Source organism: Amycolatopsis sp. NPDC006131 (genome assembly GCF_040614175.1).
GTDB classification, from domain to species: domain Bacteria; phylum Actinomycetota; class Actinomycetes; order Mycobacteriales; family Pseudonocardiaceae; genus Amycolatopsis_E; species Amycolatopsis_E tucumanensis.
On record NZ_JBEXTX010000006.1, the window covers coordinates 1 to 113291 of the forward strand.

104 protein-coding genes and 4 pseudogenes (1 of these 108 running past the window's edge) are annotated in these 113291 nt (G+C 71.4%); 71 read left to right on the top strand and 37 right to left on the bottom strand.

Annotated features, from left to right (window positions below; genetic code table 11):
* Positions 1 to 107: 107 nt before the first annotated feature.
* From ABZ215_RS05555 to groL, 4 genes are read left to right on the top strand one after another with little or no spacing between them, the layout of a single operon-like run.
* The gene (locus ABZ215_RS05555) at positions 108 to 1142 is read left to right on the top strand and encodes an amidohydrolase family protein (protein ID WP_020419348.1); all 1035 of its coding nucleotides are present in this window, start codon (positions 108 to 110) and stop codon (positions 1140 to 1142) included.
* The gene (locus ABZ215_RS05560; RefSeq protein ID WP_354947943.1) at positions 1139 to 1876 is read left to right on the top strand and encodes an iron-sulfur cluster assembly protein; all 738 of its coding nucleotides are present in this window, start codon (positions 1139 to 1141) and stop codon (positions 1874 to 1876) included. The genes ABZ215_RS05555 and ABZ215_RS05560 overlap by 4 nt, the downstream gene beginning before the upstream one ends.
* A complete protein-coding gene (locus ABZ215_RS05565; protein ID WP_237339263.1) occupies positions 1873 to 2898 on the top strand; it encodes an NAD(P)-dependent alcohol dehydrogenase in 1026 nt (341 codons plus the stop codon). Before ABZ215_RS05560 ends, ABZ215_RS05565 begins: the two co-directional genes overlap by 4 nt.
* A 39-nt stretch (positions 2899 to 2937) precedes the next feature.
* The gene (gene groL, locus ABZ215_RS05570; RefSeq protein ID WP_354947945.1) at positions 2938 to 4587 is read left to right on the top strand and encodes a chaperonin GroEL; all 1650 of its coding nucleotides are present in this window, start codon (positions 2938 to 2940) and stop codon (positions 4585 to 4587) included.
* Positions 4588 to 4636: 49 nt separating this feature from the next.
* Here the strand turns inward: groL and ABZ215_RS05575 are convergent, their stop codons facing one another.
* Positions 4637 to 5104 (bottom strand): enoyl-CoA hydratase-related protein, encoded by a 468-nt coding sequence (locus ABZ215_RS05575; protein WP_020419352.1) that lies wholly within the window; start codon positions 5102 to 5104, stop codon positions 4637 to 4639.
* Between the two features lie 128 nt (positions 5105 to 5232).
* Between ABZ215_RS05575 and ABZ215_RS05580 the strand changes: the two genes are divergently transcribed.
* Positions 5233 to 5382 (top strand): hypothetical protein, encoded by a 150-nt coding sequence (locus tag ABZ215_RS05580; RefSeq protein WP_354713982.1) that lies wholly within the window; start codon positions 5233 to 5235, stop codon positions 5380 to 5382.
* Between the two features lie 64 nt (positions 5383 to 5446).
* On the opposite strand, the gene ABZ215_RS05585 is transcribed toward ABZ215_RS05580, so the two are convergent.
* The 4 genes from ABZ215_RS05585 to ABZ215_RS05600 are packed head-to-tail and all read right to left on the bottom strand — an operon-like array spanning position 5447 to position 10488.
* Positions 5447 to 5773, bottom strand: a complete 327-nt coding sequence (locus ABZ215_RS05585; RefSeq protein ID WP_354947948.1) for a putative quinol monooxygenase — start codon at positions 5771 to 5773, stop codon at positions 5447 to 5449.
* Positions 5770 to 7425 carry a long-chain fatty acid--CoA ligase gene (locus ABZ215_RS05590; protein WP_354947950.1) on the bottom strand — a complete coding sequence of 552 codons (1656 nt, stop codon included), beginning with the start codon at positions 7423 to 7425 and terminating at the stop codon, positions 5770 to 5772. The genes ABZ215_RS05585 and ABZ215_RS05590 overlap by 4 nt, the downstream gene beginning before the upstream one ends.
* A gap of 33 nt (positions 7426 to 7458) precedes the next feature.
* Entirely contained in the window at positions 7459 to 9087 is a 1629-nt protein-coding gene (locus tag ABZ215_RS05595) for a tannase/feruloyl esterase family alpha/beta hydrolase (RefSeq protein ID WP_354947952.1), read from the bottom strand.
* A 12-nt stretch (positions 9088 to 9099) separates the two neighbouring features.
* Positions 9100 to 10488, bottom strand: a complete 1389-nt coding sequence (locus ABZ215_RS05600) for an MFS transporter (protein ID WP_237339270.1) — start codon at positions 10486 to 10488, stop codon at positions 9100 to 9102.
* Between the two features lie 141 nt (positions 10489 to 10629).
* Between ABZ215_RS05600 and ABZ215_RS05605 the strand changes: the two genes are divergently transcribed.
* The gene (locus ABZ215_RS05605) at positions 10630 to 12420 is read left to right on the top strand and encodes a GAF domain-containing protein (protein ID WP_354947955.1); all 1791 of its coding nucleotides are present in this window, start codon (positions 10630 to 10632) and stop codon (positions 12418 to 12420) included.
* A gap of 18 nt (positions 12421 to 12438) precedes the next feature.
* Here ABZ215_RS05605 and ABZ215_RS05610 read toward each other — a convergent pair whose 3' ends face one another.
* From ABZ215_RS05610 to ABZ215_RS05620, 3 genes are read right to left on the bottom strand one after another with little or no spacing between them, the layout of a single operon-like run.
* Positions 12439 to 12663, bottom strand: coding sequence for a hypothetical protein (locus ABZ215_RS05610; protein WP_237339272.1), 225 nt, complete (start codon positions 12661 to 12663; stop codon positions 12439 to 12441).
* 7 nt (positions 12664 to 12670) lie between these two features.
* Positions 12671 to 13129 (bottom strand): cupin domain-containing protein, encoded by a 459-nt coding sequence (locus ABZ215_RS05615; protein ID WP_237339273.1) that lies wholly within the window; start codon positions 13127 to 13129, stop codon positions 12671 to 12673.
* Complete coding sequence (locus tag ABZ215_RS05620; RefSeq protein ID WP_354947957.1) at positions 13129 to 13791, bottom strand: hypothetical protein; 663 nt, start codon at positions 13789 to 13791, stop codon at positions 13129 to 13131. The genes ABZ215_RS05615 and ABZ215_RS05620 overlap by 1 nt, the downstream gene beginning before the upstream one ends.
* A 142-nt stretch (positions 13792 to 13933) precedes the next feature.
* Here ABZ215_RS05620 and ABZ215_RS05625 point away from each other — a divergent pair, with 142 nt between their 5' ends.
* A complete protein-coding gene (locus ABZ215_RS05625) occupies positions 13934 to 16540 on the top strand; it encodes a LuxR C-terminal-related transcriptional regulator (RefSeq protein ID WP_354947959.1) in 2607 nt (868 codons plus the stop codon).
* Positions 16541 to 16560: 20 nt separating this feature from the next.
* Here ABZ215_RS05625 and ABZ215_RS05630 read toward each other — a convergent pair whose 3' ends face one another.
* The 10 genes from ABZ215_RS05630 to ABZ215_RS05675 form a co-directional block, all read right to left on the bottom strand.
* Positions 16561 to 16893, bottom strand: a complete 333-nt coding sequence (locus ABZ215_RS05630; protein ID WP_237339276.1) for a hypothetical protein — start codon at positions 16891 to 16893, stop codon at positions 16561 to 16563.
* 7 nt (positions 16894 to 16900) lie between these two features.
* Complete coding sequence (locus ABZ215_RS05635; RefSeq protein WP_354947961.1) at positions 16901 to 17629, bottom strand: IspD/TarI family cytidylyltransferase; 729 nt, start codon at positions 17627 to 17629, stop codon at positions 16901 to 16903.
* On the bottom strand, positions 17626 to 18975 hold the full coding sequence (locus tag ABZ215_RS05640) for a dihydrolipoamide acetyltransferase family protein (RefSeq protein ID WP_354947963.1): 1350 nt from the start codon (positions 18973 to 18975) through the stop codon (positions 17626 to 17628). The genes ABZ215_RS05635 and ABZ215_RS05640 overlap by 4 nt, the downstream gene beginning before the upstream one ends.
* Entirely contained in the window at positions 18975 to 19979 is a 1005-nt protein-coding gene (locus tag ABZ215_RS05645) for an alpha-ketoacid dehydrogenase subunit beta (RefSeq protein ID WP_354947965.1), read from the bottom strand. Before ABZ215_RS05645 ends, ABZ215_RS05640 begins: the two co-directional genes overlap by 1 nt.
* Positions 19976 to 20938, bottom strand: coding sequence for a thiamine pyrophosphate-dependent dehydrogenase E1 component subunit alpha (locus tag ABZ215_RS05650; RefSeq protein ID WP_237339280.1), 963 nt, complete (start codon positions 20936 to 20938; stop codon positions 19976 to 19978). Before ABZ215_RS05650 ends, ABZ215_RS05645 begins: the two co-directional genes overlap by 4 nt.
* Positions 20939 to 20949: 11 nt before the next feature.
* Complete coding sequence (locus ABZ215_RS05655) at positions 20950 to 22251, bottom strand: SAF domain-containing protein (protein WP_354947967.1); 1302 nt, start codon at positions 22249 to 22251, stop codon at positions 20950 to 20952.
* 176 nt (positions 22252 to 22427) lie between these two features.
* A complete protein-coding gene (locus ABZ215_RS05660; protein WP_354947969.1) occupies positions 22428 to 22817 on the bottom strand; it encodes a transcriptional regulator GutM in 390 nt (129 codons plus the stop codon).
* Positions 22814 to 23191: a PTS glucitol/sorbitol transporter subunit IIA gene (locus tag ABZ215_RS05665; RefSeq protein ID WP_020418591.1), complete on the bottom strand. Its 378-nt coding sequence runs from the start codon at positions 23189 to 23191 to the stop codon at positions 22814 to 22816. Before ABZ215_RS05665 ends, ABZ215_RS05660 begins: the two co-directional genes overlap by 4 nt.
* A 10-nt stretch (positions 23192 to 23201) precedes the next feature.
* Positions 23202 to 24227 (bottom strand): PTS sorbitol transporter subunit IIB, encoded by a 1026-nt coding sequence (locus ABZ215_RS05670; protein WP_237339284.1) that lies wholly within the window; start codon positions 24225 to 24227, stop codon positions 23202 to 23204.
* Positions 24224 to 24859, bottom strand: a complete 636-nt coding sequence (locus ABZ215_RS05675; RefSeq protein WP_223843126.1) for a PTS glucitol/sorbitol transporter subunit IIC — start codon at positions 24857 to 24859, stop codon at positions 24224 to 24226. The genes ABZ215_RS05670 and ABZ215_RS05675 overlap by 4 nt, the downstream gene beginning before the upstream one ends.
* 128 nt (positions 24860 to 24987) lie before the next feature.
* Here ABZ215_RS05675 and ABZ215_RS05680 point away from each other — a divergent pair, with 128 nt between their 5' ends.
* Genes ABZ215_RS05680 through ABZ215_RS05695 form a run of 4 tightly spaced genes read left to right on the top strand, consistent with a single transcriptional unit; the run spans position 24988 to position 28586 of the window.
* On the top strand, positions 24988 to 25251 hold the full coding sequence (locus ABZ215_RS05680; protein ID WP_020418593.1) for an HPr family phosphocarrier protein: 264 nt from the start codon (positions 24988 to 24990) through the stop codon (positions 25249 to 25251).
* The gene (locus tag ABZ215_RS05685; RefSeq protein ID WP_354708255.1) at positions 25251 to 26192 is read left to right on the top strand and encodes a sugar-binding transcriptional regulator; all 942 of its coding nucleotides are present in this window, start codon (positions 25251 to 25253) and stop codon (positions 26190 to 26192) included. Before ABZ215_RS05680 ends, ABZ215_RS05685 begins: the two co-directional genes overlap by 1 nt.
* A 12-nt stretch (positions 26193 to 26204) precedes the next feature.
* The gene (ptsP, locus tag ABZ215_RS05690; RefSeq protein ID WP_354947971.1) at positions 26205 to 27806 is read left to right on the top strand and encodes a phosphoenolpyruvate--protein phosphotransferase; all 1602 of its coding nucleotides are present in this window, start codon (positions 26205 to 26207) and stop codon (positions 27804 to 27806) included.
* A 3-nt stretch (positions 27807 to 27809) separates the two neighbouring features.
* Positions 27810 to 28586: a colicin immunity domain-containing protein gene (locus tag ABZ215_RS05695; protein ID WP_354947973.1), complete on the top strand. Its 777-nt coding sequence runs from the start codon at positions 27810 to 27812 to the stop codon at positions 28584 to 28586.
* Here the strand turns inward: ABZ215_RS05695 and ABZ215_RS05700 are convergent.
* The 3 genes and pseudogenes from ABZ215_RS05700 to ABZ215_RS05710 form a co-directional block, all read right to left on the bottom strand.
* Positions 28583 to 28707, bottom strand: a pseudogene (locus ABZ215_RS05700) (IS630 family transposase); the annotation flags it as partial. The gene ABZ215_RS05695 and the pseudogene ABZ215_RS05700 sit on opposite strands and share 4 nt — an antisense overlap.
* A 127-nt stretch (positions 28708 to 28834) precedes the next feature.
* Positions 28835 to 30310 carry a glutamate--cysteine ligase gene (locus tag ABZ215_RS05705; protein WP_354947975.1) on the bottom strand — a complete coding sequence of 492 codons (1476 nt, stop codon included), beginning with the start codon at positions 30308 to 30310 and terminating at the stop codon, positions 28835 to 28837.
* A 121-nt stretch (positions 30311 to 30431) separates the two neighbouring features.
* A complete protein-coding gene (locus tag ABZ215_RS05710) occupies positions 30432 to 30824 on the bottom strand; it encodes a hypothetical protein (RefSeq protein WP_354708259.1) in 393 nt (130 codons plus the stop codon).
* A gap of 240 nt (positions 30825 to 31064) precedes the next feature.
* Between ABZ215_RS05710 and ABZ215_RS05715 the strand changes: the two genes are divergently transcribed.
* Both ABZ215_RS05715 and ABZ215_RS05720 read left to right on the top strand, forming a co-directional pair.
* A complete protein-coding gene (locus ABZ215_RS05715; protein ID WP_354947977.1) occupies positions 31065 to 32309 on the top strand; it encodes a molybdopterin-dependent oxidoreductase in 1245 nt (414 codons plus the stop codon).
* Entirely contained in the window at positions 32306 to 32707 is a 402-nt protein-coding gene (locus tag ABZ215_RS05720; protein WP_354947979.1) for a hypothetical protein, read from the top strand. Before ABZ215_RS05715 ends, ABZ215_RS05720 begins: the two co-directional genes overlap by 4 nt.
* On the opposite strand, the gene ABZ215_RS05725 is transcribed toward ABZ215_RS05720, so the two are convergent.
* Genes ABZ215_RS05725 through ABZ215_RS05735 form a run of 3 tightly spaced genes read right to left on the bottom strand, consistent with a single transcriptional unit; the run spans position 32691 to position 34596 of the window.
* On the bottom strand, positions 32691 to 33299 hold the full coding sequence (locus tag ABZ215_RS05725; protein ID WP_237339292.1) for a class I SAM-dependent methyltransferase: 609 nt from the start codon (positions 33297 to 33299) through the stop codon (positions 32691 to 32693). The two genes, ABZ215_RS05720 and ABZ215_RS05725, sit on opposite strands and share 17 nt — an antisense overlap.
* Entirely contained in the window at positions 33296 to 33958 is a 663-nt protein-coding gene (locus ABZ215_RS05730) for a DUF2064 domain-containing protein (protein WP_354947982.1), read from the bottom strand. The genes ABZ215_RS05725 and ABZ215_RS05730 overlap by 4 nt, the downstream gene beginning before the upstream one ends.
* Positions 33955 to 34596 carry a glycosyltransferase family 2 protein gene (locus tag ABZ215_RS05735; RefSeq protein ID WP_354948173.1) on the bottom strand — a complete coding sequence of 214 codons (642 nt, stop codon included), beginning with the start codon at positions 34594 to 34596 and terminating at the stop codon, positions 33955 to 33957. Before ABZ215_RS05735 ends, ABZ215_RS05730 begins: the two co-directional genes overlap by 4 nt.
* A 166-nt stretch (positions 34597 to 34762) precedes the next feature.
* Here ABZ215_RS05735 and ABZ215_RS05740 point away from each other — a divergent pair, with 166 nt between their 5' ends.
* Genes ABZ215_RS05740 through ABZ215_RS05750 form a run of 3 tightly spaced genes read left to right on the top strand, consistent with a single transcriptional unit; the run spans position 34763 to position 37864 of the window.
* Positions 34763 to 36115 carry a hypothetical protein gene (locus ABZ215_RS05740; RefSeq protein WP_354947984.1) on the top strand — a complete coding sequence of 451 codons (1353 nt, stop codon included), beginning with the start codon at positions 34763 to 34765 and terminating at the stop codon, positions 36113 to 36115.
* 7 nt (positions 36116 to 36122) lie between these two features.
* Positions 36123 to 36821: a response regulator transcription factor gene (locus ABZ215_RS05745; protein ID WP_354947986.1), complete on the top strand. Its 699-nt coding sequence runs from the start codon at positions 36123 to 36125 to the stop codon at positions 36819 to 36821.
* Entirely contained in the window at positions 36818 to 37864 is a 1047-nt protein-coding gene (locus ABZ215_RS05750; protein WP_354947988.1) for a HAMP domain-containing sensor histidine kinase, read from the top strand. The genes ABZ215_RS05745 and ABZ215_RS05750 overlap by 4 nt, the downstream gene beginning before the upstream one ends.
* Positions 37865 to 37866: 2 nt before the next feature.
* Here ABZ215_RS05750 and ABZ215_RS05755 read toward each other — a convergent pair whose 3' ends face one another.
* Positions 37867 to 38916, bottom strand: a complete 1050-nt coding sequence (locus tag ABZ215_RS05755) for an NAD-dependent epimerase/dehydratase family protein (protein ID WP_354947990.1) — start codon at positions 38914 to 38916, stop codon at positions 37867 to 37869.
* Between the two features lie 149 nt (positions 38917 to 39065).
* Here ABZ215_RS05755 and ABZ215_RS05760 point away from each other — a divergent pair, with 149 nt between their 5' ends.
* The gene (locus tag ABZ215_RS05760; RefSeq protein WP_354947992.1) at positions 39066 to 39416 is read left to right on the top strand and encodes a hypothetical protein; all 351 of its coding nucleotides are present in this window, start codon (positions 39066 to 39068) and stop codon (positions 39414 to 39416) included.
* Between the two features lie 11 nt (positions 39417 to 39427).
* On the opposite strand, the gene ABZ215_RS05765 is transcribed toward ABZ215_RS05760, so the two are convergent.
* Positions 39428 to 41047 (bottom strand): FAD-binding protein, encoded by a 1620-nt coding sequence (locus ABZ215_RS05765; protein ID WP_354947994.1) that lies wholly within the window; start codon positions 41045 to 41047, stop codon positions 39428 to 39430.
* 142 nt (positions 41048 to 41189) lie between these two features.
* Between ABZ215_RS05765 and ABZ215_RS05770 the strand changes: the two genes are divergently transcribed.
* Together ABZ215_RS05770 and ABZ215_RS05775 are read left to right on the top strand one after the other, a co-directional pair.
* On the top strand, positions 41190 to 41888 hold the full coding sequence (locus ABZ215_RS05770) for a response regulator transcription factor (protein ID WP_354947996.1): 699 nt from the start codon (positions 41190 to 41192) through the stop codon (positions 41886 to 41888).
* Entirely contained in the window at positions 41885 to 42679 is a 795-nt protein-coding gene (locus ABZ215_RS05775) for a HAMP domain-containing sensor histidine kinase (RefSeq protein WP_354947998.1), read from the top strand. The genes ABZ215_RS05770 and ABZ215_RS05775 overlap by 4 nt, the downstream gene beginning before the upstream one ends.
* 3 nt (positions 42680 to 42682) lie before the next feature.
* Here ABZ215_RS05775 and ABZ215_RS05780 read toward each other — a convergent pair whose 3' ends face one another.
* Positions 42683 to 44116 carry a carboxylesterase family protein gene (locus ABZ215_RS05780; RefSeq protein WP_354948000.1) on the bottom strand — a complete coding sequence of 478 codons (1434 nt, stop codon included), beginning with the start codon at positions 44114 to 44116 and terminating at the stop codon, positions 42683 to 42685.
* Between the two features lie 25 nt (positions 44117 to 44141).
* Positions 44142 to 45059, bottom strand: coding sequence for an MBL fold metallo-hydrolase (locus ABZ215_RS05785; protein WP_354948002.1), 918 nt, complete (start codon positions 45057 to 45059; stop codon positions 44142 to 44144).
* A 101-nt stretch (positions 45060 to 45160) separates the two neighbouring features.
* Between ABZ215_RS05785 and ABZ215_RS05790 the strand changes: the two genes are divergently transcribed.
* The 17 genes from ABZ215_RS05790 (at position 45161) to ABZ215_RS05870 (ending at position 62106) form a co-directional block, all read left to right on the top strand.
* Positions 45161 to 46087 (top strand): helix-turn-helix transcriptional regulator, encoded by a 927-nt coding sequence (locus ABZ215_RS05790; RefSeq protein ID WP_354948004.1) that lies wholly within the window; start codon positions 45161 to 45163, stop codon positions 46085 to 46087.
* The gene (locus tag ABZ215_RS05795) at positions 46047 to 47051 is read left to right on the top strand and encodes a hypothetical protein (RefSeq protein WP_354948006.1); all 1005 of its coding nucleotides are present in this window, start codon (positions 46047 to 46049) and stop codon (positions 47049 to 47051) included. Before ABZ215_RS05790 ends, ABZ215_RS05795 begins: the two co-directional genes overlap by 41 nt.
* Positions 47052 to 47312: 261 nt before the next feature.
* Positions 47313 to 48398: an LLM class flavin-dependent oxidoreductase gene (locus ABZ215_RS05800; RefSeq protein ID WP_354708271.1), complete on the top strand. Its 1086-nt coding sequence runs from the start codon at positions 47313 to 47315 to the stop codon at positions 48396 to 48398.
* A gap of 2 nt (positions 48399 to 48400) precedes the next feature.
* Complete coding sequence (locus ABZ215_RS05805; RefSeq protein WP_354948008.1) at positions 48401 to 49354, top strand: 3-carboxyethylcatechol 2,3-dioxygenase; 954 nt, start codon at positions 48401 to 48403, stop codon at positions 49352 to 49354.
* A gap of 26 nt (positions 49355 to 49380) precedes the next feature.
* Complete coding sequence (locus tag ABZ215_RS05810) at positions 49381 to 50112, top strand: dienelactone hydrolase family protein (RefSeq protein WP_354948009.1); 732 nt, start codon at positions 49381 to 49383, stop codon at positions 50110 to 50112.
* Positions 50113 to 50144: 32 nt separating this feature from the next.
* Positions 50145 to 50954, top strand: coding sequence for an alpha/beta hydrolase (locus ABZ215_RS05815; protein ID WP_354948010.1), 810 nt, complete (start codon positions 50145 to 50147; stop codon positions 50952 to 50954).
* Positions 50955 to 51086: 132 nt separating this feature from the next.
* The gene (locus ABZ215_RS05820; RefSeq protein WP_354948012.1) at positions 51087 to 51584 is read left to right on the top strand and encodes a flavin reductase family protein; all 498 of its coding nucleotides are present in this window, start codon (positions 51087 to 51089) and stop codon (positions 51582 to 51584) included.
* Positions 51585 to 51634: 50 nt separating this feature from the next.
* Entirely contained in the window at positions 51635 to 52678 is a 1044-nt protein-coding gene (locus ABZ215_RS05825) for a 3,4-dihydroxy-2-butanone-4-phosphate synthase (protein ID WP_354948013.1), read from the top strand.
* 151 nt (positions 52679 to 52829) lie between these two features.
* Complete coding sequence (locus ABZ215_RS05830) at positions 52830 to 53918, top strand: AraC family transcriptional regulator (RefSeq protein ID WP_354948015.1); 1089 nt, start codon at positions 52830 to 52832, stop codon at positions 53916 to 53918.
* 421 nt (positions 53919 to 54339) lie between these two features.
* Complete coding sequence (locus tag ABZ215_RS05835) at positions 54340 to 55812, top strand: leucyl aminopeptidase (protein WP_237340155.1); 1473 nt, start codon at positions 54340 to 54342, stop codon at positions 55810 to 55812.
* Complete coding sequence (locus ABZ215_RS05840) at positions 55809 to 56192, top strand: Rid family hydrolase (protein WP_354948017.1); 384 nt, start codon at positions 55809 to 55811, stop codon at positions 56190 to 56192. The genes ABZ215_RS05835 and ABZ215_RS05840 overlap by 4 nt, the downstream gene beginning before the upstream one ends.
* On the top strand, positions 56189 to 57088 hold the full coding sequence (locus ABZ215_RS05845; RefSeq protein WP_354948019.1) for a PhzF family phenazine biosynthesis isomerase: 900 nt from the start codon (positions 56189 to 56191) through the stop codon (positions 57086 to 57088). Before ABZ215_RS05840 ends, ABZ215_RS05845 begins: the two co-directional genes overlap by 4 nt.
* A gap of 295 nt (positions 57089 to 57383) precedes the next feature.
* Positions 57384 to 58367, top strand: a complete 984-nt coding sequence (locus ABZ215_RS05850) for an NADPH:quinone oxidoreductase family protein (protein ID WP_354948021.1) — start codon at positions 57384 to 57386, stop codon at positions 58365 to 58367.
* A 1-nt stretch (position 58368) separates the two neighbouring features.
* Complete coding sequence (locus tag ABZ215_RS05855; RefSeq protein WP_020418628.1) at positions 58369 to 58815, top strand: MaoC family dehydratase N-terminal domain-containing protein; 447 nt, start codon at positions 58369 to 58371, stop codon at positions 58813 to 58815.
* Positions 58816 to 58876: 61 nt separating this feature from the next.
* A complete protein-coding gene (locus tag ABZ215_RS05860) occupies positions 58877 to 60043 on the top strand; it encodes a CaiB/BaiF CoA-transferase family protein (RefSeq protein ID WP_354948023.1) in 1167 nt (388 codons plus the stop codon).
* A gap of 14 nt (positions 60044 to 60057) precedes the next feature.
* A complete protein-coding gene (locus ABZ215_RS05865) occupies positions 60058 to 60438 on the top strand; it encodes a MaoC/PaaZ C-terminal domain-containing protein (protein WP_020418630.1) in 381 nt (126 codons plus the stop codon).
* 12 nt (positions 60439 to 60450) lie between these two features.
* Positions 60451 to 62106 carry an AMP-binding protein gene (locus tag ABZ215_RS05870; protein WP_354948026.1) on the top strand — a complete coding sequence of 552 codons (1656 nt, stop codon included), beginning with the start codon at positions 60451 to 60453 and terminating at the stop codon, positions 62104 to 62106.
* Here ABZ215_RS05870 and ABZ215_RS05875 read toward each other — a convergent pair whose 3' ends face one another.
* The 3 genes from ABZ215_RS05875 to ABZ215_RS05885 all read right to left on the bottom strand — a co-directional run bounded on the left by ABZ215_RS05875 (position 62107) and on the right by ABZ215_RS05885 (position 65841).
* Positions 62107 to 63300, bottom strand: coding sequence for a helix-turn-helix domain-containing protein (locus ABZ215_RS05875; protein ID WP_354948028.1), 1194 nt, complete (start codon positions 63298 to 63300; stop codon positions 62107 to 62109).
* On the bottom strand, positions 63297 to 64946 hold the full coding sequence (locus tag ABZ215_RS05880; RefSeq protein WP_354948030.1) for an AMP-binding protein: 1650 nt from the start codon (positions 64944 to 64946) through the stop codon (positions 63297 to 63299). Before ABZ215_RS05880 ends, ABZ215_RS05875 begins: the two co-directional genes overlap by 4 nt.
* Before the next feature lie 115 nt (positions 64947 to 65061).
* On the bottom strand, positions 65062 to 65841 hold the full coding sequence (locus tag ABZ215_RS05885; protein WP_354948032.1) for an enoyl-CoA hydratase-related protein: 780 nt from the start codon (positions 65839 to 65841) through the stop codon (positions 65062 to 65064).
* A gap of 126 nt (positions 65842 to 65967) precedes the next feature.
* On the opposite strand from ABZ215_RS05885, the gene ABZ215_RS05890 reads away from it, so the two are divergent.
* Complete coding sequence (locus ABZ215_RS05890; RefSeq protein ID WP_354948034.1) at positions 65968 to 66696, top strand: hypothetical protein; 729 nt, start codon at positions 65968 to 65970, stop codon at positions 66694 to 66696.
* A gap of 209 nt (positions 66697 to 66905) precedes the next feature.
* Here ABZ215_RS05890 and ABZ215_RS05895 read toward each other — a convergent pair whose 3' ends face one another.
* The gene (locus ABZ215_RS05895; RefSeq protein ID WP_020418636.1) at positions 66906 to 67562 is read right to left on the bottom strand and encodes a TetR/AcrR family transcriptional regulator; all 657 of its coding nucleotides are present in this window, start codon (positions 67560 to 67562) and stop codon (positions 66906 to 66908) included.
* A gap of 294 nt (positions 67563 to 67856) precedes the next feature.
* Here ABZ215_RS05895 and ABZ215_RS05900 point away from each other — a divergent pair, with 294 nt between their 5' ends.
* The 15 genes and pseudogenes from ABZ215_RS05900 to ABZ215_RS05970 all read left to right on the top strand — a co-directional run bounded on the left by ABZ215_RS05900 (position 67857) and on the right by ABZ215_RS05970 (position 84718).
* Positions 67857 to 68855, top strand: a complete 999-nt coding sequence (locus ABZ215_RS05900) for an ABC transporter permease (protein WP_354948036.1) — start codon at positions 67857 to 67859, stop codon at positions 68853 to 68855.
* A 44-nt stretch (positions 68856 to 68899) separates the two neighbouring features.
* Positions 68900 to 69976 carry a sugar ABC transporter substrate-binding protein gene (locus ABZ215_RS05905; RefSeq protein WP_354948038.1) on the top strand — a complete coding sequence of 359 codons (1077 nt, stop codon included), beginning with the start codon at positions 68900 to 68902 and terminating at the stop codon, positions 69974 to 69976.
* A 67-nt stretch (positions 69977 to 70043) separates the two neighbouring features.
* Complete coding sequence (locus tag ABZ215_RS05910; RefSeq protein ID WP_354948040.1) at positions 70044 to 72245, top strand: SMP-30/gluconolactonase/LRE family protein; 2202 nt, start codon at positions 70044 to 70046, stop codon at positions 72243 to 72245.
* 12 nt (positions 72246 to 72257) lie between these two features.
* Positions 72258 to 73367, top strand: coding sequence for an SMP-30/gluconolactonase/LRE family protein (locus ABZ215_RS05915; RefSeq protein ID WP_354948042.1), 1110 nt, complete (start codon positions 72258 to 72260; stop codon positions 73365 to 73367).
* Positions 73367 to 74911: a sugar ABC transporter ATP-binding protein gene (locus ABZ215_RS05920; RefSeq protein WP_354948044.1), complete on the top strand. Its 1545-nt coding sequence runs from the start codon at positions 73367 to 73369 to the stop codon at positions 74909 to 74911. Before ABZ215_RS05915 ends, ABZ215_RS05920 begins: the two co-directional genes overlap by 1 nt.
* Before the next feature lie 12 nt (positions 74912 to 74923).
* Positions 74924 to 76462, top strand: coding sequence for an AMP-binding protein (locus ABZ215_RS05925; RefSeq protein ID WP_020418642.1), 1539 nt, complete (start codon positions 74924 to 74926; stop codon positions 76460 to 76462).
* 85 nt (positions 76463 to 76547) lie between these two features.
* Positions 76548 to 77126, top strand: a complete 579-nt coding sequence (locus ABZ215_RS05930) for a TetR/AcrR family transcriptional regulator (protein WP_237337089.1) — start codon at positions 76548 to 76550, stop codon at positions 77124 to 77126.
* Between the two features lie 240 nt (positions 77127 to 77366).
* Positions 77367 to 78125 carry an SDR family NAD(P)-dependent oxidoreductase gene (locus tag ABZ215_RS05935; protein ID WP_354948046.1) on the top strand — a complete coding sequence of 253 codons (759 nt, stop codon included), beginning with the start codon at positions 77367 to 77369 and terminating at the stop codon, positions 78123 to 78125.
* 106 nt (positions 78126 to 78231) lie between these two features.
* Complete coding sequence (locus ABZ215_RS05940) at positions 78232 to 79029, top strand: SDR family oxidoreductase (protein ID WP_354948048.1); 798 nt, start codon at positions 78232 to 78234, stop codon at positions 79027 to 79029.
* Positions 79030 to 79058: 29 nt separating this feature from the next.
* Positions 79059 to 80231, top strand: a complete 1173-nt coding sequence (locus tag ABZ215_RS05945; protein WP_354948175.1) for a thiolase family protein — start codon at positions 79059 to 79061, stop codon at positions 80229 to 80231.
* A 61-nt stretch (positions 80232 to 80292) separates the two neighbouring features.
* On the top strand, positions 80293 to 81039 hold the full coding sequence (locus ABZ215_RS05950; protein WP_354948050.1) for an SDR family oxidoreductase: 747 nt from the start codon (positions 80293 to 80295) through the stop codon (positions 81037 to 81039).
* 17 nt (positions 81040 to 81056) lie between these two features.
* The gene (locus tag ABZ215_RS05955; RefSeq protein WP_354948052.1) at positions 81057 to 82220 is read left to right on the top strand and encodes an acyl-CoA dehydrogenase family protein; all 1164 of its coding nucleotides are present in this window, start codon (positions 81057 to 81059) and stop codon (positions 82218 to 82220) included.
* Between the two features lie 138 nt (positions 82221 to 82358).
* Positions 82359 to 82778, top strand: coding sequence for a nuclear transport factor 2 family protein (locus tag ABZ215_RS05960; protein WP_020418649.1), 420 nt, complete (start codon positions 82359 to 82361; stop codon positions 82776 to 82778).
* 163 nt (positions 82779 to 82941) lie between these two features.
* Positions 82942 to 84006: pseudogene (locus ABZ215_RS05965) on the top strand (chloride channel protein); the annotation flags it as partial.
* 220 nt (positions 84007 to 84226) lie between these two features.
* The gene (locus tag ABZ215_RS05970; protein WP_354948055.1) at positions 84227 to 84718 is read left to right on the top strand and encodes a TetR/AcrR family transcriptional regulator; all 492 of its coding nucleotides are present in this window, start codon (positions 84227 to 84229) and stop codon (positions 84716 to 84718) included.
* Between the two features lie 63 nt (positions 84719 to 84781).
* Here ABZ215_RS05970 and ABZ215_RS05975 read toward each other — a convergent pair whose 3' ends face one another.
* From ABZ215_RS05975 to ABZ215_RS05985, 3 genes are all read right to left on the bottom strand, one after another.
* Positions 84782 to 86014 (bottom strand): MFS transporter, encoded by a 1233-nt coding sequence (locus tag ABZ215_RS05975; protein ID WP_354948057.1) that lies wholly within the window; start codon positions 86012 to 86014, stop codon positions 84782 to 84784.
* A 456-nt stretch (positions 86015 to 86470) separates the two neighbouring features.
* Complete coding sequence (locus ABZ215_RS05980) at positions 86471 to 87784, bottom strand: amidohydrolase family protein (RefSeq protein ID WP_354948059.1); 1314 nt, start codon at positions 87782 to 87784, stop codon at positions 86471 to 86473.
* 50 nt (positions 87785 to 87834) lie between these two features.
* Positions 87835 to 88716: an isocitrate lyase/PEP mutase family protein gene (locus tag ABZ215_RS05985; RefSeq protein WP_354948061.1), complete on the bottom strand. Its 882-nt coding sequence runs from the start codon at positions 88714 to 88716 to the stop codon at positions 87835 to 87837.
* A gap of 173 nt (positions 88717 to 88889) precedes the next feature.
* Here ABZ215_RS05985 and ABZ215_RS05990 point away from each other — a divergent pair, with 173 nt between their 5' ends.
* Positions 88890 to 89399 carry a helix-turn-helix domain-containing protein gene (locus tag ABZ215_RS05990; RefSeq protein ID WP_020418654.1) on the top strand — a complete coding sequence of 170 codons (510 nt, stop codon included), beginning with the start codon at positions 88890 to 88892 and terminating at the stop codon, positions 89397 to 89399.
* A gap of 109 nt (positions 89400 to 89508) precedes the next feature.
* On the opposite strand, the gene ABZ215_RS05995 is transcribed toward ABZ215_RS05990, so the two are convergent.
* Positions 89509 to 90270 (bottom strand): oxidoreductase, encoded by a 762-nt coding sequence (locus ABZ215_RS05995; RefSeq protein WP_020418655.1) that lies wholly within the window; start codon positions 90268 to 90270, stop codon positions 89509 to 89511.
* 90 nt (positions 90271 to 90360) lie between these two features.
* Between ABZ215_RS05995 and ABZ215_RS06000 the strand changes: the two genes are divergently transcribed.
* The 5 genes and pseudogenes from ABZ215_RS06000 (at position 90361) to ABZ215_RS06020 (ending at position 95180) form a co-directional block, all read left to right on the top strand.
* Positions 90361 to 90930 carry a TetR/AcrR family transcriptional regulator gene (locus ABZ215_RS06000; RefSeq protein WP_354948063.1) on the top strand — a complete coding sequence of 190 codons (570 nt, stop codon included), beginning with the start codon at positions 90361 to 90363 and terminating at the stop codon, positions 90928 to 90930.
* 455 nt (positions 90931 to 91385) lie between these two features.
* Positions 91386 to 91721 (top strand): SDR family oxidoreductase, encoded by a 336-nt coding sequence (locus ABZ215_RS06005; protein ID WP_354948065.1) that lies wholly within the window; start codon positions 91386 to 91388, stop codon positions 91719 to 91721.
* Positions 91722 to 91755: 34 nt separating this feature from the next.
* On the top strand, positions 91756 to 92739 hold the full coding sequence (locus tag ABZ215_RS06010; protein ID WP_354948067.1) for an MDR family oxidoreductase: 984 nt from the start codon (positions 91756 to 91758) through the stop codon (positions 92737 to 92739).
* Positions 92740 to 93274: 535 nt separating this feature from the next.
* Positions 93275 to 93721 (top strand): annotated as a pseudogene (locus ABZ215_RS06015) (SUMF1/EgtB/PvdO family nonheme iron enzyme); the annotation flags it as partial.
* Between the two features lie 97 nt (positions 93722 to 93818).
* Positions 93819 to 95180, top strand: a complete 1362-nt coding sequence (locus tag ABZ215_RS06020) for a sulfatase-like hydrolase/transferase (RefSeq protein ID WP_354948069.1) — start codon at positions 93819 to 93821, stop codon at positions 95178 to 95180.
* Here the strand turns inward: ABZ215_RS06020 and ABZ215_RS06025 are convergent.
* A pseudogene (locus tag ABZ215_RS06025) lies at positions 95177 to 96678 on the bottom strand (sulfatase-like hydrolase/transferase). The gene ABZ215_RS06020 and the pseudogene ABZ215_RS06025 sit on opposite strands and share 4 nt — an antisense overlap.
* A 37-nt stretch (positions 96679 to 96715) precedes the next feature.
* On the opposite strand from ABZ215_RS06025, the gene ABZ215_RS06030 reads away from it, so the two are divergent.
* The 13 genes from ABZ215_RS06030 to ABZ215_RS06090 all read left to right on the top strand — a co-directional run.
* Entirely contained in the window at positions 96716 to 98512 is a 1797-nt protein-coding gene (locus tag ABZ215_RS06030; protein WP_354948071.1) for a sulfatase, read from the top strand.
* A gap of 46 nt (positions 98513 to 98558) precedes the next feature.
* Positions 98559 to 99155, top strand: coding sequence for a TetR/AcrR family transcriptional regulator (locus tag ABZ215_RS06035; RefSeq protein WP_020418663.1), 597 nt, complete (start codon positions 98559 to 98561; stop codon positions 99153 to 99155).
* A 130-nt stretch (positions 99156 to 99285) separates the two neighbouring features.
* On the top strand, positions 99286 to 100839 hold the full coding sequence (locus ABZ215_RS06040; RefSeq protein WP_237337015.1) for an ABC transporter substrate-binding protein: 1554 nt from the start codon (positions 99286 to 99288) through the stop codon (positions 100837 to 100839).
* Positions 100836 to 101783, top strand: coding sequence for an ABC transporter permease (locus ABZ215_RS06045; RefSeq protein WP_354948073.1), 948 nt, complete (start codon positions 100836 to 100838; stop codon positions 101781 to 101783). Before ABZ215_RS06040 ends, ABZ215_RS06045 begins: the two co-directional genes overlap by 4 nt.
* 2 nt (positions 101784 to 101785) lie before the next feature.
* Positions 101786 to 102691 carry an ABC transporter permease gene (locus ABZ215_RS06050; protein ID WP_354948075.1) on the top strand — a complete coding sequence of 302 codons (906 nt, stop codon included), beginning with the start codon at positions 101786 to 101788 and terminating at the stop codon, positions 102689 to 102691.
* Entirely contained in the window at positions 102688 to 104730 is a 2043-nt protein-coding gene (locus ABZ215_RS06055) for an ABC transporter ATP-binding protein (RefSeq protein ID WP_354948077.1), read from the top strand. Before ABZ215_RS06050 ends, ABZ215_RS06055 begins: the two co-directional genes overlap by 4 nt.
* On the top strand, positions 104727 to 105653 hold the full coding sequence (locus ABZ215_RS06060) for a formylglycine-generating enzyme family protein (RefSeq protein WP_354948079.1): 927 nt from the start codon (positions 104727 to 104729) through the stop codon (positions 105651 to 105653). Before ABZ215_RS06055 ends, ABZ215_RS06060 begins: the two co-directional genes overlap by 4 nt.
* A 23-nt stretch (positions 105654 to 105676) precedes the next feature.
* Positions 105677 to 107239 carry a sulfatase gene (locus ABZ215_RS06065; protein WP_354948081.1) on the top strand — a complete coding sequence of 521 codons (1563 nt, stop codon included), beginning with the start codon at positions 105677 to 105679 and terminating at the stop codon, positions 107237 to 107239.
* Between the two features lie 14 nt (positions 107240 to 107253).
* The gene (locus tag ABZ215_RS06070) at positions 107254 to 109626 is read left to right on the top strand and encodes a glycoside hydrolase family 3 C-terminal domain-containing protein (protein WP_354948083.1); all 2373 of its coding nucleotides are present in this window, start codon (positions 107254 to 107256) and stop codon (positions 109624 to 109626) included.
* Positions 109626 to 110951, top strand: coding sequence for a sulfatase (locus ABZ215_RS06075; RefSeq protein ID WP_237337011.1), 1326 nt, complete (start codon positions 109626 to 109628; stop codon positions 110949 to 110951). Before ABZ215_RS06070 ends, ABZ215_RS06075 begins: the two co-directional genes overlap by 1 nt.
* Positions 110948 to 111304 (top strand): DUF202 domain-containing protein, encoded by a 357-nt coding sequence (locus tag ABZ215_RS06080; protein ID WP_354948086.1) that lies wholly within the window; start codon positions 110948 to 110950, stop codon positions 111302 to 111304. The genes ABZ215_RS06075 and ABZ215_RS06080 overlap by 4 nt, the downstream gene beginning before the upstream one ends.
* Positions 111301 to 111585, top strand: coding sequence for a DUF202 domain-containing protein (locus ABZ215_RS06085; RefSeq protein WP_354948088.1), 285 nt, complete (start codon positions 111301 to 111303; stop codon positions 111583 to 111585). Before ABZ215_RS06080 ends, ABZ215_RS06085 begins: the two co-directional genes overlap by 4 nt.
* Positions 111586 to 112952: 1367 nt before the next feature.
* A protein-coding gene (locus ABZ215_RS06090) for a PEP/pyruvate-binding domain-containing protein (RefSeq protein WP_354948090.1) crosses the window boundary here: on the top strand, positions 112953 to 113291 show its start. The gene runs 2373 nt beyond the window's last position; only the first 339 of its 2712 coding nucleotides appear in the window; it begins with the start codon at positions 112953 to 112955; its stop codon lies off the right edge, out of view.

Below are 113291 nucleotides of genomic sequence, written 5' to 3' on the forward strand. Positions count from 1 at the left end.
GGTCCGGGGTAGCCGGACTCCCCGCTGTTGCGCCGCCGCAGTCTCCGTCATGCTTTCCTCCCAAAGAACCCGTTCCCACCGAGCACCAGCACCGTGAAGGGCGAGCGATGTACGAAAAGGACGGCGAGAAGTACTACGTGGTCGACGGGCACGTCCACATCTGGGACGGGCGGGCCTCGAACCACAAGAACGTGCACGGCAAGCAGTTCATCGACTGCTTCTACGACTACCACAAGAACCTGAGCCCGGAAGAGGTCGTCTGGGACTACGACACCTACACCTACTACGGCGCCGAACGCTTCATGAAGGACCTCTTCGGCGAGGGCTACGTCGACCACGCCATCTTTCAGGCCACACTGCTGAGCGACTTCTACCACAACGGGTTCGGCCAGACCGAGGAGGCGTTCGGGCTCACCCGGCAGCACCCGGACAAGCTGACCTACAACCACGCCTACGACCCGCGCCACGGCGAGGCCGGGCTGGAGCAGCTGCGCCGGGACGCGGAACGCTTCGGGCTCAAGGGCGTCAAGCTCTACACCGCCGAATGGCACGGCGACTCGCGCGGCTACAAGCTCGACGAGCCGTGGTCGCGCCGGTACCTCGAGGAGTGCCTGGAACTGGGGATCCGCAACATCCACGTCCACAAGGGACCGACGATCCGGCCGCTGGACCGGGACGCGTTCGACGTCGCCGACATCGACAAGGTCGCCACCGACTACCTCGACCTCAACTTCGTCGTCGAGCACGTCGGGCTGCCGCGGCTGGAGGACTTCTGCTGGATCGCCACGCAGGAGTCCAACGTCTACGGCGGGCTGGCGGTGGCGATGCCGTTCATCCACACGCGGCCGCGCTACTTCGCCCAGATCATCGGCGAGCTGCTGTACTGGATCGGCGAGGACAAGATCCTCTTCGGCAGCGACTACGCGCTGTGGACGCCGAAGTGGCTCGTGGAGAAGTTCGTCGACTTCCAGATCCCGGCGGACATGCCGGAGTACGCGCCGATCACCACCGACCAGAAGAAGAAGATCCTCGGCCTCAACGCCGCCGCGCTGTACGACCTGGACGTGCCGCGGCAGCTGCGCCTGCCGACCCAGGCCGGCGACGCCGACGCCGAGGTCGCCGCGGGAGCTGGTGCCCCATGACCCGGATGGCCGTGTCCGTCGAAGCCGAGGTGCTCGCGGCGCTGTCCACGGTGTTCGACCCGGAATTGGACGAACCGGTGACCGAGCTGGGTTTCGTCCGGTCCGTGGCGATCGACGACGACGGGGTGGAGGTGCACCTGCGGCTGCCCACGTCGTTCTGCGCCCCCAACTTCGCCTACCTCATGGTGGCCGACGCCTACGACGCGCTGGCCGCGGTGCCCGGTGCGGGCCGGGTGCGGGTGCTGCTCGACGACCACCACGACTCCGACAAGATCAACGCCGGTACCGCCGCCGGGCTCGGCTACGTCGGAACCTTCGGCGTGGAGGCGCAGGACAGTCTCGACGAGCTGCGCCGGACCTTCCAGCGCAAGGCCCACCTGGCCGCGATGGAGCGGTGCTGCCGGTCGGTGCTGGCCAGCGGGGCCTGGACGGTCGAGGAACTGCCGCTGCTGGAGCTGTTCGACCTGGCGGAGGGCCGCCTGAAGTCGGCCCTGATGCGGCGGCGGGAGGCCATCGGCCTGCCCAACCACTCGCAGGCGCGGGTGATGGTCGACCACGACGGGACGCCGGTCGCGCGCTCGGACGTGGCGCTGCGGTTGCGGCTGGCCACCACCACCCGCGTGTCCATCGAAGGCAACGCCCACTTCTGCCGGGGCCTGCTCGCCACCCGCTACGCCGGCGTCGATCCCGCCGGCTCCGCCCCGGTCGTCACCAACACCAGGAGCCACCCATGAAAGCCGCACAGGTCACCGGCTACCACTCGAACCTGGAACTGCGCGACGTGGAGGAGCCCAAGATCACCGGGCCGCTGGACGTCGTGGTCCGGGTGGGCGCGGCGGGCGTGTGCCGGACCGATCTGCACATCCTGGAAGGGCAGTGGGCGGAGAAGTCCGGCGTCGTCCTGCCCTACACGATCGGCCACGAGAACGCCGGCTGGGTGCACGCCGTCGGCGACGCGGTCACGAACGTGGCGGTGGGGGACAAGGTGATCCTCCACCCGCTGATCACCTGCGGCCTGTGCCGGTCCTGCCGGCTCGGCGACGACGTGCACTGTGAGAACTCGCGGTTCCCCGGCATCGACACCCACGGCGGGTACGCCGAATACCTGCTCACCTCGGCGCGGTCGTGCGTCAAGCTCGACGACAGCCTGGAGCCGGCCGACGTGGCCGCGCTCGCCGATGCCGGGCTCACCGCGCAGCACGCCGCCGCCAAGGCGGCGAAGGTGCTGCGGCCGGGGGAGGTGTGCGTGATCATCGGGGCAGGCGGTCTGGGCCACATCGGCATCCAGTGCCTGAAGGCGATGAGCGCGGCCACGCTCGTCGTCGTGGACCGCAACCCCGCGGCGCTGCGGCTGGCCGAGCAGGTCGGCGCCGACGTCACCGTGGTGGCCGATGGCGACCACGTGCCGGAGGTGCTCGACCTGACCGGCGGGCACGGCGCCGAGGCCGTACTCGACTTCGTCGGCGAGGGCGGCTCGACGTCGGAGGGCGTGCGCATGCTGCGCCGCGCGGGCAACTACTACGTCGTCGGCTACGGCGAGAACCTCGACGTGCCGACCATCGACATCATCTCCACCGAGATCAACTTCATCGGCAACCTGGTCGGCTCCTACACCGACCTGCAGGACCTGATGGTGCTCGCCGCCCAGGGCAAGGTGAAACTGCACACCGCCCGCTACCGGCTGGAGGAGTTCCAGCAGGCCATCGACGACCTGAGCGCGGGCAAGGTCCGCGGCCGGGCGATCCTCATCCCCTGAACCGCGTGCTGTTCCCGGCACGGAAAGGAAGTAGGAATCATGGCGAAGCAGCTGCGGTTCAGCGTCGAGGCGCGGCGCCGGCTGGAACTCGGCGTCAACACGCTGGCCGACGCGGTCAAGGTCACCCTGGGCCCCAAGGGGCGCAACGCGGTGCTGGAGAAGCTGACCGGCCCGCCGACCATCACCAACGACGGCGTCACCATCGCCAGGGAGGTGCAGCTGGCGGAACCCTTCGCCAACATGGGCGCCCAGCTGGTGAAGGAAGTCGCGATGAAGACCAACGGGGCCGTCGGCGACGGCACCACCACCGCGACGGTGCTCGCCCAGGCGATGGTGCGGGAGGGGCTGGCCGCCCTCGGCGAGGGGGCGAACCCGATGCGGGTGCGCCGCGGTATCGAGGAGACCGTCGAGGCCGTCGTGGAGTACCTGCGCAAGTCCGCGGCCCAGGTGTCGGGTGAGGCCGAGCTGGAGCGGATCGCCACGCTGGCGGCGAGCGACGACGAGCGCATCGGCCGCGTGATCGCCCAGGCGCTGGCCGCGGTGGGCCGGGAAGGCGTGGTCGAGGTGGAGGAGTCCGACGAGCCCGGCCTGGGGGTCGAGCTGGTGGACGGGATCGAGTTCGACCACGGCTACACCTCGCCGTACATGGTCACCGACCGGGATCGGATGGAGGCCGCCTACGACGATCCCGCGATCCTGCTGACCAACAAGAAGATCAGCCAGGTGCAGGACCTGATGCCGACCGTGGAGGCCGCCCGGCGGCTCGGCAGGCCGCTGGTGATCCTCGCCGAGAACGTCGACGGGCCCGCGCTGCAGATGATCCTCAGCGGGAACGTGCACGGCACCTACCCCGCGGTCGTGGTGCGCGCGCCCGGCTTCGGGCACCGGCGGGTCGCCGAGCTGGAGGACCTCGCCGCCGCGCTCGGCGGCCGGGTGGTCAGCGACGACTCCGGGCTGACCCTGGCCGAGGTCACCGAGGCCGACCTCGGCCGCTGCGAGCACATCACGATCACCGAGGACACCACGACGATCATCGGCGGGGCCGGCGACGAGCAGGCCGTGCGGGCGCGGATCGGCCAGCTGGACAAGCAGCTCAAGCGGGCCCGCATCGAGCACGACCAGGACAGCCTGCGGCTGCGCATCGCCCGGCTGTCCGGGCGCATCGCCGTCGTCCGCGTCGGCGCCGCCACCAGCGTCGAGCTCAAGGAGCGGATGCTGCGGGTCGAGGACTCGCTGGCGGCGGCGAGGGCGGCGCTGGAGGAGGGCGTGGTCGCCGGCGGTGGGGCGTCGCTGGCGCAGGCCGCGCGATGTGTGGACCTGGTCGGCCTCGACGGCGACGCGGCGCAGGGCCGCGAGATCGTGCGCCGGGCGCTGGGGGAGCCGTTGCGGTGGATCGCTGAGAATGCCGGTTACGACGGTGACGAGGTGCTGGCCCGGGTGTCCGCAATGGACAACGGCGGCGGGTTCGACGCGCTGACCGGCGAGTACACCGACCTGTTCGCCGCCGGGGTGGTCGACCCGCTCAAGGTGACCCGTTCGGCGCTGGAGAGCGCGGCGTCGATCGCGGCGCTGCTGATCACCACGGAGACCGCGATCGTGGAGGAGGTGCTGGTCAACCCCGGCGCGATCATCGCTCCGGGCGCCGGTGACCTCGCCGAGGGCATGGTTCGCCCGTCCAACATCTACTGAGTACGGCGACGGGGCCCCACGCGTGCTGCGTGGGGCCCCGCTGCGTGCGTCAGCCGGCGACCGGTGCCTGTGCGCGGGCGTGCCGGAGGGCGGTACCGATGAGGTCCTCCGGTGCGCAGTGGACCTCGGCCAGCCCTGCCGCCACCGCAGCGAGCGGACGGTGACGAACCCCGTGCGGAGGCGCGGGCTGCACGATCCCGCCCGAAATGATGCGAGCGTCGGCGGCCTCCGCCAGGTGGTAGCCCGCGCCGACGGCGTCGCCGTTGAGGGCGGCCACGACGGGAAGCGGGTGGGCGCGCAGGGCCTCCAGCACCGGCGGCAGCCGGTCCAGCGCCGCGCTGTCCCCGGGCGCGACGTCCGCCGCGAAGACACCGTCCACGCCGGTCAGGACGATCGGATGCCCGGGCCCGATGTAGGCGAGAGCCGCGGCGAGCCCGTCGAGCAGTTCGGCGCTCAGCGGTCGTGGCGCCCGGAAGCGGACCACCACCGCTCCCGACTCGTAGTGCAGGTCCAGCATCGGCGCCTCCTGGAACGCTCGGGGTCCCCGTACGCTACTGGCGCGCGGCGGTTTCCCTTGTCTCACAATGAGACCGCCGCGCCGGCCGGGCTCTGGTGTGCTGGGGGCGAGTCAGGAGGGAAGAGGGGATGACGCTGAACGAGCCGATCGTCGAGGAGCCGCGCGGGGAGGAAGCCGCTGAGCGCCCGCACGGCGAGTGCCTGGAACGGGCGCTCAGCGCACTGACCGGGTCCGGCTGGCGGATCGACCCGGCGGGGGCCGAGCACCCCCGCCGGTGAGGCCGGTTCCGCGCGGCTGCCGGGTCGAGCCGATGCTGAGCTGAGCGCCGCCCCACCGGCAACGTCAGTCCCGCACGGCCATCTCGCCGAGCGGGGACCAGTCGTCCTGGTCCAGGACCGTGTTCACGATCCGCGGTGTCTCGGCGAGGTGCCGGGGAAGCGTCTCCTGGGCGGCCCGGAAGTGCGCGGACCGCACGTGCCTGGCCCCGGCGTCGGCGTCCCGGAACGCTTCCACCAGAACGTACTCGGCCGGGTCGTCGAGGCTGCGGGACCACTCGAACCACAGGCACCCCGGCTCGGCGCGGGTCGCCGCGGTGAACTCCCGCGCGATGTCCGGCCACCGGTCGGCGTGCTCGTCCTTGACGCGGAACTTGGCCGTGATGAAGATCATCCGTTGCTCCTTCGTGCCACAGTGTCCCGGTTGGTGTAGCACCCGGAACTCCCGCGAGCTGTCTCGATCTGAGACCGGAGCCGTTGCTTGGCGAACTTCCCGGTCGCCGTCTTGGGGATCTCGTCGCAGAAGAACACCTCGTCGGGCAGCCACCAGGACGCCACGCGGCCCCGCAGGTGGTCCCGCACCTCCTCGGCGGTGAGCGTGGCCCCGGCGGCCGGCACCACGCAGGCCAGCGGGCGCTCGCCCCACTTGTCGTCGGGCACTCCGATCACCGCGGCTTCGGCGACCCCGGGGTGCGCCATGATCGCGTTCTCCAGCTCCACCGAGGAGATCCACTCGCCGCCCGACTTCACGAGGTCCTTCGTGCGGTCGACGATCCGCACGTAGCCGTGCCGGTCGATCGTCGCCACGTCCCCGGTGCGCAGCCACCCGTCGGCGGTGAAGGCGTCCGCCCCGTCGCGCGACCCGAAGTAGCCCGCGGCGATCGTCGGGCCGGCGGCCTGCAACTCGCCCGGCGTCTGCCCGTCCCACGGGGCTTCCCGCCCGTCGTCGCCGATGATGCGGACCTCGGTCAGCGGCACGGCGGGTCCCGGGGTGGCGAGCAGCGCCCGCCGCTGTTCGTCCGGGTCGTCGTCGTGCACGGTGGCGATCCGCGAGGTGGTCACGACCGGGCTGGTTTCGGTCATCCCCCAGGCATTGGTCAGCGGCAGCCCGATCGCGTCCTGGTAGGCGCGGGTGAGCGCCTCGTCGACCGCGCCCCCGCCGGACACGATCTGGCGGACCGCGGAGAAGTCGTGCTCGCCGAGCAGGGGCACCAGGCCACGCCAGATCGTGGCGACCGCGGCCCCGAACGTGACCCGGTGGCGGGCGAGCATCCCCGCCAGTTCCGGCGGGGACATCGCCGGCCCGGGCAGCACCAGATCGGCCCCGCACAGCATGGCCGCGTAGGGCAGTCCCCACGCGTTGACGTGGAACATCGGCACGATCGGCATCACCACGTCGCGCTCGCTGATGCCGAAGGTGTCCACCATCAGCAACAGCGCGGCGTGCAGCACCACCGACCGGTGGCTGTAGAGCACCCCCTTGGGATCGCCGGTGGTGCCCGAGGTGTAGCACAACGCGGCCGCGGTGTTCTCGTCGTCCACAGTGAACTCGCGGGCGGTGTCGCCGGCCCGGGCCAGGAGTTCCTCGTAGTCGTGGACGCGGTCGTCGTCCGGGATTTCGGCGTCGCTCCCGTCGTCCATCACCACCACCGCCCGCACCGTGGTGAACGTGCCCACCAGCGGCCAGACGGCGGGCAGGATGGAGCGGTCGACGAACAGCACGTCGTCGGCGGCGTCGTTGACGATGTAGGTGATCTGCTCGCCGAACAGCCGGTGGTTGATCGTGTGCAGCACCCGTTCGGTGCAGGGCACGGCCAGGTAGAGCTCGACGTGCCGGTGGCTGTTCCACGCGAACGTGCCCACCCGGGCGCCGGCCGGGACGCCGAGCTCGTCGAGGGCGGCGGCCAGCCGCCGCGTCCGCGCGCACACCTGCGCCCAGGTCGTCGTGGTCTCGCCGCCGACCCGCCCGGACACCACGGTCTTGTGCCCGAAGAGGCGTTCGACGCGCCGGAACACGTGCGGCAGGGACAGGGGACGGTCTTGCATCAAGCCGAGCATGGGGATCTTCCTGTGTCGGGGTCAGCGGGTGCAGGCGAAACTCGACGCGCGGTCCGGGTCGCCCGCGCGGTACTCCGGCCACTCCGGGTACTCGCACAGGGGACGGGTGCGCTGGTGGCGTGTGTCGGTGACGACCGGGTCCACCGGCGACTGTCCTCTTTCGACCCAGCGTTCGAGCGCGGACAGCGAGTCCCAGCCCGCGGCGAAGGCCGGCGTGCCCGCGTTCGCGTGGTTGGCTCCGGGCACCACGTAGTACCGCAGGAACCCGTCCGTGGTCCGCGGGCCGAGTTCCGCGCGCACCCGCCGGTAGTAGTCGCTCGTCGACCGGTCCGAGACCAGCTCGTCCGCGGCGCCGTGCAGCAGGATCAGCTTGCCGCCGTGGGCCGCGAAGCGGCGCAGGTCCACGTCGTTGCGGTCCTGGATCGTCGACAGCCTGCTGATCCGGTCCAGCCACGGCCCGGGTTCGCGGGGGTCCACGGCGAGCGGGTCGTGGCCGGGGTCGCGGGTCAGGAAGTACTTCACCCACTGGTCCCAGTACTGCATGCCGTAACCGCTGGTCAGCGGCATCGGGTTGGCCGGCGCGGTGGTGCCGAACCCGAGGAACGGGGTGCGCATGTCCGCGCCGGAGAGGAACGGGAAACCGGGGTAGCCGGTTTCGCCGCTGGCGATCCGGTACGGCCACTCGAACCGGGTGGACATCGCGGTCACGGCGGCGATCTGCGCATCCGACAGGCACCCCGGCCCGGTGTCCGCGCCGTCCGGGCAGCGCAGCGTGCGCGGGTCGAAGTGACAGCCGCCCGGGTTCGACACGACCCCGTCCGCGACGCCGTCCAGGCCGTCGCACGCGCCGATGACGCTGGTGTAGAGGAGCGTCTGCTTGTCCGGCCCGGGAAACGCGCCGGGCCGGGACAGGATCTGTGTCAGGTGCCCCAGGTACAGGACCTCGGCGAGGTTGTTCCAGGCGGGGTAGGCGGAAATCACGCCGTCGAACGCTTCCGGCCACCGTTGCGCGACGACGAGGGCTTCACGGCCGCCGGTGGAACCTCCGGCGAAGTAGACTTCGGCGGGCTTCGCGCGGTAGGCCTGCCGGATGAGGTACCGGCTGGCGTCGTGGGTCTTCTTCAGCGCGTCGCCGGCGGCGAAGTTGCGCAGCGCCTCGTCGTTCACGCCGAACGACCCGTCCAGCGACGGCAGCGCGGCCGGGCCCTGCTGGTGGCCGGAGTCGCTGGCGAACGTGGCGTACCGCCGCGCGAGTGGCGCCGGCTGGTCGGCGGGGCCGAACGGCACGTTCGCCGTCAGGTCCGGGATGGTGCCGTTGTAGCCGCCACCGCCGAACATGATCGCCTTGTGGTTCCAGCCGGACGGCAGGGCCACGCGCATCTTGATGGCGGGCGCGGCGGGGTCGACGGGGAAGATGTCGGCGTCGACCCGGCAGTACTCGATCGTCTCGCCGCTGACCACGCTGGTCGTGGCCGTTGCAGCCGTGACGCGGCCGCCGGAGGTCGGCAGGCTCATCGCCGAGGCCGGGATGTGCATTCCCGCCAGTGGCGCGCACATCGGCGTCGACGGCGGGGCGGCGGTCGCCGCGGGGGATCCGGTCGCCAGCAGCACGAGGGCCGCGGGCACGGCTGTCCAATGCGAGGTCTTCATGCCGTCCTCGTTTCAGCGGTAGAGGTGCGCGCCGGGCACGGCGTGCGGATCTTCGCGGACCTGGGCGGGGTTCGTCTCGGGCAGGAACCACGCGCTGACGAAGGTGATCAGCCCCATGAGCGCGATGTAGGCGGCGACCGGCAGGGTGCTCCCGGTCTGCGCGATGAGCGCGGTCATGAGGAACGGCGTGCCACCGCTGACGATGATCGCGGAGAGCTGGTAGGCCAGCGACGCGCCGGAGTAGCGGACGTTGGGCGCGAACAGCTCGCCGAGGAAGCTCGCGATCGGGCCGTAGGTGAGGCACTGGAACACGAAACCCACCACCACCGCGACGAAGATCAGCGGCAGCGACGCGCTGTCGACGAGCCAGAAGTACGGGAAGGCCCAGACCGCGACCCCCAGCCCGCCGATCAGGATCAGCGGCCGCCGCCCCACCTTGTCCGAGAGGTGACCGGACCACGGGATCGTCACCAGCATCGCCACCGAACTGGCCAGCACGACCGCGAGCAGGGGGTTGCGCTCCAGCCCGAGCGAGCCGGTGCCGTAGCTCAGCAGGCCGGAAATGCTGACGTAGAACAGGCTGTTGGTGGCCGAGAGGATCCCGCAGCCGAGCAGGATGGTCCCCCACTTGGTGCGCACCACCTGCGCCAGTGGCGCCCGGACCACCGCTTTTTCGGGCCGCGACGCCCGCTGCTGCAACTCGCGGAACTCCGGCGTGTCCTCCACTTTGGTCTGGATGTAGAGGACGACCACGAACATCACGACGCTCACCAGGAACGGGATGCGCCAGCCCCAGCTGAGGAAAGCGTCGTCCGGCATCAGGCTGCTGGCCGCCACGAAGATCAGGTTCGAGATGATCACCGCGACGGGCACGCTGGTCTGCCCGAAGGTCCCGGCGAAGCCGCGCCGCTTCGCGCCCGCGGATTCGGTGAGCAGCAGCACGATCCCGCCCCACTGGCCGCCCGCCGCGAGCCCCTGGACGAACCGCAGCACGACCAGCAGCGTCGGGGCCAGCGCGCCGATACTGGCCGCGCTGGGCAGGCACCCGATCAGGAAGGTCGCCGCGCCCATCAGCGCGAGGCAGGTGACCACCACCGGTTTGCGCCCGTACTTGTCGCCGAGGTGCCCGGCGAGCACCCCGCCGATGGGGCGGGCCACGAAGCCGGCCCAGAAGGTGCTGAAGGCGAGGAGGGTTCCGGTCAGCGCCGAGGAGTGCGGGAAGAACACCTTGGGGAACACCAGCGCCGCCGCGGTGCCGTAGAGGAAGAAGTCGTACCACTCGATCGAGCTGCCGATGAGCCCCACCGCCAGCAGTTTGCGGAAGGACCGGCGCGGGGCCGTGGGCGTGCCGGAGCCGAGTTGTCCGGGCTGTCCGTCGGGTTGCGCGAGCGGGGTTGCCATACATGCCGCCTTCGTTGGGAGCACGGGTGATGGCGGTCAGGTTAGGTGCGCCACTGCCGGGTGGTTGAGGTGTGTATCATCCACACCTCACGCCGTTCTGGTGGTTCTTTCTTCCCTCTGGCGCGGAGGAGGTATGGCACTGTGGCCGGCGACCCCGCGGGCGAATCGCACCCGCTCATGCGCCGTCAGCGCGAACTGACGTCCCTGTACGCGACCGCCAAGTCGCTCACCGCGCTGGGCGAGCTCGACGAGGTGCTGCGCTCGATCGTCCGGCACGCCCACGACCTGATCGGCACGGACTTCACGTACCTGTCGCTGGTCGGCGCGGACGGGAGGCTGTCGGCCAGGGCGTCGGAGGGGACGATCTCCGCGTCGTTCCTGGCCGCGTCCATTCCCGCGAACGTGGGGCTGGGCGGCAAGGTGCTGGCGTCCCGGAGCCCGCACTGGGTGCGCGACTACGCCGCGGCCACCAGCATCGCCCACGACCCGGACTTCGACCGTGTGGTCGGCCCCGAGGGGCTCGTCGCGCTGCTCGGTGTGCCGCTGGTGATCCGGGGCGAGGCGGTGGGCGCCCTGTTCGCCGCGGACCGGTCCGAGCGGTCCTTCCAGGCCGAGGAGATCGCCCTGCTGAGCGCGTTCGCCGATCACGCCGCGGTCGCGCTGGACAACGCCCGGCTCTACGACGCCAGCCGGACCGCCCTGCAGGAGCTGCGGATCGCGTACCGGAAGATCGAGGAGCACGTGGCCGTCATGGAGCGGGCGCAGGCGAGCCACGAAGCCCTCACCGGCGTGGTGCTGGAGGGCGGGACGCCCGGCGACGTCGTGCAGCTCCTCGCCGATCAGCTGGGCGGCAGTGTCACGCTCCTCGACCGGGCCGGCGTCGCGGTCGTCCGCGGGGACTCGGCGGCGGACCCGTGCCGGGCTCCCGCCGGGGACGACCTGGCCGAGGCTTTCCGGAACGCGCAGCGATCGGGCCGGTGCACCACGTCGGTCGACGGCGCGGGTGTCGCCCACAGCGTCGCGTCGATCCAGGCCGGCGACAGCTTCCTCGGCGCGCTGGCGTGGAGCCGGGCGGCAGGCGGCGACCGCGGTGTCCGGGACGACATGGACGTGCGCACCCTGGAACGGGCCACCCACATCCTGGGGCTGCTCATCCTCAAGGAACGGGCCGTCGCCGAGGCGAGCGAGCGGCTGAGCGGGGAGCTGCTGACCGAGCTGATGGTCGGCAGCCCCGGGACCAGCGCGGCCCAGCGCACCCGCGCCCGGGCTCGCAACATCGACGTCGACCGCCTGGACCTGGTCCTCGTCGCCGACTCCGCCGCGCTGTCGTCCACCGAGCTGTCGCGGCACCTGCACGACATCGCCAGGGACCGCGCCGGACTCGCCGGTGAGCACCTGGGCCGGGCCACCATGATCCTGCCCAGCGCCGACGACGACCGGACCGTCGAGGAGGTCCACCGGCGCCTGCGCCGCGCGGCGGGCGCGCCGGTCACGGTCGTGGGGGAGCCCGCGGTCAACCAGGACTGGGCCCGCGCCTTCTCACTGGCCGGCCGCTGCAGCGCGGTGGTGCGCGCGCTGGGGCACACGGACCTGGGCGCCACCACGGCGCGCTACGCCCTCTACGCCATGGTTTTCGACACCGAACGGGTCCGTGACCTCGACCGGTTCGTCGCGGGCACGATCGGCCCGCTGCTGGACTACGACCACCGGCGCGGCACGGACCTCGTCGGCACGCTCGACGCGTACTACGCCAACCGCGCCAACGTCGCGGCGACCGCGCGGGCGCTGCACCTGCACGTCAACACCCTGCTGAAGCGGCTGGACCGGGCCGGCGAGCTGCTCGGCGTCGACTGGCGCCAGGAGGACAACCTGGAACTCCAGCTCGGGCTGCGGCTGCACCGGCTGCGAGCGGTCACGCCCGGCCCGGCGTGAGGCGCCGCCGTTGGCGAGTCATGCGTCCTCGTCGAGCAACGTGCCGAGCTTCGCTTCCGCGATCACGAAGAGGGCGTCCAGCGACTGGGGTTCCACCCGCAACCGGGCAGCGATCCGTGACCGCGGAACGCCGGCGTCGCGCAGCCGCAGCGCCTGGGCGTAGACCTCCGGCAGCCGCGCGATCGCCGCGTCCCGTGTGGACGGTCGCCCGCCCGCACGGGATCCCCTCGCGGCGTTGTCCACTGCCGGCTCAGCTGCCCGGTTCGGCGATGCTCACGCCGTGCCGGCGGGTCACCTCCAGCAGCCGGGGCAGGACCTCCTCGAGGGGCCGGTCCGCCGGGACGGTCGCGGCGAAGTCGGCGAAGAACCGGCCCGCGCCGTCGCCGGTGGTGACCGCCAGCAGCCGCGCGTTCTCGGTGGTCACTTCGAAGGTGAAGGCGCACTGCGCGGGGATCGTGACGGCTGCGCCCGGCCCGAGGTCGTGGGTCTCGCCATCGGCGTGCACCGTGACCGCGCCGTCGAGGACGTACATCGTCCCCGCCCACGGCGACCGGTGCGGCGGCGCCGCGGGCGCCCGGGGTGCGTCGACCTCGAACACCTCGTACACACCACCGGTGTGTTCGGCTCCGGCTTTGACCGTGTGGATCCCGTCGCTCATGGCGAGGGGGAGGCCCTCACCGGGCCCGGACAGGTGGATCTTGCCGTTCATCACGCCTCCCGGTCGGTGATCAGTGCCAGCGCGCATCCGGCGAACCCCGCGGTCAGGACGAGCCACGCGATCAGCGCCGCGACCCCGGAGCCGGAGAACCACGAGACCGGGATGGCCACCGCCGCCACGACGAGCGCGACACCGGCCCACGGCGGGGCCGCGTGCCCGCGCACGATGGCGGCGCCGAGCAGGATCAGCCCGAGGAGCCCGGCGAAGAAGACGAAACCGAGAATCCCCGACGGGATGTCGTCGGCCGTGTCCATCATGGTCACCGCGGTCGGCACCGGCACGCCGCTCTTGAGCGCGACGTAGGCCAGCGCCTCGGTGTCCAGAGCGCTCGGGATCGCCGTGCCGAACGCGAGCACCGTGCCCGCCAGTCCGAGCCTGGGCGAGTTGCGCCGGGCCACGCGGCCTGCCGTGAGCACGGCGGGCGCCCACAACAACGCCGACACCGCGCCCAGCCAGGCCTGCGTGGGGTAGCCGTCGAGGTCGGCGGCGATCCGCTGCGCGATGGCGGTGTTGCTGGTGCCGGTGATGTCCAGGTCCAGCGCCAGGCCGACGGCGATCAGCAGCGGGGCCAGCACCGCGGCCACACCCATCAGGTACCTCGCCACCGGCGGCAGGTACAGGCCGGACCGGGGCTCGGTGTTCACCGCAACCATGACGTCCCTCCTTTCGGGAACGCGGAACCATGCCGCGCCCAGCCTGATCCCCGCGCCGGCGGAGCACACGAGTAGTGCGCTACTCGGATATCGCCCGCCGGGTGGAAGACGCCGGGACGGTGAGCGTCTACCGTCCCGTGTCGTGGGCCTGAACTGGCCGTTGACCGGCCGGGCTGAGGAGCTGCGGTTCGTCGACGCCGTGGTGCGGCGCGGCGCGGGGAACGGCGTGGTGCTGGCCGGTGCGGCCGGGGTCGGCAAGACCCGCCTGGCACGGGAGGCGCTGGCCGCCGCCGGCAGGCGGCACGCCGGAACGGTGTGGATCGCGGCGACCGCGTCGGCCCGTGCCGTGCCGCTCGGGGCGTTCGCCCCCGTGCTGACCGGGGTGCGCGGCGACGCGACCCAGCTGCTCCGCGAGGCCACGGAGGCGCTCACCGGGACCGGCCGTGGCGGTGTCGTGCTGGGCGTGGACGACGCCCATCTCCTGGACGCGCTGTCCGCGTCGCTGGTGCACCAGTTCGTGCTGCGCCGCGTCGCCACGGTGGTGCTCACGGTCCGCAGCGGTGAACCGGCGCCGGACGCGGTGACCGCGCTGTGGAAGGACGGTCACCTGGAGCGGCTGGAGGTCCAGCCGCTGTCGGAGGCCGAGACCGTGGCCCTGCTGGAGGCGGTGCTCGGCGGCCCGGTGGACAGCGCCGGCGCGGCCCGGCTGTGGACGCTGTGCCGCGGCAACGCGCTCTACCTGCGCCAGCTCGTCGACGGCGAGGTGGCCGGTGGTGGCCTGCGCGTGGTTCGCGGGGTGTGGCGCTGGTCGGGCCACCCCGCTCTGTCGCCGGGCCTGGCCGACCTGGTGACCACCCGCATGGGCCGGCTGTCCGGCGCGGTCCGCGACGTGGTGGACGTCCTCGCGCTCGGCGAGCCACTCGGCGTCCCCCTGCTCACCGCCTTGACCAGCGCCGCGGGCGTGGAGCAGGCCGAAGCGGAGGGCCTGGTCGCCGTGGAACCGGACGGGCGCCGGCTGGAGGCCAGGCTCGCGCACCCGCTCTACGGCGAGGTGCGCCGCGAGGCGCTGGGCGTGCTGCGGGCGCGGCGGCTGCGCGGCCGGATCGCCCAGGCGATCGAGGACACCGGAGCCCGGCGCGCCGACGACACGATGCGGCGGGCGGTGCTCGTCCTGGACTCCGACCTCGATCCGGACCCCCGGCTGCACACGCTCGCCGCGCAGCGGGCCATCGCGCTGCTCGACGTCCCGCTCGCCGCCCGGCTGGCCCAGACGGCCGTGGACGCCGGAGGCGGATTCGAGGCGCGGCTGACGCTCGGCTTCGCACTGTCCTGGCTGACCCGCGGGGACGAGGCGGAGGCCCGGTTGTCCGCGCTCGCCCCGCTCGCCGCCGACGACTCCCAGCGCAGCGTGGTCGCCGTGGCTCGCGCGGGGAACCTGTTCTTCTCCTGCCGCCGCCCGGCCGACGCCGAGGCCGTGCTGGACCGGGCGGAGGTCGCCGTCGGCCGGTCCGAGGCCCTGGCGCCGATCCTGGCGATCCGCGCGCTCTTCCGCGCGGCCGCGGGACGATCGCGGGAGGCGATCGAGACCGCGGCCGCGGCGCGGGCGGCCGGCGCGCTGCCGCCGCACGCGATCCTGCTCGCGGCGTGGGCGGCGGTCGGCGGGCTGGGACCCCTCGGCCGGGCGGGTGAGCTGGAGTCCGCCGCCGCACCCGGTTACGCCGCCGCCGAGCGGTCGTTCGACGCGGTCGTTCCGTCGTTCGGGCTGTGCGAAGCCCACCTGTTCGGCCTGCGGCTCGCCGGGGAGCTGCGCGGCGTGGAGGACCTCGCGCGGACCCGGTACCGGCAGGGCACCGAGATCCCCGGGCCGCTGCAACTGCTCGGCGTGGCGCTGCTCGGATACGCCGCGCTCTACCGGGGCCGGTTGCGCACGGCCATCCGCAGGCTCCGGGAGGCCGAGGCAGGCCTGGGGCCGGTCCGGCAGCAAGGGCCGGGTTTCGGCAACCTCCTCGCGCTGACGCAGGCGCTGGCCATGGCGGGGGAGGCCGGCCAAGCGGCGGTGGCGCTGGCCGCCGCGGAGGTCGAGCGGCACCCGTCGACCGCGTTGTTCGACCCCGAACTCCTGCTCGCCCGCGCGTGGGTGCGGGCGGCCGAAGGAGCGGTCAGCGCCGCGATCCGGGGCGCCCGCGAAGCCGCCCGCCTCGCGGCCGAGCGCGGCCAGCCCGCGTTCGAGGTCTACGCGCTCCACGTCGCCGTGTGCTTCGGCGACCGGGGCGCCGCGCCGCGGCTCGCCGAGCTGGCGGACCAGGTGGACGGTCCCCGGGCGGCGGCCGCCGCCACCCACGCCGCCGCGCTCGCCCACGACGACGCCGACGCGCTGCTCGCCGTCTCCCGGGCGCTGGAGGACATGGGCGACCAGCTGGCGGCCGCCGACGCCGCCGCCCAAGCCGCCGCCGCGCACACGCGGGGCGGTCGCACGGCGGCGGCCCGTGCCGCCGCCACACGCGCGCACCATCTGGCCCAGGCCTGCGAAGGCGCGCGAACACCCGCCCTGGCGTCAGCGGAGCAACCCTTGCCGCTCACCGATCGGGAGCGTGAGATCGTCACGCTGGCCGCGCACGGGCTGTCCAACCGCGAGATCGCCGACCGGCTCGTCGTCTCGGTCCGCACCGTGGAGGGCCACCTCTACCGGGCGGGCGCGAAGCTCGGTGTGACGGAGCGGAAGGCGTTCGCGGCGCTGCTCGGCATGTGAGTTCCCGCCCGCGACGAGGTTCAGTGGCCGCCCCGCGGCCGCCGGTTCTTCCCGGAGTGCCACACCACCCGGATCTCCGAGAGCAGTTCCAGCGGTTTGGCCGGCACGGTCTTCGGCAGTGAGCTCGCGAACCGCAGCGGGTCCTTGCGCAGGCGGCGCAGCATGCGCTTCGGTTTGCTGACCAGCCGCTGGCGCAGGTCGGCCAGGTAGTCGGCGCGCACGTCGCGGCCGTAGGTCCGCCCGCAGGCGGTGCAGGTGACCTCGGCGAGGAGCCGCCCGGCGTAGACGACCTCGTGCACGGTGTCCGTGCCGCACCGGGAGCAGGTCAGTTCCGCGTGCCGGACAGTGCCCATCGCTGCCTCATCTCCGGTAGTTCGCCGAGGTCAGGACCTGCTCGGCGATCACCAGGTCGTGTGCGTAGGTGACCTTGATGTTCTCCTGCTCCCCGGCCACCCAGTGGATGGGCAGCCCGGAGAAGCGCTCCATGACCGACGAGGTGTCGGTGCCCTCGAACCGCTGCCGCGCGGCCTCTTCGTAGGCGTCCAGCAGCGGGCGGGCGTGGAACGCCTGCGGGGTCTGGGCGCGGATCGCCGTGCCGCGCGGCAGGTTCGCCAGCCCGCCGTCCGCGACGGCCATGATGTCGTCGGCCGCGAGGCCGGGTACCGCGCCGCCGTGCCGCCGCGCCGCCTGCAGGACTCCGGCGATCAGCGCCGGGCTGGCCAGCGGGCGGGCGCCGTCGTGCAGGAGCACCGTGTCGACCGCGCCGCTGTCGATGCGTTCGGCGAGGTGCCGCAACGCGCGCAGCTCGGACTCCTGCCTGCTGCGGCCGCCGTGCACCACCTCGACCTCGGCGCCGTCGACCTCGCGTTCCAGCACCCACTCGACGAGCTCGTGGTCCTGCGGCCGGGTGACCAGGACGAGCACGCCGATCCCGGGCACCCGCGCGAACGCGCCGAGCGACCAGGACACCAGCCGCCGCCCGGCGAGCGGCAGGTAGACCTTGTTGACGTCGGCCCCGACCCGGGTCCCGGACCCGCTGGCCAGCACGACGGCGGCGGCGTGAGCACGTCGATCCATCCCGCCGATCATAACGTCAGCAGCTCCTGCACCGAGGCCAGCAACCGGGCGGCATCCGCGCCGTCGCCGACCCGGTGGTCGACCGTGAGACCGACCGTGCACCGCAGGGACAGGCCGATGCCGCCGGGCACCGGGACCACCTTCTCCTGCACCCGGCCGACGGCCAGCGCCGTCGCCTGCGGCGGGCTGAGCAGCGCGTGGAAGGCGTCCACCCCGAACCCGCCGAGGTTGGACAACGTGGTGGTGCCGCCGGACATCTCGGCGAGCGTGAGCTTCCCGGCGCGGGCGCGCCGGACCAGGTCGCGGACGCGCTCGGCCAGCCCGTCGTCGAGGTCCGGGTCCTGCAGCACCGGGGCGAGCAGCCCGCGCCCGGTGTCCACGGCGAGCGCGACGCCCACGTGGTCGTGCCGCCGCACGTCGCCGTGGGCCCATTCGGCGTTCAGCTCGGGGTGCCGCCGCAACGCTCCGGCGAGGGCGCGCAGGAACACCGTGGTCCAGTCGCCGCGCGCCGGCATGTCGAGGTCGCGGTAGACGACGAACTGGGGGACCTGCGCGCTGGCGGACATCCGCCGGGCGATCACCGCGCGCAGGCTGCGCCGCGGTGCCGGCGGCGGGAGGTCGGCGAGCCGGATGGTGGCGGCGGGCCCGGTGGGGGTGATGGTGGCCAGGTCGATGCCACGCTCGGCGGCAACCCGCCGTGCGGCGGGCACGGCCGCGACCCGCCTCGGTGATGTGGCCGTGGGTGCGGTCGCGACCCGCCTCGGTGGTGTGGCCGTGGGTGCGGTCGCGACCCGCCTCGGTGGTGTGGCCGTGGGTGTGGGGCCGGGCTGTGGCTCGGGTGCCGCGGGCGCGGGCGCGGGTTCGGGTTCGGTCGCGCCTCGCGTCGATGGTGTGGGCCCCGGCTCGGATTCGGCCGCGATCCGCCTCGGCGCTGTGGGCGCGGGTGCGGGTTCAGCCGCGACGCGCGCTGGTGCCGCGGGGGCGGGGCCGGGCTGCGACGCGCGCGCCGCGGGCGGAGGCGCGGGTTCGGCCCCGACCCGCCGCGGCGCCGTGGGCACGGGTTCGGGTTCCGGTTCCGGTGCGGGACCGTCGAACAGGCCCGCCAGCAGGTCCTCGGCCGCGGTGGCCAGGTAGGCGATCGGCTCGCCGACGGCCACCACGTCGTCCGGCTGCGCGACGATGCGGGCGAGGGTGCCGTCGGCGGGCGCCTCGACCTCCATGTCGACCTTGTCGGTGGCCACCTCGCACACGACCTCGCCCGCGCGGACCTCGTCCCCCTCGGACTTGTGCCAGGCCACCAGCGTGCCCTCGGTCATGGTCATGGACATCTTCGGCATGACCAGCGGCGCTTCCGGCATCACCACCTCCGCACCAGGTCCGCGGCCGCCCGCACGATGTCCTCGACCTGCGGCACCGCCGCCCGCTCCAGTTGCGGCGCGTACGGGATCGGTACGTCGAGCCCGCAGAGCCGGGCGATCGGCGCGCGCAGGTGCCCGAACGCGGGGGACTCGCCGATGGTCGCGGCGATCTCGGCCATGAACCCGGCCGTCTTCGGCGCCTCCTGCACCAGCAACGCGCGCCCGGTGCGGATCACGTCGTCCACGATCGGCTGCGCGTCGAGCGGTTTGAGCGTGCGCGGGTCGATCACCGACACTTCGACCCCGTCCGCGGCCAGCTGCTCCGCCGCCTCCAGCGCACGCGACACCATCACCCCGGTCGCCACGATCGTCAGGTCCGCCCCGGTCCGGCGCACGGCTGCCTCGCCGAGCCGGGCGGGCGTTGCCGCCTCCGGCACGGGACCGCTCTGCTTGTAGAGCAGCTTGTGCTCCAGCACGATCACCGGGTTCGGATCGTCGATCGCCGCCAGCAGCAGGGTTTTCGCGTCGGCCGGGGTGGCCGGCATGACCACCTTCAGCCCGGGCACGTGCGTGAACCACGCCTCCAGGCTCTGCGAGTGCTGCGCGGCGGCGCCGGTGCCGGACCCGGTGGGCGCGCGCAACACCATCGGCACGGTCGCCGCGCCGCCGAGCATGAAGTGGATCTTCGCGGCCTGGTTGACGATCTGGTCCATGGCCTGCGCGGTGAAGTCGGAGAACTGGATCTCCACCACCGGCCGCATCCCGGCGAGCGCGGCTCCCACCGCCGCGCCCACGATGCCCAGCTCGCTGATCGGGGTGTCCCGGATCCGCTCCTCGCCGAAGCGGTGCACGAGATCGCCGGTGACGCCGAAGGCGCCGCCGTAGGTGCCCACGTCCTCACCGAGCAGGAACACCCGTTCGTCGGCCGTCATCGCCTGGGCCAGCGCCTCCCGCACGGCCTCGGCGTAGGTCAGGGTGCGGGTCTGTTCCGCCACCGCGGTCATTTCGCGTACACCGCCTCGGTCAGCGAGTCCGCCGAGGCGTCCGGCGCGGCGTTGGCGGCGCGGATCGCCGCCCGCACCCGCTCGCGGGCTTCGTCCCGGCAGGCCTGGATTTCCTGGTCTCCCAGCGTGTTCGCGACCCGTTGCTCGAACCGGGCGATCGGGTCGCGTTCGCGCCACTGCTCGATCTCTTCGCGGGTGCGGTAGAGGTTCTTGTCGCTCTTGGAGTGGCCCTTCCAGCGGTAGGTGGTCGCCTCGACCAGCGTCGGGCCCTCGCCCGCGCGGGCCCGCGCCACCGCGTCGGCGACCGCGTCGTGCACGGCCTGCGGATCGTTGCCGTCCACCGTCACCCCGGGGATGCCGTAGGCGGCGGCCCGTTCGGACAGCTGCTTGACCCGGAACGCGCGGCTCACCGACATCGACATCCCGTAGTGGTTGTTCTCGCACACGAACACCACCGGCAGGTCCCAGATCGCGGCCAGGTTGACGCCCTCGTGCCAGGCGCCCTCGTTGACCGCGCCGTCGCCGAAGAAGCTGACCACGACCTCCTGCCCGCCACGCATCCGCACCGCCAGCCCGGCGCCCGCCGCGATCGGCACGCCGCCCGCGACGATGCCGTTCGCGCCGAGGTTGCCGGTCGCCACGTCGGCGATGTGCATCGACCCGCCCCGGCCGCGGCAGTACCCGGTCTCCTTCGCCAGCAGCTCGGCCATCATCTCGTCCAGCCGCGCGCCCTTGGCGATGCAGTGCCCGTGGCCGCGGTGGGTGGAGGTGATGTAGTCCCCTTCGGACAGTGCCAGGCAGGCGCCGACCGGCACCGCCTCCTGCCCGATCGACAGGTGCATGGTGCCGTGCATGAGCCCGCGCGCGAACAGGTCGTCCACCGCTTCTTCGAAGCGCCGGATCGTCCACATGGTGACCAGCGCCTCGCGGGCCGGCCCGGCGTCGCCGATCAGATCCATGGTCGTCCCCCTCACGCCGGAACCAGGTCCCGCACCGGCTCGCCCTGCAGGAGCCGGTCCTGCAGGCGCCGCAGGGACGCGATCGTGGTGGTCTCGTCGACGGCGACGTCCGCGGCGGTCAGCACCGTGCCGGCGGGCACGTCGCGCAGCACGCGGGCGCCGCTGACCAGGCCGAGCGGCACGTGACCGCCCGCGCGGGCGGCCTGGGCGGAGTCGGTGACGCCGTAGACGGTCTCGCCGCCGATGCCGTCGACCAGTTCGCCCTTCGCCAGGTCCCGCTTCGCCACCGCCAGCACCTCCGCGTTCCACGCCACGGGCGCGAGGCTCGGGGTGCGGTCGAGCACCGCCTGCGCGACGGACAGCGGCGCTTCCACGCTCGCCAGGTGGTAGGGCCGGTAGAAGGTGTAGTACGGGCCCGGCCCCATGCCCAGGTAAGCCATTTCCTCCACTACCACCGGGTCGTCGCTGTGGCCGACGACGAACACGCCCGGCGCGACCGGCCCGGTGCAGTAGTCGACCACGCCGGCTTCCGGCAGCTGCCCGCCGTCGGACTCCGGGCGGAAGATCCGGTTCAGATCGTCCACAGTGGAGTACGGTCCGGTCATGCCGCGGCGGCTCACCTTCAGGTCCACCCCGTTGGCGAGGGCGGCCATCTCGATCATGGTCTTGGAGCCGTCCACGAAACTGGCGAGCATGTGCGGGTTCATGCCCTTCGCGGCGGCCTCCGCCGCGACCGAATCCGGCGTGGCGGCCGGGTCGAGCGGGTTGTTCTTGCCCTTCCCGGCGCACACGACGGTGAAGCCGATGTCGCGGGCGTAGTCGACGAGCGCCTTGCACTCCACGGGTTCGTCGCCGCGGCACACGGTGTAGACGCGGCCGAGTCCGGTGGCCATCTTCGACAGCAGCAAGCCGACCGTGACGTCGCATTCCACGTTGAGCAGCGCGATGTCCTTGCCCGCCAGCAGCCCGGCGAACGCGACCCGGGCGCCGACCTCGGGCACGCCGCTCGCGTCCACGATCACGTCGACCGGCAGGCGGGTCAGCGCCAGCGCGTCGTCCACCACGACCGCCTGTCCCAGTTTCACCGCGGCCGCCAGGTCCCCGCCGGTCCGGACGTCCGCGCGCCCGGCCCGCTCGAAGGCCCGCACCCCGCGCTCCGGGGCGATGTCGGCGATCGCGGCGACCTCCATGCCGTCGATCCGGGCGGCCTGCACGACGAAACCCAGCCCCATCTGGCCGGCGCCCACCAGTCCGATGCGGACCGGGCGGCCCAGTTCGCGTTCGCGGGCTCGCAGCCGATCGGCGTAGCTCATCTCGACACCTTCCCCGTCTGCACGAATGTGCACTTTATGTGCACTTCAGTGATTTCTTGGTACCACGCTCCCGATAACCAGCACAACCCTTCACGTTGTTTGCACATTTGTGCACGACGGAGAATGAAAAAGGGGCCGGCTCCCACAATGGAAGCCGGCCCTTTCCGCGCCGGAATTCAGGCGGCCGCGCGTTGTCCTGCGGTCAGCCGGGACACCATCGTCAGCGCGTCGGCGGCGGCCTTGGCCACGGCCTTCGACGGCGCCCGTTCGGTGAGCGTGCCGAGTGGCCCGGCCAGCTCCGGGCGTTCCCGGAACCGGGCGAACACCGACGCGCCCTCCATGGCCAGTGCCCTGGTCACCGCGTTCCGCCGCCGGTCGACCACCAGCAGCACCACCGCGCCGCGCAGCTTGCCCTTGGCCCGCCCGGTCACCAGCAGCACGCCGCCGCGGTTCTCCTCCGCTGCGACCTGGTTGACCACACGCGCGTACCGCATGTGCTGGCGGTAGCTGAAGAAACCCGCCACCGCGAACCCGGCGACCAGGATCGCGGCGGCCTGCCAGGTCACGTCGTGCTCCCGCCGCTGAGCGTCAGCGTCGCCCCGGCGGCGGGCAGCGACACCGTCCCCTTGCCGTGCACCGCGCCGGGCAGCAGCGTGGTGCCCTCGTCCGGGTTGAGGTAGACCACGATGTGCCCCAGCGTCTGCAGGTTCTCGTGGGCGCGCTCGCCGACCGCGGTCAGTTCGACCTCCGCGTCGCCCAGCCGGAAGATGTCGCCGACGCGCACCTCCCGTTCCGGCTTCGCGGCGGGGGAATGCACGACGCTGACGCTTTCCAGCGCGTCCGGGATCGGATCGGCGTAGAGGATCACCACACCGCCGTCCACCATGTCCTGCGCCTCCTCGCCGGCCCGCAGGATCGTGCTCTCGTAGTACACCGTCATCGTCGACACCTCACAGTCCGAAGCTCGCGCCCCAGGCGATGATGACCGCCAGCGGCGCCGTGATCAACCGGCTGATCAGCACCGCGGGGGTGCCGACCGCGACGGTCTCGGGTTTCGCCTCGCCGAGCGCGAGGCCGACCGGGATGAAGTCGCAGCCCACCTGCCCGTTGATGGCGAACAACGTCGGCAGGGCGTACTGCACGGGCAGCGCGCCGATCGCGATCTGGCTGCCCATCAGCGTGCCGACCACCTGCGCGATCGCCGCGCCGGGCCCGAGGATGGGGGACAGGAACGGCAGCGACACCACGAGCGAGATCACGACCAGCCCGAGCGGGTTGCTCGCGATCGGGGACAGCACGTTCGCGATCCCGCGGGCGATCCCGGTGTAGTTCACGATGCCCAGCAGCAGGCTGACGTAGGCCATGAACGGCAGGATCGTGGTGAGCGTCAGCTCGACCGTCTGCCTGCCCGAGGCCAGCATCGTGTTCACGAACGAGCCGACGCCCGAGCCGAACTTCACGAACACCCCGGACACCGAGTCGAACGCGCGCCCGAACCCCGTCGACTGCCCGCCGGTGACCGTCGCCGCGACGTCCCGGGCCGACGGGCGTTCGTCCCGCGGCGGCACCTTCGGCGGCGCGGTGCCCGTCTCGCCGTCCGCCTCGGTCACCTCCTTGACGCCGACGGCGGAGACGAACAGCTCCTCGGTGATGAACTTCGCCAGCGGACCGCCCGGCGCGCCGGGGTAGACGTCCACAGTGGGCAGTCCCTTGCGCGGGTACACGCCGATGCGGGCGGTGCCACCGCAGTTGATCACCGCGGCGACCACCTCGTCGTCCGGCACGGAGGTGTGGAACCCGTCCACCGCCTCGGCGCCGGTGAGCTCCGCGATCCGCGCCGCCACCGGGTGGATGCCGCCGCCGGTCACGGACAGGACCTTGTCGCGCTTGCCGTCGACTCGCAGCAGCAGGCCCTTGCCCCAGCCGCCTTCGCCGGGGCGGACGAACACCGCGCGGGTGGTGTGGGTCTCGGTCATTTCGCACCCGCCTTGGCCGCCTCGAACTGCCGGTCGAAGTCCGCGAACACCTCGGTCCGCCCGGTCCGCTTGATCATGAACGCGGTGATCCGCTCGGTGACCACGCCGCGGATGAAGATCACCACGATGCCGACCAGGAAGTACCGCAGCGCCAGCGGCACCGTCGACTGCCCGAGCTGGGCCACGCCGTTGGCCACGCCCAGCCAGACGAACAGCTCGCCGGCGTTGGCGTAGGGGAAGAACGTCGTCACCGGGTGCACGAACGACACCGCGGAGTCGTAGAACGCCGGCTTGTGCCGCTCCGGCAGGAACCGGCCGAACGAGTAGGCCATCGGGTTGGTCAGCATGAGCACGGCCAGCACCGGCATGATCGTGTAGCGCGTGATCCACCACCGCGCCGACCACCGGACGGCTCTGGTGACGCGCTGCTCGCCGATGAACGTGGTGATCGCGTACATCGCGGTCAGCAGGACGATCAGGGTGGGCAGAATGCCGGTCACCAGGCTCACGAACTGCTCGCCGGAGGCGTTGAACAGCCCGATGAAGTGGCTGCCGAGCCACTCGAGGACACCGAGGGGACCGGAACTGGACCCGGTGTCCGCCTGCTGCGCCATTACAGCAAGCTCCTCCATATTTTCCTCCTTGTCGGCCCCCTGAGCCAAACGCGTCTGCACATAAGTGCAAAGCTTCTTCACGTTTGACAGTGATGTGTGTAACATGCCGGTCCAGCGGGTCACAACCCCCGACGCGAAGGAGCGACATGCCTGAGATCAAAGTCCGGATCGCCTCGCCGGTCGGCCTGCACGCCCGGCCCGCGAGCCAGTTCGTGAAGGCCGCGGCCCGGCACGGCGGACCGGTCTCCATCGCGCGGCCGGGCGCCGAACCCGTCGACGCCCGCAGCATGCTTTCGGTGCTGAGCCTGGCGATCGGGCACGGCGAGGAGGTCGTGATCAGCGCCGAAGGGGACGACGCCGACGCGACGCTCGCCGAGCTGTCCCGGCTGGTGTCCACCGCGGACGCCTGATGCCGCCGCCCCGCGAACAGCAGCTGCTCGTCAAGGCGGCGCGGCTGTACTACGAGGAAGGCCGGTCGCAGCACCAGATCGCCGAGACACTGGGCGTCAGCCGTTCCAGCGTGTCCCGGATGCTGACCGCGGCGCGGGAGCGCGGCATCGTGCAGATCCGCATCAACGACCCGGCCGGGCGGGACCTGGACACCGAAGGCGAGCTCACCGCGCGGTTCGGGTTGCGGGACTGCCGGGTCGCGGAGAACGCCGCGGGGGAGCGGCCGCTGCCGCGCGTCGGTGAGCTCGGCGCGCGGTGGCTGCTGGAGAACGTCCACTCCGGACAGCGGGTCGGGGTGTCGTGGGGCCGCAGCCTGCAGGCGGTCGTGCAGCACGTGCCCGAGGAAAGCGCGGTCGACGTCGAGGTGCTGCCGCTCGTCGGCGGCCTGTCGTCGGTGGAATCGGCGATCAGCGGCGAGGAGCTGGTCCGCGACCTGGCCGCGCGACTCGGCGGCCGGTTCCAGCTGCTGCACGCGCCCGCGTTGCTGACTTCCCGGGCAGGTCGGGACATCCTGCTCGCCGAACCGTCCATCCGGGACGCTTTGGACCGGGCGCGCAAGGTGCACGTGGCGGTCGTCGGCATCGGCAGCGTCGGGGTCGGGTCCTCGGCGGCCCTACTCACGGCGATGGAGCTGACGCCGGAGGAACGCGCGGAGTTCGAGGGACACCACCCGGTGGGGGACTTCTGCGCGCGGTTCTTCGACGCCGACGGGCGCCCGGTGCCGGGGCCGGTCGACGACCGGGTGATCAGCACGACGTTCGCCGACCTGGCCGGCATCCCCACGGTGGCGGGTGTCGCGGCCGGGGCGGAGAAGGCGCGCGGCACGCTGGGCGCGCTGCGCACCGGGGTCCTCGACGTCCTGATCTGCGACCAGTCGCTGGCCGGCGCCCTGCTCGACTGAAAGGTGTTGCGCATGCTGGGAACGAGGTTGTCCGGGGTCGCGGTGAGCCCGGGACGCGCGAGTGGTCCGGTGGTGCGGGTCGCCGAGCCGCTGGGCGAACCCCCGCGCACCCCGGCGCCCGTCGATCCCGCGGCCGACGCGGCGCGGATCGCGCCCGCCGCGGCGGCCGTCGCACGGCGGCTGGAGGAGCTCGCTGGCAGCGCGGAGGGCGAGGCGGCGGACATCCTGTTCACCACCGCGGCGATGGCGAACGACCCCGGTCTGGTCGCCGAGGCCGAGCGGCTGGTCACCGTCGAAGGCGTGCCCGCGCCGCGCGCGGTGCACGAGGCCGCGGACGGGTTCGCCCGCTCGCTGGCCGCCGCCGGCGGGTACCTCGCCGAGCGCGTGCGGGACATCCAGGACGTGCGGGACCGCATCGTGGCCGAACTGCTCGGCGTCGAGCCGCCTGGGGTGCCGGAGCTGGCGTCGCCGAGCGTGCTGGTCGCCCGCGATCTCGCGCCTGCCGACACTGCCGGGCTCGACCCGGCGAAGGTGCTGGCGCTGGTGACCGAGCAGGGCGGGCCGACCAGCCACACCGCGATCCTGGCGCGGGCGCTGGGAATCCCCGCCGTCGTCGCGGTGCGCGGCCTGTTGGCCTGCGAGGCCGAGGCGCTTGTCGTCGACGGCGACACCGGCGTCGTCGAGCCGGCCGACCCGCGCGGGCCGGTGGTGGCCGCGGAACGGCGGGCGGCGGCGGAGTGGAACGGGGTGGGCGCGACGGCGGACGGGCGCCGGGTCCGGATCCTCGGCAACGTCGGTTCGGTGGCCGACGCCCGCGCTGCCGCGGAAGCGGGCGCCGAGGGGATCGGCTTGTTCCGCACGGAGTTCTGCTACCTGGACGCGCCGTCCGAGCCTTCGGTGTCCGAGCAGCGTGCGGCGTATGCGGCAGTGCTCGCGCCGTTCGCCGGGAAGCCCGTGGTGGTGCGGACGCTGGACGCGGGGGCGGACAAGCCGCTGGCGTTCCTGGCCCCGGAGCCCGAACCGAACCCCGCGCTGGGGGTGCGGGGCGTGCGCGTCGCGTTCGCCCGGCCGGAGGTGCTGGACCGCCAGCTCGAAGCGATCGCCGCCGCGGCCGCCGAGTCGGGTGCGGAAGTGTCGGTGATGGCGCCGATGGTGGCGACGGCCGCGGAGGCGGCGTGGTTCGCGGAGCGGGCGCGGGCCGCCGGGATCGCGCGGGCCGGGGTGATGATCGAGGTGCCCGCGGCGGCGCTGGCCGCGCGGGAGATCCTGGAGGTGGCGGATTTCGTGTCGGTGGGCACCAACGATCTCGCGCAGTACACGTTCGCCGCCGACCGCCAGCTCGGGGCGGTGGCCGCGTTGAACGACCCGTGGCAGCCGGCGTTGCTCCGGCTGTTGGCCCTGGTCGGCGAAGCGGCGCGGGATGCCGGAAAACCGGCCGGGGTGTGCGGGGAGGCGGCGGCGGACCCCCGCCTGGCCCGCGTGCTGACCGGCCTCGGAATGACGAGCCTGTCGATGACGGCGGCCGCCATCCGCCCGGTCGGAGCCACCCTGGCAACGGCGACGTCCGCCGACTGCGAAGCGGAGGCCCGCCGCGCGCTGGGGTCTGGTGCCTGAGCCGTGGCCCAATCGCCGGAGGCCGGCCGGCTGCTGACCGCCGATGGCCGCTGGTTCAGCGCGGCTTGGCTCCACTCCAAGGCGGTCGTGCCCTTCGCGACTCCGTTCGGCGCCGACGACCAGGTGCTGGAGAGGTTCCGGGACGGCGCGCGTGCGGTCGGTGCGGCATCGGTGTTCGTCTTTCCCCTCGGCGATGAGCGCCCGCGGGTGCTCGGCGACGTAGATCCTCTCGGTGTGCGTGGTGAGGTCCTGCTCGCTGTGCCCAACCGGGACGGGGCCTTGCTCATCACGGACGCGCGGTACTCCCTCCTGGCGGGTACCGCGGAGTTCCTCGCCGCCGCAGTGCCGTGGGGCGTCGACCGCTCACGTGCGCGTTTCCGCCGAGACGCCCGGCGGCTGGCGGAGGTGTATCCGGAGCTGCTCGAAGTGGCGACGCGACTACCGCCCGCCCGGCCGGTGCTGGCGTCGCCGAGTGAGGTGGAGCCTGGCTCCGCGCTCGCCGAGCAAGTGCGGCTGATGGAATCGTTCGCGGAAGGCTCGATCGCGGCGCCCGATTTCGCGCGAGCCTGGCTGACCGCGCGCCGTCGGAGACCGCGCCCGGAGCAGCTGCTCGACGAGCCGTTCGAACGCCTGCTCGCGGAGGTGTTCTTCCTGCTCGAGGACTACGTGATCGATCCCGCGCTGCGCGACCCTGGCGACCTGACGGACGAAGACCTCCTCCACGGAGTGCAAGCCGTCGTGCAACGACTCCGGCTGTTGGAGGCACCTGATCGTGGCTAGTGTCCTGAGTGGTTAGTTCGTCGGCAGTAGGCGGCGAGGGAGTCGAGGATCTGGTCGGCGGTGCGGGTCCAGACGCAGGGCCTGGGGTGGTGTTCCATTGCTGGATCCAGTCGCGGATGTCGCGTTCGAGGGCGGTGACTGAGCGTTGGACGCTGCGCGGCGTTCGATCCACCCTCGGCGCAGGCCGCCGGGTCCGGCCCTTCAGCGTTCGACGTTCGTCGTCGGACAGGTCAGTGGCGCCAAGACCCTCAATCCGGCCAGCTGTGCACCGGCTCGTTCGTGTGCATGTGCTCCCGGTACTCGCCGACCAGGGTGCGCAGCGTGTCGAACCTGTCGAGGCCCGTCGTGTCGAACAGGCGGTGGAAACGTCGTTGCTGCCAGCTCGCGCCGGTCGTGCCGGTCAGGCAGCGCTGCTCGATCACGCCCAGCAGCCGGTCGCGTTCGGCGGCGTCGACGTCCCACTTGCGCAGCCCCTCGTCGGCCATTGGCAGCAGCCGTCGCAGGACCAGTTCCGCGACCGGGACGGTGCCCAGCCCCGGCCAGTAGATCGAGGCGTCGATGCCGTTGCGTGCGCAGGCGTGGAAGTTCTCCTCCGCCGCGCTGAACGACATCCGGGTCCAGATCGGACGCTCGTCCTCGGCCAGGGTGCGGGCGAGTCCGAAGTAGAACGCGCCGTTGGCCATCGTGTCGATGACCGTGGGACCGGCGGGCAGGACCCGGTTCTCCACCCGGAGGTGCGCCCGGTCGCGGGTGACCGCGTAGATCGGCCGGTTCCAGCGGTAGATCGTGCCGTTGTGCAGCCGCAACTCCTGTAGCGACGGCGTGTCGCCCCGGTCGAGCACCTCGAACGGGTCCTCCTCGGAGCAGATCGGCAGCAGTGCGGAGAAGTACCGGGCGTTCTCCTCGAACAGGTCGAAGATCGAGGTGATCCACCGCTCGCCGAACCACACGCGCGGCCGCACGCCCTGTGCCTTCAGCTCCTCGCGGCGGGTGTCCGTGGCCTGCTCGAACAGGGCGATGCGCGTCTCGGCCCACAGGTGCTTGCCCAGCAGGAACGGCGAGTTCGCGCCGACCGCGACCTGCACCCCGGCGATCGCCTGCGCGGCGTTCCAGTAGGCGGGGAACTGCGCGAGACTCACCTGCAGGTGGAACTGGGTGCTCGTGCACGCCGCCTCGGGCACGATCGTGTCGCACGTGGCCCGCAGGCGTTCGACGCCGTCGATGGCGATGTGCAGGTCCTCGCCCCGCTCGGCCAGGATCTGGTCGTTGAGCAGCGCGTACCGCGGGTTCAGCGACAGCGACGCGCCGGTCAGGTGGTCCTGCCGCAGGGTGGGCAGGATGCCGACCATGATCAGGTGCGCGCCGATCCGGTTGGCGTTCGCTTCGGCGGAGTTCAGGCTGGCGCGCACGTCGTCCTCGAACGTCTTCGCGCCGTCGCCGTTGAGCCGGCGGGGCGAGACGTTGATCTCGAGGTTCCATTGGCCCAGCTCGGTCTGGAAGTCCGGGTCGGCGATGGCCTCCAGCGTCCTGGCGTTGCACATCGTCGGCTCGCCGCACTCGTCGACCAGGTTGAGCTCGATCTCCAAACCGGTCATCGGCCGCTCGAACTCGAAGTGCGACTCCCTCAGCATCCGCGCGAACGCCTCCAGGCAGCGCCGCAACCGGGCCCGGTACCTCGTGCGGTCGGCCCTCGTGAAGGTGTGCTGCCCGACTTCCTCGCCCATGCGACCCTCCGGATCCCTGCATTGTCCCACCGGACGACCGGCGGCACAGCGGATACGAGGAGTGACGGGGTGGGCCGCGAGCGGCGCTACCGCTCGCGGCCCCGGAGACCCGGCGAGCGCGTCAGTTGTCGTTGTACCACTGCGCGGTGCGCTGGTAGGCGTACGGCGTGCCGGACTTGTGCAGGTAGACGCGGAAGTTGATGTAGGCGTTCTCCGGCAGGTTGTGTCCGGGTTCGCTGGCGTCCGCGAGGTCGCAGTTCCCGCTGCCGCCCGCGCTCAGTGTGTAGGAGCCGCCGTTCCAGTACACGTCGAGACCCACGGCCCAGCCGTCCGCCTCCATGTCGCAGGCGTAGACGTAGTCACCGTGCTCGGTGAACCAGGCGACGCCGCCCGGGTCGCCGTCCGCGGTCCACACCTCGTGGTCGATGGCGGCGGCTTCCGGGGCGAACAGCAGCGTGGACACGGCGAGGGCGCCGGCAGTGGTCAGCCCGGCGAGTTTGCGTGAGTGTTTCATCGCACCTTCGTATTCGCTGGCAACGACGGCCGTCCTCGGCGAGGCGGCCCGAATCGAAAGGATCTTCGCATTCGTGGCGTGCGTGGCGGCGACGTTCCGCTGACACTGTCCGCGCCCCTTCCCCGCGCGGTGTGCGGTTCCGGTGCGGGCCGGGTACGGGCGGCCGCGGATCTTACGAGAGTCTCAACGCAACGCCCGGGAACGGCCGGACGGCGCGGGCGCGGACCTAGCATCGCCTGCGTGACAACGCCACCGCCGCGCGTGTTGCGGCACATCCGGTTCCGCAGCCCGCTGCGCGGCCCCTGGCTCACCTCCGTCCTCGGCGTGGTGCTGCTGGCCTGCCTGCCGCTCGTGATCGTCACCGGCCTGCTGGACCACGCCGCCTACGGGCCGGGACAGGGGATTCCCGCGGACGTCGGCTGGCTGCGCCTGCCGGCGTTCGACTGGCCGACGCGCCCGGCGTGGCTGTTCCAGCTGACGCAGGGCCTGCACGTCGGCCTGGGGCTGGTGCTCGCACCGGTCGTGCTGGCGAAGCTGTGGTCGGTCATCCCGAAGCTGTTCGCCTGGCCACCGGTCCGCTCGCTCACCCACGCGCTGGAACGGATCTCCCTGCTGCTCCTGGTCGGCAGCACGTTGTTCGAGTTCGCCACCGGGATCCTCAACATCCAGTACGACTACGTCTTCGGGTTCAGCTTCTACACCGGGCACTACATCGGCGCGTGGGTCTTCCTCGCCTCCTTCGTCACGCACGTCGCGCTCAAACTCCCCACCACGGTGCGCGCGCTGGGATCCCGCTCCCTGCGCCGCGAACTGGCCACCTCGCGTGAGGACACGGTGCCCGAGCCACCCGACGACACCGGGCTCGTCGCCGCCGACCCCGCACCCCCGACCATGAGCCGCCGCGGGCTGCTCGGCACCGTCGGCGGCGGAGCCCTGCTCGTCGGCCTCCTCACCGCGGGACAGTCGACCGGAGGCCCGTTGCGGGACCTGGCACTGCTCCTGCCGCGCGGCAGGCAATCGGGGGAGGGGTTCCCCGTCAACAGAACCGCCGTCGCGGCCGGGATCACCGCCGAGAGCACCGGCACGGGCTGGCGGCTGACCCTCACCGGCGAGCACGAGCGCGTCCTCACCCGCGACGACCTGCTCGCCCTGCCCCAGCACACCGCTCGCCTCCCCATCGCCTGCGTCGAGGGGTGGTCGACCGTGCAGACCTGGACCGGGGTGCGGCTGCGCGACCTGGCCGCGCTCGCCGGGATCCCGCACCCCGCCTCGGCGTCGGTGACTTCGCTGGAACGGGGACCGTTCGCCCAGGCGACCCTCAACTCCGGCCAGGCGACCGATCCCGACTCGCTGCTCGCGCTGCGGGTCAACGGCGAAGACCTCAGCCCCGACCACGGCTTCCCGGCCCGGATCATCGTCCCCGCGCTGCCCGGCGTGCACTGCACGAAATGGGTGCGCTCGATCGCCTTCCGGAGCGCCCCGTGAAACGGCTCATCGCCCTGCTCGCGGGCCTCGCGCTCGCCGCCTACGCCGGATCCTTCCTGCTGGGCGAGCCGGATCTGCCGACGATGCTGGTCTGGTTCGCCGGCGCCGCTGTCGTGCACGACCTCGTCCTGTTCCCGCTCTGCGCAGTGGCTGGACGGGCACTGGCGCGGCTGCCCGTCCGGATCGTCAACCACGTCCGCTTGCCCCTGCTCGGCGCCGGGCTGACCTTCCTGCTGTTCCTGCCCGGCATCATCCGCCAGGGCGAGGCCACCCACCTCGCCGCCACCGGGCTGGACCAGCAGCCCTACCTCGGCCGCTGGTTGTGGCTGGTCCTGGGCATGTTCGTGGTTTCCGGGCTCGTCTACGGGGTGCGCCTGATCCTCAGCCGGCGCGCCTGAGCTCGGCGAAGTGCCGCCCGCCGTGCGCCGCGGTCCACGACACCGCCAGTGCGGCGGCCGCGGCGACGCCGGCGAGTGCGTCGGCGCCCAGCCAGGCCCACGGGAACCACGGGCTCCCGTCGACCCGCACCCGCTCCCGCCGCACGGCCGCGCCGGGCGGGTCCAGTTCGACGAGCGCCCGGCCGCCGGGACCGAGCAGCTCGAACACCCGCCGCAGCAACACCACCGGATCACCGCCGATGCCGATGTTGCCGTCCGCCAGGAGAGCGTGCCGCCACCGGCCGGCCCCGGGAACGCGGTCGAACACGTCGCGCCGCAGCGCCACCCCGCCCCGGCGGCGGGTCAGGCGGACCGCGGTGCCGGACACGTCGATGCCCAGCGACGGGACACCCCGCCGCGCGAGCGCGGCCGTGAGACGACCGGGACCGCACCCGATGTCCAGGGTCGGACCCCAGCAGCGGCCGAGCAGCAGCTCGTCGGCGGCGCCGGGATCGCGCAGCCAGCGCCCAGCGGGCAGCTCGATCCGGCTGCCGTCGGCCAGTTCCAGGCGGCAGTGCCCGCCTAGGAGCGCGCTGTCGAAGTGCCCGCTCACCGCGTCACCGCCGCCACCGCGACGGGAAACCGGCCATCGCACACCGAAGCCACCGCACGGGCGTCCGCCATCGTGTCCACATCGGACAGTTCGGTGAGCTCGCGCGGCACCACGCCACGCTGGGACAGGGCCGCGTGCGTGCGGTCGCCGGTGTCCGATCGCGACATGGGCACGTCTTCGAGCACGCGGGCGGCCGCCGGGTCCCGCAGGCCCAGGGCCCACCAGCCGCCGTCGGGTGCGCGGCCCAGCACCGCCTCGTGCGCGGTGAGGTCCGCGGCCGCCGCCGCGAGCAGCTCCGGACGGACCTGCGGGGTGTCCATGCCGATCTGCAGCACGGGCAGCCCCGGGTGCCGGGCGGCGGTGTCGGCGTGCGCGTTCGCCAGCCGCTCCCCGAAGGGCCCGCCGCGCTGATCCAGGACCGTCGTCCGCGCCAGCGCGTGCCGGATCTCGGCCGACCGCGCGGCCGCGGCGAAGTCCCCGGTCACGGCCACCACGGGCACCGCCCCGGGGGTCGCGGCGACCGCGTCGAGCGTGTCCAGCAACGCGGCGGCCGCGATCTCGGCGGCCTGCTCCGGCGACGCGGGCGGGCACAGCCGGGTCTTCGCGAACCCGGGCACCGGCGCCTTGGCGACCACCAGCAGGCAGAACCGGGCGGTCATCCGAGCAGCACCCGCGCCATGTCGCGGACCGCGCCCACGGTTCCGCGCACCGAACCCGACACCTTCGACCGGCCCGCGGACCGCGGCCGGTAGACCACGTCGCACTCGCGCACCACCCACCCGGCGCGTCCCGCCCGGATCAGCAGTTCCAGCGGATAGCCGGACGCGCGGTCGGTCACGCCGAGCCCGAGCAGCGCTTCCCGGCGGGCCACGCGGACCGGCGCGATGTCGTGCACCGACACGCCCTGCAGCCGCAGCAGCGCCGACAACACGGCGTTGGCCACGCGGGCGTGCCACGGCCAGGCGCCGGGAACCGGACGGCGCCGCCCGGCCGCCAGGTCCGCCTCACCGCGCTCGACCACCCCGGCGAGCACGGTCAGCGCGGCGGGGTCGAGCGAGCCGTCGGCGTCCAGGACGGCGACGAGGTCGCTGGTCGCGTGCTCCAGACCGGTGTGCACGGCCGCGCCGTAGCCGCGGCGCGGTTCGCTGACCACCTTGGCGCCCGCGGCGGCGGCGACCTCGGCCGAGCCGTCGGTCGAGCCGTTGTCGACCACGATCGCCCGGCACCCGGGCGGCAGCGCCGACAGCACGCCGGGCAGGGAACCGGCTTCGTCGAGACAGGGCAGGATCACATCCACGACACCGGACGGTATGTCCACGGTGGAGAGTTGAGAACCGTTGCCGCCCTTACCGAATCATGACGCCTTGACAATTCTTACCGACTCCTGACGGATCGGCGCGACCGTCGCCGTCGGCGCGCGCGACGGGCTACGGTGCGCGAAGCCGGCGCGGAAGGGGACAGAGGTGCGGGTGGACGCGGTGCGGGCGCCGGAGCGCAGCGGCCGCCGGGCAGACCTGGTGACCGTGGTGTGCGCGTGCGCGCTGGTCGCGGTGGCCGTCGCGGTCGGCGCCTACCTCAACCGGCCCGGTTCCGGGGTCACCCTCCTCGCACCGGCCGCGCCGCTGTTCGGGGTCTGGTCGCCGCACGCCGGACCGGGCACGGTGCTCGCCGTCATGGTGGCGTTCGCGGTGGTCGGCTGGGGGCCGTCGCTCGCGCGGACGACGGCGTGGCGGCCGCTGCTGGCCGGGTCCTACCTCGCGGCGCTGGCCTGGACGTTCGCGCTCGCGCTCGTCGACGGCTGGCAACGCGGCCTCGCCGGGCGCCTGACCAACCCCAACGAGTACCTGCGCGAGGTGCCGGGCATCCAGGACATTCCGGCCATGCTGCGCGGGTTCACCGCGCGGATCCTCGACTTCCAGCCGGACTCGTGGACCACCCACGTGTCCGGGCACCCGCCGGGCGCGACCCTGGTGTTCGTGTGGCTCGACCGCCTCGGCCTGTCCGGCGGGGGATGGGCCGCCGTGGTGTGCGTGCTCGCCGGGTGCCTCGTCGTGCCCGCGGTCGCGGTGACGCTGTCCGCGCTGGGCCGGGCCGACGCGGCGCGCGCGACCCTGCCGTTCCTGGTGCTCTTCCCGGGTGCGGTGTGGATCGGCGCCTCCGCGGACGGGCTGTTCGCCGGGGTCACCGCGGTGGGCATCGCCCTGCTCGCGCACGCGACGCCGGCCTTCCGGACCGGGCGGCGTTCGGCGGTCCCGGCCGCGTTGTCCGGTGGCGTGGTGCTGGGGTTCGGGATCTTCCTGTCCTACGGGCTCGTCCTGCTCGGGGTGGTCGCGCTCGCGGTGGCGGTCGCCGGGCGGAGCGTCACCCGCGCGTTGCCGCTGGCGCTGGCCGGCGCGCTGGCTGTCACCGGTGTGTTCGCGCTCGCCGGGTTCTGGTGGCTTGACGGCTACCACCTCGTCGTCGAGCGGTATTACCAGGGCATCGCCGCCGAGCGGCCGTACGCCTACTGGGTGTGGGCGAACCTGGCGTGCCTGGTGATCGCGTCCGGGCCCGCGGTGGTCGCCGGGGTGCGGCGCGCGGTGCTGGTCCGGCGGTGGCGCGACCCGGTGCTGCTGCTGGTCGCCGCCGCGGCGCTGGCCGTCGTGCTGGCGGATCTGTCCGGGTTGTCCAAGGCCGAGACCGAGCGGATCTGGCTACCATTCCTGGTGTGGCTGGTGCCCGCGGTGTCGCTGCTGCCGGGCCGGCGCCGGGTCTGGCTGGCCGGCCAGGCCGTCACGGCGCTCGCGGTGAACCACCTCGTGCTGACGTACTGGTAGGGCGGACGTGACTGGAACAGGCCACATCCTCGTCGTGGACGACGACGAGACGGTGCGCGACGTCGTGCGGCGGTACCTCGAAGCGGGCGGATTCACCGTCGAACTCGCCGGGAACGGCGACGAGGCGCTGCGCCGCTTCGCCGGGCGCGAACCCGACCTGGTCGTGCTCGACGTGATGATGCCCGGCATGAGCGGCCTGGAAGTGTGCCGCCGGATGCGGGAACGCACCGCGGTGCCGGTGGTCCTGCTGACCGCGCTCGGCGAGGAGGAGGACCGCATCGCCGGCCTGCGCCTGGGCGCCGACGACTACGTGACGAAACCGTTCAGCCCGCGCGAACTCGCGCTGCGGGTGATGTCGGTGCTGCGGCGGGCGCGGCTGCCGGCGCGCGAACCCGCGCCCGACCTGCTCACCGACGGCGGGCTGCGGCTGCGGCTCAGCGCACACCAGGCGACCCTCGACGGGCGGCCGCTGTCCCTGACCACCCGCGAGTTCGACCTGCTCGCGTTCTTCCTCGCCCAGCCCGGCACCGCGTTCTCCCGCGAGGAGCTGCTGGAGAAGGTGTGGGGCTGGAACTTCGGCGACCAGTCCACCGTGACCGTCCACGTGCGCCGGTTGCGCGAGAAGATCGAGGACGACCCGGCCAAGCCCACCCGGATCGCGACCGTGTGGGGTGTCGGCTACCGCTACGACCCGGTGCGGCCATGATCGAACCCACCGAACCGTGGCGGGACATGCTCCTGCACGCCTGGCACATCCTGCCGGTGGCGCTGCTGTTCGCCCTGCCGGTCGCGCTCGCCGGCGGGCTGGTCCTGTACGTCCTGCGGCGCCGTTCGCTCGCCACCACGCTGACGGTGCTCGTGCTGATCCCGGTGCTGGCGACGCTGACCGGCGTGCTCGGCGTCAGCGGTTTCATGTTCACCCCGGCGATGACCACGATGATGCTGGTGTGCCTGCTCGTCGGGCTGGTCACCGTGCCCGCCGCGATCGTGCTGGGCCGCACCATCGCGCGGCGCACGGTGTGGGAGCGCGAGGCGCGCGAGCGTGAGCGGATGGCCGAGGCCGCGCGGCGCGACCTGGTGGCGTGGATCAGCCACGACCTGCGCAGCCCGCTGGCCGGGATCCGGGCGATGGCCGAGGCGCTGGCCGACGGCATCGTCTCCGACCAGCGCGAGGTCGCCGGTTACGCGCAGCGGATCAGCGGCGAGAGCGAACGGCTCTCCGGCATGGTGACCGACCTGTTCGAGCTGTCCCGCATCACGGCCGGCGCGCTGCGGCTGTCGATGTCCGCGGTGCCGCTGCGCGACGTCGTGAGCGACGCGGTCGCGACGCAGGCGCCGATCGCGCGACGGAAGCAGGTGTGCGTGCGCGCCGAGTCCGCGTCGTGGCCGGTCGTGTTCGGCAGCGACCCGGAGCTGGCGCGGATCGTGCAGAACCTGGTCTCCAACGCGATCCGGCACACGCCCCCGGACGGCACGGTGTCCGTGCGGGTGGCCGTCGAGGGCAGCGACGCGCTCCTCGCCGTGGACGACGGGTGCGGCGGCATCCCGGACGACGAGCTGGCCCGGGTGTTCGACGTCGCCTTCCGCGGCACGGCGGCCCGCACCCCGGACCCGTCCGGCGCGACCGGCGCCGGGCTCGGGCTCGCGATCACGAAGGGGCTGGTGGAGGCGCACCACGGCCGGATCGGGGTGCGCAACCACGGCGCGGGCTGCCGGTTCGAGGTCCGCCTCCCGCTCGCCGCGCACTGACTTCAGGCACGCAGCGGCGCGGCGGCGAAGGACGCGATCCCCTCGGCGAACGGGATCTTCGCGGTGAACCCCAGCAGGTCGCGCGCGCGGGCCGGGTCGGCCACGACGTGCCGGACGTCGGCGGGCCGCGCGCCCCCGGCCACCACCGGGGGCGGACCGCCGAAGGCCCGGGCCAGCTCGGTGGCCAGCTCGCCGACGGTGTGCGGGGTGCCGGAGCAGACGTTGACCGGAGTCAGCTCGCCCGGCGCGCCCGGAGTGGTCAGCGCGCGCAGGTTCGCGTCGGCGACGTCCTCGACGTGCACGAAGTCCCGCCGCTGCCGCCCGTCTTCGAGGACGGTCGGCGCTTCACCGCGTTCCAGCGCGGAGCGGAACAACGCCGCGACGCCGGCGTACGGGGTGTCGCGCGGCATCCGGGGCCCGTACACGTTGTGGTAGCGCAGGGCCCACACGCTGCCGCCGGTCTGCCGCGCCCAGGCGGCGGCCAGGTGTTCCTGCGCGAGCTTCGTGGCGGCGTACGTGCTGCGCGGCCGCAGGGGCGCGTCCTCCGGCACGAGGAGCGGTTCGAGGTCGGCCCCGCAGCGCGGACAAGGCGGCTCGAACCGGCCGGCGTCGAGCGCTGCCGGTGTGCGAGCGGCGGGATCGACCAGGCCGTGAGCCGGGCACCGGTAGCGCCCCTCGCCGTAGACGACCATCGAGGAGGCCAGCACCAGCCGCCCGACCCCGGCGGTGTGCATCTGGGCCAGCAGCACCGCGGTGCCGTAGTCGTTGTGCCACGCGTAGAGCGGAGCGTCCGCCGGATCGAGCCCATGCCCCACGACGGCCGCCTGATGACACACGGCGTCCACCCCGTCCAGGAGATCACGCACGATTTCGGCGTCGGCGAGGGTGCCCCGGACGAACCGATGCCCCGCGAGGTAGGCCGGCACCGTGTCGCTGTCGTGCGCCTGGGGAAGGAGGTCGTCGAGCACCAGAACGTCATGCCCCTCGGCGGCCAGGAGATCGGCAACGCACGAACCGATGAAACCGGCACCCCCGGTGAGAAGAACCCGCATGGCGGCCACCCTAGGGGCGTCTCGGCAGCCGCCCAGCCGCCGCGGCGCACACGTCAGACTTCGGTAATGCCGGGAGCGCCTCGCTGCTCCGCGAGCGATCGCGGACAGTGAGGCTGAATCCCGGTAGGTTCGTATCGGGAGGCTGAGTGATGGACAACGCCAGCCGGCTGGCCGACGTGATGCGGCGGCCCGGCATGTACGGCATCGCCACTCTGGAGCACGCGATGATGTTCGTCGGCGGTTTCGACGCCGCGACGGAATTCACCTTCCTGGAGGGATTCGGGAAGTGGCTCGCGGCCAAGGGAGCGGGCGGGGAGAACCAGACCTGGATGTCGCTGGTGACCAGGATGATCGGCCGGCATCCAGGCGAATCCAGACGAGGCGACGTGGACGAGGAGAGCCTGAACCTGTTCTTCGGCCTGGTGCGGGGCTTTCTGGACGAGCGGCGGAAGATGTGGGCGGATCCCGCTCCCGGGAAGTTCGAACCTCGTGGGCCGTAATTGGCGGGGCCTCAGCCGGACACAGCCTGGTCCGGCAGCCTGACCGACATGGCGTGGTGGAACACGTCCCGCGGGTCCCAGCGTGCCTTGACCTGCTGGAGCCTCCGGTAGTTGTCCTTGTAGTACAGGGTGTGCCAGGGGACTCCGGACCTGTTCCACTCCGGGTCGGTGGTGTCGACGTCCGGGTAGTTGATGTACGGGCCGTCGGTCACGCTGCCCGGCACCGGCACCCCTCCGGTGTCCTGGTACATCGCGCGGTACCAGCGCCGGATCCAGTCCAGGTTCGCCTGCTCGCCGTCCGGGTCGGTCCAGGTGACGGTGTAGATCGCCTTCACGATGCTGTCCCGCTGGGCCAGCGCGGTCGCGTCCGGCGCGACGGTGTTGACCTTGCCGCCGTAGGGCACCAGCAGCAGGACCGCCCGCTCGTTGTGGTGGTCCGTGCTCGTCAGGTAGCGGTAGGCGGTGCCGATCTGCGCGTCGGTGAACCGCTTGCGCAGGTAGGCGGCTTTCGCTTTGAACATCCCGGATTCGTCTTCCTGGCTGAGCGATCCGGCCTTCACCGCCGCCAGCCACGGCAGCCGGTGCGGCGGCTCCACCGTGATCGTGCCCTGGACTCCCGCGGTGATCTCCTGCACGTATTCACTCAGCAGCCGGTCCGCGTCGGGCAGCGTTCCGTCCATTGTGGCCACCATGACGAACGCGCCGGGGTCGGCGCCGGTGTTGCGCCGGGTGATCAGCATCGGGCTGAAGAGGCTGGCGTAGGGGGAGCCGGGTGCGCTGTGGCGCTCGTGCCATTCGCCGTAGTTGCGCAGCAGCCGGTGGAACGACTCCTCGGTGGTGTCCTGCCAGCGCCACCCGATCGTCGCGCCGAGTGTCACCGCGGGTGGTTTCGGCAGGAGGCGGGCGGGATCGTCACCGGTCGCGCCGGGCGAGCGCATCCAGTACCGGGTGACCACGCCGAAGTTCCCGCCGCCACCACCGGTGTGCGCCCACCACAGGTCCCGGTTCTCGTCGTCCTGCTCACGGGTCGCGACCACCGGGCGTGCCCGTCCGGACCGGTCCACCACCACGACTTCCACCGCGTACAGGTAATCCACGACGGACCCGAGACTCCGGGACAGCGGCCCGTAACCGCCACCCTGGATGTGCCCGCCCGCGGCCACACCGCCGCACTGGCCGCCGGGGATCGTGACACCCCAGCCGAGGTAGAGCCGCTCGAACACCTCCCACAGGGTCGCGCCCGGCTCGATCGTGAAGGCGTTGCGCCGCCGGTCGAACGTGACCTGCCGCATCGCGGACATGTCGATGATCACCTCCGCGCCGTCGCCGACGAAGTTCTCGTAGCAGTGCCCACCGCTTCGCACGGTCACCCGTTTGCCCTCGCGCGTCGCGTCCGCGACCGCCCGCACGACCTGCTCGGTGGTGGTGGGCAGGCGGAAGGAACCGGGACGCGGGAAGAACCGCTCGCTCGTCCGGCGCAGCACGAGGTCTTCGTAGCGGGGATCACCCGGCCGGATCGTGACCGGATCCGGCGCCTGACCGAGCGGAATCCCCTCCGCCTTCGCCGGAGCGACCAGTGCCGCGCCGCCCAGCGCTGCCGTGCCGGCAAGAAATCCACGACGTGTCGGCATTTCCATTTCTCCCCACTGTTTTCCGGTGTGCCGGCAGGAACGTTAGGACCGGCCGCGCCGGTGGCACCAGTGGTGCGGACCAACCGTCAGGCAACCCTCAGCGAACCGTCAGGTTCGCGGCAGCCACGCGGGACGTGGTGTGATGGGCAACGTGGACAAGGTTCTCGTGGTGGACGACGACCCGGGCTTGCGGGAGCTGCTGTTGTCCGCGCTGCGGTTCGCCGGCTTCGAGGTCGAGGCCGCCGCCGACGTACCGGCCGCACTGGCCGCGATCGAGGCGCGCCCACCGGACGTGATCGTGCTGGACGTGATGCTGCCCGGCACGGACGGGTTCGACCTGCTGCAGCTGCTGCGCTCGCGGGGCGTCGACGTGCCGGTGATGTTCCTGACCGCGCGCGACGAGCTGGACGACCGGGTGCGCGGGCTGCGCATGGGCGGCGACGACTACCTCACCAAGCCGTTCGACGTGGTGGAGGTAGCCGCGCGGCTGGAGGCGCTGCTGCGGCGTGCCCGTCGCGTGCCGTCCGCGGCGCCGGACGGTGTGTTGTCGTGTGGCGACCTGGTGGTGGACGAATCGAGGCACCTGGTGACCAGGGGCGGGCGCCCCGTCGAGCTGTCACCGACCGAGTTCCGGCTGTTGCGTTACCTGATGATCAACTCGGGGCGGGTGGTGTCCAAGGCGCAGATCCTGGACCACGTCTGGCAGTACGACTTCGGCGGCGACGCGGGCGTGGTCGAGCGGTTCGTCTCCAACCTGCGCCGCAAGATCGACTTCGGTGGCCCGTCGCTGATCCGCACCGTGCGGGGCTTCGGGTACAGCCTGCGTGCGGAGCAGCGGTGAACTGGCGCTCCCGGTGGCGGCCCGCCCTCGTCGCGCTGCTCGCCGGCCCGCGCGCCGCCGTGCTCAGCGCCAGGCTGCAGAAGGCGTACGACGCCCAGCAGCGGGCCCAGGACCGGCTGCGGAGCTTCGTCGCGGACGCCAGCCACGAACTGCGCACACCGCTGACGACCATGCACGGCTGGATCGACCTGTACGTCCAGGGCGGCCTGCGCGATCGCGACGAGCTCGACCACGCCATGGCGCGGATGCAGGCCGAGGTGGGCCGGATGCGGCTGCTCGTCGACGAGCTGGCACTGCTGGCCCGGCTCGACGCGGCCCAGCCGCTGAACCGCGCGCCGGTGGACGTGGTCGAGCTGGCCGCCGAGGTGGTGGACGACGCCAGGATCGTCAGCACCGACCGGAAGATCACCCTGGAGGGGCCGGCGGAAGCGATCGTCGACGGCGACGGCCCCCGCGTCCAGCAGGTGCTGCGCAACCTCGTCGGCAACGCGGTGCAGCACACCCGGCCCGGCACGCCCGTCACCGTCACGGTCAGCGCCCGTGAGCGCGACGTGCTGATCGCGGTGCGGGACGAGGGCGACGGGATCGCGCCGGAGCACCTGCAGCACGTGTTCGAGCGCTTCTACCGGGCCGACCCCAGCCGCAGCCGCGACGGCGGCGGCTCGTCCGGGCTGGGCCTGGCCATCGTCGAGGGAATCGTGACCGCACACGGCGGCACGGTCGACGTCACCTCGGCGCCTGGGCAGGGCACCACGGTCCGGGTCACCTTCCCCGTCGCCAGCCCCGCCTGACCCTCACCGCGCGGTGCCGAGCGTCTCCACCGCCGGTCGTCGCGGGTCGTAGGCCGCCCAGCCCGGGTCCCCGGTCCGGGCGAAGGAGACCCAGGCGGCGTGCATCCGGTTGGCGAGGCCGTCCGGGACGGGGGCCGGGCCGAGCAGGCCGGTGTCACCGTGCAGCCACGGCTCGTCGGCGATGTCGAAGACGAACGGCAACTCGACGGTGTGGGCGGCGCCGAGCCGTCCATTCAGGGCGGTCGAACGGTACCCGAACGAGTAGACGTGGGTGCGGCCGCCCGAAAGCCGCGCATGGGCCTGCGCCAAGCGTTGCGTCCCGGCCCCGAACAGGGCCTCCCCGAGCAGTGCCGAGCGCAGTTCGCCCGGGGACGCGTCCGGTAGTGCGGCGAGCGCCGTCTCCGGGTCCGGGTGCACCTGCGCGGCGAGGGCGCGCACGTCCGCCTCCGTGGTGGTCTCCAGGATGCCCTGCGGCACGAGGTAGAGGCGGCCTTCTTCGGTGTTGGTGCCGATCAGCAGGTCGACGTCGCGGGCCGGACCGTCGGCGAGGGCGTCGGCGGGCTGCACCGCGCGGACGACGCTGAACTGGCTGAGGCCGGCCAGCGGGTCCGTGGCGGTGCTGGTGCGCAGGTCGAGTCCGGCCAACGCGGGCAGGATCTCCACGAAACGCTCGTCCGGGATCGCGGCGAACGCCTCGGCGGTCGGTTCGGCACCCAGCGCGGCAGCGGCCGCGGCGGTGACGCGTCGCGCCTGTTCCGGGGTGAAGGCGCCGGTTCCGCTGCCGCTCTGCATGATCGTCCGCCGGAAGAGGCCGCCCGCCTCCGGTGTCGCGAGCAGCGCCCCGACGAGCGTGGCGCCCGCGGACTGGCCGCAGATCGTGACGTTGTCCGGGTCACCACCGAATGCCGCGATGGTGGCGTGCACCCAGCCGAGCGCGGCGAGCACGTCGAGCAGGCCGCGGTTGGCCGGCGCGCCTTCCAGGTCGAGGAACCCGGGGATGCCGAGGCGGTAGTTCACCGTCACGAGGACGATGCCGTCGCGGGCGAACGCGCGGCCGTCGTAGAGCGCGGCGCGGGTCGAGCCGGTGACGAATCCGCCGCCGTGCACGAAGACCAGGACGGGTCGCTTGCCACCGTCCGCGGCGGGTGTGCGGACGTCGACGGTCAGGTACTCCTCGCCCCGGATCCAGCCCGGCCCGAAGTACGGGGTCATGTCGAGCTCGCCGAAGTCGCGGGCGGGCTGGGGCGCTGTGGGCGAGGGCCGCGTGCCGTCGCGGACGCCCGGCCAGCCCGGGTGTGGCTCGGGCGCGGCGAACCGGTGGGCGCCGATCGGTGCTGCCGCGTAGGGGATGGCACGGTAGAACTCACCGGAGTCGTCGCGGACGCCGCGCACGGCGCCCGCCGGGGTTTCGACCACGAGATGGGCGTTGCAGGTCATGGAAAACGCTTCCTTTCCAGGCGAGTCAGCGGATGCGGGAGAAGGCCGCCCACTCCTTGATCGCGAACTTCGATCCGTCGCGCTCGACCTCGGCGGCGCCCGCGCCGGCGAAGTGCGCGGGGAACACGAGCGCGTTGGTCTCGGCGGCGTGGCCGAGCAGCTTGTGCCGGGTGGCCCGGGATTCGGCCGGGTCCTCGCAGAAGCAGGAGTTGGTGTCCGGCTCCGGAATCTGCAGCGGGGTGTGCACCAGATCCCCGACGAACAGGGCCCGGTCGCCGCCGGACTCCAGAACGAGCACGGACGAGCCGGGGGTGTGCCCGGGAGCGAGGTCGAGCCTGAGGTTCTTGTCGATCCGGTAGGAGCCGTCCCACAGCCGGGTCAGGCCGGCTTCGTGGACCGGCGTGACGCTGTCCTCGAAGACGTTCTGGTTCCCCCGGCCGAACACGGTTTCGTTGTCGTTGGCGGGATTCCAGAAGTCGAAGTCCCGCTTCGGCATCAGGTATGTGGCGTTGGGGAAGGTCGGTACCCAGACCCGGCCGTCGAGCCGGGTGTTCCAGCCCACGTGGTCGATGTGCAGATGGGTGTTGATGACCAGGTCGACGTCCTCGGGCCGCACTCCGGCGGCGGCGAGGTTGTCGAGGTAACTCGTGTCCAGGCGGCTCCAGACCGGGGCGTACGGCCGGTCCTTGTGGTTGCCCACACCGGTGTCGACGAGGATCGTGCGCCCCTCGCTGCGCAGCAGCCAGGACTGGATCGCCGACCGGCACTGGCCGGTTTCGGGGTCCCAGAAGTCGGGCACCAGCCAGTCGCGGTGCTCGTCCCACGCGCCGTCCGGACTGTCCGGGAAGAATTGGTCCGGGCTCATCTCGCCCGGACCGTAGAACTCCTTGATGCGGGTGACGGTGACCTCGCCGAGCGCGATCTGTTCGGGGTTGTGCTCCATGACGCCGAGTCTGGGAACGCGGGCGGGTGCGGACCACTCCCGCGTTGTCCTACCCCTCGCAGGGTGTGGCTGGGACCGGCCGTGCGCTGGATACTGGGTGCATGGACGGACCCGGCCCACTCGGCGATTTCCTGCAGGCCCGGCGGGCGCTGCTGCGACCGGAGGACGTCGGTCTGCGCGACGTCGGACCCCGCAGGCGGGTGGCCGGGTTGCGGCGTGAGGAACTGGCGCGGCTGGCGGGGGTCAGCGTGTCGTACTACACCAGGTTGGAGCAGGGCCTGTCCCGCGGGGCCTCGGCCGAAGTGCTCGAGGCGATCGCTTCCGCCCTGGGGCTCGACGACCACGAGCGCGAGCACCTCGTCCGGCTCGCCGAGGCCGCCCGCCGCGCCCCGCGAGCACGCCGTCCCCGGCCCGAGAAGCTCGCTGATGAGACGCGGGACCTGCTGCGCGCCGTGGACGGCGTCCCGGCGCTGGTGCTCGGCAGGCGCACGGACGTGCTGGCGTGGAACGCTCTCGGGCACAGCCTGCTGGCCGGCCACCTGGCCTTCGACAGCCCGGACGACCCGGCGCGACGGCCGAACATGACCCGGATGCTGTTCCTCGACCCGCACTGCCGGGAGCTGTACACCGACTGGAGGCGCAAGGCCAGCGCGGTGGTCGGCAACCTGCGGATCACCGCCGGCAAGCACCCGCAGGACCCGCTGCTCGCGGAGCTGATCGGCGAACTGACCATGCGGAGCCCGCAGTTCGTGGAGCTCTGGCGTGACCACCGCGTGGCACCCTGCGACGCCGCGTCCTACGACCTGCACCACCCCGTCGTCGGCGCGGTGAGGGTGACCCAGCAGACGCTGTCGATCGCCCGTTCGCCCGACCAGGTGCTCATCGTGTGCACGACGCCGGCCGGTTCTCCCTCCGAAGAGGCGCTCGCACTTCTCCGCCAGACGAGCGGCGGTGAGCACGCCCTTGGTGCTGTGGAGGTATCCGCCGATGGACGGGATCGGGCACGGTCGCATCCGGCCCGCGCTTGACTGGTGGGAATCGGGTGGCCGGCCCGGTGCGGACAAGGGTGTGAACCATTGGTCCGGTCTGGTGCAGACGGTGCTGGCGGAGTTCAGGGCGGAGCTGAACCGGTCTCTGTCCGCTGACCGGCGGTCCCTGGCGGGGGTCGAGTTGGACTGGTACCTCCGCAATCTGGACGGGATCCTCACCTACACGGAAGCTCACCGGCTCGCCGATCCCTTCGAGGTGCTCGTCCGGCGAGTCGCGTTGTCGCGGACGCTCGACGGCTTCGGCATCGTGCCGGCGCCTGAGTCACCGTTCGGCGCGGACCGGTTGTTCCGGCTGATTTCGGCGGAGATAACGGACGAACGTATCGCCGAGGCGAAGCGGCTGGGGCCGGTGTGGCGAAATCTGGATCGTGCCGCGATACGCCGGTTGATGCGGCTGAAGCATCTCCTCGCCCTGGCCGCCATGGTGCAACCGCGGCTGACCGACCACAGTGACGTGGAAAGAGTGGACCACTGGCGTTCGGTGTACGAATTGTTGCCAGTGGCCGGGAGGCGGAGGGTGGGCATGGCTCATGCGGTAAGGCTCTACTGTGCATTTGGTGAAAGTGACGCTGCCGGAGGGCTTGACGCCTTGGTGGCAGCGGCTCGCGAGCAGGGGGCTGACCTTCGGCCGGGTGCTCGTGAGCCTGGCGACTCCTGGGTGTCGGCGATACTCGACCGGGCTGACGAGCCCGTCGGTACCAGCGGCTGCCACATCGAGATCCATGCGCAGTCACCCTTGGCGGCGGCGATGATCGCCGAGGTCGCTGATGCAGAACCATCCGGCCGGATCAGGTCGGCGAACGCGGTGGTGACTCTCACTCTGACCGGCTCCGACGTGGACTGGTCAGTGGTCAGAGCCATTTGGAAAGCCGCCAAGTCAGTCTGGAACGCAGTCCCTTACGACGATGGCTCGGGCTTCGGCATCGACTTGGATGAATTGTAATTCCCGCGCCCCGGTGCCGAGGGCGATGCCCGGGTCGCCTTGGGCCTGCGCTGATACCCGATCGGGGATGATCGTCCTCACCTTCCGGTAGCGCGCCGTCGCTACCGCGTCTTCGCCCGCGACCGGTGCGAAAAGTGGACAGACTCGAGCGAAGAACGGCTCGTCGGACCGTGGCACTCCGCCCTAACGTCATCGGCACCGGATCCGGTCGTGAACCGTGACGCGGACACCGGCCGAATGTCAGAGTGGACGGAGAATCAAGTGGTCAAGTCCTGGCTCTTTGAGATTTTCAGCTACCCGTACGATCCCGACCCCGCGAAGTTCGACCCGCGGTTGTGCAAGGATCTCTACGACTGGAAGCTGGAATCGTGGGTCGCCGCCGAGGACCTGGGGTTCGATGGGGTCTTCTTCTCCGAGCACCACTTCACGCCGTACAGCATCAGCCCCTCGCCCAACCTGCTCGTGGCGACCCTGGCCCAGCGGACCAGCCGGATGAACATCGGGGTGATGGCGAACATCACCGCGTTCCACAACCCGCGCCGGCTTGCCGAAGAGGGCGCGATGCTCGACTACCTCACCGGCGGCCGGCTCGAGGTCGGCCTGGGACGTGGAGTGGACGAGCCCGAGTTCATTCGCGAAGGCGTCAAGATGGAGGAGACGCGCGCCCGGTTCGAGGAGTCCGTCGCGCTCATCCAGTCCGCTTGGAAGGAACACACCTTCACCTTCAAGGGCGAGTTCTACAACTACGACAACGTGAGTCTCTGGCCTCGGCCCTTGCGGTCCGAGCTGCCGATCTGGGTCACGGCACTGAGCCCGCAGACAGTGAGCTGGGCGGCCCGGCAGGGCTTCCGGTTCACTTCGGTCTTCTCACCGACCGACAACATGCGGACGATTTTCGAGCAGTACAAGAAGGCGGCTGCGGAAGCCGGCCGCGAAGCCGAACCCACTGACATGGGCGTGTGCCGCAACGTGTTCATCGCGGACTCCGAACAGGAGGCGCGCGATCTCGCCGAGCCCGCCTTCGACGCGCTGTTCGCGGCGTTCAAGGAAGCGGCTGTGTTCCACGATCTCGACAACGTGCCCGCCGGCTACGAGCACTACCAGTCCTTCTTCCGCCCCTTCGCCGGGGAGGACGTGTCGTTCGACGCTCTCATCGACATCGGGGCGATCTGCGTGGGGAGGCCGGAGACCGTCCGCGACCAGATCGTGAGCCAGATGGAGCACATCGGCTGCGGGAACTTCCTCAACTGGGGGTCGTTCGGCACCCTCACCAAGGAGCAGACGATGCGCTCCTACCAGTTGTTCGGCGAGCACGTGGTGCCGGCTCTGCGCTCCCTGAAGGTGTAGTCGTGACGTCCGAGCTGGCCTTGTGCTGCATGTCGCACACGCCGTTGCTGGGGTCGGGCGACCCGGGCGAGTCGGTCGTGCAGCGGGTCGACGGCGCTCTCCGCGACGCCAGGCAGTTCGTGGAAGCCTTCGACCCGGACCTCGTCGTCATCTTCGGCCCTGACCACTACCAGGGCTTCCGGTATGAACTCATGCCACCGTTCTGCGTCGGGTTGTCGGCTACGGCCATCGGTGACTACAACACCAGTCCCGGTGAGCTCGACGTGCCACAGGCACTCGCCGACGATCTGGTCGTCCACCTGCTGGCGGCGGATCTCGACGTGGCCATGTCGGAGAAGATGGTCGTCGATCACGGCATCGCCCAGCCGCTGGAAAATTTGTTCGGCTCGAGCGCGGCCAAACCCGTGATCCCTGTCTTCATCAACTCGGTCGCCGAGCCGCTGGGACCTCTGCGCCGGATCAGGCGCCTCGGCGCGGCGGTGGGCGAGTTCGTCCGGAACCTGGATCAGAAGGTCCTGCTCGTCGGCTCGGGCGGCTTGTCACACGATGTGCCGGTCCCGCGGCTGCGCCAGTCGCCACCGGAAGATGTCGCGTACATCGTGGACAAACGCCGGACGCCGGCTGAGCAGGAGGCGCGCGAGGAGGCGGTGTTCCAGGCCGGCCAGGCCTTCGCGCGCGGTGAGTCCCCGCTGCTGCCACTGAACCCTGATCTCGACGAGCAGATCCTCCGGCAGTTCGAGAAGGGCGACCTGCCCTGGTTCGACGCGATGAGCGTCGAGTGGCTCGGCAAACAGGGCGGCAGTTCGATCCACGAAGTGCGTTCGTGGATCGCGGCCCACGCCGCGCTGCAAACCGCAGGTCCTTACCGGACCGAGTCTTCGTTCTACCAACCGGTCCCCGAGTGGATCATCGGCTTCGCGGTGACCACGGCGCGACCACGAGAAACGACCAGGTGAGAGAATTGGTGGAAAAGGAAGAAGTCGTGCCGACCGATGACGGGCCGATGACGGTCACGGTTCGCCATCCCGACGACAGTGGCCCGTTTCCGGTGGTCATCGTTTACCACGACGGGCCGGGGCTGCGCGAGGACATCCACGACGTCAGCCGCCAATTGGCGGAATCCGGCTATTACGCCGTTCTGCCGGATCTCTACCACCGGCTCGGCCATCGGATTTCCTTCGACCTGGCCGGTATCGGTCAAGGGCCGGGATCACCGGAATTCGATCGCCTGATGGCGGCGGTCACCTCGCTCAGTGACGACATGGTGCTCGCCGACACGGCCGCGATGCTGGAGGTCATCGCGAAGGACCCTGCAGCCGACATGAACGCCAAAGCCGCCATGGGGTTCTGCATGGGTGCGCGCTTCACGCTGCGGTTGCTCGCCGCCGACCCCGCGGGATACGCGGCAGGCTCGGCGCTGCACCCGTCGAACTGCGTCACCGATGACCCGGATTCGCCCCATCGGAGCGTCGGGAAGATCTCCGCCGAGCTGTTCGTCGGACTCGGCGCGGCCGACAGGCTCTCCCCGCTCGAGCTGAACAAGCCGCTCCGGGACGAGCTGGGCAGGCCCCCGGTGAAAGCGACTGTCGAGATCTTCGACGGTGCCGATCACGGCTTCATGTTCCCGCAGCTGCCCGCCTACCAGCAGCACGCGGCGTCCGTTTCGTGGGACCGCACGCTCGAGTTGTTCCACCGGACCCTGGGGAAGAGGTAGCGCCGATCATGCGATCTGCGGAGCTCGCTCCCGTGCGGACGGAAGACCTGGCCACCGGCGCGGACACGACGCACGTCGCGACGGCGGGAGACCCCGGTGGCGAACCGCTGCTGCTCCTGCACGGGACCGGACCGGGCGCGACCGGAGCGCTGAGCTTCCGGCCGCTCCTGCCCGGCATCGCGACGTACCGGTGCATCATGCCCGATCTGGTGGGATTCGGCCGCAGCAGCCATCCGGAAACCCTGCCCCCGGGCCCGGGGCCGTGGTTCCGGCGGCGCGTCGACGCGGTGCTCCGGTTGCTGGACGAGCTCGGACTGGACCGGGTTCACGTGGCCGGACACTCCTACGGCGCCCGCGTGGCGCTCGAACTGGCCGTGCACGCACCCGAGCGGCTCGGGCGGATCGTCCTGATGGGCGCGGGTGGGACACCGGTCAAGGCCAAGCTGGGCACGCTCACCGCGTTCTACGAGAGCCCGAGCGAGGAGGCGATGCACGCGCTCGTGACCGCCCAGCTGTCCCGAGGCGGCGGCATCGACGACTACGTGAGGGAGCGTTTCGCGGTCGCGATCAGGCCGGAGGTGCGGCGGTCGTTCGAGGCCGCCATGGCGGCCGGCGAGCCCGCACCGGTCTACGACGAGCCGGTGCTCGCCGGCATACCGCACGCGGTCCTGGCGGTGCACGGGAAGGACGACGGGACGATCTCGCCCGCCGCGGGGCTCTTCCTGGCCGAGCACCTTCCGCACGCGGACCTGCACCTGTTCGCGGATTGCGGGCACCTGCTCCAGTTCGAGGTGCCGGCCCGGCTCGGTGCTCTGATCCGTGAGTTCCTGGCAGCGGCGTAGGCCGGGGAACGCCGAACCCGCTGAACCGCTGACGAGGAGAAAACAATGCCATCGGTCGAGACCGTCGGTGCACAGTGCCGTGCCACGGTCACTCCTGAGACTGAACCCCGCGGCCGTGACAGGAGGCCCGCGTTGATCGTTCCCGATCCAGACGAGACCGGCCCGCTGCGGCAGGTCTACGGCACCTTTCCCAGCGGGGTGGTGGCCGTGTGCGCGCTGCGCGACGCCGCTCCGGTCGGCATCGTCGCGAGTTCGTTCGTCGCGGTCTCGATGAACCCGCCGCTGGTGTCGGTGTGCGTGCAGCACACCTCCACGACCTGGCCGCTTCTGGCCGACCGGCCCCGGCTCGGGCTGTCGGTGCTCGGGACGACGCACGACCGGGCCTGCCGGCAGATCGCCTCGAAGACGGGGGACCGGTTCGCCGGCATCGGCTACACCACGACCGGCGAGGGTGCGGTGCTCCTGCACGGCGCGGCCGCCTGGCTGGACTGCTCGATCGACAGGGTCGTCAGCGCGGGGGACCACGACCTGGTGCTGCTCCGCGTCGAGGGCATGCAGCCACACGACAAGGTCGCCCCGCTGGTCTTCCACGGCAGCCGGCTGCACGCGCTGTCCACGTTGGCGTCCTGATGTCCGCCCAGCCGGCCCCCCTTTTCACGGACGACCGAGTAGCCAACGCCGTGGCCGCATTGCGCGCCGGACGCCCGGTTCTCGTGGGTGGCGGCACCGAGTACGACGTCGTCCTCCCCGCGGCACTGGCCGAGCCGCGGTGGACCGCATGGACGGTCCGCCACACGTCGGGGGTTCTCTGCGCACCCCTTCCGGCGGAGCGCGCCGGCGCACTCGGCCTGCCCCCGATGGTCCATGACAACCAGGATCCACGAAGTCCTCTGTATACCGTCTCGGTCGACGCGGCACACGGCATCACCACCGGTATCAGCGCGACCGACCGCGCACGCACCGCGCGGGTGCTCGCCGATCCGGCCAGCGGCCCCGCCGACCTCATACGGCCCGGTCATCTGCTGCCGCTGAGGGTCCATGCCAATGGTGTCGTCGGACGGCCCGAGCACGCCGAGGCAGGCGTGGACCTGTGCCGCCTCGCTGGGCTTCCGCCAGTGGCGCTGACCTCCCGGCTGGTCGGCGACGGCGTGGGCACGGCCGGCGACGAGGACGCGGCCCTGCTCGCGGCCCGGCACGACCTGCCTGTCATTCACATACCGGAGCTCGTCGAGCACCGGTTGCGCTTCGGCGACGGGGAGCGAGGACGCGTCACCCGCGTCACCAACGCTCGGTTGCCGACCGTGCACGGGCAGCTCGACGCCGTCGGATACCGCGACGAGGTCACCGGCGCCGAGCACGTCGCGCTGGTCGGACGTCCGCGGACGAGTGTGCCGCTCGTGGCGGTGCACGCCGAGTGCGTCACCGGCGACATCTTCAAGACTACGCGCTGTGATTGCGCTCGCCGTATCGCGGAGTCGGCGGCCGTCATCGCCCAGGAGGGTGGTGTGCTGGTCTACCTGCGCAGGCCGGGAGCGCGGGTGCTCGGCGCGCTCGACGGGCACACCTGGACGACCGCCGACGACGGCGCTGCCGGCGCGATCGTCGCTGACCTCGGGTACCGGTCTGTCCGGCTGCTCACCGGGCCGGGGACGGCGGTGCAGCTTGCCCGGCCCGGCCTCACCGTCCTCGCGGTGCAGAATCGGCCTGTGAGCCCGCTGACCTGAACCGCCGGCTTGGGGTCCCGGTCGAACTCCGGCTGATGCGGTTCGTTTTCCGGACTGTCGACCGGAGTGCGAAGCACTACCATGTTGCCGAAGGGTGATCACCGACCATCCTTGCTGTGCCACCCGAAAGCCGAGTGGGAGGTACTCGACGATGACGTCGAGGCACGCGTCTGAGGCCTACGCGCTCGCGAAACAGATCGCGAAGGGGCAACGAGCCACTTCGGGAGGCCTCCTGCGCACCGACGACCTCGATGAGGCCCGCGGTTTCCTCACCAGCGTGTACGCACCCCACCACATGACGGCGGTCGAACGAGGCCGATTCGGATTCAGCATGCGGGTGCTGAACGCCGAGCGGCTCAGGATCGGGTACAGCAACTTCAATTCCGACGTCCGGCTGGAAGTTCCGCCGCCGTCGTTCTACGTGTTCTGCTACGCGCCATCGGGATCCGTCGACGTCGTTTCGGGCCGCCGGTCCGCATCCGTTTCCCGTACCACTGCTGCTGTCCTGTCGCCGAGCGCGCCGTGGCGGTTCGAACGCTGGACCGACGACAGCACGTTGATGGCGATGCGGATCGACCGCGCCGATCTGGAGGACGATCTGTCTGCCATCCTCGGCAGGAGGGTTGTCGAGCCGATCGAGTTCGGCGACAAACTGGACCTCACCAAGGGACGAGGCGCCGACTTCGCCCGCGTGCTGCGACTCCTGCAAGACGACGTCGGACAGCCGAGCCAGCTCGCCCAGCAGCATCCGGTCATGGCATCGCACCTGGGACAACTGGTGCGGTCGGCGCTGCTCATGTCGCAACCGCACAACTACTCGGACAAGCTCGACGAAGACCGGGGCTTGCGCCTGCCCTCCGCCATACAGCGGGTCGTCGACGTGATCGAAGACGACCCGATGCAGGTCGGCAGCGCGGCTGACATCGCGAGGATCGCCTGTATCAGCCTGCGAGCGCTCGAGAAGGCGTTCGTCCGGGAGTTCGGCATCCCGCCGATGGCGTACCTTCGGCAGGTCAGGCTCGCCCGCGCACGAGACGACCTGATCAACGGGGACCCCGATGTCCTCACCGTGTCCGCGGTGGCGCTCCGCTGGGGTTTCGGCCACCTCGGCCGGTTCGGGGCCGCGTATCAGGAGCGGTACGGGGAGCCACCGTCGCACACCTTGCGGCGCGGAAAGCGAGGACTCGAATTCGTGGTTTCGCGACCGCCCTGGTTCGAAGGCGAACTCGGCAACGGTTAGCCCGTGTCTGACAAAGCTCTGGTCCAGGTGATCACGGCGTGGAGTGCTACTGCTGAGCGGTGGGCGGTGGCGAGTTCGTCGTAGCGGTCGCGGTAATCGATCGGGTCGAATGCCGGTGGGCGGCCACCGCGTGAGCCGCCCCGGCCTGCCCAGGGCCGACCAACGTCACCAGCGGACGACCGCCACCAGCCCAGTCCGCACCGGCAACAAGTCCTCGATCAACGCCCACTGCCCATCCACGACAACACAAACCGCGACACAGCCGGCAGCATCCCCGCCAACATCGAGATCTTTGTCAGGCACACGCTAGCCTCTGGCGACCCTGGCGAGGACACAACACTTCAGTGCCGCTTAAGGATCTTGTAAAAACCCTCACTTGTCCTTACGTGACACCTCCGGCACCGTGGTGGCGGAGGTTCGAGTGAGCACAACGACAACACAGGTGACCGCCCTGACCGCCGGGCGGCACTCCGACGTGGTGGTGATCGGGGCCGGGCGGGGACCGGCCGGACTCGCCGCTCCGGCCGACGCCACGCCGCTGATCGCGACCGCGACCGCGTGGGGGATGACCGGAGCGGCCGGCGAGACTCTCAGGCTGCCCGCGCCGCCGGGGTTCGACGCCGGGTCCGTCCTGCTCGTCGGCCTCGGTGAGCCGGACCGCGACGGCGAGTACGGGCCGGACGCCCTCCGGCAAGCCGCCGGCGTGGCGGCGCGGGCCCTGGCCGGCGTCACGAGCGTGGTGCTGGCTCTGCCGGCGCGCACCCCGGACGCGGTGGAGGCCGTGACGCTGGGCGCGGTGCTCGGCCAGTACTCGTTCGACGCCTACCGCAGTGCGCGACAGCCCGCGACGGCCGAATTGGGCGTGCTCACCAGCGTGGAACAAGCGGCGGCCGATGCCGCGGTACGGCGCGCGGTGGTCCTCGCGCAGGAGGTGAACCGCGCGCGCGATCTGGTCAACACGCCTGCCAACGACCTCTACCCCGAGGTCTTCGCCGCGGAGGTCGAGGCGGTGGGCGCCGGACACGGGCTGGCGGTCGAGGTCCTCGACGAGAAAGCGCTTGCGGCGGCGGGCTTCGGTGGTCTGCTCGGTGTCGGGCAGGGTTCGGTCCGGCCGCCCCGGCTGGTGCGGATCTCCTACGCGCACCCGGATGCGGCGAGGACCATCGCTTTGATCGGGAAGGGCATCACCTACGACTCCGGCGGGCTGTCGCTCAAGCCCGTCGGGTCGAACGAGATCATGAAACGCGACATGTCGGGTGCCGCCGCCGTGTTCGCCGCCGTGGTCGCGGCCGCGCGGCTCGAGGTGCCCGTGCGGGTGAGCGGCTGGCTCGCCCTCGCGGAGAACATGCCGTCCGGATCGGCCACCCGCCCCGGCGACGTGCTCCGCATGTACGACGGCCGCACCGTCGAAGTGCTCAACACCGACGCCGAGGGGCGGATCGTCCTCGCCGACGCGATCGCTCGCGCCGCGGAGGACGAGCCGGACGTGATCGTCGACGTCGCGACCCTGACGTTCGCGATGCGCATGGCGCTGGGCAACCGGATGTTCGGCGTGATGTCGCCCAGCGAGGAATTCGGCGGCCGGGTCGCTGCCGCCGCCCGCCGCGCCGGTGAGCAGGCGTGGCCCCTGCCGCTGCCCGCGGACCTGCGCCCCAGCCTGAACTCACCGGTCGCCGACATCGCGAACGTGGGGGAGCGCTTGGGCGGTGGCTTGGTGGCGGGGTTGTTCCTGAAGGAGTTCGTGCCGGACGGCACGCCGTGGGCGCACCTCGACATCGCCGGCCCCGCCTTCCACGAGGGCGAGCCCTACGGCTACACGCCGCGGGGCGGCACCGGCGCGGGCGTGCGGACGCTCGTGCAGCTGGTGCGCGAGCTGGCGGAGGCGGGGTCGTGACGTCCCTGCGCCCGGTGGTCACGGCCGCGGCGCCGCGGCCGTTCGGCCACTACGCGCAGGCCGTCGTCGCCGACGGCGGGACCATCTGGGTGTCCGCGCAGCTTCCGGCCGGGATCCCGCCCGGCGCGCCGGTGGCCGAGCAGGTGGCGCGGGCGGTGGGCAACGTCGTGGCGATCGTGCGGGAGGCCGGCGGGACCGCCGCGAGCATCGCCCGCATGACCCTGTTCGTGGCGGACATCGCAGACTGGGACGAAGCCGACGCCGCATACGCCCGGGTGCTCGGCGCGCACCGCCCCGCTCGCGCCGTGGTGCAGGTGGCCGGCCTGCACCACGGCTACCGCGTCGCGGCGGACGCGGTGGCGCTGGTGGTGGCGCCGTGAGGGTGCTGTACCAGGTCGACTCCTTCACCACCACCGCGTTCACCGGCAACCCGGCGGGGGTGGTGCTCGACGCCGAGGGGATGACGGACGCGCAGATGCTCGCGGTGGCGCGGGAGCTGAACAACTCCGAGACCGCGTTCGTGCTGCCCGCGGACTCGGCGGATCACGACGTCCGGGTGCGGTTCTTCACACCGGCCGCGGAAGTGCCCACGTGCGGGCACGCGACGATCGCCGCGCACTTCGCCCGAGCGGTCGAGTACGGGTTGCCCGCCGGCTCGCTGGTGCAGAAGACAGGCGGCGGCCTGCGGCAGCCGGTCGACGTGGTGCGGGACGGCGACCGGATCGCGATTCGGATGCACCAGGGCGCCGCCGGGTTCGGGCCGGAACTGGAGGGCCCGCGGCTGGACCGGTTGCTGCGCGCGCTGGGCGTGGCCCGCGGCGACCTGGCCGGGGACGGGCCGGTGCAGATCGTCTCGACCGGGCACGGCAAGGTGCTCGTCGGGCTGCGCGATCGCGCCACGGTCGACGGACTGCGTCCGGACCGGGAGGCGCTGGTGTCGCTGAGCCGCGAGACGGGGTGCAACGGGTACTTCGTCTTCACGCTGGACGGCGCGTCGCCCGATGCCCTGACCTGGTCGCGGATGTTCGCGCCGGCGATCGGGATCGACGAGGACCCGGTGACCGGCAACGGGCACGGCCCGCTGGGCGCCTACCTGGTGCGGCACGGGATCGCGCCGGTCCACGATGGACGGTTCACCTTCACCGGCCGGCAGGGGGAGGCCATGGGGCGGCCCGGGCGGGTGCGGGTGTGCGTCACGAGGTCCCCGGAGGGCGACCTGACGGTTTCGATCACCGGCGAGGCGGTCACGGCGTTCCGCGCCACGTTCACCCTGTGACAGCGACAGCCGGTCACCGCGCGACGCGCACCGTCCCACGCGAGTACCGCGTCACGATCCCCGTTCTGGCCCTGGGCGGGGCGGCCGGCTGGAGCCGAGTCACTGCGCGGGTCACTGGGTGCCCGAAGAACAGCCGCCGATCCGTTCCGGCGGTTCCGCGCGCACCTGGCCGTCCGGTTTTGACGATCCACCAAGACCACCCGCCGGTCTCTTTGGTCTTCGGACGAAGACACGGTGCCGCGCGCCCGGGCAGGATCTGCAGGAACGCCCGGAAATCCCAGTGAGGAGAACACCGATGAGAGGCGAGGATGTCCGTTCGCTGATCGTCAGCGAGCCGACGGGGCCCGATGCGCTCAGGATCGGATCGCTCAGCCTCTCGCCCGCACCGGACGACGTCGTCATCGACGTCCACACGGCGGGCGTGACGTTCCCCGACCTGCTCCTGACCCACGGGCGGTACCAGGTCAAGCCCGAGCCGCCCTTCGCGCCCGGGCTGGAGGTCGCCGGGATCGTGCGGTCGGCCCCCGCCGGAGCCGGTGTCGCGCCCGGTGACCGGGTCATCGCGTTCACCGGCCACGGCGGCGGCTACGCCGAGACGGTGGCGGTGCCCGCGCAGCACGTCGTGCCGGTCCCGGGCACCATGGGCTTCGACGAGGCCGTCGGTCTGATGGTCAACTACCAGACCGCCTACTTCGGACTCGCCGAGCGCGGCCGGCTTCGTGCCGGCGAGACGGTGCTGGTGCACGGAGCGGCCGGGGGTGTGGGCACCGCGGCGGTGCAGATCGCCCGCGGGCTCGGCGCTCGCGTCCTGGCGGTCGTCAGCGACGAGGGCAAGGCCGGCATCGCCCGGGAAGCCGGGGCGGAGGAGGTCGTCCTCGTCGGCGACTGGATCGACGAGGTCGGCGAGCGCACCGCCGGCGAAGGCGTCGATCTCGTGTACGACCCGGTCGGCGGCGACCGCTTCGACGCCAGCCTGCGCCTGATCCGGCCACAGGGCCGCATCCTCGTCATCGGGTTCGCCGAGGGGCGGATCCCGCAGATCGCGGCGAACCGGTTGCTGCTCCGCAACATCGACGCCGTCGGCGTCGCGTGGGGACACTACGTGCCGCACGACCCCGCGTTGATCCGCCGCGTCGGCGGGAAGCTGAACGAGCTCGCCCAGGCGGGCCACGTCCGTCCGCTCGTCGGCGCGACCTACGCGCTGGAAGACGGCGCGCAGGCGCTGAAGGACCTCGAGGCGCGCAAGACCGTCGGCAAGAGCGTGCTGAGGCTGCGCTGACATGACCGAGCGGAACCTGACCGGGCGCACCTTCCGACCGTGGACCTACGAGGTCGGGATCGAAAAGATCCGGGAGTTCGCCACCGCGCTCGGACACGGCGAAGCCTGCTACTTCGACCGCGAGGTCGCCCGGTCGATGGGTTTCCGCGACGTCGTGGCGCCCCCGATGTTCGCGGTGGTGTTCTGCAAGTGGATGGGGCCGGCGGTCCGGCACCCCGACGTGGGCATCGACTACGCGCGCATGCTCCACGGCGGGCAGGAGTTCGAGTTCGGAGCGCCCGTCTGCCACGGCGACGTCATCACGACCAGTGCCGCGGTCGCGGACGTCCACGCGAAGGGGGACCTCGAGTTCTTCGTGTTCTCGTCCCATTCGGCGAACCAGTTCGGTGAGACCGTCGCCGACGGGCGGTGGACGATGATCGTCCGCGGCACCGACGGCCAGGCGTGATCCCGGAAGCGGCCGAGCCGCACGCCGAAATCCGAAACAGTCCCAGTCATGCGGAGGTGACATGTCCGGACCCCTGAGTGGTGTGCGGGTCGTCGAGCTCGGCGGCATCGGGCCCGCCCCGTTCGCCGCGATGATGATGTCCGACCTCGGTGCCGAGGTCGTGCGGATCGACCGGCCCCTCGGCGGCGACCTCGGCGAGCACCAGCGGCACGAGCTGGACCTGCTGCTGCGCGGGCGCCGGTCGATCGCCCTGGACCTCAAGGCGCGTCGCGGCCAGGAGACCGTCCTGCGCCTGCTCGACCGTGCCGACGTCCTGCTCGACCCGTTCCGCCCGGGCGTGGCCGAACGGCTCGGGATCGGGCCGGGGCCGGTGCTGGAACGCAACCCACGGCTGATCTACGGGCGGATGACGGGCTGGGGCCAGACCGGGCCGCTGGCCACCGCCGCCGGGCACGACATCAACTACGTCGCGCTGGCCGGTCCGCTGGCGGCGATCGGGCGCCGGGACGCACCGCCCCCGCCCGTGCTGAACCTCGTCGGCGACTTCGGCGGCGGCGGCATGGTCATGGTCGTCGGTGTGCTGGCGGCCCTGCTCGAGCGCGCCGGGTCCAACCGGGGCCAGGTGATCGACGCCGCGATGGTCGACGGCACCGCGGCGCTGTTCGCCAGCATCGTCGGGTTCATGAACATGGGCGTGTGGAACGGCAACCGGGAGGACAACTTCCTCGACGGGGGCGCGCCGTACTACGACTCCTACGCCACCGCCGACGGCCGGTACATCACGATCGGCTCGATCGAACCGCAGTTCTACGCCCTCCTCCTGGACCGGCTGGGCCTGGACCCCGGCGAGTGGCCGCAGGACGACCGGTCCCGCTGGCCCGCCCTGCGGGTCCGGCTCACCGAGATCTTCGCCTCCGCGACCCGCGATCACTGGGTGGAGGTGTTCGAGGGCACCGACGTCTGCTTCGCGCCGGTGCTCACCGTGGACGAGGCCATGGCGCACCCGCACCTCAAGGCGCGGGGCACCTACGTGACCGAGTTCGGCATGCGTCAGCCCGCTCCCGTCCCGCGCTTCGACCGCACACCGGGCTCGATCCAGTCACCGCCCTGTTCCCCCGGTGAGCACACCAGGACCGCGCTGGCCGACTGGGGCTTCGCCGAGCGGGAGATCGCGGAGCTGATCGAAGCGGGCGTCGCGGTCGACCGTCCCCGGGTCACCTCGGCATGACGGGGAGCGGGCACGTGAAACGAGGCGAAACCTTCGAGCTCACCGTGACCCCGGACCGGTACCTGCCGCACCGGTACGCGGGGGCGTCGGAGGACTTCAACCCCATCCACGTCGACGAGGAGTACGCGCGCGGAGTGGGCCTGCCCGGCAACATCCTGCACGGCCTGTACACGATGGGCATCGCTGCTCGCGCGGTGATGACGGCGGCCGGTGGTGATCCCCGTGCCCTGCGCCGGATCGCGGTGCAGTTCCGCGGTTTCGGCGTGCCGGAAGAGGAAATCGTCGTCCGCGGCTCGGTCCGTGCGGCGGACGGCGCGGGGATCGTGGCCGATTTGGCCGCCGACCAGAACGGCCGTCCGCTGATCCGTGGTGGCGAAGCGGTCACCCGGTCCTGAGGAGGAGTACACATGGGACAGTCCGGCAGCTCTGCCGCGCACGAGTGGAAGCGCGTCCTGGGCACGCTCGACCAGGACCCGGAACGGGGCTTCAACCTCGCCCACGAGTGCTGTGGACGCTGGGCCGCCGACGCCGACCGGCTCGCACTGGTCGTGTGCCACCCGGACGGCAGCGCACAGCGCCACACCTACCGCGACCTCTTCGGCCAGGCGAGCCGGGCCGCCGATGCCTTCGTCGCCGCGGGGCTGCGCCGCGGGGCGAAGGTGGGCGCGATCCTCACCCGCCAGGTCGAGGCCTGGATCGCCGCGCTGGGCGCGTGGCACGCCGGGATGGTCTACGTCCCGCTCTTCTGCGGGTTCGGGCACGACGCCATCGCGCAGCGGCTCAACGCCGCCGGAGTCGAGGCCGTCGTCGTCGACCAGCGCTGGCGGCAGGTCCTGGAGGCCGCCCGGCCGCTGCTGCGGCGCGACATCCAGGTGTTCACCGTCGTCGGCGCCGACGGGGCGGGTCTGCTCGAGGGGGACCGGGACTTCGCCGCCGAGCTCGACGCCGGTCACCCGGTCACGCCGATGGCCGGCACCGCGGCGGACGAGACGGCGGTCGTCATGTTCACCAGTGGGACGACCAGCGAGCCCAAGGGGTGCGTCATCCCGCACGCGGGCGTGATCTCGCTGCTGCCCTGGTTCGACCACAGCGTGACGGCCGGTGAGCGGGACCTCCTGTTCACCACCACGGACCCGGGGTGGTCGTTCGGCCTGCTGTCCACCGGTGCGGCCCCGATGGTGCGCGGGGTCGCCCGGGTCGTGTACACCGGCGACTTCGATCCGGATGCCTGGCTCGACGTCGTGGAACGCGAGGGGGTCACCTGCCTGACCTCCGTACCCACGGCCTACCGCCGGCTGGTCGTCGCCGCGGCCGAGCGGGGCATCCCGTCCTCGGTGCGCTGTGCGGTGAGCGCGGGAGAGCCCCTGGACGCGGACACGGCCGCGCGGTGGCGGCGGTTGTCGGAGGCACCGCTGCGCGACGGATACGGCCAGACGGAACTGGGCATGGTGCTCGCCGACCTCGCCGACGACGGCGGGGAGACGGTGCCCGGCTCGCTCGCCGGTGTCGTCCCCGGCTGGGAGGCGCGCCTGCTCGGCGAGGACGGGGAGTTCGTCGAGGGCCCCGGCCAGGGCGAGATCGTCTTCCGGCGCCCGCCCTACCAGCTGACGAGCAGCTACGCCAACGCCCGCGACCTGTGGGAGTCCCGCCTGGTCGGCGGGGAGTGGTTCCGGACCATGGATGTCGTCCGGCTCGACAAGGACGGCCGGTGGTGGTTCGTGGGACGGGGCGACGACGTCATCGTCACCGCCGGGTACAACGTCGGCCCCGGTGAGATCGAGTCGGTGCTCACCTCGCACCCGTCGGTCCTCGAGGCGGCGGCGGTCGCGGCCCCGGATCCGCGGCGCGGATCGGTGGTGCGTGCAGTGGTGGTCCTCGACGCCGGGGCCACCCCGTCCGCGGCCCTCACCGCCGAGCTCCAGGACCTGGTGCGCCGGGAGATCGGACGGCACGCCTACCCGCGCATCGTCGACTACGTCCCCGATCTGCCCAAGACGGTGACGGGCAAGGTCCGGCGCGCATCGCTGCGGGATCAGCCGCCGCGGCTCGCGGACGCCGGGTAGTCAGGGCGACCGGATCGCGGCGAGAACGAGTCGCACGGCCAGCCTGGCGTCCGGATCGTCCAGATCGAGCGGGGCCAGGTCGGCCAGCCGTTTGAGCCGGTACCGCAGCGAGTTCGCGTGGATGTGCAGAACCTCCGCCGCGCGCCGGACGTCGCCGAACGAGTCGAGGTACACCCGCAGGGTCCGCTGGTAGTCGGTGCCGTGCAGGCGATCGTGCGTGCTCAGCCCGTCCAGCAGACCGCGCGTCAGGACGGGGCGCGCCCGCAGGAAGGACACGACCTCGTCGAGGAGGACCTCGTGCCGCAGGGCGCTGAAGCAGCCGGTGCGGCGCTCGCGCGCCTGGAGGACGCGCAACGTCAGGTCGGCCTCCTCGCGGGACCGGAGTGCGGACGCGAGCCCGTGCACGGCCGAACCGGCGGCAGCGCACACCGGTGCCCGCGCCGCCCGCTCGAGCTCCGCCGAGGTCTCCCGCACCAGTTGGTCCACCGTGGCCTCGGACAGTTCCGGTGCCACGTGCAGCAGGTAGGTCCGCGCGCCGAGGGCGCCCGCGAGCCAGGTGTGCGGCTTCATCCGCGCGTACCGGGACAGCGCGCGCAGCGCTACCGCGCCGAGGGGCTGGGTCCCGGTCCCGAACACCAGGATCACGGCGCCGACGTCGTCCCCGTCGACCCCGAGCTCTTGGGCCAGCTGGGCGGCGGGCAGGTACCCGCCCAGGAACCGGCGGAGCAGCCGTGCCCCTGGGTGCTCGACTCGCGCGCGGCGTCGGCGGGCGAGTTCGGGGGCCACGATGTCGGCGAAGTCGCGGGCGAGGTGTTCGACGTCCGGGGCCGGCTCCGCGTCGCCACTCATGAGCCAGAGGTAGCCCACCACGTGCCCGTCCGATCGGACCGGCCGGATGTAGCGCCGCAGCGGCGACGGCCAGGGTGCGTCGAGCCGGATGAGCCGGTCGTCGCGCTGCAGGCGGTGGCGGATCCCGGACTCCTCCATCCACCGCAACCAACGGTCGGGGGTGCGGCGGTTGAGGATCGCCGACCGCCGCGCCTCGTCGTTGGGCTGCCCGGCGACCGCCGAGTAGGCCAGGACGCGGAAGTCCGCGTCCTCGACCACCACGGGGCCGCCGAGCAGCCGCGCGGCCGTGTCGACGACCTCGAACAGGTCCTCGACGGGCCCGGGCTCCGCCGGGAGCTCGCTCAACCGCCGACCTTGCGGTCACCGGCGGTCCAGTACCGGTCCCGCAGCTGCCGCCGCATGATCTTGCCCGACCCCGTCTTGGGCAGCCCGGTCACGAACTCCACGGACCGGGGTTTCTTGTAGCTCGCGAGGTTCGCCGAGCAGACCGCCACCACCTCCTCCGGGGTCAGCGAGTACCCGTCGCGGACCACGACGACGGCCTTGAGCGCCTCGCCCCAGACCGGGTCCGGGACGCCGATGACGGCGACCTCGGACACCGCGGGCAACGTCGACACGACGTTCTCGATCTCCGTGGGGTACACGTTGAACCCGCCGGTGACCACCATGTCCTTCTTGCGGTCGACGATGTAGAGGTAGCCGTCCTCGTCGAACCGCCCGAGGTCACCGGTGCTCGCCCAGCCCTCGGCGTCGACCATGTCCGCCGTCGCCCCGGGCAGGTGCCAGTAACCCATCATCGTCTGGTCGCCGCGCACGGTGATCTCGCCGACCTCGCCGTGGGGAACCTCGACGCCGGCGTCGTCGACCAGCTTGACCTCGACGAACGGGCTGATCCTGCCGGCGCTCGCCAGGCGTGCGGGAATCCCGCCCGCCGGGTCGAAGGAGTGGTCCTGCCGGGACAGGCAGGCGATGGGGATGGGCAGTTCGCTCAGGCCGTAGAACTGGATGAACACGTCCCCGAACACCTGGCGTGCCCGGGCCAGCCGGTCGGGCGCGATCGGCGATCCGGCGTACACGACGGTGTGCAGCGACCCGTAGTCCCCGGTGCGCTGCTCGGCTGCGAGCACCAGGAGGTTCAGCATCGTCGGCACCATGGGCAGGATCGTCACCCCGTGCCGCTCGACCAGCTCCAGCGTTTCGGTGGCGTCGAACTTCGGGCAGGTCACGTGGGTCGCTCCCCGGACGAAGTACGACGGAGCGACGTACCCGCTGAGGTGGCTCAACGGCGCGACGTGCAGCACGAGGTCGTCGTCGCGGGCCGGTGGCAGCTCCAGGAGCTCGTTGCGCACCATCGCCGCCCAGTTGGCGTGGCTGAGCGTCGCGCCCTTGGGCATCCCGGTCGTCCCGCTCGTGTACAGGATCGCGGCCGGCTCGTGGGGGAGTGGCCGTGTGTAGGGCGCGGGTGCCGCTTCGCGCAACTCCTCCAGCGTCGTGTCACCCGGGCCGCCGTCCACGGTGACCACGTGCCGCAGCGCGGGCAGCTGGTCACGCACCCCGGCCAGCCGCTCGGCCCACTCCGGCGCGGCGAACACCACCGTGGCGGCGCAGTCGGTGAGGATGTGCACCACCTCGCGCAGGTGCAGCCGGACGCTCAGGGCGGTCCGGACGAAGCCGCCGAGGAACAACGCGTGCTCGATTTCGAAGAACTCGGGGCAGTTCCCCAGCAGCAGGACGCCCCGGTCGCCCCGCCGGACGCCCAGGCCGGTGAGCCCGCCGACGATGCGGTGGACGCGCTCGCCCAGCTCGCGGTAGGTGATCGCACTGTCCCCGTGCCGTACGGCGGTCCGGGAGCCGTACTGCCGGTACCCCCGCTCGTAGAGGTCCGCGACCGTGACCTGGGTGGCACGCTGCCGGTGATCAAGTCCGTCGGGGCCGATCACGCCGGAGCCCCCGGACGTGCCCTGACCCACCTGGGTCGTTCCGCTGAGCATCGTCGCCCAACCTCCTCGCCCGGAACAGCTGGTGTACTGATCGGTCTGTAATTGCCGGTCAAATGCTGATTATGCGTGTACCGATCGGTATAAACAAGTACCGCCGGTCGTGCGTTCACCGTCCGGTGAACCGGGCCTTGCCCGGGCCGTGCTCGAGGAAAGACTCCATGCCGATCGTGCGGTCCTCGGTGGCGAACAGTTCGGCGAACACCTCGGACTCGAGGTCCAGGCCCGCGGTCAGGTCACGGTCGAGCCCGCCCTCGATCGCCTTCTTCGCTGCCGCGTAGGCCAGTGCCGGCCCCTCGGCGAACTGGGCCGCGTAGGCGTGGGCCCGGTCGTAGACCTCCTCGGCGGGCACGACCTCATCGACCAGACCCATCTCCAGGGCCTCGGGGGCGCCGACGAAGCGGCCGGTGTAAACGAGGTCTTTCGCCGCGGCCTCGCCCACCAGCCGCGCGAGCCGCTGGGTTCCGCCGCCTCCCGGGATCACGCCGAGCAGGATCTCGGGCAACCCGAGCTTCGCGTCGTCCGCGGCGATGCGGCGGTCGGTGCTCAGGGCGATCTCGAGCCCGCCACCGAGCGCGTACCCGGTGATCGCGCTGACCGTCGGCTTCGGCACGGACGCCAGCGCACCGATGCCCGCCGAGATCCGCCGCGACCGCGCGACCATCTCGGCGTGGGACGCCGACGCGAGCTCACGCACGTCGGCGCCGGCGGCGAAGGTCTTGGGTCCCCCGTGGATCACGACGGCCCGGATGTCGTCGCGGACGGTCAGGGTCACGGCGACCTCGGCCAGTTCCTCCCGCACGGTCCGGTTCAGCGCGTTCACCGGCGGCCGGTCGAGGCGGACGACGCCGACGCCGTCCTCCACCGTCAGCTGGACGTGCTCGGGCATGGGCGACTCCTGTCTGTATCGATCGGTACAAAGGAGGGTAAGGGTGCGATCCGAGGACGTGCTGTGAGCTTTGACATAACCCGGTGACCGGGCAGACCGAGTGGTCCAGAAGAGTAGGGTGGGGCCATGGCCGACGCTGATCTGCACTTCTACTTCGACCCGGTCTGCCCCTTCGCCTGGATGGCGAGCAAATGGGTCCGGATCGTCGCCCGGCAAAAGCGCTACGACGTCGAGTGGCGGTTCATTTCGTTGCGGCTGCTCAACAGCCACATCGACTACGCCGCGCACTTCCCGCCCGAGTACGAGGCGTCGCACACCGCCGGGCTGAAGCTGCTGCGCGTCGCCGCGCGGATCCGTCAGGCGCACGGGCCTGACCCGATCGGGCCGTTCTACGAGGTGCTCGGTGCGGAGACCTTCGAGCGTGAACCGGTGCCGGGCGGCAGTGCCGCCGCGGTGCACCGGGGCACCAGGGCGCTCGCGATCGAGGCGTTGCGGCAGTGCGGGCTGCCTGAGGACAACGCGGACGCGCTGGAGGACTCCGGCTGGGACGCGGAGATCCAGGCGGAAACCGACACCGCCCTGGCGCTCACCGGGAAGGACGTCGGCACGCCCATCCTGCATTTCGAGCCGCCCGAGGGCACCGCGCTCTTCGGGCCGGTGATCAGCCGTCTTCCCACCGAGGAGGAGGCGCTCGAGCTCTGGGACCACGTGGTGGCGCTGGCGCGGTTCCCCGGGTTCACGGAGCTGAAGCGCAGCCTCCGGGAACGTCCCCAGCTGCTGTCGTTCGGCGTGCGGGAGGGTGAAGTGGGGCGGCAGGAGGACTGGCACGGCGGGAGCCGCCGCCAGAAGAAGTAGGCGGTCCGGTCGGCCGGGCCGCGGAGGCTGCGGGCGGGTTCGGCGATGACGCGATCCGCCGGCGGCGGCCGATGGGCCGGTCGTGCGGCGGACGTTCGGTGCGGTGGGAGCCGCGGCCGGGAGAAGGCGTAGCGCGGCCGGCCAGGAGATCGTGGCCGCGACGGACTCGCCGGTTGCGCCGGTGACCGGGCCGGCGGCCGCGGTGGTGGTCAGGGGATGGTGGCCGGAGCCGGTTCCGCGGCGGGTGCCGCCGTCGGCTGGGCGACGTGCCCGGTGGGCCGGAGCTGGCCGTGGATCACGAGGTCGGTGAGCCGGTCGGCGATGTCCTCCGGGGACAGCGGACCGCGCTCGGTGTCGAGCCAGACGTGGGTCCAGTTGAACATGCCCAGCACGCCGAGCACGACCACCCGGTCCGCGCTGGCGAAGACTCCCTCGCGTACCCCCGCGCGCAGCACCTCGGCGAAGAGGTTCTCGTACTCGTCGCGCAACGCGGTCAGCTGCGTCGCGCGCTTGCCGCTCAGCGCGTGCATTTCCCGGATCACCACAGTCACCTCGTCGCAGCGCGCGGCCATGATGCGCAAGTGTTCCCTGGCGAGCGCGCGCAGCTTCTCCGTCGCGGGGATGTCTTGCGCCACCACGGCCCTGCCCCGTTCGAGCGCCTCCTCGACGTGGCGCTTCGACAGGTCGTACAACAGGTCCTCTTTGGACCGGATGTGGTAGTAGAGAGCGCCGCGCTGCAGACCGGCCGCCTCGCCGAGCTCGGCGACGCCGGTGGCGTGATAGCCCTTGCGTGCGAAGATCTCGGCCGCGACGCGCAGAATGCGCTCGTGGGTCGACTCGCCCGACGTGTCCCGCCGGTGTGCCATCGTTCCTCCCCGATTCGCCGATCGATGTCAGCGTACCGATCAGTATAGGGATCGCAACGGGCAGCGGCTGGCCACGAAGCCGACGGCAGGGCGGTCCACGTACCCACGCGTAGCAATGCGGCAGCAGGTCCGCCAGGCGGTGGAGCCGGCATTTTGTGAGCGCCGTCACTCATCTGGGTGAAGTCTGGTCGCGGCTGCTCGATCAGGGATTGACTCGCCGCAGATCACCTGTACCGTTCGGTCCGACGTTGATACTGACCGATCGATACAGAGCCATCGGACAATGGAGTGGCGATGAGCGGAACTCTTTTGCGGCGGCGATCCGGCCTGCCGGCCAACATCTCCCAGGAGCAAATCGTCCTCGTGGTGGTCGTGGCGCTCTTCGTGGTTTTCGGCCTGACCCTCAACGGCTTCCTCGAGCTGAACAACCTTGTCAACCTGGTCCGCAGCGTGTCGTCGCTCGGAATCTTCGGCGTGGCGATGGCGGTCGTGGTGATCGCACGCGGTATGGACCTCTCGCTCATCGCTTCGATGGGCGTCGCCACCGCGGTGGCGATCCAGCTGATGCGCACCGAAGTCAGCACGCCCGTCGCGCTGATCGTGGGCATCGGGATCGTGCTCGTGATGGGACTGTTCAACGGATTCCTGATCGCGTTCGCCGAGATCCCGGCCCTGTTCGCGACGCTGGCCTCCGGCCTGCTCGTCTACGGCCTGGCGCGCACGACCGTCCTCGATGGACTGATCGCTGAACTTCCCGGCGACCGGCACTTCGTCGTCGCCCTCGGTCAGGGCACCTTGTTCGGCATCCCGGTCCCCATCATCGTGTTCGTGGTGACCGCGGTGCTGGCGCAGGTCATGCTGTCGCGGACCAAGACCGGCCGGTTCATCTACGCACACGGCGACAACGCGGGCGCGGCGGCCCTGTCGGGTGTTTCCGTCCGGCCACTCACCATCTTCGAGTACATGGCCAGCGCCGCGATCGGGTTCGTCGGCGGCCTCATCGTCGCCGGTTCCGTCGGCGGGCTCAACACGCAGGTGATCGACAGCTCGCTGATCTACGACGTGCTGCTCGTCGTCGTGGTCGGTGGCATCAGCCTGGTCGGTGGGCGGGGCAGCGTGCTGAGCGTGGTCGTGGGCACCGCGCTGATCGGTGTGATGCTCAACGGGATGACGATCCTCAACATGAACACGCACGAGCAGGACATCATCAAGGGCTTGATCCTGCTCGCGGCGCTCGTGCTGGACAACCGGCTGCACCCGCGTGACGAGGAGACCGTCCGCCAGGGCGACTGAACCCCGGACAACGGATTTCGACACAAGGACAAGGAGGTCCTGCCATGCGAATCGGCAAATCGCGGATGCTGCGGATCAGCGGGCTCGCCGCGGCCGCCGTGCTGGCTGTCACCGGCTGCTCGACCGGGGGCAGCGCCCAGACCACGGCCGCGGGGAACAACCAAGTGCCGCCGACGGCTTCCGCGGGCGAGTTGCGCGACCACGCGCTGAACAGCTTGCAGGGCAAGACGGCCGCGTTCGTGCCGGTCGGCATGGGCACCCCGCTGATGGAGGAGTGGAACCGGCAGCTGGAACGCGGCTTCAAGGCCGCCGGCATGAACTACGTGCTGCGCGATCCCAACTGGGACACCGCGAAGCAGGCCGAGGCCGTGCAGTCGCTCATCAACGAGAAGCCCGCGGTCCTGGTGGTGCACAACTTCGACGTGCAGATCCTCGCCAAGCTCATCCAGCAGGCGCAGCAGGCCGGGATCTACGTCATCCAGATCAACATGGTGAGCAACTACAAGTCCGACGCCTTCGTCGGCGCCGACACCATCGACCTCGGCCGCCGGATCGCCACCGACATCGTCGCGCAGTGCGGTGCGAACACGCCGACGTCGCACGAGGTGCAGATCGTGCAGGGCGACGCGACCTCCGGCTTCACGCTCGACGTGATGGCCGGTGCGAAGCAGGTCTTCGACCAGCACCCGGAGATCAAGATCGTCTCCACGCAGGCGGCGAACTGGGACCGCACCAAGGCACACGACATCACGGCGACGGTGATCCAGCAGCACCCGAACCTGTGCGCCAGCTGGGGTTTCTGGGACCAGATGCAGTACGGAGCGGCCGCCGCGATCAAGGAGGCGGGCAAGCTCGGCCAGGTCAAGGTGTTCACCTCCGACCACAGCAACATCGCCTGCGAGGGCATCCGCGACGGCATGTTCTTCCAGTCCTACGGCTACTCGGTGCCCACGCAGGGCACGGACATCGTGGCGATCGCGAAGTACCTGGTCCAGTCCGGACAGGCCCCCGGCACGGCCCGGATCGCCGACTACACGCCGCTGGTGAAGATCGACAAGTCCAACTGGAACCAGCCGAACATGTGCTACGACGGCAAGAACGACGGGCTGACCGTTCGCTGATCCCATCCCCGCCGGGACGCCTCCCGCCCGCGGCGTCCCGGCGCCCCAGCTCCGGAGAGGGAGAACCATGACGGCAACTGCGGACGTGCGGCCCGCGACACCGCGGCGCCGCCCACCTGAGCGCAACGTCCGAGAGCACGAAACCGTTCGCGACCGGCTTCGCCACCTGCGTTACCGCGCCTCGCCGCAACAGTTCTTCGCCGAGCTGTTCGAGAAGAGGTGGATGGAGCCGGCCATCCCGCTGGCCATCCTGATCGCGGTGATCGTGTTCTTCTCCGTCGCGGCCCCGGGTTTCGCCACCTCCGCGAACCTGCTGTCGACGGCGGCGGAGCTCGCGGAGATCTCGTTGATCTGCCTCGGCATGGCCGTGGTGATGATCTCCGGGGGCATCGATCTGTCCGTCGGCTCGATGTTCGGGCTGTGCAACATGGTCGTGATCCTGCTGATCACCGTCGCCGGGGTGCCGGTCGTGCCGGCGATCCTGCTGACGCTGGTGGCCGGTGCCCTGCTGGGCGCCACCAACGGCACGATCGTCGCCTACCTCAAGGCACGGCCGTTCCTGACCACGTTGGTCACGCTGATCATCTTCCGTGGCGTGCTGAACCTGCTCGACCTGCACTACTCGGCCAAGACCGCTTCGGTGTTCGTCATGGACCCGGTGTGGGACTGGTTCGGCACGGGCAAGGTCGCCGGCCTGCCGTTCAGCTTCGTCACCTTGCTGGTCGTGCTCGTCGCCGGGCACATCGTGCTCAGCAGGTCGCGGCTCGGGTGGCACATCACCGCGGTCGGCGCGAGCCGGCGGGCCGCCCGCCACGCCGGCATCCGCGTGGAGCGGGTCCTGCTGATCAGCTACGTGTTCGCCGGGGCGCTGTGCGCGCTGGCGGGGGTCTTCTACGCGGCGCGGCTGAGCAGCGCCAGCGCGCGCGTCGGCGAGGGTCTCGAGCTGAACGTGCTGACCGCGGTCATCCTGGGCGGCATCAGCCTCACCGGCGGCAAGGGCACCGTCTGGCGTGCCTTCATCGGCGCGGCGACGATCAGCCTGCTGGGCAAGGGTTTGCTGCTGATGGACGTGGGCGGCGAGGTCCTGCAGACCGTGCTCGCGGTGGTGCTGATCGTCGCCGTGGGTCTGGACACCAAGTGGGGCAAGAACCGCGGCAAGGCCATCCAGAAGACCTACGTCAACCCGACCCTGGTCGAGTACGGCCCGCTGCCGGACGTCCGGCCGGGCTCGGGCAGCCCGTTCGAGATCAACGACCGGCTGCGCGACGCGGAAGCGATCGGGCTCGGCGAGGTCGAGGGTCCCGAGGACGTGATCGTGGACTCGCGGGGACGCGTCTACTGCGGTACCCGGCAAGGCTGGATCCTCCGCTTCTCCGGACCCGATTTCAGCGAGCGCGAGGTCTTCGCCCGCATCGGCGGGCACCCGCTCGGCATGGCGTTCGACGCCGACGAGAACCTGATCGTGTGCGTCGGCGGCATGGGTCTGTATTCCGTGTCCCCGGACGGAAAGCACCGCAAGCTCTCCGACGAGACCAACCGGACGTGGGTCCAGCTGCGGGACGACTCGCGGTTGCGCATGGCCGACGACCTCGACATCACACCGGACGGCAAGGTCTGGTTCAGCGAGGCCACCACCCGCTTCGACATGGCCGACTGGATCCTCGACGGCGTCGAGGGCAGGCCCAACGGGCGGCTGCTCTGCTACGACCCCGCCACCGGGAAGACCCGGACGGTGATCCGGGATCTGGTGTTCCCCAACGGGATCTGCAGCTGCCACGACGGCGAGTCGCTGCTCATCGCGCAGACCTGGCTGTGCCGCATCCTGCGGTACTGGCACAGCGGGCCGAAGAAGGGCAGGCTGGAGATCTTCATGGACAACTTCCCCGGCTACCTGGACAACATCAACCGGGCCTCCGACGGCACCTACTGGGTGGCGCTCAACGGGATGCGTTCACCCGCCTACGACCTCGCGATGCGCATGCCCACCTTCCGGCGCCGCATGATGAAGCGCATTCCGCGCGACGAATGGCTCTACCCGAGCATGAACCACGGCTGCGTGGTCAAGGTGTCCGACGCCGGAGAGGTGCTGGAAGCCTACTGGGATCCGGGCGGGGAGAAGCACTCCACCATCACGTCGATGCGCGAGCACAACGGCTACCTCTACATCGGGGGGCTCGAGAACAACCGGATCGGCCGCGTCGAGCTCCGCGCCGGTCGACCCGAAATGGCCACCACCGAGCGGGCGGGCCGTCCCGCCACGGTCGGCTGAGGAGGAGGACCGATGCCCCGAGTCGAAGCCTGGGAACTGGTCAAGGAGTTCCTCTTTCCCGGCAGGTCCGAGCACCGGGCCATCCCGCCGCTGGACGGCGGGCTCACGCCGAACGACGAGCTCGACGCCGTCGCGACCGCGATCGACGGTCTGACCGAGCCCGAGGACGTGTGCCTGGACGAGCGCGGCGACCTGTACGTGAGCACCGCCGACCGGGTGGTGCGGGTGTCCGGTCCGGACTTCCGGCACTCCGAGGTGCTCGCCACCCTGCCGGGGCCGGCCGGCGCGCTGGAGCCCGGTCCCGACGGCCTGCTGGTGGGTGTGGCGGGGACCGGCCTGATGCGGGTGGGCCGTGACGGGGCGGCGGAGCTGGTGACCGCGGCCGACGAGTCCGGTGTGCCGATCCACTGCCCGACCGACGTCGCGCTCGCCGGCGACGGCACGATCTACCTCACCGACGGGTCGACGCGGCACCACGGCCGGGACTGGGTCCGGGACCTGATGGAGCAGAACGCCCGCGGACGGCTGCTGCGCCACGACCCCCGGTCCGGTCGCACCACCGTGCTGGCCGGCGGACTGGCCTACGCCAGCGGAGTTTCGCTGACACCCGGGCAGGACGCGCTCGTCGTCTGCGAGGCGTGGGCGCACCGGGTCCGCCGCTACCCGCTGGCCGGCGGAGCCGGTCGCACCTTGCGCGAGAACCTGCCCGGTTACCCGGGCCGGATCAACCCGGCCCCGGGCGGCTACTGGCTGGCGATGTTCGCGCTGCGCACCCAGCTGGTGGAGTTCGTGCTGACCCAGCGCGACTACGTCGAGGAGATGATGCGCACGATCGAGCCGGACTACTGGATCCGGCCCGCGCTGCGCGGCCTCGACTCCGGCCTGGAACCGTTGCAGGGCGGGCAGATCCGCAAGCTCGGCGTGATCAAGCCGTGGGCGCCCCCGCGGTCCTACGGCCTGGTGGCCCGGCTGGACGAGGAGGGCTACGTGGTCTCGAGCATGCACAGCCGCGGCGGTGGCCGGCGGCACGGTGTCACCTCGGCCCGCCAGTGCGGAAGCCGGCTGTTCATCGCGGTGCACGGCGGGGACCAGGTGCTGGTGACCGGGGCGGGGGAGGCGTGATGAACCAGTCCATCGTGGAGCAGCTGGAGATCGACCCGGCGGCCGGGCAGACCCTGCTCGTCGAGATGTCGAAGGTGACCAAGACCTACCGCGGCGTGCACGCGATCCACGACATCGACTTCGACCTGCGCGCCGGTGAGGTGCACGCGCTGGTCGGCGAGAACGGCGCGGGCAAGTCGACGCTGTGCAAGATCCTCGCCGGCGCGGTGCAGCACTCGAGCGGGGAGCTGCGGATCGGTGGCGAGCTGGTGAACTTCCGCCGCCCGCACGACGCGCTCGAGCACGGGATCGCGATGGTGTACCAGGAGACGAGCCTGGTGCCGACGATGACCGCGGCGCAGAACATCGAGCTGGGGCACGAAAAGGTGCTGACCCGTTTCCGCTCGCTCAACATCGGGGCCCAGCAGCTGCTGCAGTCGATGAACTTCCACGTGGATCCGACGGCCTACGTGTCCACCTTGGGCGCGGCGAAGAAGCAGATGGTGGAGATCGCGCGGGCCCTGCGCTCCCGGGCGCGGATCGTCATCTTCGACGAGCCGACCGCGAGCCTCACCCCCGAGGAGACGCTCCACCTGTTCAACGTCATCAACGATCTCCGCGCGGCGGGCCTGGGCGTCATCTACGTGTCGCACGCCCTGGAGGAGTCGCTCAAGATCGCCGACCGGGTCACCGTCCTGCGTGACGGGGAGCGGGTGGCGTGCCTGGAAGCGGCCGAGACCGACCGGGACGAGATCGTCCGGCACATGGTGGGGCGCGAACTGGGCGGCGCCACCCGGGTGGAGCCGCGTCGTACCCCGGACGTTCGCAAGCGCCGTGTGCTGGAGGTCGAGAACCTCATCCTGGGCAACGTCGTGAAGAACATGTCGTTCTCCGCCTACGCGGGGGAGGTGCTCGGCATCGCGGGGCTGATCGGCAGCGGTCGCACCGAAACCGCGAAGATCATCGCCGGGGCGCTCAAGCGCAACCGCATCCACGGCGGCCGCGTGCTGCTCAACGGCAAACCGGTGCGCTACCGGGTGCCGAAGCAGGCGATCGACGACGGGATCGTCTACATCACCGAGGATCGCAAACTGGACGGGTTCTTCGAGACGATGACCATCGCCGAGAACCTCTACCTCGGCCTGCTCGCCTCGCGCAAGGGGCGGCGGCAGTGGTGGTTGTCCTCCGCGCGGCGCAAGCGGGTGGCGAAGGAGTGGAGCGACCGGCTGCGGATCAAGGCGATCAACGCCGACGCGAAGATCGTCGAGCTCTCCGGCGGGAACCAGCAGAAGGTGGTCGTCGGCAAGTCGCTGGTGGCGGACCCGGAGGTGGTCATCTTCGACGAGCCGACCCGCGGTGTGGACGTCGGCGCGATCGAGGAGATCCACCAGTTGATCCGGCAGCTCGCCGACGAGGGCAAGGCGGTCATCGTGATCTCGTCCTACCTGCCGGAGATCCTCGCCGTGTCGGACCGGATCCTGGTCGCCCGGTTCGGTCGCACCGTGGCCGAGTTCAGCCGGGAAGAGGCCACCCAGGAAAAGATCATGTACGCCGCGATCTTCTGAAGCGGAGCGAAAATGGACAGTTACACGGTGGCCGAGCTGCTGCGCAAACCGCGCCTGGCCGGCCGGGTCAACGAAGGCCGCGTGGCGGTCGTCTTCGAAAGCCGTGAGGTCACCTTCGACGAGCTCGACGAGCGGTCGGACCGGCTCGCGGCCGCCCTGCACGCCCAGGGTTTCGCCAAGGGCGACCGGGTCGGCGTGCTGCTGCACAACCGGGTCGAATGGGTGGAGCTCTTCTTCGCCGTCGCCAAGCTCGGCGGGGTGGTGGTGCCGCTCAACTACCTGCTCAAGGCCGGTGAGCTGCGCTACATCCTGGACGACTGCGCGGCGTCCTGGGTGGTGTACGAGCAGGCGCTGGAACCGGTGGTGAAGGAGCTGCGCGCCGGCGGGTCGGCCGCCCGGTACGTCGGCGTGGGCACCGTGGACGGGGATTTCGCGTATGAGGAGCTGATCTCGCGGGCCGGCCCGCCGCCGGAGGTCGAGGTCGGCTCGGGAGACCTGTTCCTGCTGCAGTACACCTCCGGGACCACCGGTGCGCCGAAAGGCGCGATGCACACCCACGCCACGGTGCTGTGGAACTCCTTCCACCAGGTCGTGGACTACGGCATCACCGCGGACGAGGTGTACCTGGTGGTGCCCGCCTTGTGCTGGGCGGCGGGGTTCCACGACCTCGCCCTCGCGACGTTGTGGCGGGGCGGGCGGGTGGTGCTCTCGCCCAGTACCGGCTTCACCCCCGAGCGGTTCCTCGCCATGGTGGAACGGCACCGGGTGACGTCCGTGCTGCTCGTTCCCACGGTGCTCAAGCGTGTGCTCGGGCATCCCGGCCTCGGCGACCACGATGTCAGCTCGCTGCGGCTGATCTGCAGCGGCGGCGAACCGGTGCCGCTGACCGCGCTCGCCGACGCCCGCCGCCTGCTCCCGTCCTGTGCGGTGCTGCAGGTGTACGGGATGAGCGAGTTCCCCACGATGATGACCTACGTACGACCTGACGAGGCCGTGGGCAAGGCGGGCTCCGCCGGGCGCGCCTGCAGCGCGGCCGAGGTGCGGGTGGTGGACGAGCGCGGGCAGGACACCGCGCCGGGCGAGGTCGGCGAGATCATCTGCCGCTCGCCGGCCACGATGATCGGCTACTACGGCAAGCCGGACGCGACGGCCGCCACCCTCGAGGGCGGCTGGCTGCACACCGGTGACCTGGCCCACGTCGATGAGGACGGCTACCTCTACATCTCCGGCCGGTCGAAGGACATGATCATCACCGGCGGGCTGAACGTGTACCCGGCCGAGGTGGAACGCGTGGTCGCGCAGCACCCGGCGGTCCTCGAGGCCGCGGTGGTGGGTGTCCCGGACCCGGAGTGGGGCGAGGTCGGCGCGGCCATGGTGGTCCTGCGGCCCGGGTGCGAGCTCGGCGAGGAGGAGCTGACGCGGTACCTGAAGAGCGAGCTGGCGACCTACAAGATCCCGCGCCGGTTCACCTTCACCGGCACGTCGCTGCCGCGCACGACCTCGGGGAAGGTGCAGAAGTTCCGGGTGCGGAACCTCCTGGGTCTGCGCTGACCACGCCTGAACGCCGGTAGCGCGCCTCCGGGCGATATCATGTGGATCGTTCGGTCCACGATCGGGAGTGAGGGCGGCGTCGGCTATGACGGTCACGAGTTTCGAGGCGAACAGGGCGCGCGTGATCGGCATCGCGGCGGATCTGTTCGCCCGGAACGGCTACCACGGCACCGGGATGGCCGAGCTGGGGCAGGCGGTCGGGCTCGGCCGGGGCGCGCTCTACCACTACATCGGCAGCAAGGAGGCCGTGCTCTACGCGATCAGCAAGGAGCAGGTCGACAAGATGAACAGCTACGCCGAGGCGCTGCTCGACCAGGATCTCTCTCCGGAGGAGCTGCTCCGGCGGATGGCCCGCGGGCTGCTGGCCAACATCGCCGAGCACCGCTCCGAGTGGGCCGTGTTCTTCCGCGAGTACACCGCACTGACCGGTGAGCGCCGGGACCACGTCATCGCGGCCCGCGAACGGTACGAAAGCTACTGGCGGCAGGCGCTGGACAACGGCGTGCGTGCGGGGGTGCTGCGCCAGACCCCGCGCCTGCTGGTGAAAGGGATCCTGGGCATGCTCAACTACACGTACCTGTGGATGGAGCCCGACGGCGAGCTGAAACCCGACGAGGTCGCGGACATGTTCCTCGACGCGCTGATCGACGGCATCCGGGCCTGACGCGGATCGAGCGGCCCCACGATTCCGCGCCACCTGCCTTGCGGAAAATGTGACGTGTACCGTTCGGTACGAAACTGCTTGTCGTTGTTTCGCCTGCTCTGCTACAAACAGGGGACATCGGCTGCCCGCCAACGGGTTTTGTGGACCGGGTCTCCCTCGCCGGGCCCTCGCGGCCGGCTCGTTCTCCTTGTCCTTCCGTGGCTTCCCTGCGCCGGTGTCGCCGACGTGGAAGGAAACGACATGCGAATCGACGACAGCGCTGCCCTGGTCACCGGCGGTGCGTCCGGGCTCGGCCAGGCGACGGCCCGCCTGCTGGCCGAGAAGGGGGCGCGGGTCTTCGCGCTCGACCTGCCCGCGGCGGTCGCGGCGGCCACCCCGGTCGAGGGGGTGACCTATGTCGAGGCCGACGTCACCGATGCCGACCAGGTGCAGGCGGCCGTCGGCACGGCCGCCGACGCGGGCGCGCCGCTGCGGATCGCGGTGAACTGCGCGGGGATCGCCCCGTCGGCCCGCATCGTGTCCCGCTCGGGCAGGCACGACGTGGCCCTCTTCCGGAAGGTCCTCGACATCAACCTCACCGGCACCTTCATCGTGCTGACCGTCGCCGCCGAGGCGATCGCCACGACCGAGCCGCTGGCGGACGGCGCGCGCGGGGTGGTGGTCAACACCGCGTCGGCCGCCGCGTTCGACGGGCAGATCGGGCAGGCCGCCTACGCCGCGTCGAAGGGCGGCGTCGTCGGGCTGACCTTGCCCGCGGCCCGGGATCTGGCGTCCTCGGGCATCCGGGTGATGACCATCGCGCCTGGCATCGTCGACACCCCGATGATGGCCACCGTCGCCGAGGGGTACCGAGCCGGGCTCGCGGCCGGCGTCCCGTTCCCGCCGCGGTTCGGGCGGCCCGACGAGTACGCGCGGCTCGTCGCCACCATCGTCGAACACGATTACCTCAACGGCGAAGTCATCCGGATGGACGGAGCGATCCGGATGGCGCCGCGATAGGGAATCCGCGCGGCGAAGACGGGCGAAACTCTGCTCGAAGTCTTGTACCGACCGGTCTATACAGGTATTGTTCGAGCCAGTCCAGCGTCGGATCCCGGGAGGAATCGTGACCAGCAGCGCGGGGTGTGCCCTCGTCACCGGCGGGGCGGGCGGAATCGGCCGCGAGGTCGTCCGGCAACTCGCCGAACGCGGACTGCACGTCATCGTCGCCGACCTCGACATCGACGCGGCCGGCCGCGCGGCGGACGAAGCCGGAGCCGCCTCCGCGGTGGCCTTCGACGTGGGTGACCCCGGAGCCTGGGAAGTGGCGGTCGAAGCCGTCGGGGCCGCCGGTCTCCCCCTCACCGCGCTGGTGCTGAACGCGGGCGTCGCACTCGGCGAAGCGGAGCTCCTCGACGTCGATCCCGTGGCCTACCGCCGCACGTGGTCGGTCAACGTCGACGGCGTGGTCCACGGCTTGCAGGCCCTCGTGCCGCGGCTGCTGGCCGCGCGCGGGCGCGCGGTCGTGACCGCGTCACTCGCGGGCATGACCGCGGTGCCGTTCGATCCGGTGTACGCGATGACGAAGCACGCGGTGATCGGCTTGGTCCGGAGCTACGCGCCCACGCTCGCCGCCAAGGGGGTCGGGCTGCACGCGGTCTGCCCCGGCCTGGTCGACACGCCGATGCTGGGCGCCGCCCGTCCCGAGCTCGACCGGCTCGGCTTCCCGCTGGTCACCGTGCCCGACGTGGCACGTGCGCTGGTCTCGTGCGCCGTCGGCGACGACCCGAGCGAGGTCGTCGTCGTCCAGCCCGGCCGGGAACCCGTGCCCTATCGGTTCGCCGGCGTGCCCGGCGGCCGCACGGGCGGCCCGATGCCCGCCCTGCCGTCCCGGCTGCCGATCGGCACCCGCCGGTCGGTGTGAACCCGCCCCAGGGAGGAACCATGACACCAGTGCGCGACGCGGTCATCGTCGACGTTGTGCGCACGCCCGTCGGCAAGGGGAAGAAGGGCGGTGCGCTCTCGCACGTCCACCCCGTGCACCTGCTCGCCGACGTCCTCGCCGCACTCGTCCGGCGCGCCGATCTCGATCCGGCCCTGGTCGACGACGTGATCGGCGGTTGCGTCACCAAGGCGGGGGAGCAGGCGATCAACCCCACCCGCAGCGCCGTGCTGGCCGCGGGCTTCCCGCTCTCGGTGCCGGCGACCACGATCGACCGGCAGTGCGGTTCGAGCCAGCAGGCCGTGCACTTCGCGGCACAGGCCATCCAGGCCGGTGCGGCCGACATCGTCATCGCGTGCGGTGTCGAATCGATGTCGCGGGTGCCGATGCACTCCGACGCCCAGGGGGCCGACCACCTCGGCTCGCGGATCGCGGAGCGGTTTCCCGGTGGCGGGCTCATCGGCCAGGGGCTTTCCGCCGAGCTGATCTGCGCCCGCTGGCAGCTGGACCGCGACGAGCTGGACGAGTTCTCCGCGGCCTCGCACCACCGCGCCGCAGCCGCGCGGGATGCCTTCGCGCCCGATCTGATCACCGTCACCGACGCCCCCGGGGTGACCGTCGACGAGACCGTCCGGCCGGGGACCACGGTCCAGGCGCTCGCCGGGCTCCGGCCGTCCTTCGTGGACGAAGCGGCTGCGCGGCGGTTCCCCGAGATCGACTGGAAGATCACGCCGGGCAACTCCTCGCCGCTGACCGACGGTGCGGCGGGCCTCCTGCTGATGAGCGCGGAGAAGGCCGAGCAGCTGGGCCTGACCCCGCGGGCGCGGGTGCACTCGATGGCCGTCGTCGGGGACGACCCGATCGTCATGCTCATGGGCGTCGTGCCGGCCACCCGCGCGGTGCTCGAGCGTGCCGGGCTGACCGCCGACGACATCGACCTGTTCGAGGTGAACGAGGCGTTCGCGCCGGTGCCGCTGGCCTGGATGAACGATCTCAAGGTGGAGCACGACCGGCTCAACGTGCACGGCGGTGCCATCGCGCTCGGCCACCCGCTGGGCGCCAGCGGCGCCCGGATCATGACGACGCTCGTCGGCGCGCTGGAGCGTCGCGGGGCCCGCTTCGGGCTCCAGACGATGTGCGAGTGGGGCGGCATGGCCAACGCCACGATCGTCGAGCGGATCTGACCCTTCTGTTCCGATGAATGTCACACACCTATTCGTATAGACCGATCGGTACAATACTGTGATGGATGCAGACGACAGCATGACCGGCGAGCGGGTGGCCCTGGTCACCGGCGCCTCCCGCGGTATCGGAGCCGGCATCGCGCAGCAGCTCCTCGACCGGGGCCTGCGGGTCGCCGGTACCTACCGGACCGGCGGTGAGCTCGTCGAGAAGCTCGCCGCGGTCCACCCGGACCGAGTTCTGCCGGTGCCCTTCGACCTCGCCGCGCCCGAGGCCGCCCGGGCGGTGATCGAGCAGGTCACCGGCCAGTGGGGCCGGCTCGACACGCTCGTGCTCAACGCGGCGGTGTGGCAGGGCGGCAAACTCGCCAAGATCGATCTCGACGACTGGTGGCAGGTCGTCGAGGCGAACCTGAGAAGCACCGCCGCGCTCGTCCAGGCCGCGATCCCGTGGCTGACCCAGGGGGCGAGCCCCGGCGTCGTGCTGGTCGGCTCCGCGGTCGGTTCCGTGGGTTTCCCCGGCGACACGGCCTACGCGAGCGCCAAGGCGGCGGCCGTGGGCTTCGCCCGCTCCCTGGCGAAGGAACTCGCGCCCAAGGGGGTGCGGGTCAACGTGCTCGCGCCGGGCTTCGTCGACACCGACATGACGTCGGCGATCCCGGACGTGGCACGCGCCAGGATCGCCGATGCCACGCTGCTCGGGCGGTTCGGCACGGTCGAGGAAATCGCCCGCGCCGCGGTCTTCCTGGCCGAGGACGCGACGTTCTGCACCGGTGCGGTGCTCGCCGCCGACGGCGGCTGGACGCTTTAGATCCCAAGGAGGAAACGATGAACGCAGGTCTGCCCGCCGACGAGTACCGGAAGCTGCGCGACAGTGTGCTCGCCACGATCTGGGACGAGCTCGACCCGCTGGAACACCAGATCGAGGACACCGAAACCATTCCCTACGACATCGTCCTGCCCGCGCTGCGTTCGTGTGGCGCGTTCGGGCTGATCGTGCCCCAGGAGTACGGCGGCGCCGGGCTGTCGATGGCGCAGTACCTGCCGATCCTGGCCGAGTTCGCGAAGATCCAGGGTGGCATCCGGGCCATCGTGCACGTGCACAACTCCTTCGCGCACGCCCTGTCCGAGATCGGGAACGACGCTCAGAAGAAGGAGATCCTCCCGGGCGCGGCGACCGGCGAGAAGTCGCTGGCCTTCGCGCTCACCGAGCCGGGCAACGGGACCGGCGCCGACCTGTCGACCACCGCGCGGCGCGAGGGTGACGGGTACGTGCTCAACGGGCGCAAGTGGCTCATCACCAACTCCGACATCGCCTCGCACTTCCTGGTGTTCGCCAAGACGTCCGACCAGGACGTCTCGGCGCTCATCGTGCCGCGCGACACCCCCGGGTTCTCCATCGCGCCGCTGCCGGAGACGATGGGCTGCAAGGGTGCCGAGCACGGCGAGCTGACGTTCGAGGATGTGCGGGTACCGGTGTCGGCTCTGGTCGGCGCCGAGGGCGAGGGCGGCGCGCACCTGGAGCGGGCGCTGGAGATCAGCCGGGTGTTCATCGCCGCCTCTTCGCTGGGCACGGCGTCGCGGGCGCTGGAGCTGTCGCTGAAGTACGCGCAGGAGCGGGTCACGTTCGGCAAGCCGATCGCGCAGCGCCAGGCGATCCAGCGCTACCTGGCCGAGATGGCCGCCGACGTGTACGCGTTGCGCGGCATGCTGGCGGACGCGGCGTCCAAATGGGACAGCGGCAAGCGGATCCCGGCCGAGTCGTCACTGGTCAAGCAGTTCGGCCTGGAGGCCGTCGGCCGGGTCACCGACCGCGCGCTGCTGGTGCACGGCGGGATCGGCTACACGCGGAAGTACCCGATCGAACGCCTCTACCGCGACGCGCGCCTGAACTGGCTGGAGGAGGGTACGCCCACCATCCAGTACATGGTGGCTGCCCGCGAACTGCTCGGCGGCTACACGTTCGAGGACGCCTTCACGGTCGCGAGCTGACCGACGTACGACGGATTCGGCCGGGCACTTCGGGTGCCCGGCCGTTGTCGTGTGGCGGTGCTCGCAAAAAGCTGGGCTGCGAAGGCGGGATCGCCTATGTTTGACAGAGTTGTCAAACATAGGTCGAGGAGGTTGCCGATGTCGCCGGTGAACTCGGTGGAAGTGGTCGAGTCGTTCTGGCGCGACGTGTGGAACGCGGGCAACCCGGACGCCGCGGACCGCTACGTCGTCGAGGACTTCGTCATCACGAACGCGGGCGAGCGCATCGAAGGGCGCGAGAACTTCAAGGCGTGGATCCGGGCGTTCCGGGAGAAAATCGACGACTTCAGGCTGGAGGTCGTCGAAACGTTCCAGAACCACGACGGCAGCCGTGTCGCCTCGCGCTGGCGGGTGCACGGCCGCAACAAGGGAATGTTCGGCACCGAGCCGGACGGACGGCCGATCTCGTTCAGCGGAACCGCGGTGTGGGAGGTGCGCGAAGACGGCAAGCTGCTGCACAACCACGTCGAGCGGGCTGCGTGGGAACTCTTCCAGCGTCTGACCCCGCAGTCGGCCTGATCGTGCGCCGCGGGCCCGCCGGCCGTGTTCCGGTGGCGGACGGTTGTGGTCCCCTCGGCGCTGCCACCACTGTCGCTTTCGGACACACGGCGGCCGCATCCGAGCTGACTGCGGGCGGCCCGGATGGCCGGGTGCCGGCGCCTTCGGCACGGGCCTTTCAACGATGACGCGAAGATGGCCCGCGGCCTTGGTGCTCGCGGTGCTCGCGGGTGCCCTGGCCGGCGCTTCCGGTGTCGCTCTCATCCAGACCGTGGCGGCGTGCCGATGGCTGCTGCACGGTGCGCCGGCGCCGGTGGTTCTTCTCGCCCCGGCAGTGGCAGCGCTGGCTTACGGGCCGTTGCTGGTGGTGTGCGCGCCGGAGGCCGGGGGCGGCGGGGTTCCGCAGGTCCGGCGAGCGCTCGCGACGGCGGAGCCACTCCGTCCCCGCGTCGCGGGCGTCAAGGGGATTGCCGCCGGTCTCACCCTCGGCTCCGGGGGATCGGCCGGGAGCGAGGGCCCGATCATCCACATCTCCGCGGCACTCGGCTCGGCGCTGGTGCGGCTGCCGCGAGTACCGGCCACGCTGGTGCGATCGACGGTGGCGTCCGCCGTGGCGGGCGGGGTCGCCGGGTCCTTCCAGGCGCCGATGGCCGGCGTCGTCCTGGTCGTGGAAGTCCTGCTGACCGGCGTGAGCCCGCTCGAGCTGGCCGCGACGGTGGCCGGGGCCGTGTCCGGAACCACGGTCGCCTGGGCCCTGCCGGGGGAACCGCTGCGGCTGCCCGCGCCGGACATCGCCGGGTTCGGCCCGCACCTGGCCACCGTGCCGGTGGCGCTGCTCGCCGGGTTCGCCGGGGTCTCGCTGATCTGGAGCCTGCACGTGGTGCGGCGGGCGGCCGATCTGGTGTGGCGGTGGTCCGAGTGGGCGCGCCCGGCCGTCGGCGGGGTGCTGATGGGCGCGGCGGTACTCGCGGTGCCCCAGGTCGGCGGGATCGGGCAGGACGTCATCACCCACACGGCCACGGGATCCGGAAGCACCGGCGCCCTGCTCCTGTTGGCAGCCGCCAAGATCCTCGCGACGAGCGTCACCCTCGGCGTCGGCGGGGTGGGTGGCACCATCGGTCCGGCGCTGTTCGTCGGCGCGGCCGTAGGCGCCGCGTTCCCGGTACCGGGGGCGGCCGTCGTGGGGATGGCCGCCTGCCTCGCGGCCGGCGCCCGCGCTCCGGCCACGGCGGTCGTGCTGGCGGCCGAGCTGAGCGGGCCGGGCCTGCTGTCGTCGCCCGGGCCCGCTGCGGTGATCGGCTGGGCCGTGGCACTGCCGCTGTCCGGAGGCAGCATCTTCGATCCCGGTAGAGTTCGTCGGGCGCGGGACAGGAAGGAGTTTCATGGCCGGGGTTCGGCAGTTCGACGAGCGAGTGGCGCTCGAGCGCGCGCTCGACGTCTTCGCCGAGCGGGGGTTCCGCGCGACGTCGATGCTCGACCTCGCCGCGGGCACCGGTGTCCAGCGTGGCTCGCTGTACCACGCCTACGGGGGCAAGGAGGAGATCTTCCTTCGTGCCTTCGGCGAATACACCGATCGCTTCCTCGCAGGCGCCCGTGACGCGCTGAACGGCCCCGACAAGCGGACCGCCCTGCTGTCCTTCTTCGACTACTGCATCGCCGTGTTCTCGGCCGGCTCCCCGTCCCGCGGCTGCCTGTCCACCCGCACGGCCGTCGAGGCCGCGACGGACTCTCCCCGGGTGGAAGCCGCGGTCCGCGTGATGCTGGACAAGCTGGAAGACCTCGTCCACGACGCGCTCGTCGCCATCGACGACGGCGTGGAACTGGCCGTCGACATCAGGGCGGTCGCGCGCCTGGTCGTCACCACCACCCGCGGCATCGCCGTGCTGGAACGGGTGGACCACACGCCTGACGAGCTCCGCGCCATCGCCGAAACACTGGTCACCACGCTCGTGGGCCGGTAGCCCCGCGGTTCCGGCCGCGGGGCCCGGCTCTGGATCAGCGCGGTGTCCCGGTTTTCCCGCCGCTCAGTGCCGGCGCGGCGTGAACAGGAGCGCGGTGAACGTGATCGCGCACGCCAGGACGATGTACAGGGAGATCACCCAGGAGCCACCGAAGCCGGCGAACAGGGCCGCGGCGATGAACGGCGCCGGACCGCTGGTGATCAGCCCGCCCACCTGGTACGCGACCGAGACGCCGGTGTAGCGGTGCTCGGCGTCGAACAGCTCGGCCAGGAAGCCGGCCATGGCGCTGTAGCTCAGCGCGTGGCCGAGGCAGGCAAACAGGAACATCGCGATGAGCACCGCGGCGGGGGCGCCGCTGTCGATCAGCCAGAAGAACGGGAACGCGGCGAGGGCCGAGTAGACCGCCCCGGCCAGCAGGACGTTCCGCCTGCCGATGCGGTCGGCGAGGACGGCCACCAGCGGCACCGCGGCGATGTCCAGCAACGAGGCGACGATCAAGCAGGTCAGCACCGTGCTGCGGGAGATGCCGACCTCGCCGGGGCCGTACGACAGCACGAACACGGTCACCACGTAGAAGGGGATGTTGGACGCGGCTTGGGCGAACAGACCGACGAGAACGGAGCGGGGGGAACGTCGCAGGGTGTCCTTCAGCGGGAACTTCGACACTTCCCGGGCCTGCGACACCTGCTCGAACTCGGGCGACTCGCTGAGGCGGGAACGCACGTAGAAGCCGACCGCGATGAGCACCGCGCTGGCCAGGAACGGCAGGCGCCAGCCCCACGACAACAGTTGGTCCTTCGGCAGCTGCTGCACCGCGAGGAACGCCGCGGCCGACAGCACGAGCCCGGCCGGGACGCCGGCCTGCGGCCAGCTGCCGTAGAAGGCCCGCCGCCGCGGCGGGGCGTGCTCCACCGCCATCAGCACGGCGCCACCCCATTCGCCGCCCACCGCGAAGCCCTGGACCAGCCGGACGAGAACCAGCAGGAGAGGCGCGGCGAGGCCGATCTGGGCGTAGGTGGGCAACACGCCGATGGCGACCGTCCCGCCGCCCATCAACAGCAGGGACAGGATCAGCATCCGCTTCCGGCCGAGCCGGTCGCCGAAGTGCCCGAACACGATACCGCCCAGCGGGCGCGCGACGAAGGCGACGCCGAACGTCGCGAAGGCCGCGAGAGTCCCGGCCAACGGGCTCAGGGTGGGGAAGAACTGGGTGTTGAACACCAGGGTCGCCGCCGAACCGAACAGGAAGAAGTCGTACCACTCGATCGCCGTGCCGACGAAGCTGGCGAAGGCCACGCGCGCGGGATTGACCCGCGCCGCCTGTTGTTGCTCGACCACCATCATTACCTCCAACGACTTCGGGGGAGATTCGCTTCACCACGCGGCGCTTTGTACCGGTCGATCTGACCCGTTCCTGGCGGTGGGGTCGGCCGGGTGGATGCCGCCTGCCCCGCACAAGAGCTGGGGCAGGAGGCGGACGACGCGCCCACGATCCAGGGGAGCAGTGGTGCGCGACGTTGCCTGAACTATAGGCATATTGACCGGTCGGTACAAGACGCTGGAGGAAAGGTTGCCCGTGCATTTCGGCCGCGGTGTGACGGTGGCGGCCTGATGTCCGCGACGAGGCGGTCCCGGCGTCACGGCGGGGTCCGAGTGGTGTGATGGCCCGGCAGGGAGCCGTACTCGGCTGGTCGCACTTACGAGCGGCTGGCACCGCGGGTTACCGCGCAGGGGCGCCGATCGGGCAACGGGTCACTCGCCGTCGGTTCGCCACTGCCGCCGCAGGCGTTCGCGGTCCACGACCCGCCCCTCGAGCACGACATCGGCGATGCGGCGGGTGTTGGTGATGTCCGCGCGCGGGTCGGCGTCGAGGACCAGCAGGTCGGCCCGCTTGCCGACCTCGATGGTCCCCCGGTCGGTCAGCCCCAGCAGGTGGGACGAGCGCCGGGTGGCGAACTCGATCGCCTCGATCGGGGACAGGCCCGCTTCGACCAGCGCTTCGAGCTCCCGGTGCTCGGCGAGCCCGGGGAGCTGCGCGAGCAGGCCCGTGTCGGCCGAGTAGACGAGCCGGACGCCGGCTTGGTGCAGGGTGGCGAAGTTCTCCTGCAGGCGGCGGTAGGTCTCGCCGGTGTCGAACAGTGGTTCCCCGCCTCGCGCCCGCATCCGGCCGCGCAGCTCCTCGATGGCGGTGGCCGGCAGCGTCTCCCGCACCGCCGGATCGTCCAGCCATTCGGTGCGCGTCGGGCCCTGCACGCTCATCGAGGTGAAGACCGCGGTGTCGCGCTCGACGAGCCGTTCGATCAGCTCCTGGTCGGGACCCGGGCTGCGGGGCATGTGGGCGAGGATGTCGGCACCGGCGTCGAGCGCGACCTTCGCGTCCTCGACGGTGTAGATGTGCGCCGCGGCCGGGATGCCGTGCTCGTGGGCTTCGTCGACGATCTCCCGGCACGCCTCCGGCGACAGCTTGGCCGCGGCGCCGCCCCGGTCGTCGATCCAGAACTTGACCGCGTCGACCTTCCGCCCCGCGAGCTCGCGCACGAAGGCCCGCCCGTCCGCCGGGTCGGTCACCTGGTGCACCGCGTCGACGGCGAAGAACGGCGCGCCGCTGGCCTGCCCGGGGCCGGGCGCCGCGACCAGGCCGGAGCCCGCGGTGAAGAAGGTCGCCAGGTCCGGGTCGTCGAGGGTTCCGGAGCGTTGCTCGTCGCGGATGGCGATCTCGATGCCGTTCCGGTCAGTCCCGAGGCACTGGAACGTGCTGATGCCGTAGTAGACGAACCGGCGGAGGTGGTCGAGGATGTTCTCGCGCGAGTAGAAGCCCGGATCGCAGGCGGCACCGCGCATGTAGCCGATGTGCCCGTGCGGGTTGACCAGCGCGGGCATGACCGTTTTGCCCCGCAACGAGACCACGGTCGCGTCGCTGAGGTCATCGGCGGGGGCCTGGGTGAGTCCGGTGATGCGTCCATCTTGGACAGTGATCACGGCGTCGTCGAGAACCGTGGTGCCGTCGCCTACGATCACCCGCGCGTCGGTGAACGCGGTAGTGCCGGTGGAATTGTCGTTGTTCATGGGGTTACCGTCTTTCGTCAGAACGGACCGGGAATGCGGGGCTGGAGGCGTCACTGGTACCGGGCGGCGCGTCGCTCGTAGGCGGCGTAGTCCATGAGGGACTCGAACGTGTGCTGCCCCAGCATCAGGTCGCCCATGTCGGCGACCTCCCGGCCCTCCTCGAGCGCGTCGAGAACCGCTGTGACGCTCTTGGCCGCCGCGCCGATGAGGCTGTACCACAGCAGGAGGATGTCCGCTCCCGCGTCGGCGTACTCCGCGAGCGTGCTGCCCGGGCGGTCGCCGCCCGGAGCGTCGAACAGGTCCGCGGCCACCATGACGGGGGCGTCGATGCGCGAGCGGACCTCCTTCAGCTTGGCCGCGGGAATCGCGGGAGCGAAAACCGCGTCGGCCCCGGCGGCGACATAGCTCTGCAGGCGGTTGACGGCGTCGTCGATGTCCCGGTGCACCCAGGCCGCGTCCGACCGCGCGATGATCTGGAAGGTCGGATCCGTGCGGGCGTCCAGCGCCGCCCGGATGCGCTTCGCCATCCGCTCGGGAGACATCAGTCCCGCCGGTCGCGACGTGTGCTTGCCGCCGAGGTTGTCCTCGATGTGGATGCCCACCACGCCGGCGGACTCGAAGGCCCGTACCGTCCGCCAGATGTTCTCGGGCTCGTAGAAGCCGTTCTCGCCGTCCACCAGCACGGGCAGCTCGGTCGCCTCGACGATCCGGCGCGCCGCGTCCACCATTTCGGTCATCGTGATCAGTCCGACGTCCGGCTCGCCGAACGTGCTCGCGGCGGCGGCGAAACTGCCGAGGTAGGTCGCGGGGAAACCGGCGCGTTCGACGAGCTTCGCGGTGAAGGCGTCATAGGCGCCCGGGAGTACGAGTGGCGCGGGGGACCGGACAAGTTCGGCGAACGCCGCACGGCGCTGGGCTGGGGTCGACGGCACGATGGGCCTCCTTGATGCGAAGTGCGGACGGTTCGCGCGCTCGTGGCGCGCTGGGGGTGCTGCAAGGCTGCTGACTTGCTTTCAGCAAGCTAGCATCGCTGGATTTCTTCGTGCAACCCAGCTTGCGGTCCAGCTGGCTAGCTCGGAGCTACCCAAGTGGGTACGATCGTGGCGTGCCCAAGACGCTCGGCAAGGACTCGACTTGCTCCATCGCCCGGACGCTGCAGGTGCTCGGCGACAGCTGGACGCTGCTGATCGTCCGGGAGGCGATGCTGGCGGGCTCGACACGGTTCCAGGAGTTCCGGGAGGAGCTGGGGATCGCGCCGAACATCTTGGCCAAACGGCTCGCGCAGCTGGTGGACGAAGGGCTCATGGAGCGGCGGACCTACCGGGAGCCGGGGCTGCGGGCCAGGGAGGAGTACGTGCTCACCGAAGCCGGCCGCAGCCTGAACGTGGTCATGGCGGCGCTGGCGAGCTGGGGCCGCGCTCACCGGCCGCGTCCCGGCGGCACCTCGCCACGGTTCACCCTGGAAGACACGGGCACGGCCGCGCAACTGGCGTTCGTCACGCCGGACGGTCAGTGTGTGCCGCCCGCGCGGCTGACGGCCCGGAGGACCGACGACGCCGCGCTCGACGCCATGACGGGGACCGGGGACGGGATGCCGGCTGCCCAGGCGAGCTGACGGCGGCCGGGCGCGGGCTTGTCCAGCACGCCGAAGGTTCGGCGAGAGCAGGCTTTCCGCGGGTTTCGGGCTTCGGGGCGCACCCCGAGGCCCGAAGCCCCGGGGAGTGTCACGCCGCCTTGATGGTCCCGCCGTCGATCACGAGGTCGGTGCCGGTGATCCACCGGGCCTGGGGCCCGAGGAGGAACGCGACCGCGTCGGCGATTTCACCGGCTTCGCCCATCCGGCCGAGTGCGATGCCCATGCTCGCGGGCACGCCCTCGTCCAGTACCTGATCGCGGGTGGTGCCGGACGCGCTGGCCATGCTGTCGCCGAGACGGCCGTCATCGGTCCAGCCCGGCGTGCGGACAGGCCCGGGCGACACGGTGTTCACCCGGACCCCTCGCGGTGCGAACTCCTCCGACAGCGCCGTGGTGAGGTTGGTCAGCGCCGCTTTGTGCGCGGAGTAGTCCACCACCATCGGGAACGGCAACCGTGCGTTGATCGACGACACGTTGACGATCGCTCCGCCGCGCTCCAGCAGCGCCGGCAGCAGTGCGCGCGTGAGGCGCACGGCCGACAGGACGTTCGCGTTGAAGCCCTGCTGCCACTGCGCGTCGGTGACGTCGAGGAACGAACTCCGGGCCTCGAACTGTCCGACGTTGTTGACCAGCGCGTCGACCCGGCCGAGCCGCAGTGCGGCAGCAGCGAGCGCCTCGACCCCCTCGGCGGTCGCGAGATCCGCGCGGACGACGGTCAGGTCGTCACCCTGCTCCGGCGTAGCCGAGCGCGAACCCGTGACGACCCAGTAGCCGTCCTTGCGCAGGCGCTCGACGACCGCGGCGCCGATGCCCTTCGTGCCACCGCTGACGACGGCCACTTTGTTGTCCATCACTGCCTCCTTTTTGGGAGCGATCGCTCCCGTATGGTCTGGACAGTACAACGGGAGCAGTCGCTCCACAACCTGGGGTAGTCTGGGTGCGTGGCACGGTCTCGGCAGTTCGACGAGGGGGAAGTCGTCGCGCGCGCGACGGAGCTGTTCCATCGGCGCGGCTACCACGCCACGTCCACCCGCGACCTCGGGGAGGCGCTCGCCCTCAACCCGAGCAGTCTCTACCGGACCTTCGGGGACAAGCACGCGCTGTTCCTGCGCGCTCTGGACCATTACCAGGCGTCGGAGTCCGCGCGCTGCACGGCCGCACTGGAGGACGACCGGCCAGTCCGCCTCGTGTTGCGCGACTGGCTCTACTCGATGGTCGAGCCCGCCGACGTGCCGGGCTGCCTGGTCATCCACACGGCCACCGAGCTGGGCACGGACGACCCGGAAACCAGCCGGCGGGTGGATGCGGCATTCGAAGGCACGATCGCCGCGATCGCCGCGTTGTTGCGGCGCGGGATCGCCGCCGGTGAACTGGCTGCCGACCTCGACGCCGAGGCCACCGCCGACCTGCTGTTCACCACCCTCGCCGGGCTGCGGGTACGCCACCGCGCGGGCCACGACCCGCAACGGCTGCGCGCGGCGGTCGACCAGGCGCTACGCGTGCTCGGCTGACCCGTTGGTGTGGCCACCGCCGAAAGCCTGGTTCGCGCGGCGCAGCGGGACGTCGCGTGCCGTCGAAGTGACGATGATGTGGTGTCGAGGGCGGCTCCGCCAACGACTATGACTACGTCGCCGGGCATTGTCGGGCTCGTGTCCCCGCGAAGTGCTCGAGTTGAATCTGGTGACCGTGAAGGATGGCATGATGCCGAGGTGGTACTGAGCCGGTACTTCCGTGAATCGGCATCAGAGGGTTGCCGGCTCACTGGTGGATTGTTGATCGCGTCGTGAGACCCGCGAGGCCGCCACGTGGCAATGGTTGCTGAAGGCAGGACGTCAGTGGGCGACCTCGCCACACCGTTCAGCAGGGTAACGCCGCGGATTACAGCGCGTCGTGTACTGGCCGACCCTGAGTCCGACGGCGACCGCGCTGCTCGATGCGGCGGCGCTTCCGCACTTCAGACGCCAACATGGCGCACTACGTGTCGGCCAAACACGGGGTTGTCGGATTGACCCGCACACTCGCGATGGAATTGGCACCCGACAGTATCCGGGTCAACAGCCTGCATCCCACGCAAGTCAACACCGACATGATCCACAACCAGCCCATCTACGACCTGTTCGCGGGTAAGCAGGGCGCCACGAAGGAGGAGTTCGCGGCGGCGTCGAGCCGGCTGCAGATGTTGCCTGTCCCGTGGGTGGAGCCGGTCGACATTTCCAACGCACTCCTCTTCCTGGCAAGTGACGAGGCCCGGTACATCACTGGCGCGGCGCTCGCCATCGACGCGGGGAACAGCCTGCTCTGATCGATCTGGAAGCGATCGTCACCGGAGGAGAATCATGTTCAAAGCGATCCTCATCGACCGAAGCAACACCGACTACCAGGCCGAGGTGCGGAACCTCGAGGAAGAGGAGTTGCCCGACGGCGATGTGACCGTCCGGATCGTCTACAGCAGCCTCAACTACAAGGACGCACTCGCCATCACCGGTAAGGGGCCCGTCGTTCGCAGCTTTCCGATGGTGCCTGGCATCGATCTGGCCGGCGTCGTCGAGTCCAGCGGCGACCCGGCCTATGCGCCAGGCGACCACGTCCTGCTCAACGGCTGGGGCATCGGAGAGACCCACTGGGGTGGGCTCGCTCAGCGCGCCCGGGTGCGAGGAGAGTGGCTCATCCCGCTGCCTGCTGGACTCGACGAACGGCAAGCCATGGCCGTCGGGACCGCGGGATACACGGCGATGCTGTGCCTCATGGTGCTGGAGAGCAATGGCCTGACGCCGGAAGATGGGGAGGTTCTCGTCACCGGCGCCAGCGGTGGAGTCGGTAGCTTCGCGGTCTCATTGCTGGCTCGACGCGGCTATTCGGTGGTCGCCGCGACCGGACGGCCATCCGAGGCGGGTTACCTGCAGCGGTTGGGAGCCGGCGCGATCATCGACCGGGCCGAGCTGTCCGAGCCAGGACGCCCGCTCGCCAAGGAGCGATGGGCCGCGGCGATCGATTCGGTAGGCAGCCACACCCTCGCCAACGTCTGTGCCGCGACCCGCTCGGAGGGCCTCGTTGCGGCTTGCGGAATGGCGCAGGGTTTGGATCTCCCCGCGTCGGTTGCGCCCTTCATCCTGCGGGGAGTGCGCCTGCTGGGCGTCAACAGCGTCACTCAGCCCTACACCCGCCGCAAGGCCGCGTGGGAGAGGCTGAGCCGCGAGCTTCACCTGGCGCACTTGGAGGACATCAGCCAGGAGATCGGGTTGAGCGAGGCGATCCCGGCAGCATCGAAACTGCTCGACGGCCGGATCAGAGGGCGGATCGTCGTCGACGTGGACAACTGACCAGGGTTTGGGAGGGCGCCTGTTCTCTGGAGATTGCGCAGGCGGTACGCGCCAGGATGGTCGTGCACTGGCACACTTGGAGACCTGCCGTCAAAGCTCGCTGAACGCAGGAATTCCCGTACGTCCATCCGGCGCCGCCGCGTCGACGCACCCCGCGAGGAACGGGTCCGGCTGTCCGAAGCACTCCGTTCAGTGCGGGCGGACCTCGCACACCACGTGGCCACCGGCAGCGCGACGGACCTTCCACCGATGGATGGCACGCGGGCGAGGCCGGAAGAGTCATCCCGACCTGGCCGACGTTCATTTCGAACAGCAGCGTCTCGAGTTGGGGGACGTCGCCGCGGAGAACCGGACTGTCGTGGTCGCGGCCCCGCTCGAGGGCAAGCGGAGGTACAGGCGAAGCAGGAGCGAATCTGGAGCGGGGTGCATTCCGCTGTTGCCTTGAACGGCACTCAACGCGCTCCAACTTCCCGATCCTGGCCAGGTGATTCTCGGTTTCCGCAGGTCAGCGCCTTGTGTCCGCCACACTGGGGGGCACGTGTCTTGGCACGACGCGGTGGCCTACTGCGAGTGGGAGGGCCGGCGCCTGCCGGCCGAAGCGGAATGGGAGTACGCGGCGCGGCGCGGTCTCGACCAGGCCCGCTACCCGTGGGGTGACGAGCTGACGCCGGGTGGGGAACACCGCTGCAACATCTGACAGGGCCGCTTCCCGGTGCACAACACCGAAGAGGACGGTCAGTTCGGAACAGCGCCGGTGGACGCGTTCCCGCCCAACGGTTTCGGGCTGTACAACGTGTCGGGCAACGTGTGCGAGTGGTGCGCCGACTGGTTCGACGACGCCCACGCAAACCGCGCGATGCGCGGCGGGTCTTACCTGTGCCACGACTCCTATTGCAACCGCTACCGCGTCGCCGCCCGCACCGCGAACATGCCGGACAGCTCGAGCGGGAACCTGGGCTTCCGGACCGTCGCCGACATCTGAGCACCCGGCCGTGGTTGCCTTCGCGGGTCCGCCAGGGTTACCGTGTGGCCACGTTACCTACCGAGTACTCGGTAGGTAAGAGTCCGGAGGTGTCCGCGTGCACGATCGTCTCAACATCCTGTGGCTGTACTGCGACGAGCTGCGTGCGGACGCGCTCGGCTGCTACGCGGAAGCCGGGGGACTCTCGCCACGCACCCCCCACATCGACGCGCTGGCCGCGGACGCCGTGGTGTTCGACCGCTGCTACACCAACTCACCGGTGTGCGTGCCGAGCCGCACCTCGACGCTGACCGGGCTGCCGCCGGAGCGGACCGGTGTCTTCCACAACGAGGCCGCCGCCGGTGGCTGCCCGCTCCCCGCCGGGCTGGTCACCTTCCCCGAGTTGTTCGCCGACGCCGGGTACGCGACCGCCAGCTTCGGCAAGGAGCACCTCCCGCCCGAACTCAAGCCGTGGCAGGTGGACGACCACACCGGGGCCGGGATGCGCGATCCGCTCTCCGGAGCCGACGAAGGCTCACTGGTGCGGACGCCGGGCATGCGGTTCGTCGTCGGCGGACGGCATTCCGGGGAGGAGTTCGTCCCCGAGGAGGTGACGCGGCGGGCGATCGCCTGGCTGCGCGCGGTGGACGGCCCGTTCCTGCTGCGCGCGTCGTTCCTGCAGCCGCACACGCCGGTCGTGGCGCCCGAACGCTGGGCCCGGCTGTTCCCGCCGGACGCCCAGCCCGGACACGCCCTCGACGGCGATCCGGACGGCAGCCGCTTCGACCGTCGTTTCGCCGAGCTCAACGGCGGGCGCGAGATGCCCGAAGCCGAGCTGCGGCAAGCCCAGGCCGACTACGTGGCGCTGGTCGCCTGGGTGGACGAGCAGATCGGGCTCATCCTCCGGGAACTGGAGAACCGCGGCCTGGCTGGGAACACGATCGTCGTGCTCACCTCCGACCACGGCGTGCACCTCGGCGAAGGGGGCGCCTTCGGCAAGCACACCTTCGCCCCGCAGAGCCACCGGGTTCCGCTGATCGTCCGACGGCCGGGCCGGTCGGGTGGGGAGCGCCGCGACGATCTGGTCCAGTCGCTCGACCTCGCCCGGACGCTCCTCGGGGCAGCGGGCATCCCGGCCGCCGCGCCGATGGCGGGGCGTGATCTGTTCGGCGAGCCGGAGCCGGACCACGTCCTGGCGACCATCGGCTACGGTGATCCGGCGAGCCGCGCGTTCCCCAACCGCGACGAGGGCACCTGGGACGACGGGAGGGGCTGGCCGCGGCGCAGCTGCATCCGGACCCGGCGCCACCGGCTGGACGCCACCGTCCGCATCGACGGACGTCCCGCCGCAACCGGCGAGGAAGACGTGTTCCTGGCGGACTCGCTCGCCGACCCCCGCGAGCTCCGGAACCTCGCGGAAAGCACGGCGCACGAGGAAATCCGGGACGCCCTGCTGCGCGAACTGCGCGCCCGCACCTAGGGAGTGCACCTCGGTGCGGGCAGGTCGACCGCGGGCCGCCGGGGGTCGCGGCCGGCCGGGAGGACATCGGCCGTGGTGGCCAGCCACGTGAGGACGGCCTCGCGCATCCGCTCCTCGACGGCCGCGAATTCCGCTCGTCCGGCGAGGTTGCGCGTCTCGGCCGGGTCAGTCCGGCGGTCGTACAGCTCGGGTGGTTCGTAGAGCCGCCAGACGTAGGTCCAGTCGCGATCGCGGGCCGCGAACGCCTTGCCGACGAGCCGGGGGTCTTCGTGCTGGAGTTCACCCTTGAGGTCGTAGGGGAACGCACCGCGCTCGAGCCGGGGCTCCTCTTCGGCCAGGAAGCCGCCCTCGCTGAACGCGTACGGCCGGTGCTCGCCGTCCGGGTCGTCGAACAGGTGCCGCAGACTTCGTCCATAGTGGACGTGGCCGAACTCGATGCCCGCGAGGTCGAGCAACGTGGGGAAGACGTCGACGAGTTCGACGAGCGCGTCGGTCGTCCCGGCCGGCACCGGGCCGCCGCTGAGGATGAGCGGGTCGCGGGTGACGCACGCGTGCATCGCCGACGGCCACTTCTCGATCACGCCGAAGTCGCCGAGGTATTCGCCGTGGTCGGCGAAGAAGGCGACGACGGTGTCCGGGCCGAGCGCGGCGACGATCCGGCCGACGTGGGCGTCCAACCGGGACACCATGCCGTGGTAGACGGCGGCGACTTCTTGCCACACCGGTAGCGTCGCGCGATCGAGCCCGTACTTCTCGCGGATGGCGGTGAGGTAGGCGGGACCGGTCCCCGGGGGAACGGGAGCAGGCTGGGCGTTGCGGTCGTGCAGGGAAAACCACGGCTCGGCGGCCTCGAACGGGCAGTGCGGTGCGATCAAGGGCACGAAGAGTACCACGGCCGGTCCGGCGGATCGGCGAGCCACGATTCAGCGGTGCGGACCGCGGCCTCGTCGAAGTCGAGGGCGTCGTCCAGGACTTCGCCGCCGTAGAAGAGCCGGTCCCACAAGGAGTCTTCGATGCCGGAAAGAGCGGGACGGCGGCGCCGCCGCTCGGCGGGCGCACCGCCCCAGCGCGCCCCGGCCGGGACCTCGGTGAACCCGTGCTCGTGCACGCTGAGCTCGGTCGCTCCGGGGGCGAACGTGTCGCCGCGGTCGCCCGCCCACACGACGTGGTAGCCGTGGTCGCGGAAGGTCCGCAGGAAGTTCGGCTCGTCCGGCCGCAGCAGTCCGTCCAGGGTGCGGTGCCCGGCGGTGTGCGGGTACCAGCCGGTGAGGAACGAGGCGCGGCTCGGCGAACACACCGGGTGCTGAACGAAGGCATTGGTGAACGTCATCCCCGCGGCGGCGAGCGCGTCCAGGTTCGGGGTGCGGGCGTGCTCGGCGCCGAATGCGCCGAGCGCGTCGGCGCGCAGCTGGTCGGCGACGATCACGACGAAGTCGGGTGGGGCCACGATGCCTCCGGGGTTGCCTGGGTGCCGGGGTCCGGGGTTGGATGTGGTCACGCTACCTACCGAGTACTCGGTAAGTAAAGGAGGTCCCGTGAAGGCGATCGTCGTGATGTTCGACAGCCTCAACCGCCGCCACCTGCCCGCCTACGGCGGCCAGGACGTGCACGCGCCCAACTTCGCGCGGCTCGCCAGGCGGACCACCGTGTTCGACAACTGCTACGCGGGCAGCATGCCGTGCATGCCGGCCCGCCGGGAGATGCACACCGGCCGCTACAACTTCCTCCACCGCGGCTGGGGTCCACTGGAGCCGTTCGACGACTCGGCCCCGCAACTGCTCACCGACGCCGGCGTGCACACCCATCTGGCCACCGACCACGCGCACTACTGGGAAGACGGCGGCGCCACCTACCACAACCGGTTCCGCACCTACGAGTTCTTCCGTGGCCAGGAAGGCGACTTCTGGCACGGGCAGGTCGCCGATCCAGAGCCGGCCCCGGACCTCAAGCGGCTCCGGCGCCCCGCCTACCGCCAGGACCGGGTGAACCGGCAGCACCTCGCCGACGAGGCCGACCACCCGCAGACGCGGACCTTCGACGCGGGCCTGCGCTTCCTGGACGTCAACCACGCCGAGGACGGCTGGTTCCTGCAGATCGAGACGTTCGACCCGCACGAGCCGTTCTTCAGCTACCCGCGCTACCACGACCTCTACCCCGAGGACTACGACGGCCCGGAACTCGACTGGCCTGACTACGCCCAGGTGCTCGAAACCCCGGAGCAGGCCGCCCACGTGCGCAACCGGTACGCCGCGCTGCTGTCGATGTGCGACCACTCGCTGGGCCGGGTGCTCGACCGCATGGACGAGTTCGACCTCTGGCGGGACACTCTGCTGATGGTCGTGACCGACCACGGGTACCTGCTGGGGGAGCACGGCTGGTGGGGCAAGAACGTGCCGCCGTGGTACGACGAAACGATCCACACGCCCCTGTTCGTCTGGGACCCGCGGGCGGGCGCCGCCGGCGAGCGGAGATCGGCTCTGGTACAGACAATCGACTTCGGGCCGACACTGCTCGAGTGGTTCGGCGTGCCCCGGCCGCCGGACATGCAGGGGCGGCCGCTGCGGGACGTCATCGCCGCCGACGAACCGGTCCGGGAAGCGGCGTTGTTCGGCGGGTTCGGCGGGCACGTCAGCGTGACCGACGGCCGGTACGTCTACATGCGAGCCCCCGCGACCGAAGCGAACGCGCCGCTGGCGGAGTACACGCTCATGCCGACGCACATGATGGCCCGCTTCGCGCCCGAGGAGCTGCGCGACGCCGAACTCGTGCCCCCGTTCGCGTTCACCAAGGGCGTCCCGGTCCTGCGGACGCGGGGCCAGGCGATGTCCAACCCGTACGCGTTCGGCACGCTCCTGTACGACCTCCACGAGGATCCGGGCCAGGAACGGCCGCTGGTCGACGACGAGCTGGAGCTGCGGATGATCGGGCTGCTGACCCGGCTCATGCGCGACACCGACGCGCCACCCGAACAGTACGTGCGGCTCGGCCTGCCGGAGCACGGCGATCCCGGCCGCGAGCACCTGCAGGTGCGGCGCCACTGGGCTCAGGTCGAAGCGGCCCGGGAACCGATCCGCCGCGAGGACTACCCGCGGGGTCCGCTGAGCGCGCACACCCCGCTGCGCGAGCTGCTCGCCGATCCCGGGGCCCGTGCGGTGCTCCAGGAGCGGGTGCCGGGACTGCTCACCGGTCCGCTCGCCGCCGTGGCCGGGGGATTGAGCCTGGTCGAGATCGCCGCGATGGCCGTCGGTCTGCTGCCCCGGGCGAAGCTCCAGGCCATCAGCGACGCCCTGATCAGCGACGACCAGAAGTTACTCGGCAGTACACCTTCCTAACTTACCGAGTACTCGGTAAGTTAGCCGTATCGATGGAAGGAGCCGCATGACACGAGCAGAGTCCGGCCGGGTCCGCTTCCCGGCCGCCGAGCGGCGGGAGCAGATCCTCGCCGTCGCCGCGGACGCGTTCGCCGTCGCCGGCTTCCACGGCACCAGCATCGCCGAGGTGGCGGCGAAGGTCGGGGTTTCGCAACCCGGGCTGCTGCACCACTTCCCGAGCAAGGACGCGCTCATCCTCGCCTTGCTGCAGCAGCGTGACCTCCAGGACGAGCAGGCCCTGGCGGCCGAGTTCGCCGGTGTCGACGCCTCCACGCGCGAGTGGCTGGTGGCGCACTGCCGCCGCAACGAGACGCAACCCGGTCTCGTGCGGCTGTTCACCGTTCAATCGGCCGAAAGCCTCGACCCTGCACACCCGGCCCACGAGTTCTTCCGCGAACGCAACCGCCGCGTCCGCGGCCACATCGTCCGGCTGATCGAACGCGACCAGGAGACGGGCAGGCTGCCCGCCTCGCTCGACCCGGCGGACACCGCCGCCGAACTGGTCTCGCTGATGAACGGCCTGCAGCTGCAATGGCTTCGCGACCCGTCGGTCGACATGTGCGGCATCTTCGAGACGAGCATGCGCCGCCTCGAAAAGCACTGATCACGCTCTCGCGAAGCGCTGCCGCCCCGGCGGCAGCCCGGCTTTCCCGACCCCGCACCGGCCGCTGACGGTCCGGTCGCCGTGTGTGCGAAACGCGCCGGCGAATCCTGACTCAACGAGGAGTCCTTCCATGCGCTCAGGCGTATCCAGAATCCGCGGTGCCCTCCTGCTGACCTTGTCGGCCGTCCTGGTGGCCGGCTGCCAGTCCGCTGTGGACCTGCAGCAGCAGGCGGCGTCCGGTTCGTCGACGGCCGCCTGCCGCCCCGGCGGCACCCTCGTCGTGGCGAACGCCCAACCCCCGATCCCCGGCCGCATCCTCGCCCAGGGCGCGGCGAACCTGTTCTGGGTCCGTGGTGTCTTCGAAACGCTGCTCGCGGTGAAGAACGGCGACGTCAAGAACCCGGAACCACTGCTGGCCTCCGCGTGGAAGCTGGGAGCCGACGACCGCAGCGCCGTGCTGACGCTGCGCCAGGGCGTCACCTTCCACAGTGGACGTCCCTTCACCGCGGCGGACGTGCTGTACACCTTCGAGCAGGCCCTCACCCCGGCCAGCCCCTCGATCGACAAGCAGATCATCGGTGGCTGGCAGATCGAGGCTACCGGTGACCACGAGGTGACGATCCGCTCGAAGACGGCCTTGTCGCCGGTGCTCGCGAGCGTCCTCGACGACACCCCGATCGTCGATTCGGAGACCTACGCGGGCCTCGCCGACGGCAGCAAGATCATCGGGACCGGCCCGTTCAAGGTCGAGGAGTACCAGCCGGGCTCCCAGATCGTGCTGGTGCGCAACGACAAGTACTGGCAGCAGGGCCTGCCGCACCTGGACCGGATCGAGAACGTCGTCATCCCGGACTCGACCGCGCAGCTGGCCGCACTGCGCTCCTCGCGGGCCCAGCTCGCCGGGGGCCTCACCACGCAGGACGCGCAGACCGTGACCCGCCAAGGCGACCAGTTCCAGCTTCAGAACACCCTGCAGGCGGCGTACTCGCTCGTCCTCGACACGACCAGCGGCGTCTTCGCGGACAAGACCGTCCGGCAGGCCGTGGGCTACGCGATCGACCGGGACCGGATCAAGCAGCAGGTCTTCGGCGGGCTGGGCACCACCGCGGGCCTCATCTGGCCGCCGGGCGACACCTACCCGAAGGACCTCGAGAACACCTACCGGTACGACCCGGCCAAGGCCCGCCAGCTGATCCAGCAGGCCGGGGCGACCGGCGCCGCGGTGCCGATCACCATCATCAACAACCCGCAGCTGCAGGCCGAATACCAGATCATCGCGAACAACCTGACCGATGTCGGCCTCAAACCGAACCTCGTCGCGCTGGCGGCGCCGGACTACCAGGCGCGGCTGGCGGCGCAGAAGGGCGGGAACTACCTGTCCTTCCGCGGGGTCGCCGACACCCCGTCGCTGATCGCGCAGACCAACCCGGACGTGCGGCTGCAGGGCGCCCACCGGCAGTTCGGCAGCCCCGAGTACACCGCACTGGTGCAGGGTCTCGTCGAGGCCGGCAGCGGCCCGGACGCGGCCAAGGCCGTGCACGACCTGACCGCCTACATGCTCGACCAGGCCGTCCAGCACGTGGTCGTCACGACGCCGGGCATCATGGTCCGCTCCACGGCGGTCGGCGGTACCACCTTCACCTCCGGCGGGCTGCTGTCCCGGGAAACGTGCCTGGTCCGATGAGCCGCTTCCTCCTCCGCCGCCTCCCGTCGATCGTGCTGGTGCTGCTGGCCACGAGCGTGATCGCCTTCCTGCTGCCGCGCCTGGCACCGGGCGACCCCGCCGCGGTGATCGCAGGCCCGGACGCGTCCGCGCAGACGATCGCCGCGATCCGCGCCCAGCTCGGCCTCGACCAGCCGTGGGTGACGCAGTACCTGCACTGGCTCGGCGGCCTGTTCACCGGCGACCTCGGGCAGTCCTTCCAGTACGGCAGGCCGGTCGCCGAGCTGATCGGCGACCGGCTCGAAAGCACGGTCGAGCTGGCCGTGCTGGCCGGGGTGTTCCTCGTCGTGTTCGGCATCGGCCTCGGCGTCCTCGCCGGTTCGGCCCGCAGCCGCTGGGCGCGCACCCTCATCGGCGGCGCGAACACCGGTCTGCTGGCCGCCCCGCCGTTCCTGGTCGGCCTGCTGCTGATCCTCGTCTTCGGGGTGGCCGTGCGGCTGCTGCCGATCAGCGGCGAGACGCCGGTGCTGGACAATCCCTCCATCGGGTTGCAGTACCTGCTGCTGCCCGCGCTGGCGCTCGCGTTGCCCATGTCGGCCGGCGTGGCGCGGCTGGTCCAGACGTCGATGGTCGGTGTGCGCCAGGAGGACTTCGTCGACCTGGCGGTCGCGAAGGGCGTGCCGTCGCGGGGGATCAGCGTCCGGCACGTCCTGCGCAACAGCCTCGGCCCGGCCGTGGTGGCGATCGGCATCCGGTTCGGTGACCTGCTCGCCGGCGCCGTGGTCATCGAGGCGATCTTCGCCCGCAACGGGCTGGGCCAGCTGGCCGTGTCCGGCGCGCAGAACGCCGACTACGCGGTCGTCCAGGTGCTCATCGTCGGCACGGTGTTCATCGCGGTCCTGGCCCAGCTGCTCACCGAAATCGCCCTCGCGGCGCTCGGCCCCCGCATCCGATTGGGGCAGTGACCATGGACATTCCGAAAAGGACACTCACCGGGCCCGTCGCGGCGGCCGCCGTCGCCGCGCCGAAGACCGCGCGCAAACCCGAGCGGGGCGGTACGTTCGTCCGGTACGCGAAGGCGTTCCGCACTCCGAAGGGGATCGCGGCCGCGGTGCTGCTCGCGCTGCTCGTCGCCGTCGCCGTGCTCGCCCCGGTCCTCGCGCCCGGCGGCTACGACCAGCAGGCCCGCGACGCCCTCACCGGCCCGTCGGCGGCCCACCTGCTGGGCACCGACGAGTTCGGCCGGGACATCCTGGTCCGGACGATCTACGGGCTGCGCACGGACCTGAGCCTGATCCTCACCGCGGTGCCGGTGAGCATGGTGCTCGGCACGCTGCTCGGCCTCTCCGGCTACCTGTCGAAACTGCTCGGCTCGGCGACACAGCGGCTGCTCGACATCATCCTCGGTTTCCCCGGTCTGATCCTCGGCATCATGATCGTGCTGATGATCGGGGCAGGCTGGACGTCGCTGTTCGTCGCCATCGTGATCGCCGGGCTGCCCGGCTTCGGCAGGCTCGCCCGGGCGGGCCTGCTCGCCCAGCAGCAGCGGGAATACGTGCTCGCGGCCCGGGTGCTCGGCGTGTCCCGGCCGAAGGTGCTGGTGCGCCACATCCTGCCGAACGTGACCGACCCGATAATCGTGCAGGCCACGGTGTTCATGGTGGTGGCCATCTTCATCGAGGCCGGGCTGAGCATCGTCGGGCTCGGGATCAACCCGCCGAACCCGTCGCTGGGCGCGATGCTCAACGTCGGCGCGCGGTACGTCAGCACGCTGCCGACCTACGTGCTCGGGCCGGGGCTCGTGCTCCTGCTGCTCGCGCTCGCCTTCACCCTCCTGTCCGACGCGCTCAACGAGGCGGCGACCCGGCGATGACCACTGAGACCCTGCTGGACGTGCGCGGCCTGCGCACCCACTTCGACACCCCGGCCGGGGTCGTGCACGCCGTCAACGACGTGACGTTCTCGGTCCGGCCCGGCCAGGTCGTCGGCATCGTCGGCGAATCCGGGTCCGGCAAGTCCGTCACGGCTCGCTCGATCCTGCGGATGGTCCGCCCGCCCGGGCGGATCGCCGGCGGCGAAGTCCGGTACCGGGGCGCGGATCTGCTCGCCCTGCCGGAGAAGCGGATGCGCGAGCTGCGCGGCCGCGAGATCGCGATGGTGTTCCAGGACCCGCAGTCGGCGCTGAACCCGGCGATGACCGTCGGCGACCAGATCGCCGAAGCACTGATCGTGCACGGCACCGCCAAGCGGCCCGCGCGGGAACGTGCCCGCGAGCTGCTGCACCAGGTCGGCATCCCGGACGCCGACCGGCGGATCGACGACTACCCGCACCAGTTCTCCGGCGGCATGCGCCAGCGCGTCGTGATCGCGGTGGCACTGGCGAGCTCGCCGTCCCTGCTGATCGCGGACGAGCCGACCACGGCGCTCGACGTCACCGTCCAGGCGCAGATCCTGCGGCTGCTGGGCAAGCTGCGCGACGAACTGGGCATCGCCGTCCTGATGATCACCCACGACATGGGCGTGGTCGCCGAGATGTGTGACGAGGTCGTCGTCATGTACGGCGGCCGGGTGATGGAACGCGGCCCGGTCGCGGCGATCTTCGAGCGGCCCGAGCTGCCCTACACCGCGGACCTGCTCGCGGCGATGCCCCGGGTCGACGAGGTGTCCACCGGCCGCCGGCTGCCGTCGATCCCGGGCGCCCCGCCCGACCCCGCGCGCCTGCCGAGCGGCTGCGCCTTCCACCCGCGCTGCCGCCTGAAGGAAGACGTCTGCACCCGCGAGGTGCCCGCGCTCGTGTCGCGGGGCGACGGGCACCTGGCCGCCTGCCACGTCACGCAGGCAGGTTCGGCGATCCCGCCGATGCGCCCGCCCGCCGCGGCCGCCGTCCGCCGCGAGCGGATTCCGGTGCCACTGCTGGACATCACCGACCTGAAGGTGGACGTCAACGCCGAGCGCACCGGCCTGTTCCGCCGGCACCGCCCGGTGTACGCGGTCGACGGTGTCGGGCTGACCGTGTCCAGCGGCGAGACGGTCGGACTGGTCGGCGAGTCCGGGTGCGGGAAGTCGACGCTGGCGCGGACGATCGTCGGCATCAACACCGCCGCGGCCGGCACCATCCGGGTCGGAGAACACACCCTCGGCCCCAAGGAACCCGCGGGTTCGCCGCACCTGCGCGACACCGTCCAGTACGTGTTCCAGGACCCCTACGCGTCGCTGAACCCCCGTCGCACGATCCGCCAGTCGCTCGACGAGGCCCTCGCCGTCCGCGGCATGCCGGCGGCGGAGCGGGCGGCGGAAGTGGTGCGGCTGGTCGAGCGGGTCGGGCTCGACGAACGGCACCTCGACCGGTACCCGCACGCGTTCTCCGGCGGGCAGCGCCAGCGCGTCGGGATCGCCCGGGCCCTGGCGGCCCGGCCGAAGCTGCTGGTCCTCGACGAACCGGTGTCCGCGTTGGACGTCTCGATCCAGGCCCAGATCATCAACCTGCTGGAATCGCTGCGCGACGAGTTCGACCTCGGCTACCTGTTCATCGCCCACGACCTGTCGGTGGTGCGGCACCTGTCGGACCGGGTCGCGGTCATGTACCTCGGCCGGTTCGTCGAAATCGGGGACGCCGAAGCCGTCTACTCGTCGCCGCAGCACCCGTACACCGCCGCATTGCTGGCGTCATCGCCCGTGCCGGACACGGGCGGGCGGACCCGCGAGCGGATCGTCCTCGGCGGTGACCTGCCCAGCCCCAAGGACCCGCCGAGCGGGTGCCGGTTCCGCACCCGCTGCCCGATCGGCCCGCTGCACCGTCCGGACCGGACGGTCTGCGCCGAGAAGGACCCCGAGCTCACCCCGACCGAAGGTGGGCAGCTCGCCGCCTGCCACTTCGCCGGGGAACTCGCCCGCACCGGAGCGGTCGCATGAGCTGCTGCACCCCGGGCCGGTCGCCCGGCTCGCACGAGACCCCGGTGGCGCCGCTGCCGACTCGGCCGGGGTCCACCGACGGGATGGTGGCCTTGCCGGGCGGGGAGTTCCGCATGGGCACCGACGACGCCGAAGGCTTCCCAGCCGACGGCGAGGGCCCGGTCCGGACCGTCGAGCTGTCCCCGTTCCTGATCGACCGGTACGCGGTGTCGAACGACGACTTCGCCGCCTTCGTCGCGGACACGGGATACGTCACGGAGGCCGAGCGCCTCGGCTGGTCCTACGTGTTCGTCCGGTTCCTGGACCGGGAGCTGCGCCGGATCTCACCCCGCCCGGATGTCACGCCGTGGTGGGCCGCGGTGACCGGCGCCGACTGGCGGCGGCCCGAAGGCCCCGGCAGCGACCTGAGCGGTCGCGGCGACCACCCGGTGGTCCACGTGTCGTGGCACGACGCCGGCGCGTACGCCGCGTGGGCGGGCAAGCGGCTGCCGACCGAGGCAGAGTGGGAGTACGCCGCCCGCGGCGGGCACGACCAGCGCCGCTACCCCTGGGGCGACGAACTGAACCCGGGCGGCCGTCACCTGGCCAACATCTGGCAGGGCCGCTTCCCGGTCACCGACACGGCCGAAGACGGCTACGCCGGCACCGCGCCGGTGGACGCGTTCCCGCCCAACGACTTCGGCCTGCACAACATGGCCGGCAACGTCTGGGAGTGGTGCGCCGACCGCTGGGGCACCGACCACCCGCCCCGGGCGCGAGACCCGATCGGGCCGTCGACAGGGACCGACCGCGTGACGCGCGGTGGTTCCTACCTCTGCCACGTCTCCTACTGCAACCGCTACCGCGTCGCCGCCCGCTCGCACAACACCCCCGACAGCTCCGGTGGCAACACCGGGTTCCGCTGCGCCCGCGATCCCGGCTGACCGCCGCCACGAGAAGGGTTCCCATGCGCGTCATCTACGTCGACGTCGACACGCTCCGCGCCGACCACACGCAGCCGTACGGCTACCACCGGCCCACCACGCCGAACCTGCAGGCACTGGCCGACAAGGGAGTGGTGTTCGACCGCTACTACTGCTCCGACTCGCCATGCCTGCCCTCCCGCACCGCCATGACCAGCGGGCAGTTCGGCATCACGAACGGCGTCATCGGCCACTTCGGCGAAGCCGCCCGGTTCCGGCTCGACTCCGGCCACGCCCCGCACCCGGACCGGCCGCTGCTCGGCCAGCGCCTCGGACAGCACGGCCACTACACCGCCGCCGTCTCGATGTTCGCCGAACGGCACCGCGCCTACCACTTCCTGGGCAACTTCCGCGAGTCGATCCGGGCCACCGACGAGATCAACGACGAGGACGGCCGGGAGATCAACCGCGTGGGGCTGGACTGGATCCGCCGGCACGCGCACGAGGACGACTGGTACCTGCACCTGACCTACTGGGAGCCGCACACCCCGTACCTCACCGGAAAGGAGTGGACCGAGCGGGCCGCCGCGTCCGGTCCGGCTCCGGCGTGGCCGGATCAGGAGGCGATCGACGGGCACGCCGAGGTCTATGGGCCCCGCAGCGCGCTGGACCTGCACTATTCGGTGGGCCCGCGCAAGTCGCCGCACCCGGACACCATGCCCGAGGCGATCCGCACCCGCGCCGACTTCGAGCACCTGATCAACGGATTCGACGGCACGATCATGTACTGGGACAGCCTGTTCGGCGAGCTTCTGGCCACTTTGGACGAACTCGGCATCGCCGGGGAGACGGCGATCATCGTCAGCGCCGACCACGGCGAATCCTTCGGTGAGAACGGTTCCTACGCCGAGCACGGGCTGGCCAACGAGCCGGTCCACCGGTTGCCCCTGGTCGTCTACTGGCCCGGCGTCACCGATCAGCTGCCCGACGACGCGCGCCACTGCGACGCGTTGCTCTACAACATCGACTTCGCACCCACGATCTGTGAGCTGCTCGGCGTTCCGATTCCCCGTGGCTGGCAGGGAACCTCGTTCGCCGACGCCGTCCGCGGCGCCGAGATCCCGTCGCGGCCGTATCTCGTGCTGGGCCACGGCGCCCACACTTACCAGCGGTCGGTCCGCACCCGCGACCACCTCTACATCCGCACCTACCACCCCGGGGCGTTCCGCGCGGAGTGGGAGCAGCTGTTCGACGTCACCGCCGATCCGCACCTCACCACCGACCTGCTCGACAAGGAGCCGGAGCTGGCCGCGCGGATGCGGACGTACCTGGCGGAGTGGCTGCACACCTACGCGGGGCGTCCGGGCGCGCTGCCCGATCCGATGCAGACGACGCTGCAGGTCGGGCCGGTCTACTACAACGACCCTGTGCGGTACCAGGAACATCTGCGCGCAACCGGGCGTGGCCACCTTGCCGACGACCTCGCCGAACGGCTCTCGACCGCGACCGGAGCGACTCCGGTGTCCTGGCACGCTTCGGACGTCGCGTGGACGCCCGAGCGGCACGCGGCCTGGGACAAGATGATCGCGGCCGCCGACCCCGCCTGACCGAGAGGTTTCCGATGACTTCCACTGTGGACAGTGCGCTGGACCTGCCGGCCAAGGTCGCGCTGCTGACCGGCGCGAGCATGTTCACCCTGCGCCCGGAGCCCGCGATCGGGCTGCCCGAGCTGCGCCTGTCGGACGGGCCCACCGGGGTCCGCGGCCTGACGTTCTCCGGCGGCCCGGCGGTCACGTTGTTCCCCAACGCGACGCTCCTGGCGTCGGCGTGGAACACCGGCACTGCTTACGAAGTCGGGCGTATGCTGGCCGAAGAGGCCTCGGCGCAGGGCATCCACGTCGTGCTCGGGCCGACGATCAACCTGCACCGCAGCCCGCTCGGCGGCCGCCTGTTCGAGGCGTACTCCGAGGATCCGCTGCTGTCCGGGGCGCTCGCCGCCGCGTACGTCCGGGGCCTGCAGGACCACGGGGTCGGTGCGTGCCTGAAGCACCTGGTGGCCAACGAGTCGGAGACCGAGCGGCACACCGTCGACAGCGTCGTCGACGAAGCGACCTTGCGCGAGGTGTACCTGCTGCCGTTCGAGATCGCGGTCGCCGACGCGGACGCGTGGTCGATCATGGCGGCCTACAACCGGGTCAACGGCACCCCCGCCACGGAACAGCGGCACGTGCTCACCGACATCGTGAAGGGGGAGTGGGGCTACCGCGGGCTGGTCGTGTCCGACTGGTGGGCCACCACGAGCACGGCCCCTTCGGCCAACGCCGGACTGGACCTGGTGATGCCCGGTCCGGTCGGGCCGTGGGGAGACCGGCTCGTCGACGCCGTGAAGGCCGGTGAGGTCGACGAGGCCGTGATCGACGACCACCTCGGCCGCCTGCTGCTGCTCGCCGAACGCGTCAGCACCCCGCGGCCTGCCCGCGAAGTTCCCGCGCCGGACAGCCCGGCCCGGCGGGCGCAGCTGACCCGGCTGGCGGCCGAAGGCATGACGGTGCTGACGAACGACGGCGTCCTGCCGCTGCGACGCGAAACGACGGTCGCGCTGGTCGGCCGGCACGCCGTCGACACCGTCGACATGGGCGGCGGCTCGGCGCAGGTGAACCCGCCGTACCAGGTGAGCGTCGCCGAGGGGCTGACCGAGCTGCTCGGCGATGCGGTCACCGTCGTCGACGGCGTGGAGGTCCGGGAGCGTCCGGTCCCGGCCGGGCCGGAGTTCGCCGTCCACCCGTCGACCGGCGAGCCCGGCATGCGCGTGACGCTGCACGCGGCCGACGGCTCGCTGCTCGGCGAACGCGATCTCGCGGCGACGAGCACGATGATCGGGATCGACGACGACCTGCCCGAGGCGCCGCGAGCCGTCCGGTTGTCCGCGCGACTGCCGCGAGGCGGGCGAATGCTGATCGGCGGTATCGGCGTCGGTACGTGGGAAGTGCGCGCCGGCGGCCGGACCGGCCGGTTCGAGCTGGGGCTCACCAGTGGCGACGTCGGCGAAGCGGTCTTGCGGCCACCGGGTGACACCCTGCTCGTCGATGTCGAGCCGGGCGCGCTGCTCGAAGCCGAGGTCACCCTCGAGCCCGGCGGCCGGGGCCGGTACGGGCTGGTCGCGCGCCCGGCCCCGGAGGACGTGACCGAGGCGGTCGGCCGGGCGGTGGCCGCCGCGCGCGCCGCCGAAGTGGCCGTGGTCGTCGTCGGGCTGACCGAGGAGCAGGAAACCGAGGCGGTGGACAAGACGACGTTGCGGCTGCCCGGCGCGCAGGACGACCTCGTGCGTGCGGTCGCGGCCGCCGCCCGCCGGACCGTGGTCGTCGTGAACGCTGCCACCCCGGTGCTGATGCCGTGGCTGGAGCAGGTGGACGCCGTGCTCTGGGCCGGTCTGCCGGGACAGGAGGGTGGCCACGCCGTCGCGGCCGCGTTGCTCGGCGACCTCGAACCCGCCGGGCGCCTGGTGACGACCTTCCCCGCGGCGGACGGCGCGTCTCCCGCGTGGTCGGTGACGCCGGTGGACGGCCGGCTCGAGTACGCCGAAGGCCCGTTCATCGGCTACCGCGGCCACGAGGCAGGCCGAGCGCCTGCGCCGGCGTTCTGGTTCGGCCACGGCCTCGGCTACTCGACCTGGGACTACTCGGACGCCGCCGTGCTGGACGACAACGGCCACCAGGTCGCGGTCACCGTCACCAACACGGGCGGCCGCACCAGCCGCGAGGTCGTCCAGGTGTACTTCCGCCCGGCGGACGAACGGCAACCCGTGCGGCTCGTCGGGTGGGGCGCCGCGACCCTCGAACCCGGGCAGAGCGCGCGGGTCGAAGTGACCGGGGATCCGCGGCTGCGGCGCCGCTGGGAGAGCGGGAACTGGGTGGAGCTGCCACCGGACGGGGAGCTGCTGCTCGCGCGCGGCCTCGGGGACGTCCGCGCCACCCTGCGGATCGGGTGTGCGTGATGCCGCCGAACATCCTGCTGATCACCGCCGACGACATGGGCGGCGACACGCCGGGCTGTTTCGGCGGCCCGGCGGGCGTCACCCCCACCCTCGATCGGCTCGCCTCCGAAGGCATGACGTTCGGGCGGGCGCACGTCGCTGTCGCGGTGTGCCAGCCCAGCCGGTCGGCGATCATGACCGGCCGGTGGCCGCACCGCAACGGCGCGCAGGGCTTCGAACCGATCGCCGACGGCGTCCCGGTGCTGACCGAGGTGCTGCGCGAAGCCGGCTACTTCTGCGGGATCCTCGGCAAGGTCGACCACCTGCAACCGGTCGAGCGGTTCGGCTGGGACTTCACGCGGGGCATGCGCGAGCTGGGCATGGGCCGCAGCCCCGCGGCCTACGGCGAGGCTTCGGCGGCCTTCGTCGCCGAGGCGGCCGAGCAGGGCAGGCCGTGGTTCTTGATGGCGAACGCGCACGATCCACACCGGCCCTATTCCGGCAGCCAGGCCGAGCAGGAGCGGTTTCCCGCCGAAGCCCGCGCGACGTACCCGGCGCCGTCGCGGGTGTTCGGGCCCGAGGACGACGTCGGGGTGCCCGGTTTCCTGCCGGACCTGCCCGCCGTGCGGCAGGAGTACCGCGAGTACCTCAGCTCGTCCCGACGCTGCGACGACGTGGTGGCCGCCGTCCTCGGGGCCGTGGACGCGACGGACACGCTCGTCGTCTTCCTTTCCGACAACGGGATCGCGGTTCCGTTCGCCAAGGCCAACTGCTACCTGCAGAGCAGCCGGACGCCGTTGATCGTGCGCTGGCCGGGCGTCACCCGGCCCGGCACGGGCGAGGACACGGCGTTCGTGTCGGCGCTGGACCTCTTCCCGACCTTCTGCGCGGCCGCCGAGGTGCCCGTACCGTCCGGAGTGGACGGACAGAGCCTGCTTCCGCTGCTGCGCGGGGAACCGCAGGACGGGCGCGACGCGGTGCACACGGTGTTCCACGAGACGGCCGCGAAAGGCCGGTTCGAGATGCGCTGCCGCCAGGACGCCCGGTTCGGCTACATCTGGAACGCCTGGTCCGACGGCGTTCGCGAGTACCGCGCCGAGAACATGCTGGGCCTGACCTGGCCGGCGATGGTCGAAGCGGGTGGTGACCGGGTCGGCTTCTACCTGCACCGCGCCCCGGAGGAGCTCTACGACCTGCGGGCCGACCCGCATTCGCTGGCCAACCTCGCCGCGGACCCCGCGTACGGGGAGGACCTGGCCGCGGCGCGGCGGGAGCTGCTCGCCTGGCTGGACGCCACCGGCGATCCGTTGCTCGGTACCTACCGGGCGTTCCTGGCCGAATCGTGACGCCCCGCTGGTACGAGGAGGGGGAGGAGCCGGACTACCGGTTCACCCTCGCCAACGAGCGGACGTTCCTGGCGTGGCTGCGCACGGCGTTGGCCTTGATCGCCGGTGCGGTCGCGTTCGCGCAGTTGGTGCCGTCGTTTTCGGTGGCCTGGTTGCGTACCGGGCTGGCGGTTTTGCTGGCGGTGGCAGGTACCGTGCTGGCGGCCTTCGCCCACCGGCGGTGGGCGACGGTCCAGCGGGCGATGCGGCACCAGCGGCCGCTGCCGGTGGACTGGCTACCGGCCGCGATGGGCACGATCGCGGCACTCACCGGTTTGGTCGTGGTGTTCGTCGTGCTGACCCACCGGCCGTGAGCGAGCGGGACCCGGGGCTGCAGCCGGAGCGGACGGCGCTGGCGTGGCGGCGGACGGCGCTGTCCGCCGCGGTGGCCGCCGTCGTGCTGCTGCGGGCCGGGCTGATCGAACGGTCCGTGCTGGAGCTCCTGGCCGGATTGGGTGCGCTGGTGGTGGTGGCGATCGCGGGGTGGGCCGGGCTGTTCCCGCGCCACGCCGTGGCGCCCCGGACCCTGCTCATCGCCACAGCGATCACCAGCGTGACCGGAATGCTCGCCGGCGGCCATCTCCTGTGGAGCTGACAGGCCGACCACGGGCCTGATCCCGCAGTGGTGGATTCCAGTGGTACCCGGGCTGCGTGCCTGTGACTGGCCCAGGCCGACGCTGCCGAGATCGGACGCACGTTGCCGCAATTGATGGTGGACTGCCCGGAGCTTCGGCGACCGCGTGGTAGCTGCCGGGCCTGGGTGCACTCTTGGTTCTCACTTGCCCCATGGCGAAGCCCACACGTCCCGATCGCGGTTCAATGGAGCTCGCGGCAATCACTTGGTCGGCGCACGGTGCCGGTGCATCCTCCGTCGGCGGGGTGCGAGGGAACTGTCTGAAGAAGGTTTGCCTCGGGTTCGGTTCGGTGGGGCCACGCGCTTTGGTGTCGAGCCGTGGGACGATGTTGCCGTAGTGGTCGCACCTCTCGCCTGAAGTGCGTCCCGGCGGCCTTGCGCCATGCGGCGTCGTCGGAGCCCTTGATCGTCTCGCCAGGTAAGAACGACGGCCGGTGACTGGGTCGATGCCGGCGTAGAGCACCACTCGGAGGCTGTCGCCGCGCTGCTCGATGCGGCCGCGCTGGCGGGCTTCAGGGCGTGTTCGCGCCATCACCCTAGGACACTTGCACCTGGGGCCTCACCCAATGATCAACTACGGTCGATCGTCTGAAGTTGTTTCCGCTGGTCAGAACCGGTGGGCCGGGCGGGGCTCGAACCCGCGGCCAAGGGATTATGAGGCATCCGTCCGACGAGGCGCAGCACGATTACCTGCGATTTCAGCTGCGCGGAGTTCGCGGATGGGTGCGAGAGAGGCAGTGGTGGACAATAGTTCGCACCCAAACTCGCACCCACGGGTTAGCGAAGATCCTGCCCGCGATAGAGGCGCGCGCGATCCGACGCTACACGCGTCCTGGTTAGCTGGTCTTCGACCCGATGGCCGGGGCGGCACGACGCTGGTGGAGGCGCTCGACGCCGGTCGGCGAGCGGTCGGTGTGGAGTACGAACCGCACTGGGTCGGGGACTGCCGCGCCAACCTCGAGCTGGCCCGCGCAAGCGATCATGACCACGACGCGGAGATCGTGCACGGCGACGCCCGGCAGTTGCCGTACCTCCTGCCGGTTCGGCACCAGGGCAGGTCGCTCTCCTGGTGGCCAGGCCGCCGTACGGGCAAGTCGTCACGGCCGGCGATCCCAGCGGCGACGGCTCGCGGAGCAGAACGCACGGCTGGCGCTGCGTTCGGTCGACCGCGCCTACGTGATCCAGCGCGGCCGGATCACCGAGGAAGGCAGCGCCGAAGAACTGCGCACCTCCCGCCGCGTCGAGGAGATCTACCTCGGGGGAAGCGCACCCGGGAACACCGGCACCACAGCATCGACATCGTGACGTCGTCAAGGAGGAAGCACGCGATGAACTACATCCACGCCTTCACCGATCCGGGCACACCGGAGCGGGCGGTGATCGGGGGGAAGGGGCTGGGACTGGTGCGGCTCGCCGCCGCGGGTGTCCGGGTCCCGCCCGGGTTCGTGGTCACCACAGCGTCCTACCGTGATTTCGTCGCCGAGAACGGGCTTTCGGAGGAAATCGACGGGCTGGTCCGCGACGTGGACCACGAGGATGCGGAAGCCCTGACCGCCGCCACCCGGCAAATCCAGGAGCGGATCGCCTCCGGTGCTCTGCCGGGCGGCCTCGACGAGAGGATCGCGAAGGCGTACTCGGCCCTCGGCACCGGCGAGGAGGTGTACGTC

What these genes read in the sequence shown, in the direction of transcription:
- ABZ215_RS05555 (WP_020419348.1), top strand. Translation starts at nt 108, where the DNA reads ATGTACGAAAAGGACGGCGAGAAGTACTACGTGGTCGACGGGCACGTC.
- ABZ215_RS05560 (WP_354947943.1), top strand. Translation starts at nt 1,139, where the DNA reads ATGACCCGGATGGCCGTGTCCGTCGAAGCCGAGGTGCTCGCGGCGCTG.
- ABZ215_RS05565 (WP_237339263.1), top strand. Translation starts at nt 1,873, where the DNA reads ATGAAAGCCGCACAGGTCACCGGCTACCACTCGAACCTGGAACTGCGC.
- groL (WP_354947945.1), top strand. Translation starts at nt 2,938, where the DNA reads ATGGCGAAGCAGCTGCGGTTCAGCGTCGAGGCGCGGCGCCGGCTGGAA.
- ABZ215_RS05575 (WP_020419352.1), bottom strand. Translation starts at nt 5,104, where the DNA reads ATGCTGGACCTGCACTACGAGTCGGGAGCGGTGGTGGTCCGCTTCCGG.
- ABZ215_RS05580 (WP_354713982.1), top strand. Translation starts at nt 5,233, where the DNA reads ATGACGCTGAACGAGCCGATCGTCGAGGAGCCGCGCGGGGAGGAAGCC.
- ABZ215_RS05585 (WP_354947948.1), bottom strand. Translation starts at nt 5,773, where the DNA reads ATGATCTTCATCACGGCCAAGTTCCGCGTCAAGGACGAGCACGCCGAC.
- ABZ215_RS05590 (WP_354947950.1), bottom strand. Translation starts at nt 7,425, where the DNA reads ATGCAAGACCGTCCCCTGTCCCTGCCGCACGTGTTCCGGCGCGTCGAA.
- ABZ215_RS05595 (WP_354947952.1), bottom strand. Translation starts at nt 9,087, where the DNA reads ATGAAGACCTCGCATTGGACAGCCGTGCCCGCGGCCCTCGTGCTGCTG.
- ABZ215_RS05600 (WP_237339270.1), bottom strand. Translation starts at nt 10,488, where the DNA reads ATGGCAACCCCGCTCGCGCAACCCGACGGACAGCCCGGACAACTCGGC.
- ABZ215_RS05615 (WP_237339273.1), bottom strand. Translation starts at nt 13,129, where the DNA reads ATGAACGGCAAGATCCACCTGTCCGGGCCCGGTGAGGGCCTCCCCCTC.
- ABZ215_RS05620 (WP_354947957.1), bottom strand. Translation starts at nt 13,791, where the DNA reads ATGGTTGCGGTGAACACCGAGCCCCGGTCCGGCCTGTACCTGCCGCCG.
- ABZ215_RS05630 (WP_237339276.1), bottom strand. Translation starts at nt 16,893, where the DNA reads ATGGGCACTGTCCGGCACGCGGAACTGACCTGCTCCCGGTGCGGCACG.
- ABZ215_RS05635 (WP_354947961.1), bottom strand. Translation starts at nt 17,629, where the DNA reads ATGATCGGCGGGATGGATCGACGTGCTCACGCCGCCGCCGTCGTGCTG.
- ABZ215_RS05640 (WP_354947963.1), bottom strand. Translation starts at nt 18,975, where the DNA reads ATGCCGGAAGCGCCGCTGGTCATGCCGAAGATGTCCATGACCATGACC.
- ABZ215_RS05645 (WP_354947965.1), bottom strand. Translation starts at nt 19,979, where the DNA reads ATGACCGCGGTGGCGGAACAGACCCGCACCCTGACCTACGCCGAGGCC.
- ABZ215_RS05650 (WP_237339280.1), bottom strand. Translation starts at nt 20,938, where the DNA reads ATGGATCTGATCGGCGACGCCGGGCCGGCCCGCGAGGCGCTGGTCACC.
- ABZ215_RS05655 (WP_354947967.1), bottom strand. Translation starts at nt 22,251, where the DNA reads ATGAGCTACGCCGATCGGCTGCGAGCCCGCGAACGCGAACTGGGCCGC.
- ABZ215_RS05665 (WP_020418591.1), bottom strand. Translation starts at nt 23,191, where the DNA reads ATGACGGTGTACTACGAGAGCACGATCCTGCGGGCCGGCGAGGAGGCG.
- ABZ215_RS05670 (WP_237339284.1), bottom strand. Translation starts at nt 24,227, where the DNA reads ATGACCGAGACCCACACCACCCGCGCGGTGTTCGTCCGCCCCGGCGAA.
- ABZ215_RS05675 (WP_223843126.1), bottom strand. Translation starts at nt 24,859, where the DNA reads ATGGAGGAGCTTGCTGTAATGGCGCAGCAGGCGGACACCGGGTCCAGT.
- ABZ215_RS05680 (WP_020418593.1), top strand. Translation starts at nt 24,988, where the DNA reads ATGCCTGAGATCAAAGTCCGGATCGCCTCGCCGGTCGGCCTGCACGCC.
- ABZ215_RS05685 (WP_354708255.1), top strand. Translation starts at nt 25,251, where the DNA reads ATGCCGCCGCCCCGCGAACAGCAGCTGCTCGTCAAGGCGGCGCGGCTG.
- ptsP (WP_354947971.1), top strand. Translation starts at nt 26,205, where the DNA reads ATGCTGGGAACGAGGTTGTCCGGGGTCGCGGTGAGCCCGGGACGCGCG.
- ABZ215_RS05705 (WP_354947975.1), bottom strand. Translation starts at nt 30,310, where the DNA reads ATGGGCGAGGAAGTCGGGCAGCACACCTTCACGAGGGCCGACCGCACG.
- ABZ215_RS05710 (WP_354708259.1), bottom strand. Translation starts at nt 30,824, where the DNA reads ATGAAACACTCACGCAAACTCGCCGGGCTGACCACTGCCGGCGCCCTC.
- ABZ215_RS05730 (WP_354947982.1), bottom strand. Translation starts at nt 33,958, where the DNA reads ATGACCGCCCGGTTCTGCCTGCTGGTGGTCGCCAAGGCGCCGGTGCCC.
- ABZ215_RS05750 (WP_354947988.1), top strand. Translation starts at nt 36,818, where the DNA reads ATGATCGAACCCACCGAACCGTGGCGGGACATGCTCCTGCACGCCTGG.
- ABZ215_RS05755 (WP_354947990.1), bottom strand. Translation starts at nt 38,916, where the DNA reads ATGCGGGTTCTTCTCACCGGGGGTGCCGGTTTCATCGGTTCGTGCGTT.
- ABZ215_RS05760 (WP_354947992.1), top strand. Translation starts at nt 39,066, where the DNA reads ATGGACAACGCCAGCCGGCTGGCCGACGTGATGCGGCGGCCCGGCATG.
- ABZ215_RS05765 (WP_354947994.1), bottom strand. Translation starts at nt 41,047, where the DNA reads ATGCCGACACGTCGTGGATTTCTTGCCGGCACGGCAGCGCTGGGCGGC.
- ABZ215_RS05770 (WP_354947996.1), top strand. Translation starts at nt 41,190, where the DNA reads ATGGGCAACGTGGACAAGGTTCTCGTGGTGGACGACGACCCGGGCTTG.
- ABZ215_RS05780 (WP_354948000.1), bottom strand. Translation starts at nt 44,116, where the DNA reads ATGACCTGCAACGCCCATCTCGTGGTCGAAACCCCGGCGGGCGCCGTG.
- ABZ215_RS05785 (WP_354948002.1), bottom strand. Translation starts at nt 45,059, where the DNA reads ATGGAGCACAACCCCGAACAGATCGCGCTCGGCGAGGTCACCGTCACC.
- ABZ215_RS05790 (WP_354948004.1), top strand. Translation starts at nt 45,161, where the DNA reads ATGGACGGACCCGGCCCACTCGGCGATTTCCTGCAGGCCCGGCGGGCG.
- ABZ215_RS05795 (WP_354948006.1), top strand. Translation starts at nt 46,047, where the DNA reads ATGGACGGGATCGGGCACGGTCGCATCCGGCCCGCGCTTGACTGGTGG.
- ABZ215_RS05830 (WP_354948015.1), top strand. Translation starts at nt 52,830, where the DNA reads ATGACGTCGAGGCACGCGTCTGAGGCCTACGCGCTCGCGAAACAGATC.
- ABZ215_RS05850 (WP_354948021.1), top strand. Translation starts at nt 57,384, where the DNA reads ATGAGAGGCGAGGATGTCCGTTCGCTGATCGTCAGCGAGCCGACGGGG.
- ABZ215_RS05855 (WP_020418628.1), top strand. Translation starts at nt 58,369, where the DNA reads ATGACCGAGCGGAACCTGACCGGGCGCACCTTCCGACCGTGGACCTAC.
- ABZ215_RS05860 (WP_354948023.1), top strand. Translation starts at nt 58,877, where the DNA reads ATGTCCGGACCCCTGAGTGGTGTGCGGGTCGTCGAGCTCGGCGGCATC.
- ABZ215_RS05870 (WP_354948026.1), top strand. Translation starts at nt 60,451, where the DNA reads ATGGGACAGTCCGGCAGCTCTGCCGCGCACGAGTGGAAGCGCGTCCTG.
- ABZ215_RS05880 (WP_354948030.1), bottom strand. Translation starts at nt 64,946, where the DNA reads ATGCTCAGCGGAACGACCCAGGTGGGTCAGGGCACGTCCGGGGGCTCC.
- ABZ215_RS05885 (WP_354948032.1), bottom strand. Translation starts at nt 65,841, where the DNA reads ATGCCCGAGCACGTCCAGCTGACGGTGGAGGACGGCGTCGGCGTCGTC.
- ABZ215_RS05890 (WP_354948034.1), top strand. Translation starts at nt 65,968, where the DNA reads ATGGCCGACGCTGATCTGCACTTCTACTTCGACCCGGTCTGCCCCTTC.
- ABZ215_RS05895 (WP_020418636.1), bottom strand. Translation starts at nt 67,562, where the DNA reads ATGGCACACCGGCGGGACACGTCGGGCGAGTCGACCCACGAGCGCATT.
- ABZ215_RS05900 (WP_354948036.1), top strand. Translation starts at nt 67,857, where the DNA reads ATGAGCGGAACTCTTTTGCGGCGGCGATCCGGCCTGCCGGCCAACATC.
- ABZ215_RS05905 (WP_354948038.1), top strand. Translation starts at nt 68,900, where the DNA reads ATGCGAATCGGCAAATCGCGGATGCTGCGGATCAGCGGGCTCGCCGCG.
- ABZ215_RS05910 (WP_354948040.1), top strand. Translation starts at nt 70,044, where the DNA reads ATGACGGCAACTGCGGACGTGCGGCCCGCGACACCGCGGCGCCGCCCA.
- ABZ215_RS05915 (WP_354948042.1), top strand. Translation starts at nt 72,258, where the DNA reads ATGCCCCGAGTCGAAGCCTGGGAACTGGTCAAGGAGTTCCTCTTTCCC.
- ABZ215_RS05920 (WP_354948044.1), top strand. Translation starts at nt 73,367, where the DNA reads ATGAACCAGTCCATCGTGGAGCAGCTGGAGATCGACCCGGCGGCCGGG.
- ABZ215_RS05925 (WP_020418642.1), top strand. Translation starts at nt 74,924, where the DNA reads ATGGACAGTTACACGGTGGCCGAGCTGCTGCGCAAACCGCGCCTGGCC.
- ABZ215_RS05930 (WP_237337089.1), top strand. Translation starts at nt 76,548, where the DNA reads ATGACGGTCACGAGTTTCGAGGCGAACAGGGCGCGCGTGATCGGCATC.
- ABZ215_RS05935 (WP_354948046.1), top strand. Translation starts at nt 77,367, where the DNA reads ATGCGAATCGACGACAGCGCTGCCCTGGTCACCGGCGGTGCGTCCGGG.
- ABZ215_RS05950 (WP_354948050.1), top strand. Translation starts at nt 80,293, where the DNA reads ATGGATGCAGACGACAGCATGACCGGCGAGCGGGTGGCCCTGGTCACC.
- ABZ215_RS05955 (WP_354948052.1), top strand. Translation starts at nt 81,057, where the DNA reads ATGAACGCAGGTCTGCCCGCCGACGAGTACCGGAAGCTGCGCGACAGT.
- ABZ215_RS05960 (WP_020418649.1), top strand. Translation starts at nt 82,359, where the DNA reads ATGTCGCCGGTGAACTCGGTGGAAGTGGTCGAGTCGTTCTGGCGCGAC.
- ABZ215_RS05970 (WP_354948055.1), top strand. Translation starts at nt 84,227, where the DNA reads ATGCTCGACCTCGCCGCGGGCACCGGTGTCCAGCGTGGCTCGCTGTAC.
- ABZ215_RS05980 (WP_354948059.1), bottom strand. Translation starts at nt 87,784, where the DNA reads ATGAACAACGACAATTCCACCGGCACTACCGCGTTCACCGACGCGCGG.
- ABZ215_RS05995 (WP_020418655.1), bottom strand. Translation starts at nt 90,270, where the DNA reads ATGGACAACAAAGTGGCCGTCGTCAGCGGTGGCACGAAGGGCATCGGC.
- ABZ215_RS06005 (WP_354948065.1), top strand. Translation starts at nt 91,386, where the DNA reads ATGGCGCACTACGTGTCGGCCAAACACGGGGTTGTCGGATTGACCCGC.
- ABZ215_RS06010 (WP_354948067.1), top strand. Translation starts at nt 91,756, where the DNA reads ATGTTCAAAGCGATCCTCATCGACCGAAGCAACACCGACTACCAGGCC.
- ABZ215_RS06035 (WP_020418663.1), top strand. Translation starts at nt 98,559, where the DNA reads ATGACACGAGCAGAGTCCGGCCGGGTCCGCTTCCCGGCCGCCGAGCGG.
- ABZ215_RS06040 (WP_237337015.1), top strand. Translation starts at nt 99,286, where the DNA reads ATGCGCTCAGGCGTATCCAGAATCCGCGGTGCCCTCCTGCTGACCTTG.
- ABZ215_RS06045 (WP_354948073.1), top strand. Translation starts at nt 100,836, where the DNA reads ATGAGCCGCTTCCTCCTCCGCCGCCTCCCGTCGATCGTGCTGGTGCTG.
- ABZ215_RS06050 (WP_354948075.1), top strand. Translation starts at nt 101,786, where the DNA reads ATGGACATTCCGAAAAGGACACTCACCGGGCCCGTCGCGGCGGCCGCC.
- ABZ215_RS06055 (WP_354948077.1), top strand. Translation starts at nt 102,688, where the DNA reads ATGACCACTGAGACCCTGCTGGACGTGCGCGGCCTGCGCACCCACTTC.
- ABZ215_RS06060 (WP_354948079.1), top strand. Translation starts at nt 104,727, where the DNA reads ATGAGCTGCTGCACCCCGGGCCGGTCGCCCGGCTCGCACGAGACCCCG.
- ABZ215_RS06065 (WP_354948081.1), top strand. Translation starts at nt 105,677, where the DNA reads ATGCGCGTCATCTACGTCGACGTCGACACGCTCCGCGCCGACCACACG.
- ABZ215_RS06070 (WP_354948083.1), top strand. Translation starts at nt 107,254, where the DNA reads ATGACTTCCACTGTGGACAGTGCGCTGGACCTGCCGGCCAAGGTCGCG.
- ABZ215_RS06075 (WP_237337011.1), top strand. Translation starts at nt 109,626, where the DNA reads ATGCCGCCGAACATCCTGCTGATCACCGCCGACGACATGGGCGGCGAC.